The 91,416-nt window shown below is 70.1% G+C and carries 70 protein-coding genes and 1 tRNA gene (1 of these 71 cut by a window edge); 28 read left to right on the forward strand and 43 right to left on the reverse strand.

Features of this window, described 5'->3' with window-relative positions:
• Both AC0KXF_RS10575 and AC0KXF_RS10580 read left to right on the forward strand, forming a co-directional pair.
• Positions 1–1,198, forward strand: partial view of a DUF6752 domain-containing protein gene (locus AC0KXF_RS10575; protein ID WP_473109145.1) — the 3' portion only. Its footprint begins 668 nt before the window's first position; only the last 1,198 of its 1,866 coding nucleotides appear in the window; its start codon lies beyond the left edge, outside the window; the stop codon is at positions 1,196–1,198.
• 237 nt (positions 1,199–1,435) lie between these two features.
• The gene (locus AC0KXF_RS10580) at positions 1,436–2,338 is read left to right on the forward strand and encodes a hypothetical protein (RefSeq protein WP_473109146.1); all 903 of its coding nucleotides are present in this window, start codon (positions 1,436–1,438) and stop codon (positions 2,336–2,338) included.
• 11 nt (positions 2,339–2,349) lie between these two features.
• Here AC0KXF_RS10580 and AC0KXF_RS10585 read toward each other — a convergent pair whose 3' ends face one another.
• The gene (locus tag AC0KXF_RS10585; RefSeq protein ID WP_473109147.1) at positions 2,350–3,303 is read right to left on the reverse strand and encodes a Gfo/Idh/MocA family protein; all 954 of its coding nucleotides are present in this window, start codon (positions 3,301–3,303) and stop codon (positions 2,350–2,352) included.
• 153 nt (positions 3,304–3,456) lie between these two features.
• Here AC0KXF_RS10585 and AC0KXF_RS10590 point away from each other — a divergent pair, with 153 nt between their 5' ends.
• Genes AC0KXF_RS10590 through AC0KXF_RS10600 form a run of 3 tightly spaced genes read left to right on the forward strand, consistent with a single transcriptional unit; the run spans position 3,457 to position 8,393 of the window.
• Positions 3,457–4,716: a glycosyltransferase family protein gene (locus tag AC0KXF_RS10590; protein ID WP_473109148.1), complete on the forward strand. Its 1,260-nt coding sequence runs from the start codon at positions 3,457–3,459 to the stop codon at positions 4,714–4,716.
• Positions 4,700–5,914 (forward strand): glycosyltransferase family protein, encoded by a 1,215-nt coding sequence (locus tag AC0KXF_RS10595; protein WP_473109149.1) that lies wholly within the window; start codon positions 4,700–4,702, stop codon positions 5,912–5,914. Before AC0KXF_RS10590 ends, AC0KXF_RS10595 begins: the two co-directional genes overlap by 17 nt.
• 1 nt (position 5,915) lies before the next feature.
• Positions 5,916–8,393 carry a glycosyltransferase gene (locus AC0KXF_RS10600; protein ID WP_473109150.1) on the forward strand — a complete coding sequence of 826 codons (2,478 nt, stop codon included), beginning with the start codon at positions 5,916–5,918 and terminating at the stop codon, positions 8,391–8,393.
• A gap of 3 nt (positions 8,394–8,396) precedes the next feature.
• Here the strand turns inward: AC0KXF_RS10600 and AC0KXF_RS10605 are convergent, their stop codons facing one another.
• On the reverse strand, positions 8,397–8,648 hold the full coding sequence (locus AC0KXF_RS10605; RefSeq protein ID WP_473109151.1) for a hypothetical protein: 252 nt from the start codon (positions 8,646–8,648) through the stop codon (positions 8,397–8,399).
• 161 nt (positions 8,649–8,809) lie between these two features.
• Between AC0KXF_RS10605 and AC0KXF_RS10610 the strand changes: the two genes are divergently transcribed.
• Complete coding sequence (locus tag AC0KXF_RS10610) at positions 8,810–9,871, forward strand: glycosyltransferase family 2 protein (protein WP_473109152.1); 1,062 nt, start codon at positions 8,810–8,812, stop codon at positions 9,869–9,871.
• 47 nt (positions 9,872–9,918) lie between these two features.
• Entirely contained in the window at positions 9,919–11,001 is a 1,083-nt protein-coding gene (locus AC0KXF_RS10615; protein WP_473109153.1) for a glycosyltransferase, read from the forward strand.
• 16 nt (positions 11,002–11,017) lie between these two features.
• Here AC0KXF_RS10615 and AC0KXF_RS10620 read toward each other — a convergent pair whose 3' ends face one another.
• Entirely contained in the window at positions 11,018–12,814 is a 1,797-nt protein-coding gene (locus tag AC0KXF_RS10620; RefSeq protein ID WP_473109154.1) for an ABC transporter ATP-binding protein, read from the reverse strand.
• A 10-nt stretch (positions 12,815–12,824) separates the two neighbouring features.
• On the reverse strand, positions 12,825–13,937 hold the full coding sequence (locus AC0KXF_RS10625; RefSeq protein ID WP_473109155.1) for a DegT/DnrJ/EryC1/StrS family aminotransferase: 1,113 nt from the start codon (positions 13,935–13,937) through the stop codon (positions 12,825–12,827).
• A gap of 60 nt (positions 13,938–13,997) precedes the next feature.
• Between AC0KXF_RS10625 and AC0KXF_RS10630 the strand changes: the two genes are divergently transcribed.
• The 6 genes from AC0KXF_RS10630 to AC0KXF_RS10655 are packed head-to-tail and all read left to right on the forward strand — an operon-like array spanning position 13,998 to position 19,875.
• Complete coding sequence (locus AC0KXF_RS10630) at positions 13,998–14,693, forward strand: glycosyltransferase family 2 protein (RefSeq protein ID WP_473109156.1); 696 nt, start codon at positions 13,998–14,000, stop codon at positions 14,691–14,693.
• Positions 14,694–14,700: 7 nt separating this feature from the next.
• Positions 14,701–15,075, forward strand: a complete 375-nt coding sequence (locus tag AC0KXF_RS10635; RefSeq protein ID WP_473109157.1) for a DUF2304 family protein — start codon at positions 14,701–14,703, stop codon at positions 15,073–15,075.
• On the forward strand, positions 15,075–17,051 hold the full coding sequence (locus AC0KXF_RS10640; RefSeq protein ID WP_473109158.1) for a DUF6541 family protein: 1,977 nt from the start codon (positions 15,075–15,077) through the stop codon (positions 17,049–17,051). The genes AC0KXF_RS10635 and AC0KXF_RS10640 overlap by 1 nt, the downstream gene beginning before the upstream one ends.
• 33 nt (positions 17,052–17,084) lie before the next feature.
• Complete coding sequence (locus AC0KXF_RS10645) at positions 17,085–17,816, forward strand: DapH/DapD/GlmU-related protein (protein WP_473109159.1); 732 nt, start codon at positions 17,085–17,087, stop codon at positions 17,814–17,816.
• A gap of 36 nt (positions 17,817–17,852) precedes the next feature.
• The gene (locus AC0KXF_RS10650) at positions 17,853–18,719 is read left to right on the forward strand and encodes an ABC transporter permease (RefSeq protein ID WP_473109160.1); all 867 of its coding nucleotides are present in this window, start codon (positions 17,853–17,855) and stop codon (positions 18,717–18,719) included.
• A complete protein-coding gene (locus AC0KXF_RS10655; protein ID WP_473109161.1) occupies positions 18,703–19,875 on the forward strand; it encodes an ATP-binding cassette domain-containing protein in 1,173 nt (390 codons plus the stop codon). The genes AC0KXF_RS10650 and AC0KXF_RS10655 overlap by 17 nt, the downstream gene beginning before the upstream one ends.
• A gap of 69 nt (positions 19,876–19,944) precedes the next feature.
• On the opposite strand, the gene AC0KXF_RS10660 is transcribed toward AC0KXF_RS10655, so the two are convergent.
• The 3 genes from AC0KXF_RS10660 to AC0KXF_RS10670 all read right to left on the reverse strand — a co-directional run bounded on the left by AC0KXF_RS10660 (position 19,945) and on the right by AC0KXF_RS10670 (position 26,638).
• Positions 19,945–21,102, reverse strand: a complete 1,158-nt coding sequence (locus tag AC0KXF_RS10660; RefSeq protein ID WP_473109162.1) for a glycosyltransferase — start codon at positions 21,100–21,102, stop codon at positions 19,945–19,947.
• Complete coding sequence (locus AC0KXF_RS10665) at positions 21,099–23,978, reverse strand: bifunctional glycosyltransferase/CDP-glycerol:glycerophosphate glycerophosphotransferase (RefSeq protein ID WP_473109163.1); 2,880 nt, start codon at positions 23,976–23,978, stop codon at positions 21,099–21,101. Before AC0KXF_RS10665 ends, AC0KXF_RS10660 begins: the two co-directional genes overlap by 4 nt.
• A 92-nt stretch (positions 23,979–24,070) precedes the next feature.
• Positions 24,071–26,638, reverse strand: coding sequence for a hypothetical protein (locus AC0KXF_RS10670; protein ID WP_473109164.1), 2,568 nt, complete (start codon positions 26,636–26,638; stop codon positions 24,071–24,073).
• Positions 26,639–26,809: 171 nt separating this feature from the next.
• Here AC0KXF_RS10670 and AC0KXF_RS10675 point away from each other — a divergent pair, with 171 nt between their 5' ends.
• A complete protein-coding gene (locus AC0KXF_RS10675) occupies positions 26,810–28,978 on the forward strand; it encodes an acyltransferase family protein (protein WP_473109165.1) in 2,169 nt (722 codons plus the stop codon).
• A 13-nt stretch (positions 28,979–28,991) separates the two neighbouring features.
• Here AC0KXF_RS10675 and AC0KXF_RS10680 read toward each other — a convergent pair whose 3' ends face one another.
• The 5 genes from AC0KXF_RS10680 to galE form a co-directional block, all read right to left on the reverse strand.
• Positions 28,992–29,852: a glycosyltransferase gene (locus AC0KXF_RS10680; protein WP_473109166.1), complete on the reverse strand. Its 861-nt coding sequence runs from the start codon at positions 29,850–29,852 to the stop codon at positions 28,992–28,994.
• Between the two features lie 8 nt (positions 29,853–29,860).
• Positions 29,861–30,835 carry a glycosyltransferase gene (locus AC0KXF_RS10685; RefSeq protein WP_473109167.1) on the reverse strand — a complete coding sequence of 325 codons (975 nt, stop codon included), beginning with the start codon at positions 30,833–30,835 and terminating at the stop codon, positions 29,861–29,863.
• A gap of 127 nt (positions 30,836–30,962) precedes the next feature.
• Positions 30,963–32,609 (reverse strand): LTA synthase family protein, encoded by a 1,647-nt coding sequence (locus AC0KXF_RS10690; protein WP_473109168.1) that lies wholly within the window; start codon positions 32,607–32,609, stop codon positions 30,963–30,965.
• 93 nt (positions 32,610–32,702) lie between these two features.
• The gene (locus tag AC0KXF_RS10695) at positions 32,703–34,112 is read right to left on the reverse strand and encodes an LCP family protein (RefSeq protein WP_473109169.1); all 1,410 of its coding nucleotides are present in this window, start codon (positions 34,110–34,112) and stop codon (positions 32,703–32,705) included.
• A complete protein-coding gene (gene galE / locus AC0KXF_RS10700) occupies positions 34,109–35,122 on the reverse strand; it encodes a UDP-glucose 4-epimerase GalE (RefSeq protein ID WP_473109170.1) in 1,014 nt (337 codons plus the stop codon). The genes AC0KXF_RS10695 and galE overlap by 4 nt, the downstream gene beginning before the upstream one ends.
• A 187-nt stretch (positions 35,123–35,309) precedes the next feature.
• Here galE and AC0KXF_RS10705 point away from each other — a divergent pair, with 187 nt between their 5' ends.
• Positions 35,310–36,431, forward strand: coding sequence for a glycosyltransferase family protein (locus AC0KXF_RS10705; protein WP_473109171.1), 1,122 nt, complete (start codon positions 35,310–35,312; stop codon positions 36,429–36,431).
• A 3-nt stretch (positions 36,432–36,434) separates the two neighbouring features.
• On the opposite strand, the gene AC0KXF_RS10710 is transcribed toward AC0KXF_RS10705, so the two are convergent.
• The 3 genes from AC0KXF_RS10710 to AC0KXF_RS10720 form a co-directional block, all read right to left on the reverse strand.
• A complete protein-coding gene (locus AC0KXF_RS10710) occupies positions 36,435–37,658 on the reverse strand; it encodes an MFS transporter (RefSeq protein ID WP_473109172.1) in 1,224 nt (407 codons plus the stop codon).
• Positions 37,659–37,670: 12 nt separating this feature from the next.
• On the reverse strand, positions 37,671–38,186 hold the full coding sequence (gene purE, locus AC0KXF_RS10715; protein WP_473109173.1) for a 5-(carboxyamino)imidazole ribonucleotide mutase: 516 nt from the start codon (positions 38,184–38,186) through the stop codon (positions 37,671–37,673).
• A gap of 154 nt (positions 38,187–38,340) precedes the next feature.
• Positions 38,341–39,489, reverse strand: coding sequence for a 5-(carboxyamino)imidazole ribonucleotide synthase (locus AC0KXF_RS10720; RefSeq protein ID WP_473109174.1), 1,149 nt, complete (start codon positions 39,487–39,489; stop codon positions 38,341–38,343).
• Between the two features lie 479 nt (positions 39,490–39,968).
• Here AC0KXF_RS10720 and AC0KXF_RS10725 point away from each other — a divergent pair, with 479 nt between their 5' ends.
• Together AC0KXF_RS10725 and AC0KXF_RS10730 are read left to right on the forward strand one after the other, a co-directional pair.
• Entirely contained in the window at positions 39,969–41,702 is a 1,734-nt protein-coding gene (locus AC0KXF_RS10725) for a DHA2 family efflux MFS transporter permease subunit (protein WP_473109175.1), read from the forward strand.
• A gap of 11 nt (positions 41,703–41,713) precedes the next feature.
• Positions 41,714–42,289 carry a MarR family winged helix-turn-helix transcriptional regulator gene (locus AC0KXF_RS10730; protein ID WP_473109176.1) on the forward strand — a complete coding sequence of 192 codons (576 nt, stop codon included), beginning with the start codon at positions 41,714–41,716 and terminating at the stop codon, positions 42,287–42,289.
• Positions 42,290–42,298: 9 nt separating this feature from the next.
• Here the strand turns inward: AC0KXF_RS10730 and AC0KXF_RS10735 are convergent, their stop codons facing one another.
• The 5 genes from AC0KXF_RS10735 to AC0KXF_RS10755 all read right to left on the reverse strand — a co-directional run bounded on the left by AC0KXF_RS10735 (position 42,299) and on the right by AC0KXF_RS10755 (position 47,785).
• Entirely contained in the window at positions 42,299–43,882 is a 1,584-nt protein-coding gene (locus AC0KXF_RS10735) for a metallophosphoesterase family protein (RefSeq protein WP_473109177.1), read from the reverse strand.
• A gap of 71 nt (positions 43,883–43,953) precedes the next feature.
• Positions 43,954–44,817 (reverse strand): phosphonate ABC transporter, permease protein PhnE, encoded by an 864-nt coding sequence (gene phnE, locus AC0KXF_RS10740; protein WP_473109178.1) that lies wholly within the window; start codon positions 44,815–44,817, stop codon positions 43,954–43,956.
• 10 nt (positions 44,818–44,827) lie between these two features.
• Positions 44,828–45,637 carry a phosphonate ABC transporter ATP-binding protein gene (locus AC0KXF_RS10745; protein ID WP_473109179.1) on the reverse strand — a complete coding sequence of 270 codons (810 nt, stop codon included), beginning with the start codon at positions 45,635–45,637 and terminating at the stop codon, positions 44,828–44,830.
• Positions 45,637–46,548: a phosphate/phosphite/phosphonate ABC transporter substrate-binding protein gene (locus AC0KXF_RS10750; RefSeq protein WP_473109180.1), complete on the reverse strand. Its 912-nt coding sequence runs from the start codon at positions 46,546–46,548 to the stop codon at positions 45,637–45,639. Before AC0KXF_RS10750 ends, AC0KXF_RS10745 begins: the two co-directional genes overlap by 1 nt.
• 115 nt (positions 46,549–46,663) lie before the next feature.
• Positions 46,664–47,785 (reverse strand): TIGR03364 family FAD-dependent oxidoreductase, encoded by a 1,122-nt coding sequence (locus AC0KXF_RS10755; RefSeq protein ID WP_473109181.1) that lies wholly within the window; start codon positions 47,783–47,785, stop codon positions 46,664–46,666.
• Between the two features lie 164 nt (positions 47,786–47,949).
• Here AC0KXF_RS10755 and AC0KXF_RS10760 point away from each other — a divergent pair, with 164 nt between their 5' ends.
• Both AC0KXF_RS10760 and AC0KXF_RS10765 read left to right on the forward strand, forming a co-directional pair.
• On the forward strand, positions 47,950–48,729 hold the full coding sequence (locus tag AC0KXF_RS10760; protein ID WP_473109182.1) for a GntR family transcriptional regulator: 780 nt from the start codon (positions 47,950–47,952) through the stop codon (positions 48,727–48,729).
• Between the two features lie 65 nt (positions 48,730–48,794).
• Positions 48,795–49,529 carry a phosphonatase-like hydrolase gene (locus AC0KXF_RS10765; RefSeq protein ID WP_473109183.1) on the forward strand — a complete coding sequence of 245 codons (735 nt, stop codon included), beginning with the start codon at positions 48,795–48,797 and terminating at the stop codon, positions 49,527–49,529.
• A 53-nt stretch (positions 49,530–49,582) separates the two neighbouring features.
• Here the strand turns inward: AC0KXF_RS10765 and fmdA are convergent, their stop codons facing one another.
• The 4 genes from fmdA to AC0KXF_RS10785 form a co-directional block, all read right to left on the reverse strand.
• Positions 49,583–50,836 (reverse strand): formamidase, encoded by a 1,254-nt coding sequence (gene fmdA, locus AC0KXF_RS10770; RefSeq protein ID WP_473109184.1) that lies wholly within the window; start codon positions 50,834–50,836, stop codon positions 49,583–49,585.
• A 114-nt stretch (positions 50,837–50,950) separates the two neighbouring features.
• Complete coding sequence (locus AC0KXF_RS10775) at positions 50,951–51,235, reverse strand: FmdB family zinc ribbon protein (RefSeq protein WP_473109185.1); 285 nt, start codon at positions 51,233–51,235, stop codon at positions 50,951–50,953.
• 146 nt (positions 51,236–51,381) lie between these two features.
• The gene (locus AC0KXF_RS10780) at positions 51,382–52,077 is read right to left on the reverse strand and encodes an endonuclease/exonuclease/phosphatase family protein (protein WP_473109186.1); all 696 of its coding nucleotides are present in this window, start codon (positions 52,075–52,077) and stop codon (positions 51,382–51,384) included.
• Between the two features lie 105 nt (positions 52,078–52,182).
• Positions 52,183–53,097 (reverse strand): LysR family transcriptional regulator, encoded by a 915-nt coding sequence (locus tag AC0KXF_RS10785; RefSeq protein ID WP_473109187.1) that lies wholly within the window; start codon positions 53,095–53,097, stop codon positions 52,183–52,185.
• A 217-nt stretch (positions 53,098–53,314) separates the two neighbouring features.
• Between AC0KXF_RS10785 and AC0KXF_RS10790 the strand changes: the two genes are divergently transcribed.
• Positions 53,315–56,998, forward strand: coding sequence for a proline dehydrogenase family protein (locus AC0KXF_RS10790; protein WP_473109188.1), 3,684 nt, complete (start codon positions 53,315–53,317; stop codon positions 56,996–56,998).
• Positions 56,999–57,044: 46 nt separating this feature from the next.
• Positions 57,045–58,532, forward strand: a complete 1,488-nt coding sequence (gene putP, locus AC0KXF_RS10795; protein ID WP_473109189.1) for a sodium/proline symporter PutP — start codon at positions 57,045–57,047, stop codon at positions 58,530–58,532.
• Between the two features lie 133 nt (positions 58,533–58,665).
• Here putP and AC0KXF_RS10800 read toward each other — a convergent pair whose 3' ends face one another.
• The 10 genes from AC0KXF_RS10800 to rplK all read right to left on the reverse strand — a co-directional run bounded on the left by AC0KXF_RS10800 (position 58,666) and on the right by rplK (position 75,323).
• Complete coding sequence (locus AC0KXF_RS10800) at positions 58,666–60,234, reverse strand: DUF5684 domain-containing protein (protein WP_473109190.1); 1,569 nt, start codon at positions 60,232–60,234, stop codon at positions 58,666–58,668.
• A gap of 136 nt (positions 60,235–60,370) precedes the next feature.
• A complete protein-coding gene (locus AC0KXF_RS10805) occupies positions 60,371–60,847 on the reverse strand; it encodes a hypothetical protein (RefSeq protein ID WP_473109191.1) in 477 nt (158 codons plus the stop codon).
• The gene (locus tag AC0KXF_RS10810; protein WP_473109192.1) at positions 60,844–61,713 is read right to left on the reverse strand and encodes a PP2C family protein-serine/threonine phosphatase; all 870 of its coding nucleotides are present in this window, start codon (positions 61,711–61,713) and stop codon (positions 60,844–60,846) included. The genes AC0KXF_RS10805 and AC0KXF_RS10810 overlap by 4 nt, the downstream gene beginning before the upstream one ends.
• Positions 61,710–64,268: a TgpA N-terminal domain-containing protein gene (locus AC0KXF_RS10815; RefSeq protein ID WP_473109193.1), complete on the reverse strand. Its 2,559-nt coding sequence runs from the start codon at positions 64,266–64,268 to the stop codon at positions 61,710–61,712. The genes AC0KXF_RS10810 and AC0KXF_RS10815 overlap by 4 nt, the downstream gene beginning before the upstream one ends.
• On the reverse strand, positions 64,265–65,647 hold the full coding sequence (locus tag AC0KXF_RS10820) for a DUF58 domain-containing protein (protein ID WP_473109194.1): 1,383 nt from the start codon (positions 65,645–65,647) through the stop codon (positions 64,265–64,267). Before AC0KXF_RS10820 ends, AC0KXF_RS10815 begins: the two co-directional genes overlap by 4 nt.
• On the reverse strand, positions 65,644–66,669 hold the full coding sequence (locus tag AC0KXF_RS10825; RefSeq protein ID WP_473109195.1) for an AAA family ATPase: 1,026 nt from the start codon (positions 66,667–66,669) through the stop codon (positions 65,644–65,646). The genes AC0KXF_RS10820 and AC0KXF_RS10825 overlap by 4 nt, the downstream gene beginning before the upstream one ends.
• Before the next feature lie 59 nt (positions 66,670–66,728).
• Positions 66,729–72,893 (reverse strand): Ig-like domain-containing protein, encoded by a 6,165-nt coding sequence (locus AC0KXF_RS10830; protein ID WP_473109196.1) that lies wholly within the window; start codon positions 72,891–72,893, stop codon positions 66,729–66,731.
• Positions 72,893–74,062: a serine/threonine-protein kinase gene (locus AC0KXF_RS10835; RefSeq protein ID WP_473109197.1), complete on the reverse strand. Its 1,170-nt coding sequence runs from the start codon at positions 74,060–74,062 to the stop codon at positions 72,893–72,895. The genes AC0KXF_RS10830 and AC0KXF_RS10835 overlap by 1 nt, the downstream gene beginning before the upstream one ends.
• A 127-nt stretch (positions 74,063–74,189) precedes the next feature.
• Positions 74,190–74,879, reverse strand: coding sequence for a 50S ribosomal protein L1 (gene rplA / locus AC0KXF_RS10840; protein ID WP_473109198.1), 690 nt, complete (start codon positions 74,877–74,879; stop codon positions 74,190–74,192).
• A gap of 12 nt (positions 74,880–74,891) precedes the next feature.
• Entirely contained in the window at positions 74,892–75,323 is a 432-nt protein-coding gene (rplK, locus tag AC0KXF_RS10845) for a 50S ribosomal protein L11 (RefSeq protein WP_017884363.1), read from the reverse strand.
• Positions 75,324–75,692: 369 nt separating this feature from the next.
• Here rplK and AC0KXF_RS10850 point away from each other — a divergent pair, with 369 nt between their 5' ends.
• Entirely contained in the window at positions 75,693–76,514 is an 822-nt protein-coding gene (locus AC0KXF_RS10850) for a DUF559 domain-containing protein (RefSeq protein ID WP_473109199.1), read from the forward strand.
• Positions 76,515–76,648: 134 nt separating this feature from the next.
• On the opposite strand, the gene nusG is transcribed toward AC0KXF_RS10850, so the two are convergent.
• From nusG to AC0KXF_RS10865, 3 genes are all read right to left on the reverse strand, one after another.
• Positions 76,649–77,449, reverse strand: a complete 801-nt coding sequence (gene nusG / locus AC0KXF_RS10855; RefSeq protein WP_223042986.1) for a transcription termination/antitermination protein NusG — start codon at positions 77,447–77,449, stop codon at positions 76,649–76,651.
• A 47-nt stretch (positions 77,450–77,496) separates the two neighbouring features.
• On the reverse strand, positions 77,497–77,769 hold the full coding sequence (gene secE, locus AC0KXF_RS10860; protein WP_255572606.1) for a preprotein translocase subunit SecE: 273 nt from the start codon (positions 77,767–77,769) through the stop codon (positions 77,497–77,499).
• Between the two features lie 51 nt (positions 77,770–77,820).
• Positions 77,821–77,896: transfer RNA gene (locus tag AC0KXF_RS10865), tRNA-Trp, on the reverse strand.
• A gap of 224 nt (positions 77,897–78,120) precedes the next feature.
• Here AC0KXF_RS10865 and AC0KXF_RS10870 point away from each other — a divergent pair.
• Positions 78,121–79,323: a pyridoxal phosphate-dependent aminotransferase gene (locus AC0KXF_RS10870; RefSeq protein ID WP_473109200.1), complete on the forward strand. Its 1,203-nt coding sequence runs from the start codon at positions 78,121–78,123 to the stop codon at positions 79,321–79,323.
• A 149-nt stretch (positions 79,324–79,472) separates the two neighbouring features.
• On the opposite strand, the gene AC0KXF_RS10875 is transcribed toward AC0KXF_RS10870, so the two are convergent.
• From AC0KXF_RS10875 to AC0KXF_RS10885, 3 genes are all read right to left on the reverse strand, one after another.
• The gene (locus AC0KXF_RS10875; RefSeq protein ID WP_473109201.1) at positions 79,473–79,955 is read right to left on the reverse strand and encodes a hypothetical protein; all 483 of its coding nucleotides are present in this window, start codon (positions 79,953–79,955) and stop codon (positions 79,473–79,475) included.
• A 162-nt stretch (positions 79,956–80,117) separates the two neighbouring features.
• Entirely contained in the window at positions 80,118–80,777 is a 660-nt protein-coding gene (locus AC0KXF_RS10880; RefSeq protein WP_473109202.1) for a response regulator, read from the reverse strand.
• Positions 80,774–81,913 carry a sensor histidine kinase gene (locus AC0KXF_RS10885; RefSeq protein WP_473109203.1) on the reverse strand — a complete coding sequence of 380 codons (1,140 nt, stop codon included), beginning with the start codon at positions 81,911–81,913 and terminating at the stop codon, positions 80,774–80,776. The genes AC0KXF_RS10880 and AC0KXF_RS10885 overlap by 4 nt, the downstream gene beginning before the upstream one ends.
• Before the next feature lie 156 nt (positions 81,914–82,069).
• Here AC0KXF_RS10885 and AC0KXF_RS10890 point away from each other — a divergent pair, with 156 nt between their 5' ends.
• Together AC0KXF_RS10890 and AC0KXF_RS10895 are read left to right on the forward strand one after the other, a co-directional pair.
• On the forward strand, positions 82,070–82,507 hold the full coding sequence (locus tag AC0KXF_RS10890) for a hypothetical protein (RefSeq protein ID WP_473109204.1): 438 nt from the start codon (positions 82,070–82,072) through the stop codon (positions 82,505–82,507).
• A 47-nt stretch (positions 82,508–82,554) separates the two neighbouring features.
• The gene (locus AC0KXF_RS10895) at positions 82,555–84,060 is read left to right on the forward strand and encodes a multicopper oxidase family protein (protein ID WP_473109205.1); all 1,506 of its coding nucleotides are present in this window, start codon (positions 82,555–82,557) and stop codon (positions 84,058–84,060) included.
• 157 nt (positions 84,061–84,217) lie between these two features.
• Here AC0KXF_RS10895 and AC0KXF_RS10900 read toward each other — a convergent pair whose 3' ends face one another.
• From AC0KXF_RS10900 to AC0KXF_RS10910, 3 genes are all read right to left on the reverse strand, one after another.
• On the reverse strand, positions 84,218–84,787 hold the full coding sequence (locus tag AC0KXF_RS10900; protein WP_473109206.1) for a TetR/AcrR family transcriptional regulator: 570 nt from the start codon (positions 84,785–84,787) through the stop codon (positions 84,218–84,220).
• A gap of 214 nt (positions 84,788–85,001) precedes the next feature.
• Positions 85,002–87,572 carry a YhgE/Pip family protein gene (locus AC0KXF_RS10905; protein ID WP_473109207.1) on the reverse strand — a complete coding sequence of 857 codons (2,571 nt, stop codon included), beginning with the start codon at positions 87,570–87,572 and terminating at the stop codon, positions 85,002–85,004.
• Positions 87,573–87,626: 54 nt separating this feature from the next.
• A complete protein-coding gene (locus AC0KXF_RS10910) occupies positions 87,627–88,457 on the reverse strand; it encodes an ATP-binding cassette domain-containing protein (protein ID WP_473109208.1) in 831 nt (276 codons plus the stop codon).
• A gap of 178 nt (positions 88,458–88,635) precedes the next feature.
• On the opposite strand from AC0KXF_RS10910, the gene AC0KXF_RS10915 reads away from it, so the two are divergent.
• The 3 genes from AC0KXF_RS10915 (at position 88,636) to AC0KXF_RS10925 (ending at position 91,079) form a co-directional block, all read left to right on the forward strand.
• Entirely contained in the window at positions 88,636–89,817 is a 1,182-nt protein-coding gene (locus AC0KXF_RS10915; protein WP_473109209.1) for an LLM class flavin-dependent oxidoreductase, read from the forward strand.
• Positions 89,818–89,911: 94 nt separating this feature from the next.
• A complete protein-coding gene (locus AC0KXF_RS10920; protein ID WP_473109210.1) occupies positions 89,912–90,349 on the forward strand; it encodes a MarR family winged helix-turn-helix transcriptional regulator in 438 nt (145 codons plus the stop codon).
• 43 nt (positions 90,350–90,392) lie between these two features.
• Complete coding sequence (locus AC0KXF_RS10925; RefSeq protein WP_473109211.1) at positions 90,393–91,079, forward strand: CE1759 family FMN reductase; 687 nt, start codon at positions 90,393–90,395, stop codon at positions 91,077–91,079.
• Positions 91,080–91,416: the final 337 nt, after the last annotated feature.

Below are 91,416 nucleotides of genomic sequence, written 5' to 3' on the forward strand. Positions count from 1 at the left end.
CGACGTGTTCTCGGCGTTCTTCACCGACGACGGCCGCATCAACCAGCCCTTCCACGTGCGCGGCGAGATGCGCCGGGAGCAGATGCTCCCCTTCGGCACGGTCACGCTCGAGGGCGTCGATCTCCCGGCCCCCGCCGACGTCGACCGCTGGCTCACCATCAACTACGACGAGAACTGGCGCACCCCGATCCCCGGTTACCGCCTCGAGACTCCTCCCGACACGAGACGGCGCTTCGACGCCTGGTTCGGGGGCTTCAACCTGCTGCGCGAGTTCTGGGACGAGCGATACGAGCGACCCGACGCCGTCGCACAGGACGAGGTCTGGGAATCGGGAGTGGCGTGGCTCGCGGGGCAGCCGTTCGAGAGCGGCACCGTGTTCGATCTGGGGTGCGGCGGCGGCAGGCTGGCAGGCCGTCTGGCCTCGGGGCACCCGGGGACGCGGATCATCGCCGCCGACTACTCGGTAGCCGCCCAGCGCACGGTCGCGCGAGTGCAGACCGCACCCGACATCGAGGTGGCGCACATCAACCTCTACCGTCTCTTCTCGCTGACGCTGCCCGCCCGGCTCGGGGTCGACGGACCCTTCGACATCGCTTCCAACCATCTCCTCGACCAGGTCGGGCACCTGGCGAGGCCCATCGCACTGCGTTTGTTCCGCATGGCGCTCCGGTCGGGAGGGCGCGTGTACGCGGTCTGCAACGGAGCTCCCGCCGCGCGGATCGACGAAGCCGATCCGACCACCTGGCATCTCGACAAGTTCCTGCTGCGCCTGGATGCAAGAGAACTCGGCATGGCCGTGGAAATCGTCGATCTCGATGAACGCGTGACCGGCGATACCCGGCCCGAGGAGCGCGGTCGCAAACCCTACGGGGCGGTCTTCAGGCTCGCCGACGCCCCCTACCCGCGAAAGGACCTCTCCATGAAACAGCGGCTCAAACGAATCCTGTTGCGGGCGGGTCAGAGCAGCACCCGCGCCGAGGTCGAGACGCTTCGGGCCCGCGTCACCGAACTCGAGAACGAGCTCGAGGAGGTGCGTCGCGACAACCTGCGCGTGGCCGAGCTCATCGACCTCGCCGAGCAGACGCTCACGCCGGGGGCGGCGCCTCGGCCGGCCCCGGGGTCGGCGCGGCCCGAGCGCGGCGAGCCCAGCACCGGCCCCCAACCGGGCGGCTCGGACCCCCAGCCCAGCGGCACCTGACCGAGACGACCCCTTTGTATCGAGTCAGCCCATATTTCACGTGAATCGTAGGCCGGCTCGATACTTTCGGGCCGGCTCGACGACGGACCGGGCCGACCGACGGATCGGGCCGACCGACGGATCGGGCCGACCGACGGCCGAGACCGAGCCAAGATCGGGCGCGAACCCGACGTATGCTGGGGTGGTAGCGCGACTGTCGCGGCGGCACCGCAGCCGCCCGGCATGCAGGGAGGCGTCATGTCGGATACGTTCAAGCACACGATCGGGATACTCGCAGCGGGGCTCGTCGCCTTCGCCGCTGTCGGGGGAGCCTACGTGCTCACCGAGCCGGATCGGGATCCGCAGAGCCCCGTCCACGTGGACGACTCGGGGCACGAACCGCCCGAAGAGCCGCAGAAGGATCCCGCGCACTCCGATGACCCGGCCGAGGCGTTCCTCGGCCGGTGGCAGGCCCCGCCGCCTGCCAATCAGGACGCGTTCGTCGAGTTCACCGCGTACGGGCTGTGGTTCGCCTCCGACGGCTGCAACCGTGCAGAGGGCACGTGGGCGGTCACCGCCGAGGGAGACTTCCGTACGAATGACGGCGGTGTGCTCACCCAGATCGGGTGCGACAACGTGCCGATCCCGAGCGCGGTATGGGCGGCGGAATCGGCCGAGCTCGGAGACGGAGAACTCACGCTCATCGACGGCGAGGGCACCGCTTTCGAACTGGTGCGGGCGCGCGACGGGGGCACCACCCTTGCAGGCCGATGGGTCACCGAGGACGAGCGGAGCACCGGCGACTCCTTCGTCGAACTCCGCGAAGACGGCACCTGGACCGGCTCGGACGGCTGCAACAGCGCTGCAGGCAACTGGAAAGCCCACGCGAGCGAGGACTACAACGGGGGTGTTTTCGACGGGGGCGCCGCCGGGGCCGCCGAAGCCGATGGAGCCGCGCTCATCCCCGGGGTCATCGAGGTGGAGCTGACCTCCGGCATGACCGAGATGAGCTGCGACACCATCGACACCATCAATCTCCCGATGCGGCTCTCCGAGGCCGACGGTTTCGCACTCGGCGACGGCGGCAAGCTCATGATCACCGACAGCGCCGCTCCTGATCCGGCCGAGTGGGAGTCGTTGACGCTCGTGCGCGCGAACTGAGGCGGCGCCCGTCAGCCCTGCTGCAGCGCCGAGGCGATGATGCGGTGCGCGGGGAGGATGCTGCGGCGCTCATCATCGGCATCGACCGCACCCTCCACGAGGTCGACGAAGTGCTCGAACTGCGCGGCGAGCGGTTCGAGGCCCGAGACCTCGGGCACCTCGATCTCGGTCATCTGCTTGAAACCGGCGCGATCGTTGGTGCTCTCGATGTTGGTGTGGCGGTACTTGGTGACACTGCGCAGCAGCAGGTCGACCTCGACCATGGAGTCGAGCGACTGGATGGTGAGCTTTCGCACCTTGCGCTGCCCGACGCGGCTGGCGGAGGCGGAGGCGATGCCGTTGCCGGGGAAGCGCAGGGTCATGTCGATCACGTCTTCAGCGCCCTCGACCGACTCGGGGTGGAAGTAGCCGAGTTCGGCGTTGACCTTATCGGGGGTCTGCGATCCGAATATGCGCGAGATGAGGTCGGCGTCGTGCACGAGTACGTCCCACGCCACGCCGGTCTTGATGCGCGACCAGTAGGGCGAGTGCCGCTCGGCCCGCACGTAGACCGGCTCCTCGATGAGGGACTGCGCTGCGATGACCCCCGCGTTGTAGCGCTCGAGGAAGCCGCACTGCACCGGCACTCCGCGCTGCTCGGCGGTCGCGAGGATCTCTTCGGTCTGCTCGAGCGAGGGGCAGACCGGCTTCTCGATGAGCACCGGGATGCCGGCGTCGAGGATCTCCTTGGCGATGCCGTAGTGGTACTCGGTCGAGGCTGCGACCACCGCGGCGTCGGCCCGCTTCAGCGCCTCGCCGGCCTCGGGAAACCACTCGCCGCCGTACTGCTCTGCCGCGGCCCGTCCGTTCTGCTCGAAAGGATCGACGATCCCGACCAGATTGGCCCGAGCCGAAGACGAGACGATGCGGGCGTGATTGCGCCCCATCGATCCGGCGCCGAAGAGCACCACGTTCGGCTGAGCCATGAGCCATCTCCTAACGACGAGAGCGGCGCCATCCCGGCCGGGGCGGCGCGAACCACACCAGTTTACGAGATTCCCCCGGGTGCGCCCCGCCCCACCATCGCGGGATAGGATTGCCCGCATGCTGACCACCGGCCGAGCGGGGCTACTCGAAACGTGAACCGCAACACCCTGCCCCGCTGGGCGAATTCGATCATCGATCGCATCGCCGACTCGCCTGAGAGTGTCGTCGGTCGTCTCGCTGCGAAACGCCTCGGTCGGCCCGCTCCCGCCGGGAGCGTACCGACGACCTCCTTCGACGACCGCCCCACGAGAGTGCTCATCGCTCCGGTGAACTACTCGGGGCAGGGACGGGCGTGGGCGGCGGCCCTCGAAGCGGCTGACGCCTCGATCTCGGCCAGAAACATGGCGATCGATGTGCCCGGCGGGTTCTCCTTCGATGCCGACCTCGTGGTCCCCGTGGGCACCTACCACAACGATCCCGACTGGCAGCGGCGGCAGCTGGAGGCGGCGGCGAGCGCGACGCACGTGCTGGTAGAGGCGGAGGAACCTCCCTTCGGGCGTTTGTTCGGTCGATCGGTGGCGGCGCAGGTCACGGCCCTGCTCGAGCGCGGCGTGAGCACGGCCTACCTCGGGCACGGCGTCGACGTCCGGCTGCCCTCGCGCCACATGGAGGCGAACGAGTGGTCCTACTTCCGCGATCCCTCCGTCTACTGGCCTCGAGCCGAAACCCTGGCATCCCGCAACATCGATCTCCTGCGCTCGAGCGGGCTGCCCCTCTTCGTGTCGACCCCGGATCTGTTGATCGATCTGCCCGAGGCCGTGTGGTGCCCGGTGGCGGTCGACCCGGAGCGCTGGAGCGCCCCGAGGAGGGAAGACTCTCCGGGTCGGCGGTTGAGAGTGGTGCACGCGCCCTCGATCGCCGCTGTGAAGGGCACCGCTCTGATCGTTCCGATACTCGAACGGCTCCATGCGGAGGGCGTGATCGAGTTCAGCCTGATCCAGGGTGTGCCCTCCGCGGAGATGCCTGCCAGGCTCGCAGCGGCCGACGTGGTGCTCGACCAGTTCCGGCTGGGCGCCTACGGCGTGGTCGCGTGCGAGGCGATGGCCGCGGGCTGCGTGGTGATGGGACACGTATCCGAGCAGGCCAGGGCGGCGGTGCGCGAGGCGAGCGGGCTGGATCTGCCGATCGTCGAGGCGACACCGGATACCCTGGAAGCCGAATTGCGGGCGTTGGCCGAGGTTCGCGATCTGGAGCCGCATCGCCTCGCCGGGCGGCGATTCGTACGCGAGTTGCACGACGGTCGAAGCGCGGCTCGCGCGCTGCTCGATCACTGGATCGCGCCGCAGAGCGGCCGGACACACGCGGATCCCCGCCCCGAACGAGAGGAGACGGATCATGCACCCGGTAGCTGAACGGCTCTGGCGCGCCATGCCCAAGATCGCGCAGGATACGATCGCGACCTCCGTCGACCGTGCTCGCGGCGTGAAGGCACCGCCCACCCCGCTTCCGGACCCGGCGAAGCCGTACCGCGTGCTCATCGGCCCGGTCAACTACGCCGGCCAGGGGCACCTGTGGGCGCGCGCGCTCGAATCGACGGGCCTCGTCTCGGCGAAGAACTACGTGCACTCGGGCAACAACCCGCTCGGTTACCCTGCCGACTTCACCATGAGCTGGCGCACCGCCGAGCACTCGCGCGCGTGGCAGAAGGACATGGTCGAGACGCTCTCGAACCACTACACGCACGTGTTCTTCGAGGCGTGCATGCCGGTCCTCGGCGGCCTCTTCAGGGGAGACATCCCGAAGCAGGTCGAATTGCTCGAGAGCCGCGGTCTGACGGTCGGCATGATCGGGCACGGCAACGAGATCCGGCTCCCGTCGGCGCACGTGGCGCGTGAGCCGTGGTCGCAGTTCCGCGACGGCGTCTGGGAGTCCGTCGACATCATCGAGCCCGTCGCGGCCGGCAATCTCGAACTGCTCGAACGACTGCAGCGGCCCACCTTCGTGTCGACGGCGGGCCTGCTCGAGGACGTGCCGTCGGCGAAGCTCATCGGCGTGATCGTCGACCCCGACCGCTGGGCCAACGACGAGCCGCTGCTCGTGCGGGATCGCATCAGGGTCGTGCACGCCCCCACCAATCCCAAGCTCAAGGGCACCACGCACGTCGCCCCGGTGGCTCGCAAGCTGCACGATGAGGGCGTGATCGAGTACGTCGAGCTGGAGGGTGTCCCCCACAGCGAGATGCCGCGAGTGTTCGCGGAGGCCGACGTGGTGCTCGACCAGTTCCGCGTCGGCGACTACGGAGTCGCCGCGTGCGAGACCATGGCAGCGGGCCGGGTGGTGCTCGCGCACGTCAGCGAGCAGGTGCGCGAGGAGGTCGAGCGGCAGGCCGGGATGCCGCTGCCGATCGCCGAGACCACACTCGATAGCGTCGAGGAGGTGCTGCGCGATATCGCCTCGATCGATGGCCGCGAGCGCTATCGGCGGATCGCCGCGCAGGGGCCCGAGTTCGTGCGCCGCCTGCACGACGGCCGCTTCTCGCGCGGCGTGCTCATGGATTTCATCGCGGGCACGGCGACCGCGGAATACGACGGATCCGGAAACCGGGGTTAGCGTGCGCTTCCTCATCGTCTCCCGCATCTACCGCCCCGAGCCCTCGGCCGCATCGTTCTTCCTCGGCGGCGTGGCCGATGCGCTCACGAGCGCGGGGCACGAGGTCGAGGTGCTCACCGCGAAGCCTCTGCCCGGTCAGGGCGAGGGTTCGCGCGGCGAGCGGATCAGGACCTTCCCGGTGCTGCGCGACGCGAGCGGTTACGTGCGCGGTTACGTGCAGTACATGAGCTTCGACATCCCGCTCGCGTTCCGGCTGCTGTTCGCGAAGCGCCCCGCGGCGGTGTTCGTGGAGCCGCCGCCCACCACCGGCGCGGTCGTGCGGGTGGTCTGCGCGATCCGCCGCATCCCCTACGTCTACGACGCCGCCGACATCTGGTCGGACGCGGCGGGCCACGCGACGAGTTCGGGGCTCGTGGTCAGGGTGCTGCGGTGGCTCGAGACGTTCGCGATGCGCGGTGCGGCCTCGATGGTCACGATCTCGCAGGGAGTCGTGGATCGCGTGCGCGCACTCGGGGTGCGGTCGCCGATCGCGGTGACCGGTTTCGGCGCCGACATCGAGGTGTTCGGATACGAGGATCGCGAGATCGAACGCACCTTCATCTACGCAGGCACCTACACTCCCCTCCACGGCGCCGAGGTGCTGGTCGACGCGTTCGCCGAGTTCTCTCGCACACATCCCGGGTATCGGCTGCGCTTCATCGGCAACAGCACCGAGCAGGAGTCCATGCGGCAGCGCGCAGAGAACCTCGGCATCGGCGCAGCGGTCGAGTTCGCGGAGGCGGTGCCGGCCGAGGAGCTGCGCCCGCAGCTGGCGTCGGCGCTCGCGAGCCTCGCGACGCTGCGGCCGGGCGGCGGCTACGAGTACGCGTTCACGTCGAAGGCGTACTCCTCGCTCGCGACGGGGTGCCCGGTCATCTTCGCCGGCCCGGGCCCCACTGCGCCGTTCATCGAGCGAGCCGCGGCCGAGGCGCCGGTGGGGGTCGCCGTCGACTATTCGCCGGCCGCGATCGCCGAGGCGATGCGGAACATCGCGGATCACCCGCGCACTCCGGCGCAGCGCCGGCAGGTGGCCGCGTGGACCGCCGCGCACCACTCCATGCGCTCGGTCAGCGAGCGCGTAGCCGACACGGTCGTACGCGTCGGCGGCGGGGCGGCAGCCGCCCACGGCGGCTCCGCTCCTGACGGCTCGGGCGAGAACCCCACCTCCGAAGGCCCGGCTGCCTCCGGCGAGCAGAAGACGAGACCGGGCATGAGCGGCTTCTTCGGCGCCATCGCGAACTGGGCGGTGAAGCATCGCTCCAAGATGCCGCGCTGGGCGCAGCGCACCATGGAGTCGGCGGCGCGCAACCCCGACGGTCTCGTCGGTCGGCTCGCCGGTCGGCTGCTGGGCGGTGGGTCGGCGCCCGTCACGACCGTGCCCGAGGCCGACGTGCGCGTCTACATCGCCCCCACGAACTACGCGGGTCAGGGACATCTCTGGGGCCGCGCGCTCGAGGCCGCGGACTCGCGGATCGCGGCGCGCAACATGGCGGTCGAGCTGCCCGGCGGCTTCGCGTTCCCCGCCGACACCCTGGTGCCGATCGCCGCGGTCAACGCATCATCGGAGTGGGCGGAGGCCGAGTGGGAAGCCGCGCGGCGCTTCACGCACGTGCTCGTCGAGGCCGAGCGCTCGATGTTCGGCAAGCGGTTCGGGCGCGATCTCGAGGCCGAGATCGCGGCGCTCGAGGCGGAGGGGATCTCCGTCGCGTTCCTCTGCCACGGAACCGATGTGCGCGATCCCGATCGCCACATGGAGCTCACCCCGTGGTCGCCCTATCTCGACGACCCGAGGGTCGACGACCTCCGCGAGGACGCCCGCGAGAACCTCGCACTGCTCGGGCGCCTGCCTCGCCCGACCTTCATCTCAACCCCTGATCTCGCCGTCGAGGTACCCTCGGCCTCGTGGTGTCCGGTGGTGGTCGACCCCGAGCGATTCGCGAGCGACGGGCCGGTGCTGACCGGCGGCCCCGCGCGCGTCATCCATGCGTCGAGCAATGCGGTGCAGAAGGGCAGCGACCGCATCGAGCCCGCTCTCGCGGAGCTCGTCGCCGAGGGACTGGTCGAGTACGAGCTCGTCATGGCCGTGCCGACGAGTGAGATGCCCCGTGTCTTCTCAGCCGCTGATATCGTGCTCGACCAGTTCAGGCTGGGCTCCTACGGGGTCGCCGCGTGCGAGGCGATGGCCGCCGGCAGGATCGTGGTGGGGCACGTGCTGCCCTTCGTGCGCGAGCGGGTGCTGCGCGACTTCGGGATCGAGCTGCCCATCGTCGAGGCGACCCCGGACACGCTCCGCGAGGTAGTCGAGGCGCTGATCCGGGATCCGGATCGCTCCAGGAGTATCGCCGCGGCAGGCCCCCCGTTCGTACGCAGGGTGCACTCGGGCGAGGCCAGCGCGCGAGCGCTCATCGACGGCTGGATCGAACGCTCTTCAGGGCGCTGACGCTCACTTCAGCTGCAGACCGGCCGGCCGCCTTTCGGTCGAGAGCCCGCTGCAGGCGTCCATTCTTCCCTCGAGCCGAGCGACGGAGATCTTCACCTCCGCGACGGAAAGCTTCACCTCGACGATCTCGTCGCGCACCCCGTCGATCTCGTCTCGCACCCCGTCGATCCGGTGGATCAACCAGCCGAATCCACCCGCGAGCGCAAGGATCAAACCGAGCGCGCTGAGCACGATCGTGATCATCTCACCGGACACGTACACACCTCCATTCTCACCCATGAGCGCGGGATCTCCAATGAATATACGACGCTCCGCTCCGGCGCGAAGCTGGAGAACAGAAACTGTGGATAACTGCCATGTACAGGCTCCTGTGAGCGACGTATCCGTGCCATATCAAGACCAGTAGTATGAGCGTCGTGAGCGAGCACACCGTCGACGTCATCATTCCCGTGCACTCGCCGGCACGGCCCGTGGCGCGCGCCGTCGCTTCGGTTCTCGACGCGACGGCCGCACCCGTGCGCGTGATCGTGGTCGCCCACAACACCGACCCCGAGAGCATCCGCGCCGCCCTCGGGGAGTTCGCGGATCACCCCGGAGTCGATCTGCTCGAACTGCACGACGGGATCCGCTCCCCCGCCGGCCCCCGCAACCACGGCATCGATCACGCCTCGGCACCCTACCTCTCGTTCCTCGACTCCGACGACACGCTGCGGCCCGGAGCGCTCGACTCCTGGCTCGCGTTCGCGTCGTCCGGGGCTGAGGCGGTGCTCGCGCGTATCGAGCGCGCGGGATCGGATGCACCGGATCCGCTGCCCCCGACCCGACCGGGGCGCACGCGGAACCTCGACCCCGTCATCGATCGGCTCCCCTACCGCAACGAGCCCGTCGGCCTCCTCTCCCGCACCCGTTTCGACGACCTCCGGTACACACCCGGTCTGGCCTCGGGTGAGGATCTCGAGCTCTCCGCGCGGATCTGGTTCAGCGGCGCCTCGATCGCCTACGATCGCCACGGGCCGGCCTACGTCTTCGGCGATGACGCGGAAGACCGGGTGACCGCGGTGCGGCGCAGCCTCGATGAGGACTTCGCCTTCCTCGAGGTCGTGGCCGAGGGAGAGTGGTTCCGCCGCCTGAGCCGCCGTCAGCGGCGAGTGTTCGGGGTGAAGGTGTTCAGGCTCCACTTCTTCGACGCGGTGCTCGCCCGGTTGCACGGCGAGGGAGGGCTCGCGGCGCACCGCCAGGAGTTCGCGGCGCTGGTGCGGCGCATCGAGGGCATGGCGCCCGGATCCCTCGCCCTCCTCTCCCGCCGCGATCGAGCCGCGATCGACGCGACCCTGAGCCACGACTCCGACGCCGCGCTCGTGATGTCGCTGCTCGAGGCGCGCTGGCTCGGCGGCGTCGACGCGATCCTGACCCGCAATCCCCTGCTCTCGCTGCACCGCCAGGGGCCGCGTCGTACCCTGCGCGATATGACGGTGTGAGGGTCGCTCCCGCCGGTTCACGTCGCGGAGGGCACTAGCATCGAAGCATGACCGAGCCGCTCGTCGACCTCACCATCGCCGTCCACTCGCGCACTCGACCCGTCGCCCGCGCCGCCGCCTCGGTGCTCGACCACACCCGGGCGCCCGTGCGCGTGAACGTCGTCGCGCACAACATCGACCCCGAGATCATTCGCGAGAACCTCGGAGCGTACGCCGACGATCCCCGGCTGCGCCTGCTGCACCTCGCCGACGGCATCCACTCGCCGGCCGGCCCGATGAACCACGGCTTCGCCTCGTCGACGGCGCCGTTCATCTCGCTGATGGGCTCCGACGACGAGCTCGCCCCGGGCGCCGTCGACTCCTGGCTCGCGCTGCAGCGCGAGACCGGCGCCGACGCCGTGCTCGCCCGCATTCGGCTCGCGACGGGATCGACCGACCCCTACCCTCCCGTGCGCGGCGGACGACGCACCCGCCGGCTCCACCCCCGCAAGGACCGCCTCGCCTACCGCAGTGCGCCCCTCGGCCTCATCAGCAGGGAGCGCTTCGGGGAGCTCCGGCTTACCGAGGGCCTCGCATCGGGTGAGGATCTCACGTACTCGCTCACCGTCTGGTTCACCAGCGGCGCACTGGCCTACGATCTCGACGGCCCGGCCTACGTCATCAACGACGACGCCGGCGACCGCGTCACCTTCTCGGCTCGCCCCGTCGCGCAGGATTTCGCGTTCATGGACGAGCTGGAGAGCCTGCCATGGTTCGCGGAGGCTCCCCTCGCGGATCGCACCTCGATCATCGCGAAGCTCGTGCGCATCCATGTCTTCGACGCGATCCTCGCCCGAGTGCGCACCGCGGAAGACCTCGCCGAGCACCGCGAGGAGCTGCTCGGCCTGCTCCATCACTTCCAACGGCTGGCCCCCCGGGTGGGACGGCTGCTCTCGCGGGCCGACCACGCGGTCTTCGACGCGCTGCGCGATCCCGCAGCCACCCCCGAGCGCATCATCGCCGCCCTCGAGGCGCGTCACGCCTACCTCTCCCCGGCTTCGCTGCTCACCCGCAACCTCTTCTACGCGCTGCATCCGCAGGCGCCGTTCCGCACGCTGTTCGCCGGTTACCGCGTGATGAAGCGGGCCTGAAGCCGTCGCCTTCGCCCTACTGCACCTCCCCCGCGAGACCGGCCAGCGCGACCTGCTCGCCGAACGCGGGGTGCTGGCGCGCGACCTCGGCGAAGGTGCCCTGCGCCACGATCACGCCCTCGTCGAGATAGCAGACGCGGTCGTAGTCCTTGATCGTGGAGAGGCGGTGCGCCACCGAGATGAGCGTCACCTCGCCCTGCAGCTGCTTGATCGACTTCGTCACCTCGTCCTCGGTCTTCGTGTCGAGCGAGCTCGTGGCCTCGTCGAGCACCAGCACGAGCGGGTCGGTGTAGAGCGCGCGGGCGATCCCGAGCCGCTGCTGCTGCCCGCCCGAGAGCGAGACGCCGCGCTCGCCGATGCGCTCGTCGATGCCGTTCGCACGGTCGGCGATGAGCGACCCGAGCTGCGCGCGCTTCAGCGCGTACTCCACGCGGTCGCGATCGATCTCGGCGTCGGTCCAGGTGAGCGCCACGTTCTGCGCGATGCTGCCGTCGAACAGCGCCACTCGCTGCGGCACGTAGCCGACGCGGCCGCGCCACTGCCGCAGCACCGACCGCAGGGGCTCGCCGTCGAGTTCGATGGCGCCCGATGAGGGCTGGCTGAGACCGAGCAGCAGGTCGATGAGGGTCGACTTGCCGGCACCCGAGGGGCCGACGATGCCGACCGAGCTGCCGAGCGGGATCTCGAGGGACATGCCGCGGATCACGTCGGCGTCGGCGCCCGGGTACCGGAAGCGCACGTCGTCGAGACGCAGCCGCTTCGGGCGTTCCGCGAGTTCGGCGGTGTCGGCCGGCGTCTGCGAGGTCTCCATGTCGCGCTCGGCGGCAATGAGGTCGCCCACGACGTCGTTCGCGCCCGGAATGCTGGCGGTAGCCTGCACGATGCCGCCCTGCAGCCCCGTGATCGCCGGGATGAGGCGCACGCCCGCCACGGCGAACGCGGCCACGGCGGTGAGCGCCGCGGTCATGCCGCCCTGGAAATACGCGAAACCGCCGATGAGCACGATGCCGCCGATGAGGGCGGCCTCGAACGCGAAACCGGGCAGGATGCCGAGGAACGAGCCGTTGGCGCGCGCCCGAGTGCTGTGGCGGCGGTTGTCGGTCACGAGATCCGCCACCTCGCTCAACCGATTGCGCAGACTGAGCTCCTTGAGCGCCTCGATCATCTCTGTCATGAGGTTCGCCACGCGGTAGCTGTAGTCGAGGTTCACCTGGCCCGCCTCGAGCGCCTTCCTCGTGACGACGAAGTGCACGAGCAGGGTGACGAGCGACAGGTAGACGAGGGCGATCGCCGAGGTCGCGGGGTTCGAGACCACGAGCGCGCCGAGGGCGAACAGGAAGGTGAAGAGGAAGCTCGGCAGGCGCATGATCGGCAGGATGAAGCCGGCCATGGTGTTCGCGATGCCGGCGTCGGCGATGCGCGTGATCTCGGCGACGGAGCGCTTCGAGCGCTCTTCCCAGCTCGAGCCGATGTACGCCCGGAACAGACGGTCGCCGATCGCGAGCTCGTACTGCGCGAAGCGCCGCGTCGCGAACCACTGGAGCACGATGTTCAGCACCGACTTCGTCACCATGAGCGCGAGCGAGATGAGCACGAGCACGGGAGCGACCTCTGGTGAGAGGGCGCCGATCACCGGCAGCTTGATCGGCGCTCCCGTGATGGCGGGCTGGATCACGATCATGAGCATCGTGATCCCGATCGCGTCGAGGATCGTGATGACGCTCGTCACCGCCATGTACATGGCGAAGTAGCGCTGCGCGCCCTTGGGGAGGAGCGGGAGGAGCTGCCGGAGGGTGATCCAGATCTGTTTCATGCGGTGAGGATCAGGCGCCGGCGTTCACCACGGCGGTGACGGCCGCGACGATGCGCTCGAGGTCGCCCTCGGTGAGCGAGGGGTGCACGGGCAGCGAGAGCACCTCGCGCGCTGCGCGCTCGGTCTCGGGGAGGTCGAGGCCGGGCGCGAACTTCGTCAGCGAGGGCAGGCGGTGATTCGGGATCGGATAGTAGACGCCCGATCCGACCCCGTACTCCTCCTTGAGTGCGGTGTGGATGCGGTCGCGCTCGCCCGCGTCGAGACGCACGGTGTACTGGTGGTAGACGTGCACGGCCCCCTCGGCGACCTTCGGGGTCTGCACGCCGGCGAGACCGGCGAGCCCCTCGTTCAGCGCGGCGGCGTTGCGCTGCCGCTGCGCGGTCCAGCCATCGACCTTCGTGAGCTGCACGCGCCCGATCGCGGCGTGGATATCGGTCATGCGGGCGTTGAAGCCGATGACCTCGTTCTCGTACTGCTTCTCCATGCCCTGGTTGCGCAGCAGACGCACGTTGCGGGCGATCTCGCCGTTCGCGCACGACACCATGCCGCCCTCGCCGGACGTCATGTTCTTCGTCGGGTACAGGCTGAACATGGCGAAGTCGCCGATGGTGCCGACCGGGCGGCCGTTCCAGGAGGCGCCGTGCGCCTGTGCCGCGTCCTCGTAGATCGCGAGGCCGTGCTCGCGGGCGATCGCCTCGATCCGGTCGACCAGGAACGGGTGACCGTAGAGGTGCACGGGCATGATGCCCTTCGTGCGCGGGGTGATGGCCGCGCGCACCGCCTCAGGGTCGAGGGTGAAGTAGTCCGGCTCGATGTCGACGAACACGGGAGTCGCACCCGTGAGCGCCACCGAGTTGCCAGTCGCCGCGAAGGTGAAGGAGGGCACGATGACCTCGTCGCCGGGACCGACCCCCGCTGCGATCAGGCCGAGGTGCTGACCGCTGGTGCCCGAGTTCACCGCGACCACGTCGCGGCCCCCGACGAAGTGGTCGGCGAACTCCCGCTCGAACGAGGCCACCTCGGGGCCCTGCGCGATCATGCCCGAGCGCAGCACCCGATCGACTGCCTCTCGCTCCTCGTCGCCGACGATCGGCTTGGCTGCGGGAATGAAGTCGGTCGACATAGAAACACACCTTTCGCGCGCCCCAGAAAGCGCGCTAGTCCTATCTGTCAGAATACATGTATGTCCCTCGAACCTGCGGGTGAGCGCCCCCCTGCCGCCGACACCTGGGTGGTCATTCCGCTGTACAACGAGGCGACCGTGATCGCGGAGGTGGTGCGGGGGTTGCTGCCCCTGTTTCCGCAGGTCGTGTGCGTCGACGACGGGTCCCGCGACGGCTCCGGGGCCATCGCCGGCGCCGCGGGCGCGCACCTCGTCACCCACCCGATCAATCTCGGTCAGGGCGCTGCCCTGCAGACGGGTTTCGAGTACGCGCTCGAGCGCGGGGCGCGCTATGTGGTCACGTTCGACGCCGACGGCCAGCATCGCGTCGAAGACGCAGCGGCGATGCTCGAGCGGGCCCGAGCGGAGGATCTGGCGATCGTGTTCGGATCCCGATTCCTCGACGACCGCACCGACCCCGGCGTGCTCAAGAGGATCGTGCTGAAGACCGCCGTCTGGGTGACCAATCTCACGACGCACACGCGCCTCACCGACGCCCACAACGGGCTGCGCGTGATCCGCGACGACGCGCTGCGCATGATCAAGCTGAGGCAGGATCGAATGGCGCACGGCACCGAGATCGTCGTGCAGCTCGGCAAGACCGGCCTGCCCTACGCCGAGCAACCCGTCGAGGTCATCTACAGCGACTACTCGAAGGCCAAGGGGCAGTCGCTGCTCAACTCCGTGAACATCCTCGTGGACCTCATCATCCGTTAGGCGCCCCATGACTCTCTTCCAGCTCCTGCTCATCGTGGCGGTCTTCGTGGCGGCGGCGTTCGCCCTGCGATTCATCCCGGGCGAGCGCTCCCTCGCCCTCAAACGCCTCTTCGCCATCGTCTTCGTCGTCGCGGCTGTCGCCGCGATCCTCTTCCCCGGCATGCTCACGCACGTCGCGCACTTCTTCGGCATCGGTCGCGGCACCGACCTGCTGCTCTACCTCTTCATCGTGGCGCTGATCGCATTCGCGGTCGCGGTCGTGCGCGCGAAGGCCCGCACCGATGCCAGGGTCACCGACCTCGCGCGAGCGGTCGCACTCATGGAGGCGCGCATCCGCGAGCAGAACGACCGTCGGGACGGCGACGAGGGCGCCGCCCCGTGATGGCCTGGCTCTCGCTCGCCGCCGCGTCCCTGATCGCCGTCGCGATCATCGCCGTGCTCGGCGCCCCGGCGGCGCTCGCGCTCCGCCTGCGCGGGTTCACCGCGGCCGTCGTGGCGATCCCCGCGGGATTCGCGGCCCTCGCGCTCGCGAGCATCGCAGCCCCGTTCACCGGACTCGGCTGGTCGCTGCTACCGGCCCTCGGCTGCGCGCTCGCGCTCGCGCTCGTACTGCTCGTGCTCCGCCGGTGGATCGGCCCCGTCCGCGCGGACGGCGCCGGATCCTTCGCGAGATCCTTCTGGCTGCCGGTCGGAGCGGCCGCCGTCGGCGGAGGCGCGATCGCGCTCTCAGTGCTCGCGGGGCTCGGATCCCCCGGAGCGGTGTCTCAGACCTTCGACGCGATCTTCCACCTCAACGAGGTGCGCGACATCCTCGATTCGGGGTCGGCGACGCCACTGGCCGTGGATCTCATCTCTCCGGGAGCACCGGTCTTCTACCCGACGCTCTGGCACGCCTACGTCGCGCTCGTGGCGCAGCTGAGCGGCGCCACGATCCCGCTCGCGACCAACGGCGCGCTTCTCGCCGTCGCCGCCGTGGTCTGGCCGATCGGCGCCGTCGCCCTCGGGCGCGCGATCGGCGGCCCGAGCACGCGGGTGACCGCGATCTCGGGGGCGCTCTCGGCGGCGTTCGCGAACTTCCCGCTGTTCCTCACGGGCTACGGGGTGCTCTACCCCAACCTGCTCTCGCTCGCGCTGCTGCCGTTCCTGTTCGTGGCGGTGCTGCAGCTGCTGAACCTGGGCCCCGCCCGCCGGGCGATGCCGCTGCAGAGCGCGACCCGCTGGTTGCTGCTGCTCGGTGCGCTCGGGGCCGCCGTGCTCGCGCACCCCAGCGCGCTCCACACTCTGCTGGTGTGGGCCGCATTCCCGGTGCTGTTCGCGGCGGTGCGCGCCTGGCGCGGGGGTGCTGTCGCCGGGTCCGGCGGCCAGCGCGCGTCGAGCCGGTTCCCCCGTTGGGCGCGCAGCGTCGGCGCCGCGATCGGGGTGATCGCCTTCGTCGCGTTCGCCGCCGTGGCGTGGATCGCGGGGCGTACCAGCGATAACAAGTGGGAGGGCTTCTACGGACCGAAGCGAGCCGCCCTCGAGATCCTCGGGGGCACGCCATACCTGGAGGGCCACGCCTGGGCGGTCTCCGCGCTCGTGCTGCTCGGCACCGCGCTCGCCTGGCGCTTCCGGCCGCTGCGCTGGGCCGTCGGCAGCGCAGCGGCTCTCGCTGTGTTCTACCTCATGGCAGACGGCTTCCCGTCCTCCGACTGGCGCACGCTCTTCCTGAACCCCTGGTACAACGACCCCCGCAGGCTCGCCTCGCTCGTGCCCTTCGGCGCCTTCCCGCTGGCCATGCTCGGCGCATCAGCCGGGTGGGCCATGCTCAGGCCGGGCCTGCGGCGTCTCTCCGCATCGTTCTCGGCCCGCCCCCGCCGAGCAGCGCGGGGCCTGACAGCCGCAGCTCTCGTCTTCCTCGTCGCGCTGGGGCAGGCGGGCAGCGACTCGGCACTGCGAGAGGTGCAGGTGCGCTACGACGCAGAGAAGGGCACGTCGCTCAGCACCGACGAGCTGCGACTCCTCGAGCGTCTGCCCTCGGAGGTGCCCGAGGACGCGCTGATCGCGAACAATCCGCTCAACGGCAGCGCCCTGGCATACGCGCTGGCCGATCGCTCGGTGTTCTTCCCCCACGCCAACGGCACCTACGATCCGCGCTACTACGAGTTCGTCGGCGCCCTCGTGCCCGACCCCGCGGCCGCCTGCGCGCTCTCGGCCGAGGTCGGCGTCGAGTACGTGCTCGACTTCGGTACCGATTACATCTTCGAGAACGATCCGACGCGCGAGGGGCCCTTCGAGCAGATGAAGGGTCTCGAACGCTCCCCGATCCTCACCGAGATCGACCGCGAGGGAGAGGCGGCGCTCTACCGCGTCTCCTGCTGAGGAGCGCGCGGCGCGCGCACTAAGCTCGATGCCATGAGCGATATCAGCCCCCACGCGGTCATCGGCGAGGGCGTCACCCTCGGCAGCAACGTGAAGATCGGGCCGGGGGCCGTGGTCCTCGGCCCCTGCACGATCGAGGACGACGTCTGGATCGGGCCGGGGGCCCAGATCGGCGCTCCGCCCGAGATGTCGAACCTGCCCCAGAACGCCGCCTGGAGCGGCGACCTGCAGCACGCGGGGGTGCGCATCCGGTCGGGCGCGGTGATCCGCGAGGGGGCCGTGATCCATCAGGGCACCTACCGGGAGACCGCCGTGGGTGCCCGCAGCTGGGTGCTGAATCGCGCCTACCTGGCTCACGACGTGCTCCTGGGCGACGATGCGACCGTCTCGGCCGGTGTCTCGATCGGCGGCCACTGCATGATCGGGGATCGGGTGAACATCGGCATGAACGCCGTCGTGCACCAGCGCCGCATCATCGCCCCCGGCGCCATGGTCGGCATGGGCACCCCCGTCACCCGCGATGTGCCCCCGTTCGCGAAGGTCTACGGCACGCCGCCCCGCCTCGCGGGCGTGAACGCGGTGGGTCTCGAGCGAGCCGGGCACGATCCCCGCCTCGCCGAGGTGCTGCTCGCGCGCTACCGCTCGGGGGATCTCCTCACCGATGCTGATCCGGGATCGTCGGAGCTCGGAACGCTGAGCGGCATCGCGACCTGGTGGGCCTCCCAAGCCGGACTGCGCCCGGTGGCCACCGCCCTGGCCTCTTGAGCAGACGCCCTGGATGAAGAGGTAAACTTCACGTTCGTGACCCAATACTCAGCGCTCAACGATCCCGAGTTCGACACTCCGGGTAAGAGCAAGGGGCTCATCGATGTATTCCGCCATCGGTATCTGCTGTCGCTGCTCCTCAACAAGGGGATCGCGACGCGATACTACGGCTCGGTGCTCGGCTGGGTCTGGTCGTACATCCGCCCCGGCGCCCAGTTCCTCATGTACTACCTCGTCATCGGGGTCATCATGCAGGCCCACCGCGACATCGCGTTCTTCCCCATCTATCTGTTCGCGGGGATCGTCGCCGTCAACCTGTTCGGAGAGGTGCTGCGCAACACCACGAGCGCCATCGTCGACAACCGCGCCCTCGTGCAGAAGATCTATCTGCCGCGCGAACTGTTCCCCGTCTCCGCCGTCGGCGTCGCCCTCGTCCACTTCCTCCCGCAGGCGGTGCTGCTGCTCGTGGTGGTGCTGCTGTGCGGTTGGACGGTCAGCTGGCTGCAGGTCCTCGCCTTCATCATCGGCGTCGCGATCATCGTGCTGTTCGCGCTCGGCCTGGGCCTGTTCTTCGGAGCGATCAACGTCGCGTACCGCGACGCGAGGAACTTCGTCGACCTCATCCTCATGTTCTCCACCTGGGCATCCCCGGTGCTGTACTCGTGGACCATGGTGTACGAGCGGGCGCCCTCGTGGCTCTACCACCTGTTCATGGCGAACCCGATGACCACCGCGGTAGAGCTCTTCCACGACGTCTTCTGGCATCCGCTGGCCCCCGACGTGCCGAGGCCCGGCGACCTCCTGATCAACACGTTCATCGGCATCGGCCTGACGATCTTCACGCTCGTGCTCGGCCAGTTCGTATTCCGCAAGCTGGAGGGGTCCTTTGCCCAACGCCTCTGACCACGAAGACAACCGCAAGCCGGCGATCGTCTTCGAAGACGTCTGCAAGTCCTTCAACATCAACCACACGCACTCCTTCAAGGAGTCGTTCGTGGCCTGGTTGAAGCGCAAGCAGCTCAAGACGAGCTTCAACGCGGTCGATCACCTCAGCCTCCAGGTCGCCGAGGGCGAGTCGATCGCGATCATGGGCCGGAACGGCTCGGGCAAATCGACGACCCTCAAGCTGCTCTCCGGCGTGCTCCGCCCCGACCAGGGCTGGGTGCGCACCCGCGGTCGAATCGCGGGCCTCCTCGAGGTCGGCGCCGGCTTCCATCCCGACCTCTCAGGGCGGCAGAACGTCTACCTGAACGCGGCGATCCTCGGCATGTCGAAAGAGGAGACCGACGAGCGCTTCGAGAGCATCCTCGAGTTCTCCGAGATCGGGGAGTTCATCGACACCGAGGTGAAGCGGTACTCGTCGGGCATGTACGCCCGCCTCGGGTTCTCCGTCGCCGTGCACACCGAGGTCGACGTGCTGCTCGTCGACGAGGTACTCTCGGTCGGCGACGCGCAGTTCAGGCAGAAGTGCGACCAGAAGATGATGGAGATGCGCGAGCAGGGCAAGACGATGTTCATCGTCAGCCACAGCGTCTCCCAGGTGCGCCGCCTCTGCGAGCGGGGCGTCGTGCTCGACCACGGGCGCATCGTGTTCGACGGGCCGATCGAGGAGGCCGTGCTGCACCTCAACGGCGCGGCCGCCGACTCCTCGTCGGCCGACGACGACCGCTTCCCGATCACCGGCGACTTCGCCGAGGTCTACCTCGAGAAGCCCGGCAGGTTCGGCAAGCCCCTGGGCCCGCGGATCGAGACCGACGCCAACGGCGGCGGCTCGTACCAGGAGTTCCAGTGGGGCATCATCACTTCGTACCTCGACGGCGACGAGCGCCGCACCGTGGGCCTCACGAGAGACATCTTCCTCACCTCGTACCTCAAGCACGGCGGTCCGACGGGTCCGTGGGGCTACCTCGCCGGCCATCCGTACGGGGGGTGGCTCGAGGACGACAAGCCGCGGATGCTGGACTTCCAGAACGGAACGGCCACCTTCACCCTCGAGGACGGCCTCACCTTCGCTCCTCGAGAGCAGCCGGACGCGCAGCCCGCACCGTCCCTGAGCTGAAGAACGACTCGAGCCCCGGCGTCATCCGATCCGGCGCCGGGGCTCGAACGTGTCGCTTCGTGCGGCGGCTCAGCGGTAGACGTTCTCGAACACGCGCTCCCACTGGTCGACCACGCGCTGCACTCCGAAGCGCCCGCTCACGTATTCGCGAGCGGCGGCACCGTACTGCCGGCGCAGCTGCGGGTCTCGGATCAGCGAGAGAATGCCGTGCGCCAGGGCACTCACGTCGTTCGCGGGCACCACCACGCCGGTCTTCCCGTCGCGGACGACCTCTTCCACACCGGGGCTGCACGCGTAGGCCACGCTCGGCACGCCGAGCAGCGCGGCCTCGCCGAGCGCCAGCCCGAAACCCTCGTGTCTCGAACTGTTCAGCGAGATACTGGCGTTCGAGAGCACCTCGGCCGGCCGATCGGTGGGTCCCATGAGATGCACGCTGCCGTCGAGCCCGGCGTCGACGATCTCCTGCCGCAGTTCGTCCTCGAGCGGACCGCTGCCGTACAGATGGAGCTGCCACTCGGGGGCTTCGCGGTGCACGAGCGCCCAGGCCTTCACCATGTGGTCCACCTGTTTGATGGAGTCGTAGCGGCTGAGCGACACCGCGATGGGGGCTTCGAGGGCCGCCGTGCTCGCTTGTCCCGGCAGCGTCACCGGGTTGTCGACCGATATCGAGTTGTTGAGGCCGTAGCGCGTGAAGAGCTCGGCGTCCTCGGGAGTCAGGCACGAGAAGAGATCGTCGTTGCGGTAGGCGTCGAGCGCCCGTCTCCGGTCACCGTCAGCCGTCGCCAGGGAGAACGAGCTGTGGTACTGCCCGATCGTTCTCGGGCGGTCCCGGAACTCCAGGTCGCCGAAGGCGGGGGCGAAGCTCTCCCTGGCGAAGATCTGGGTGAAGATCATCAGATCGTCGTGTCCGTAACCGCGAAGGATCTTCCTCGCGCTGCTCCTGACACCGTGCTGGAAACGGCTCTCAGCCCGGTTGAACCGGCTCCTTCCGAAGAATGAGCCATAATCGTCAGGGTGCGGCCGAGCCCCGGGCGAGAGCGTCCAGGTGCGGATGGCATCCGAGTAGTAGCCGGCGCGCTCGTCATCGGGGGCCGGCACGACGCCGCCGATCTCGACCGAGTATCCGCGCTCGAGCAGTTCCGCCGAGATCGTCGCGCACCAGCGAGAGACGCCCCCGAGATCATCGAGTCGATTCTGAACGAAGATGATGCGCGACGGTTTCCTCATGAGTTCCCTCCACTCAGCAAGAACTGCACCGCGCGTTCCGAGGCGCGCCCGTCCTCTTGCCCGCAGAACTTCCGCCGGAAATCGAGGAGCTCGGCGGAAGCGGTGTCGGCGCTCAGCCCGGCCCGCACCGCGTCGAACATCTCCTCGTCCGTCAGAGTGAAGGCACCGGGGGCGTTCGCCGAGAGATCGAAGTACGCGCCGCGGCTCTGAGTCGTGAACTCCTCGTAATCGGGTGCGAAGATCACGATGGGCCTGCCCAGCAGCGCGAAGTCGAACATCACCGAGGAGTAGTCCGTGACGAGCACGTCGGAGATGGCATACAGCTCCGCAACGTCACCGTAGTCGGAGACGTCGATGCAGCGGCCCTTGAAGCGTTCGGGGATCGAGAACCGGTTGAGGTAGTGGGAGCGGATGAGCAGGGTGACATCGTCGCCGAACCGTTCGTCCCATTTCTCGATGTCGAAGTGCAGCTCCTCATCGCGCTTGCCCCGCGTTCCATCGCGGAACGTGGGGGCGTAGAGCACGACCTTGCGATCCGCCCCGATGTCGAGCTTCGCCCGCAGCTCGCGCTTGCGCTGCGCGAGCTGCAGCAGCACGTCGTTGCGCGGGTACCCGCCCCGGATGAGCGGACCGTGGTAGTCGAAGGCGGGAAGGAAGACCTCTTCGAAGTAGTCGCTCGGCGAGACGAGCCCGTCCCAGGCGGCCACCGCCTCACTCACCCGCTTCTGCTCCTGCTTGGACATGGTAAGCACCAGGTCGAAGCCGATCTTCTTATACGGAATGCCGTGCCAGGTCTGCAGATACCGCTGCTCGTCGCGCTTCACGAAGTAATTGGGCAGCGACTGGTTGTCTACGATGTACTTCGCCCGGGCGAGCATCCAGAGGTATCGGATCGACCCTCGCTGGACGCGCGGCGCTGAGCCGAGCTCCGCATCGAGCCGCGGGTTGCCGTTGACCGCCCAGACCGCGTTGATCTCGGGGTTGCTGCGCCTCAGCTGCTCGAACACCGCGCGGGGGTTGTCGAAGACCGAAGACCCCATGTTCGCCTCGAACAGCGCCAGGTCGTCCTTGATCGGGAACCGTCGCATGAGCGGGTAGACGGTATCCCGGTTGAGCGAGGAGTACGGGTTGCGCAGGTCGTCCAGGCGAGCGGCCATCCACTTCCGGCCGGGCAGGTACTTGACGGCTCCCTTCACCGTGCGCCGCACGAAATCGCCCCACGGCGAGATATCCACCTTGAGGAGTGCCATGTCGCGGAACCCGGCCTGGAACGACCAGCGGTCTCGCAGCAGCCGTCCCATGAGCGTGCGGTCGACGATGGCCTGCAGCTCGCCCTCGAGACTGGGCGCCATGCGCAGCGGGGCGGAGTTCGTCGAACCGCCCGCGAGCCTCGTATCGACGTAGAACTCGCGGTCGGCCCGCTCCCTCAATGAATTGCGCCGCGGCAGCGGCAGTTCGACGCTCCAGGTGACCTGGTCGCCCGCTGCGACGAGCGGCACGTAATCGGAGAAGGTGGTCCCCTCGCCGGGCTTCCGCAGGCCGATCCTCAACGCGCTTCCCGGTAGTTTCAATTTGCCGAGCGGATCCGACGCGATCCCGCGCAGGGTGAGCTTGTCGTTCTCGACGTCGACCTCGGTGAGCACGTACGCGTACGAGATCTGGGTGTGCGCCTGCTCGACGTAGTGGGTCTGGCTGAAATCGCTCAGCGCGGCCGCCATCGGCGATCCGACGGGACGCTGGCCCGAGGGACCCGGCCGCCAGAACGCACCGCCCTCGGCCGCGACCACCTCGCCGCCGACGGAACCGTGCCGCCCGACGAGCATGCAGCGTTTGACGGCCTCGATATCCCCCGTGAACAGGGCCGCGTAGAGCGCCCGCTCACCGAGGTTCAGCTTCTCGACCGTCTCGAGGTTGATCTTCTCGACGTACGGCAGCACCGCCTGGACGATCGCGGCCGCGCGCTCGTCATCGTACTTCGGGATGTCGTTCAGGTAGAGGCGCAGATGGTGCTTCAGGATCTTGAGCTCCATCTCCTCGCGCAGTTCGTCGGATACGGCCTCGTATTCCGACTGCGCGATATCGATCGCGAACATGCGGTCTCGGAGATTCTTCTCGTCATCCCTCTGGTTGGTGATCGACTCCCGGGTCTCGGAGGGATACACGTTCCAGAAGTAGATGTACTCGGGGATGACGCTGATCCCCCGAGCGCTGCAGAGGGCCTTTGCGGAGAAGGCGATGTCCTCGTAGTGCATATCCTCGGGGAACCGCAGACCCGTGCGATCGAAGAACTCGCGCCTGTACAGCTTGTTGGTCGCGGTCGTGTCGTGGATGAGCTCCGGGAAATCGGCGATGCTCCGCAGCAGGCGACGCTCGGTGTACAGCCAGCCGTACCACGGCTCGCGGATCCCCGACCCGTCGAGATACCTCCGCTGCATGAGCCCCGTGACGAGTTCGCTCCCGTCGCGCTCGGCGGCGAGCATCATGTTCTTGCAGGCGTGGCGCTCGAGCTGATCGTCCGAGTCGAGGAACATGAGGTAGCGGCCGCGGGCCTCGCGGATGCCCCGGTTACGCGGCCCTCCGCATCCTCCTGAGTTCACTTCGAGGCGGTGGTAGGAGATTCGGCTGTCCTCGGCGCACAGAGCGGCCGCAACGGCGGGGGTATCGTCCGTGGAGTGATCGTCGCAGATGAGGATCTCGACGTTCTCGAGCGTCTGGATGCGCACCGACTCGACCGCCGACGGCAGGTGCTCGGCATCGTTGTAGCAGATGATGACCACGGACACATCGGGAACCCGGTCATCGCCCAGCTCGGGGAGCACGACGGAGCTGTACGGGTTCGCCAACGTCTGCACCTCAGACTCGGCTGCTTCGCTCATACGATGCAAATTCTCCTTCGCGTACCCCTGCTGAGCACCGAGAGTTGTTGGTGCTATCAGAACAGGGTACCCGCTCCAGATTCGAAAAAGCCCTAGCCGCGGGGCTCGTCCGCAGCCGAGGTTCCGCTCTCGGACCGGGAGTCGGCCGCGGCCTCCTGCTCGGGAGGCGCCGGCGGCTCCTCCTGCTTCTCCTGAGGCGGATCCGCGGCAGCGTCGCCCTGCTCGGGATCACCGGACGCATCTGACTGCTCCTGCTCGCTGTCACCCGCGGGCTGCTCGGGATCGGAGGTCCCCTCCTGCTCCGGGTCGGTCGTCCGGCTGTCGGGATCCTCGGCCCCCGTCGTATCATCGGCGACCGGCCCATCCGGCAGACCTCGCCAGGCCACCCTCACGCCCTTCGCACTCCAGGTGATCGTGCCCTTCTCGAACCGCTGCTGCCAGGTACCGTTCGAGAGCTTGCGCTCCGCGGAGACGGGGAAGCCGAGAACCTTCGTTCCCCCCTGACGGTTGAACTCGGCGCGGATGCCACCCGCCACCGGCACGACACGGGTGCCGCGAGCGTACACGGTCGCCTTCGTGAACTCCTGAGCTCTGCCCACACCCTCGGTCCACGCATTGCCGCGCGGGAAGCCCGCACCCGCAATGGATCCTGAGACGTAGGCGTCGCGAATGGCTCCGGTCACCGCACCGCCCCCTCCTTGGGGAGACCACAGCACGAGCGCGCGCTCGTATTCCTGGCGCCATTCCCCCGTGGGCATACGGCGCTCGGGTTTCATCGGGAATCCGACCGCGCGCACACCGCCCGCAGCCCCCAGAGCGTTCCGGATACCGCCCGAGGTGAGCACGAACGGTGTAGCGGGCGACTTGTAGAGCGTGCCCTTCGTGAACTCCTGCTTGACCCCGGCGCCGACCGCAGATTGAGCACCCGAGGGGAAGCCCAGGACCGACGACCCCTTGGCGTTGTAGTGCTTGAGGATCTGGCCGGTGAGCAGGGCGGATCCCCCCTGCGGAGACCACGCGACCACTCCGTTGCGGAAGCTCTGACGCCACAGACCGTCGGCCTGCTTCCGCTGCGCTCCCAGCGGGTATCCCTGCTTCGCCGCGCCGCCGAACGACGCGAGGCCATTGCGGATGCCGCCGGAGACCACCGTGCCCCCGGCGCCGCTGCGCCAGTAGATATCGCCCTTGTCGAACGGCTGCCACCACGCGCCGGCGATATAGCGCTCCGGTTCACGGGCGAACCCCAGAGTCGAGGGTCCCCGCTGCGCACGGTAGTAGGTGTGGATACCGCCGGTCACCTGCACACCTCCGGCTCCGCTCGCCCAGGTCATGCTGCCGCGTTCGAAACGCTGGATCCAGCCTCGGGACATCGCGGTCATATTCCCCGTCGGGTATCCGAGCCGCGTGACGCCCTGTTGGGCGCGGTAGGCGCTCTCGATCCCGCCGCTCAGGATCTTGCCGCCGTAGCGGGAGTGCCAGAAGACGGTTCCCCGCTGGAAGGCCTGGTTCCAGCCCGACCCCTCACTCTTCTGCAGCGAGCGGGGGAACCCGAGCGATCCGCCGGGCCCGCCCGTGCCGAGATAGGTGGTGCGGATCCCGCCGCTGACGAAGGAGGCCCCCGTCGCCGAGTGCCAGTACATCGTCGCCCGCTCGAACTCCTGCCGGATACCCCCTGCGACCTCCTGAGCGTTGGCCTTGGGCGCCCCGATGACGGCGCTGTTCGCGGAGTACAGCTTCTGCAGGCGAGCGTCCACGGCCAGCGCGGGCGACCCGAACCACTGCTTGTAGAAGTTGTAGAAGTTGCGGTTGCCGTAGCTCGAGCAGCTGTCCCCCGTGCCCCAACCCGCGTTGAGCGCCGCCTGGTTCGGGCGGTACGGCGTATAGATGTAGAGCGCTGCGGTCGCCCAGTTCTCGATGTAGACCCGCGACGTGCCGCAGCCGGCGTTCGGATGCCACTGGATCGTGTTGCTCTGGAACGGCTTGTAGCCGTAGCTGTTCGGGAACGCCCGGTAGACCTTGAACTGCCACGCCGCACGATACACCTGCTGGAAGAAGCCGGTCTGGCTCGGGTCGCAGTTCGCCGAGTTGTTCGGCCCCGAGTCCGGGCACGCGTACCCCATCGCGACGTCGAACTGCCGCACGGTCGGCCACGTATCGGTGACGAGGCTCTGCTCCTTCTCGAGCATCACGAGCAGCACCTTCGGGTTGATGCCGCACGCCCTGCCGACCTTGGCGATGATCGTCGCGCCTGATTCCCTGGTGCCTCCCGCGACCGCCTTGCAGTACGAATTCGCAGCACGGGCCTGGTAGCTGAACGAGCTGTTCTTGAGGCAGAACCCGGCGACCTTGGTACTGCCCCATGGACGGTAGGCCTCGCGGCCCGGGTCGCCGATGGTGCAGCGGGGCACCCGCTTGTTCAAGAACGTCTGGATCTGCGCGGCCGTCATGCCGTTGCCGTCGTAGAAGTTGGCGTCCGAGATGATGTGCCCCGGGTTGAAGCCGGTCGACGGGTTGCTCGCCTGAGCCGCCGTCGGCGCCACGAGCGGTGAGAACACCATCGCGAGCGCTGCGATCAGCGCGGTCACGAGCAGCGCCGGCCGTATGGAGAGGAGCCGCCGACGCATCCCGTCGTCGTTCGTCTCGTTCAGTCCAGCCGACACAGCAGTTCCCCTCGTCGAAGTCTCCAGCAATTCTAGAGGTCCGCCGCAGGAACCCGCGGGCGGAAGTTCTCGCGACTCCTTCGTCGGCAGGATGACGGCAGCCGTGAGAGGACACCTCGGGGTCATTTCCGAGACACCGAACGGTCTCCGTCGCGGTGGTACCATCGGCTGATGCCCGAGACAGCAGCTGCGCCTATTTCGCGCATGCCGTCGTCTTCGCCGAAGCCCTCGCCCCCGCAGCCTCGCTACCGTCACGACATCGACGGGCTGCGCGCGGTCGCCGTGCTGCTGGTGGTGATCTACCACGTGTGGCTGGGCAGGGTGTCGGGCGGCGTCGACGCGTTCCTGATGATCTCCGCGTTCTTCCTCACGGGCTCCTTCGTGCGGCGTCTCGAGGTGGGCGCACCCCTCGCGATCGCCGGGCAGTGGATCCGCACGTTCAAGCGGCTGCTGCCCGCCGCGGTCGTGGTGATCACCGCCACCGTCATCGCCGGCACCTTCGTGCTCCCCGCCTCCTCGCACCCCGCGCTGTGGCACCACGCCTGGGCGTCCCTCTTCTACGCCGAGAACTGGGCGCTCGCGGTCGAATCGGTCGACTACTACGCCGACACCGCACTCGCGGGGCCGCTGCAGCATTTCTGGTCGCTCTCGGTGCAGGGACAGGTCTTCCTGCTCTGGCCGCTGCTCTTCGCGATCATCGCGTTCGTGCGCTGGGCTTTCCGGCTGCGGAGCGTACGCGCGGTCGCCCTCGTCCTCTTCGCGCTGCTCTTCGCCGCCTCCCTCGCCTACTCGGTCATCACCACCCGGGACCACCAGCAGTTCGCCTACTTCGACACGGGCGCGAGGCTCTGGGAGTTCGCCGCCGGGTCCCTGCTCGCGGTCGTGCTCCCCTGGATCAGCCTGCCGCGCCGACTCAGCGCGGTCATCGGCTGGATCGGTCTCGCGGCCCTGCTCGCCTGCGGCATGGTGCTCGACGTGCAGGGCGGCTTCCCCGGCTACCTCGCGCTGTGGCCGGTGCTCTCGGTCGCGGCCATTATTCTCGCGGGCACCCCGGAGGATCGCGGTTACGGACCCGCGGTGATCCTCGAGACCCGCCCCGTGCTCATGCTCGGCCGAGATGCCTATGCGCTGTATCTCGTGCACTGGCCGATCCTCGTGCTCACGCTCGTGAGTCGTCGAGGCGAGCCGCTCGGGTTCGTCGAGGGCCTGATCCTGATCCTCGCCTCCATCGTTCTCGCGCGCCTGCTCACGTGGGCGGTCGATGCCCCGCTCCGTCGGAGCCGCTGGGCGAACAGCAGCAACCCCAGGGGCCTTCTGGTCATCGTGGTGTCGATCGCGCTCGTCGCGGGCCCGCTCACGGCGATCCAGTACTCGTCGGCGAAGCAGGCCGACGAGATCATCGCCGAGTCGGAATCAGGATCGGCTGCGGACGACGAGCGAGAGCAGCCGAACCCCGGCGCCGCCGTGCTGCTTCCGGGGTGGGAGGGCGAGGTCGATCCTAATGCTCCCCGCCGCCCGCTGCCGCAAGAACTGGGCCGCCAGTGGGGAGGTCTGCCAGACGACTGCTCGAACGGCGAACTGCTGCCGCTGCCGCAGAGCGTCGAACTGTGCCGGCAGACGGAACCCGTCGATCGCCCCGCCCGCACCATCGTCGTCATCGGAAACTCTCACGCCCAGCAGTGGCTCGACCCGCTCGCGATCGCGGCCGAGCAGAGCGATTGGCACGCCGTCTCGTTCCTCTACGCGGCGTGCGCCTTCGGGCTGCGCGACACACAGGAGAGCGACGACGTCTTCCACAGCGCCGAGTGCCGGCAGTGGAACGAGGACGTGCTCGATCTCATCGAGGAGATCGATCCCGACGCCGTGCTCACGATCGGCGCCGCCACGGAACCCACCGACGCCGATCAACCGCAGGATGCGGGCGAGCGGGAGCACGTGCTCGACGGCGCCGACGAGTCCATCGAGCGGCTGCGGACGATGGGCGTCCCGGTCGTGCTCATCCGCGACAACCCCCGGTTCACGTTCGACAGCTACCTGTGCGTCGAGCAGGCCGAGGATGCCGAGGAATGCGAGGTGCAGCGCTCGCAGGCCCTGGCCGAGCGCAACCCGGCCGAGCAGCTCGCGGGTCCCGACGTGTTCACGCTCGACATGACCGACCTCATCTGCCCGGAAGACACCTGCCCGGCGGTGATCGGCAACGTCAACGTGTACATGGACGACAACCACCTGAGCAGCCTCTACGCCGAGACCATGGCCCCTGAACTGCAGGAGCGCCTGCAGCAGATCCTCGCGCAGATACCGCCTTCGCGCGCCCAGTCGCCGGGGCTCACGACGCGCTGATCGGCCGTCCCCGCTACTCCGCGGCGCGATCCCCCGGCAGCCCGCGCCCCACGAGTCCGCGAAACAGCACGCGCTTCAGCCGCGCGGGCATCAGGCGATACGCGCCCTTCATCACAACGTTGCGCAGGTACTGGCCGCGCGTCACGAAGCCCATGCGCAGCATCTCTCGCTGCAGTCGCCACTCCGTGCGCGCTTCGGCCCACCCGCCGCGGCGCGCGAACGCCCCCGAGCCGACGCGGTAGGCGAGCAGCGGATCCGCGATGTTCTCCACGCGGGCGCCGCTGTCGATGAGCCGGATCCCCAACCAGTAGTCCTCCATCTTGCCGAAGGGACGGTAGCGGCCGACGCGGTCGAGCGCCTCGACGCGGTACATCATCGTCGGGTGGTTGAACGGGTTGTGGGTGCGCGCGTGGTCGCGGATGCGCTGCGAGCCGACGGGCGGCACCCGGGTCGCGACGGGCTGCTCGGGATCGCTCTCGAACTCGACCATGCCCGTCCCCACGAGGTCGAAGCCCCGCTGCAGCATCGCCCACTGGCGCTCGAAGCGGCCGGGCAGGGAGACGTCGTCGGCGTCCATGCGGGCCACGACGGGATGCGAGCACGCGTCGAGACCGGCGTTGAGGGCCTCGGTGAGGCCCCGGTTCTCGGGGAGGCGCACGATGCGGGTCGGGATCGCGCTGTGCGCCTCGATCCGCGAGAGCTCGTCGGCCAGCGGCTCGGGCACCGGCCCGTCTTGCACGATCACGGCCTCGGCCGGCCGCAGGCTCTGACGATCCACCGATGACTCGAAGGCGAGCCGCAGGAACCCGGGATCGTCCCCCGCGTACACCGGCAGCAGCAGCGAGAAGTCGGCCTGCGGAGCGTTCTGCGCCATACGCTCGCCTAGCGGCCCGGCTTCGAGAGGCGCTCGACCTCGATCATCACGTCGACCGGCACCCCGGTGTCGCGCAGCACCTCGCGGGTCGAGCGCGGTGCGCGCAACCAGCCGTCGCGCCAGCCCCGCCTCAGGCAGTCGCGCAGCTGAGCGCGGTCGGACGAGGCGCGGAAGGTGCGCAGCCAGCGGCGGGCAGTCGCCCCGATGTAGAGCAGTTTCTCCCAGCCGTGGAGCGCCTTCGACAGGCGGAACACCCACAGCTTGTTGCGCACCTCGTAGTAGAACCGAGGGCCGGGATCGGCATCGCTCGACCCCCGCTTCGCGGTCTTGTGCGTGACGACCGAACCGGGCACGTACAGCCCCCGGGCGCCGCGCAGCAGGCGGGCCGAATACTCGAAGTCGTCGTTCCACAGGAAGTAATCGGCGATGGGCAGCCCCTGCTCGCGCACCCGTGGCGCCCGGAGGAACGCCGAGACGAACGAGATCGACCGGATCTCCATGCAGCCGATCTCGGCGGCCCGAGCGCGCTCATCGGCGGAGGCCCGGATCTTCGCCTTCGGCGTGTTCATCGGGTGATCCTCGCCGTCGGTCCAGACGACGCGGGATCCCATCACCGCCAGGTCGTCCTGCCCGGTCTCGCAGTACCGCGCGTGAGCCGCGAGCGCACCCGCGAGCGCGTCGGGGCCGGGCACGGTGTCATCGTCCATCACCCATACCCAGTCGACATCGTCCTCGGCGACCGCGGCCGCGATGCCGGTCGCGAACCCGCCGGCCCCGCCGGTGTTCTCGATGAGCGGGATCAGCCGCGCCCGCGCGCCCCACGGCTCGAGCAGCTCGGCCGCGACCTCGCGGGATCCATCGTCCGATGCGTTGTCGACCACCACGAGCCGGTCGACGGGACGGCTCTGCGCCGCGAGAGCCTCGAGCGATTCCCGCAGCAGCTCGCGTCGGTTGTAGGCGACCAGCACGGCCGTCACGTGCATGCGCACTCTCCTTCAGGATTCGAACCCGCCCAGTCTAACCGCTCGCCGGCGCAGACCCCTGAGCGCGCGAGGTTGTTCCGGGGTCGTCATCCTGCGAGTGTTCTCGTCATCCTGCGGGCGCCGGCCGTCACTCGCCCCACAGCTCGCGGTAGAACTCCGCTGCGCGCGACTTCACGAGGGCGCGATACTCCTGCGCATCGAGATCGAGGATCGTGCCAGGCGGTACGTCTTCCGGCCCCGCAAGCGCGGACACCCCCACACCGGCCCGGTGATCCTCGAGCTCGATGCCCGCCAGCTCGATCAGCGTCGGATACATGCTGAACTGGTCGATGTCGTCGCGCGCGATCTCGACGCCCTCGGGGGTCCGGATCCGGTTGAAGATGGTGCGATCCTCGCGATCCTTCAGCTCCTCCCAGAAGCTGCCGCCCTCGGCGATCATCTTCAGGTGGTCGCCCATCAGCACGACCGTGGTGTCCTCGAGCACTCCCGTCTCGTCGAGGTAGTCGACGAACCCGGCGACCTGCTGCATCGAGCAGGAGGTGATCGAGGTCATCGCCACCTCGGTGTCCCAGTCGCAGTACTCGTAGACGCGCGGCCCCTCGTGCGTGTCGAGCGTCAGCATGGTCAGGTTGAAGGGCTGCTCCTGCTCGTGCAGTCGCGTCACCTCCTCACGCGCGCGCTCGAACAGCCGGCGGTCCGAGAGCCCCCAGTCGTCGCGCACCTCGGTCTCGCCGAGTTCGCGCCACTCCCGCAGGTCGTGCACCTCGTCGTAGCCGTGCGTCTCGAGAAAGCTGCCCTTGCCCGCGAAGCTCGCATCGGCGCCGCCCATGAAGACGTTGCGATATCCCTCGCGCGCGAGCACGTCGCCCAAGCAGGTCGCGCCCGGCAGGTAGCTCTCAGGGGTGGCCCCGTCGGCGCCGATGCTGTTGAGCGTGGTCGCGTCCGCGAGCGAGCCTGCGGTGCGCAGCGGGATCCCGCACTGCGTGCTCACGATGCCGGACATGGTCCAGCCTCCGCCGTCGTACTGCCGGAAGCTCGGGATCGAATCCCAGCCCGCGGTGGCCTGCTGCACCGGCTCGAGCATGTTCTTCTCGAAGGTGCGGTCGTCGGAGAAGGAGGTCTCGACGGACTCGAGGTAGATGATCACGAGATTGTGTCGCTCCGACGCTCCGCTCGGATCCGAGCGCATGCCCGGACCGCCCTGGGTGTTCGCGGCCATCCCGTACCGCGGAACGACGTAGTAGTCGGCGAGGGTCGCCTCCCCCGAGGCCTCGCGCGCGTACGACTGCAGGTACGCCCCCGCCCCGATGGTGGAGCCGAAGGCCACGGCGCCGCCGACTGGCACGACCACGGCCAGCACAGCGGCGATCCCCCGCAGCAGCACCCGTCTGCGGCGGGGGCGCAGCACCCCGCCGCGCCGCAGCTCGCGCCGCGATTTCTCGCACAGCAGTGCGAGTACGAGCACGATGCCGGCCGGGATGAGCAGGATCGATACGACGGCGCCGCGCACGAGCCCGTCCCCGCCGGCGCCCTCGCCGCCGGGGATGTTCATGAGCAGCTGGTCGACCGAGATCGGCCCGAACGTGCGCAGCACCCACAGCGCCGCGCCGATCAGGATCGCCCCGACCAGTACGAGCAGCCAGAAGCCGACGATGGCGACGCCCCAGAGGAGACGCGAACGACGACTCGGGGCTGCCGGAGTCGCGGCGCTCAGCGGTTCTCCCTGCGCGGGCGGCGCCGTCGACGGAACGGCATCGCGGTCTTCACTCGTCACAGTGGCACGAGTTTACCGACCGTTCATCCGAGGCGGCTGGCTGTCTCGGATGAACGGGAGCCCGCCCGGGGCAGGGGACGAACGCGCCCCCGCCTACTCCGCGGACTCCTCCGGCGGCGACGCCTCGGCGATCCCCTGCGCCACGAGCTGCTGCACAGCGGCGTAATCGGGGGCCTCGGGATCGATCGCGGGCGGCACCAGCTCGACGTTCACCGGGCTGTGCTCGCGAGCCTTGGAGGCGAGGTCGACGAAGCGCCCGAGCATCGAGTCGGGGATGTCGGTCTGCACCAGCTGCGTGCCGGCCGAAGCGACCTCCTGGAAGCGCAGCAGCACATTGCTGGGATTCATCTGGTCGAGGATCGCCGCCTGCAGCTGGCGCTGACGCTCCATGCGCGCGTAGTCGCCACCCGCCGAGCCGTAGCGGGAGCGCGCGAACCAGAGGGCGGTGTAGCCGTCGACGGTGTGCACACCCGGCTCGATCCACCACTCCACGTCGACCAACTCGCCCGTGTACTCGTCGATGCGGCCGCCCACCGGCAGCGGCTCGGGCACCTCGATCGTCACACCGCCGAGCGCGTCGATGAGGCTCTCGAATGCGTCCATGTTCACCAGGACGTAGAACTGCACCTGCAGACCGGTCGCACCGGTCACCGCGTCCTTCGTCGCCTCGATGCCCGGCGAGGAGCCGCGCGACACCGCGTCGGGGTAGAGCTCGGGGTAGAACAGCTCACCCTCGGCGTAGACGCCGTTGAGGATGCAGCGCTCGACGGCGCAACCGCCCCAGTCGCCGAACTCGTTCGGCGCGACGCCGAATCCGTACGGGTGCATCTGCTGCATGGGGGACCCCTCGGCGAACGGCACCTCCGCGAGTTCGCGCGGCAGGCCGATGATGGCCGACTGGCCCGTCTTCGCGTCGACGCTCACCAGGGAGATGCTGTCGGGGCGCAGTCCCTCGCGATCGGCGCCCGCGTCGGTGCCGAGCAGCAGGATGTTGTAGCGGCCGTCGACCGGTTCCACCGCGGGAGCGCCCTGGAAGAGCCCGCTCAGCAGGCTGCGACCCGCCCCCACCGTCGACCCGGCCCAGCCGGCGCCCGCGACCGGCACGAGGGTGAGGATCACCGAGAGGATCGCCACCGGGGCGCGCCAGTTGCGCGGCACCCGCACCAGCCGGGTCAGGCGCAGCGTGTCGATCCCGAGCACCAGCCAGAGCACCGCGTAGGCGAACAGCAGGATCTGCACCGCGAGCAGCACGATGTCGTTCGTGAAGAACGACAGCGTCGCGACCCTCGCCACCAGCAGGCCGAGGAGCGCCACGACGCCGCCCGCGAGCAGCACGAAGGTCGCGACCAGCCCGAGCCGCCCCAGCCTGCGGCTTCCCGCGAGCACCTGCGCGCTGCCCGGCAGCAAGAACCCGAGCACGACGAGCCACCGGGCTCGCTTGCTCATCAGCGGCCCGGCTGAGAGATCGGGATTGCGCAGGGGCCGCTCGAGGTCGAGGCTCATGCGCCGTAGCCGCCCGGGTTGGCCGACTGCCAGGCCCACGAGTCCCGACAGGCCTCGGCGAGGTCACGGGTCGTGCTCCAGCCGAGGCGTTCGTTCGCTCGGCGGGGATCGGCCACGACCTCGGCGACATCGCCCGGCCGCGGCGGCGCGACGGTGTACGGCACCGGGCGCCCGGAGGCCTCCTCGAAGGCGCGCACCACCTCGAGCACGCTCGACCCGACGCCGGAGCCGAGGTTGTAGGTCTCGATGCCCGCCTCGATGCGCTCGAGCGCTGCGACGTGTCCCTCGGCGAGATCCATCACGTGAATGTAGTCGCGCACGCCGGTGCCGTCGGGGGTCGGGTAGCTGTCGCCGAACACGCTGAGCTTCTCGCGTTTGCCGACCGCCACCTGCGCGATGAACGGCATGAGGTTGTTCGGGATCCCCGAGGGATCCTCGCCGATGCGCCCCGAGGGGTGCGCCCCGACCGGGTTGAAGTAACGCAGCAGCACCGCCGCGAGCTCGGGCCATGCCGTGTGCGTGTCGCGAATGATCTGCTCGTTCATGAACTTCGACCAGCCGTATGGGTTGGTGAGGCCCACTCCCGCCCGATGGGACTCGTCGATGGGGGCCGTCTCGGGGTCGCCGTACACGGTGGCCGACGAACTGAACACCAGTTTCTCGACACCGCGCTCGCGCATGAGATCGAGCAGCACGAGCGTCGAGTCGATGTTGACGCGGTAGTACCGCGTGGGCTGCGCCACCGACTCGCCGACCGACTTGAGCCCGGCGAAGTGGATGACGGCCTCGAAATCGACGCCCGCGAGCGCGGCTGCGGCTGCTTCGCGGTCGGCGAGATCGGCCTCGACGATCGGGATCTCGCGCTCCGTCAGCTGCTCGACCCTGCGCACGGCCTCGGGGCTGCTGTTCGAGAAATCGTCGAGCACGACGACCTCGTGCCCGCGCTCGAGCAGCACCAGGGCGGTGTGGGAACCGATGTATCCGGCGCCGCCGGTCAGCAATACACGCATGCCCCTAGGTTACTGGGGCGAACCTGCGGGAGGCCGCCAGAAGGCCCCGAAGGTCACATTTTGGTTACGGCGACGCCTGACGCCCAACTCGCCCATGAGTCTCCCGGGTTTTCTCCGGGAGCGCTCAAGTAGCATGAGTCCAGACGCGTGCGGATCGGCCGCAGGGGACGCACTGAGGGGAGACGGTATGGCTACGCTGACCCTTATCGCAGAGCCGTTCCCCGATTGGGAGGCAGCCGCGCAATCGGCTGCGGCGCGCGAGCTCGCAGACGCGGTCGCCGCCACCGCCCCACGCAGCTGCAGCGCCCGCTTCCTCGTCGCCCGCGGCGGCGACCAGCCCGAGTTCCGCTCACCGCTGATCCGCGTCGACCAGCTGCCGATCCGGGCGAGCATGCTGCCCTACGTGTGGCAGAGCGGCACGACGGCCCGCCCCCTCGACGGCGAGTTCGTGCACGCCCTCACCCCGATGCTCCCGCTGCGTTCCCGCGGCGATGACGACGGCTCGCAGACCTCGGTCACGATCCCGCACGTCCTCGCCTGGGAGGTTCCGTCTCTGCTCGGTAGCACCCAGGCACGGCTGTTCAGGGCGTTCACACGCCGCGCAGTCAAACTCGCCGACGTGCTGCTCACTCCGACGCACGCCACCGCGCGCGTGCTGCAGCGCCAGTACGGCGAGCACTTGCCCGTCCAGGTGCTCCCCCTCGCGCCGCCCACTGAATACCTGGCAGGCGACGACGCGGCCGACCGGCGTGCCGCGCTCGAGCTCCCCGAGCGCTACGCACTGACCACCGCGATGCCCGGCGAGTTCGGCCGCCTCGAGTGGCTGTTCGACGCGCTGCGCGCCGATCCATCGCTCCCGACGCTGGTCGTGCTCGACGGGCTCGATCCCAGGCCCCCGGCGAACGGGAAGGAAAAGGAGCAGCGAGTCTTCGAGGTCGTCGTGCCTGCTGAGCTGCAGAACCGGGTGCTGGTGGTGAAGCCCCGCGAGCTCGCAGACGTCGGCGCCGTGCTCGGCGGGGCCTCTGTGCTGCTGCAGCCGCAGACCTACTCCGATACCGGGTACACCGTGCTCGGCGCGCTCAGCGCCGGCGTGCCAGTGCTGCACGCCGACCAGGAGGCGACGGCCGAACTGGTGCTCGACGCCGGGGTTGCGGCCGAGGAACCGGGCCCCTTCGCCGCCGAGTACAGCCGACTCTTCCGCGACTCCGACGCGCTCGCGCAGCTGTCGGTGCTCGCACGCGACCGCGGCCGCAGCTTCAGCTGGCGCAGCGCGGCCTGGCAGCTGTGGGAGACGCACGCCAACCTCTGAGCTTCAGCGCCGAGGGTCGTCGACGGCGGCGATCCCGCCCCTCGACTGCGCGTACCACCACGCGATGAACGCAGAGAGCGCGGTCGCCGCCGCGACGAACCCCACGGTCGCCCACCATCCTCCGGCGCCGAACGCGAGACCGCCGAGCCACCCGAGCACGCTCGACCCGGCGTAGTAGCCGAGGTTGTAGAGCGGCGGCGCGAGGCTGCGCCCGGCCCCGGCGCGCCGATTGATGAGCCCGCTCGCGATCGTGTGCGCGGCGAAGAATGCCCCGGTGAAGAGCACGAGGCCGACGACCACCACCGGGAGCAGGCTCGAAAGAGTCAGCGCGAGCCCGACGAGCATGATGCCCGCGCAGCAGACGAGAGTGCCGGTCGGAGGGATCCGCCGGGTGACCCGCCACACCCAGCGCGAAGATGCAGCACCCGCGAGGTACGCCAGGAAGATCCACGCCGTCTGCGCGAGCGAGAGCCCGAACGGCTCGTGCTGCAGTCGGAAGGCGAGGTAGTTGTACGTGGCGACGAAGCCGCCCATCAGCAGAAAGGCCTGCGCCACGAGCACCATCACACCCGGCGTGCGCAGATTGGCGAGGGTCGCGGCGAGGATCGGCGGCCCGCCGCGAGCGGGAACCGAGGTGGGCGGGATCCGCACGAGGAAGACGACCGTGGCTGCGGCGGCGAGCATCGCGACCGTGCTCATGCCCCACCGCCAGTCGCCGTGATCCGCCACCACCGCCGCGAGAATGCGGCCGACCAGCCCGCCGATCGTAGTGCCCGCGATGTAGGTGCCCACCGCCGAGCCGAGCGCTCTCGGGTGCACCGTCTCCCCGATGGCAGTCACCGCGATCGCCGCGAGACCGGCCAACAGCAGCCCCTCCGCGAAACGCGCCACGATGAACCACGAGAAGCTCGGGATGAACGGGGTCGCCAGCCCCACGACCATGGCCGAGGCCATCGCGATCCGCATCGCCCGCACCCGCCCGATGCGGTCGGAGAGCCTCGCCCAGGGCAGCACGCCGATCGCCACCCCGATCGTCGCGGCTCCCACGGCCCACGACGACTGCCCCGCCGAGATGCCGAAGTCGCGGGCCAGATCCGGCAGCATGCCCTGCGGGGAATACATCTGGGCGAAGGTCGCGAGCCCCGCGCAGAAGAGAGCGATCAGCGCGCGGCGGTAGCGCGGGCTGCCGGCCTCGGCACGGAGATCCTCCCCCTCGGCTCCCGCCACTATCCGATCCGCCTATTCGGCCGCGATACGAGCCTGCAGGGCCGCGTTCTTGGTCTCCACCATGTCGGTGAGCTGCTGAGCGTAAGCATCCAGCTGCCGCGCGAGATCGGGGTCGTTCGCGCCCAGGATTCGCGCTGCGAGCAGACCGGCGTTCTTCGCCCCACCGATGCTGACCGTCGCCACGGGAATGCCCCCGGGCATCTGCACGATCGACAGCAGCGAGTCGAGTCCGTCGAGCTTCGCGAGCGGCACCGGCACGCCCACGACGGGCAGAGTGGTCATCGAGGCCACCATGCCGGGAAGATGCGCCGCGCCGCCGGCACCGGCGATGATCACGCGCAGGCCCCGGCCCGCGGCCTCGCGCGCGTAACTCACCATCTTCTCGGGAGTGCGGTGCGCGCTCACCACCTCGACCTCGTGCGCGATGCCGAAGTCCTTCAGCACCTGCACCGCATCGGCCATCACCGAGAAGTCGCTGTCACTGCCCATGATCACGCCGACGAGGGGCGCTGCGGTGGTCTCGCTCATGGGGTCAATCGTAGCGGGCGGCGCGATCCCTCCGCTCCTCCGCTTCTCCACCCTTCCACTGCTCCACTCTCTCCTCCTCTTCACCTCTCCACGTAGGAGATCTGCGCCCAGGAGGACACGAACCGAGGGGGTCACCCGCGTGGGCGCGGATCTCCTACTCGAACGCGGCAGCAGCGGCGCGCGCTTCGGCGAGCACGACCTCGAGATCGTCGCCCGTCACGGTGACGTGGCCGACCTTGCGGCCCGGGCGGGGCTGCTTGTCGTAGCTGTGGATCTTGGCGCGAGGGTGAGCCGCCAGCACCTCGGCGTAGCGCACCGGCATGGGCCCCTCCGCCGGCCCCCCGAGCACGTTGACCATCACCGCCGCGGGCGCCGCCATCGAGGTGTCGCCCAGTGGCAGATCGGCAACCGCGCGCAAATGCTGCTCGAACTGGCTCGTCACGGATCCCTCGATCGAGAAGTGGCCCGAGTTGTGCGGTCGCATCGCCAGCTCGTTGACGAGCACGCGGCCGTCGCGCGTCTCGAACATCTCGACGGCGAGCACCCCCGTCACCTGCACGCCCTCGGCGACAATCGCGCCGATGCGGGCGGCCTCGTCGAGCGTCGCAGCATTCTGCACCGGCGCCGGGGCGATCACCTCGGCGCAGACGCCGTCGCGCTGGATCGTCTCGACCACCGGCCACGTGCGCGTCTCCCCGCTGGGGCGGCGCGCCACCAGCTGCGACAGCTCGCGCGTGAAATCGACGAGCTCTTCGACGAGCAGGCGACCCCCGTGTCCGTCCTCGGCCAGCGCGGTGAACCAGTCGCGCACCTCGACCGCGTCGGAGACCACACGCACGCCCTTGCCGTCGTAGCCCCCGCGGGCGGTCTTCACGACCGCGCGGCCGCCGTTGTCGTCGATGAAGCTCTGCAGCTCGGCCTCGTCCTCAACGGCGGCCCACGCCGGAATCGGCACGCCCAGCTCCCCCAGCTTCTCGCGCATCAGGATCTTGTCCTGCGCGAACTGCAGCGCGTCTGGCCTGGGGTGCACGGCCTTGCCACGGCGCTCGAGCTCGCACAGGATCTCGCCCGGCACGTGCTCGTGGTCGAAGGTGACCACGTCGACGGTGTCGGCGAAGGCGTAGACCGTCTCGGGATCGCGGTAGTCGCCCACGGCGTCGGCGGCGCGGGCTGCGCTCGACCCCTCGGCCTCGGCGAGCACGCTGATGCGCAGCCCGAGGTGAATCGCCGGGGGCACCATCATGCGCGCGAGCTGCCCGCCTCCGATGACGCCGATCCTGATGCTGCCGCTCTCGAGAGTCATGCTCATTATTCTGCCTTATCGCACCACCCCGCACTCGCGCCGCCCGCCGCCACCCTGCCCCGCGCCCTTTCTACCCGGGGCCTGGATCCCCTTTCCCTCCGGCATCTCTCCCACCCCGCTTCCGGCACCGATCGACGCTCAAGCACCCCGATTGCGGGATCTTCGGTGCTTGAACGTCGATCGGTGCAGTTGGAGGGAGGGAGGAAGGAGGAGGGATCCGGCCCGCCGGGGGATCCGAGCCCACCCCGCGAGGTACGAATTTCGCACGACCGCTCGCGCTCGACGCCGCGAAATCCGTACCTCAGCTGGGTCGCGGCCGAAACGAAATCCGCAAATGGTTGACGAAGATCAACCATTGTCCTATAGTTGATCTTCGTCAACGAATTGAGCGGTGGATTCCGATCCTCACTCCTCCCCGGCCCGCTCGCCGAAGCGGACCGTCCGCCGCTCGCATCAACGCACGCCCTCTAAGGAACCAGATGTCACAGCCCTCCCAGCAAGCACCCGAAACGGGGCTGCTCACCGGCAGAGCGAAGAACCTCGCGCTCGCCGGGCTCTTCCTCGCCAACTTCGTCTCCATGCTCGCCATGAACGTCGTCGGCACCTCGATGCCGATCATCATCGCCGACATCGGCGGCACGCAGGCCGCCTTCACCTGGGTGGTCACCGCGACGATGCTCGCGAGCGCGATCTCGACCCCGATCTGGGGCAAGCTCGCCGACCTGACCAGCAAGAAGGTGCTGCTGCAGGTCGCCCTCATCGTCTTCATCCTCGCCTCGGCGTTCGCCGGCTTCGCGCAGGATCCGACGTGGCTCATCGCCTGCCGCGTCTTCCAGGGCATCGGCGTCGGCGGCCTGGGCGCGCTCGCCCAGATCGTGCTCGCCGAGATCATCAGCCCGCTCGAGCGCGGCAAGTACATGGGCATCCTCGGCGCCATCATGGCCGTCGCGACCGTGGGCGGCCCGCTGCTCGGCGGCCTCCTCACCGACACCGTCGGCTGGCGCTGGAACTTCTACGTCGCGGCCCCCATCGCCATCGTCGCGATCATCATGCTGCAGCGCACGCTGCACCTGCCCACCCGCAAGCAGAAGGTCAAGATCGACTACTGGGGCACGGCACTCATCTCGCTCGGGTTCTCGAGTCTGCTCATCTGGGTGACCCTCGCCGGCGAGAGCTTCGACTGGTGGTCATGGCAGACCGCGGCGATGGTCGGCGGCGGCGTCGTCGCCCTCGTGATCGCGGTGTTCGTCGAGCTCAAGGTCGAGGAACCGCTCATCCCGATGACGCTCTTCAAGAACCGCACCTTCACCCTCGCGTCGATCGCGTCGATCGCGGTGGGGCTCGCGATGATGGGCACGGCCGTGTTCCTCGGCCAGTACATGCAGCTCGCGCGCGGCCGCTCGGTCATCGAGTCGAGCCTGCTGACGCTGCCGATGATGGCGGGCGTGCTGCTCTCCTCGACGATCGTGGGCCAGATCATCACCCGCACCGGCAAGTGGAAGCGCTACATGGTCGCGGGCGCCGTCGCGCTGCTCGCGGGCCTCATCATGATGGGTCAGCTGCGGTACGACACCACCTACTGGTACGTGGGGATCTCGATGGCGGTGCTCGGCGCGGGCGTCGGCATGACGATGCAGAACCTCGTGCTCGTGGTGCAGAACACGGTCAATCCGGCCGAGATGGGCACCTCCACCTCGGCGGTCACGTTCTTCCGCACGATCGGCGGCACCGCGGGCATCTCGGTGATGGGTGCGATCCTCGCCCACGAGGTCGCCGACTACTTCAATGAGGGCTTCACCAAACTCGGCACCCTCATGCAGCAGAACCCGGATCCCGCCGTGATCGCCGACCTGCAGAAGTTCCAGCAGAGCAACGCGATCCCGAAGATCGCCGACCTGTCGGCACCCGTGCGCGAGGTCGTCGAGTCGTCGTACGGCCACGCGATCGGCAACATCTTCCTGGCCGCGGCCCCGGTGGCGATCGTCGCGCTCATCGCGATCGTCTTCCTGCCCAACATCCCGCTGAGCAACAAGAGCAACGCGGAGCGCATCTCCGAGCTGAGCCAGCGCGAAAAGGCCGCCCCGTCCGACGCGGGCAGCACGGCCGGGGCCGAGCTTTTCGGCGACGCGGTGCGGGTCGCCACCGGTTCGATCCCCGTCATCACCTCCGGGGGTGGCCGGCGAGACGGCGACGACCCCTCGACGGCCCGCTAAGCTCAACGATCATGGAGGTTCAGACCGGCCGCCCCGAGCACGAGCACGAGCACGAGCACGAGCAGGAGCATGCGCCCGGCGCGGGGGCGGCCGCCTCGCCCAGAGACGAGCGAGTCTCGCAGATCATCTCGGAGTTCTCAGAGGTATTCGCCTTCGCCCGCAGCCACTGGACGAGTTACGCCCAGGAGGTCGACAGCGAGCTCAAGGGCGTCGGCATGATCGTGCTGCAGCTGGTGTTCAGGAAGGGGCCGGTCACCGCGACGGCTCTCAGCCAGATGCTCGACATGGATAAGGCCGTGGTGAGCCGGCAGATCGCGAAGCTGCGCGAGCTCGGCCTCGTCGAGGCGGAAGCATCGCCCGAGGATCGCCGCGTGATCCTGCTCACCGCGACCGCCCACGCCGGTGAACTGCTCGAGCGCATCCGTCGCCAGTGGGCCCACGCCTATCACGAGCGGTTCGCCGACTGGAGCGCCGAAGATCTCGAACAGCTGCGCGCCGGCCTGCACCGCTTCAACGCCTCTGCTCACGACATCAGGATCGAGGGCCCCGCCGGCCGCTGCACGCGCGGTCACGGCTCGGAGGACTGAGCGGCCTCGTCACTGCCCCGCCGGGAGCGGGACGTCGACGTGCTTGATCTCCCTGCCCTGCGCGTCGGCGCCGAAGAAGTACGAGCTCACGCGCAGCCGGTCATCGAACAGTTCGACCCGCAGGCCGACCGGGTCGGCGCCGCCGACGGCCTTCTCGTTCCAGTCCCCGCTCGGGCCGTACTGCGTGGTGACGGCGGCGGTGTTCACGATGGTCGGCCCGTGGTTCGAGGTCGGATCGAAGCGCTGCTCGACGCTCCAGTCGTTCAGCAGCGGCGACCAGTGCGTGTGGCTCGTGAGCACGGTCACATTCGGGTAGTCGGCGAGCAGCGCTTCGAGCCGCTCCGTGTCGGCCCCGAAGTCGCCCTGGTAGAACTTGGCGTAGGTGCCCGACACGGAGTCGTTGAATACGTGGTGCGACGCGAGCACGACCGGTTTGCCCTCGGCCTTCCAGTGCGCGAGCCGGTCGCTCAGCCACGTGAACTGCTCTTCGCTGAGTTCGACGAACGGACCGTTGCCGGTCTGCGCGGGATAGTCGTGGAACTCGCTACCGATCCACAGCAGCGGCAGTTCGCCGTCGACGAGCGTCTCGCCCCAGAGGCCCGCGTGCGCCGGGTTCGCGCCGTCGACGCCGAGAGCGCGCATGCCGGTACGATCGAGGAACCGCCCGATGTAGTTCTCGGAACCGTTCGCGCCGTAGAACTCGTGGTTGCCGATCGTCGAGACCACCGTTCCGTACTGGTCGCCCTTCGCCGGATCCAGCGCCGCGAAGTAGTCGGCGTACTGCTTATCCGTGCCGTTGCCGGTGAGGTCGCCGTTCGCCAGCAGGGTCGTCGCGCTCGGGCTCATCGCGCGCAGCCCGGGAATCACCTGCCCGGCGAGCTTCGCGTTCGCTCCCTGCACGTCGCTGAACACGTCGACCACCGCGCGGGGCGCCGCATCCGCGGCGAGGTCGGAGAGCGGGCGCACCACCTCGACGTCGTCGATGCGCCACGATCCGCCCCCGGCTGCTGATTCGAACGCGAACTCGAACTGCACCGTCTTCGTACCGTTCGGCACGGTGAACGGCACCCGCGGCTGGGCCGATTCCTCGTCCGCGCCGGAGAAGCGGTGGATCTCGACGCGCTTCCTCCCGTCGAAGATCGCGGTCACGGTGCCGCTCTGCGTCTCGGCTCCGCGCTTCAGGTAGTGGCTGTCGAAGCGCAGCTCGAGCGCGCCGGCCTTGAACACCTTGATCGGCGCCGAGGTGAGGGCGCCTGAGAAGGCGGCGTTCTTCGACTCGGCCACCGCCATCGTGCCCGACGCCCGCGTGAAGGTGTGGCGACGGTCCGTGCCGTAGACGCTGTTGGAAGCGTCGCGGTCCATGAACTCCCACGCGGAGGCACCCGACTGCTGCCAATCCGAGACGGATCCCTCGAAGCCGTTCCACCAGAACTGCGGTTCGGTGGTCGAGCCGTCGACGGTCGGCGTGTGAGGCGGGGCGGCGAGGGCGGGGGCCGCGAGCGTCGGGGCGACGACGAGGCCGCCCGCGAGAGCGAGCAGGGCGCCACCTGCGATGGTGCGGGGCATGGCGCGGCGGAATGAACTGTGCAGCATGAGGAATGCTTCTCCTTGTGTTCGGAAGTGTTGCGGAGACGGGAGTGTCGTGGAGCGGGCCGGATCCGGCGCTACTGCAACCGCTTGCGGATCCAGGCCGAGGCCAGGTCAACCGCGACGATCACGATGAGGATGATGATCAGGTAGGTCAGCATCTCGTCGAACTGGAAGGTCTTGATGGCCTTGTTGATGAGCAGGCCGATGCCGCCCGCGCCCACGAGGCCGAGCACGAGCGACGAGCGCACGTTGACGTCGAAGCGATAGAGCAGCAGGCCGGTGAGCTGGGGCAGCACGGTCGGGATCGTCGCGTTCGCGACCACCTGCCAGCGCGAGGCCCCCGCGGTGCGCAGCGCCTGCTCGGGGCCGGGATCGATGTCCTCCATCGCCTCCGACCAGAGCTTGCCCATCACGCCCGTGTTGTGCGCGATCAGCGCGAGCACGCCTGCGAACGGGCCGAGGCCGACCGCCGTCACGAAGATGAGGGCGAACACGATGTCGGGCACGGCGCGGAAGAACGAGAGGATCCCGCGCGCGACCTGGTAGACGAAGCCGTTGGGTGTCGTGGTGCGGGCGCCGAGCACGGCAAGCAGCAGGGCGAACGGCACCGAGATCGTGGTGCCGAGCAGGCCGACCCAGAGGGTCGTCAGCGCGCCGTCGATGCCGGCCCGCAGCACGTCGGCGCTGAGGTCGGGCGGGATGGCCTCGGCCAGGAAGTTCATCATGCCCTGCGCTCCGGTGACGAGCTTGCCGGGGTAGAACTCGGTGGCCGAGACCGCCATCAGGTGCAGCACCACGAGCACGATGAGCACGACCGTCCACGAACCGGCCCGGTACGGGACCTTCGGATCGCGCGGAAGCGGCATGCGCCGGGTCGTCCCGCGGGGCGGGGGCTGCAAGGCGCGGGTGGAGGAGGCCGCGGGGAGGGTGTCGGTCACGGGTGGATCCTCACAGGTAGAGCGACGCCAGCTCGGCGTCATCGATCTCGTCGGTGGACTCGTCGAAGACGAGGGCGCCGTCGCGCAGGCCGATCACGCGATGCGCGTACGTGCGGGCCAGCTGCGGCTGGTGCAGCACGGCGGCGACGCCGAGATTCTCCTCGACGGCGAGCTCGTGCAGCAGGCTCATGACATCGTCGGCGGCTTTGGGATCGAGGGCGGATACGGGCTCGTCGGCAAGGATCATGCGGGGGCGCTGGCAGAGGGCGCGCGCGATGGCGACGCGCTGCTGCTGACCGCCGGAGAGGCTGCCCGCGCGGTCGTAGGCACGATCCGCGAGTCCGACTCGGTCGAGGCAGGCCAGCGCCTCCTCCTTCAGCTCGCGCGGAAAGAACGGTGGCAGCGACTGCCAGCCGGAGACCCGGGCGAAGCCGCCGGCGCACACGTTCTGCAGTACTGTGCGGCGCTGCACCAGGTAAATCTTCTGGAACACGGTAGCGGCGGTGCGGCGGGCCTCGGCGCGGCGGGCCGAACTCGCCTCCGCCAGGCGGATTCCGGCGATCGTGATATCGCCGGAATCCGCCTCGATGAGGCCGTTCACCGCGCGCAGCGTCGTCGACTTGCCCGAGCCGTTGGCTCCGAGGAACGCGACGACCTCCCCGGCGTGCACGCGCATGCTCATGTCCTTCAGCACGACACGATCTCCGAAGCTCTTGGAGATGGCGCGCACGTCGAGCAGCACCTCGGCGGTGCTGCCGGCCCGAGCGGGATCGCCGGAGCCGGCCGGGGCGGCGCTTCCGAGCACGGTGACGGCGCTCATCAGACGTCCGCCTCGGTGAGGCCCATGGTCTCGGCCAGGTCGAAGAGGGGCTGGTAGGTCTTGTCGTCCACCTCGATCAGCGGACCCGCGGGATCGACGCCGAGGAAGCCGCTGACCTCTTCGACGGCCGCGGTGTCGAGGCTCAGCAGCGCCTCCTTGACGGCGTCCTGGAACTCCTGCGGCAGGTTCTCGCGCACGGTGATCGGATCGTTCGGGATCGGCTCCGACTCCCAGATCTGCCGGAACTGCGTCTCGTCGAACGTGCCCTCCGCCTTCGCCGTCGCGAGGGTCTGCGAGTTGATCTGCGCGGCGTCCACGGTGCCGTTGACGAGCGCGAGCAGTGCTTCGGGGTGGCCGCCCGCGTAGTCCCACTGCACGTCCTCCTCGATGCCCGCCTCGACGAGCGCCGACATCGGCAGTGCGTCGCCCGAGGTCGATCCGGGGCTGCCGAGCGCGAGGGTCTTGCCCTTCAGATCCTCGATCGTCTGCACGGGCGAATCCTTCCCCACCCAGATGCCGCCGGTGTAGGTGGTGGGCTTCCCCTCGGCGTCGCCGAACGAGGCCATCGCGGTGGCGCCCGCGCGCTCGTTCGCGAACACGAAGCCGAGCGGTCCGAACTGCGCGATCTCGAGCTGGTCGTTCTCCATGGCGAGCACCTCGGCCGCGTAGTCCTCGGTGATCGACACCTCGACCGGGCAATCGAGCTTCTCGGAGAGGGCGTCGGCGAGCACCTGGTACGCGGGCTCGAGACGCTCGGGATCCTCGTAGGGCAGGATCCCGAAGCGGATCTTTCCGCCGGGGCAGGTGGCCGAGGCCTCGCCCGATGCGGCTTCAGACGGGGCCGAGCACGCGGTCAGGCCGAGGCCGAGCAGCGCGACGGCCGAGGCGGCGAGGATGGTGGTCTTCTTCACGGTTCTCCTTGGGGTGGGTTCGTCATCCTGCGCGAGCGAAACGCAGGGTCGGGTCGGCATCCTGCGCGAAGTCGCAGGACCTCAGGGGGTACGGAACAGGCTGGTCGGAACAGGTCTAGAGAGCGGCGACGGTGCGGGCGCCGAGCGCGAGCCCCACGGTCATACCGACGCCGGTGGTCACGGTGACGACCGAGACACCGGGGGCCGGGGAGGCGCGCAGGATGTCCTGCCTGGTGCTCGTCGCGTAGACGCCCTGCCAGCGCTCGAGCACCTCCAGGCGCGGGGTGCCGAGCACCGCCGCCACCTCGTCGAGCAGCAGTCTCGACCAGCGCTCGTCGAGGAACGGCGGGGCGGTCCGATGCGCGGCGTGCGAGTCGCCGACGAGCAGGGTGCCGTCGGCCTGCTGGGTGAGCATCACGTTGGCGTCGATCTCGAGCAGCTCGGGGCGGGATGCGCGCAGTTCGTCGCGCAGCGCCTCCACCGCAGCGCCGGCGAACGCCCCGTACCGCAGCATGGAGGTGCCGGTGAGCACCGCAGGGCCGATCCCCATCTCCCAGGGCGGTCGCACGCGCAGCATCTGGAGCGCGCACTCGCGCACCTCGCACTCGTCGGTGAGCGCCGGGAAGAGCCGACCGACGAGGTGGCCGGCCGCGACCACCACGTGGTCGGCCTCGATCCGACCGCGGTTCGTCTCCACCGCGCCCTCCCGCACCTCGCGCACGCTGGTCGAGAACCGCATCTCGCCGCGCTCATGGCGGTCGACCCACTCCGCGATGCGAGCGACGGCGGTGCGGGGATCGGCTGTGAGGTCGGCGGGGAACAGCGCTCCGGAGCGCAGGTGATCCGCATCCGGGATCCGCAGCAGCTCCCCCGCCTCCGCGCCGGTGACGAGCCGCGCGTCCTCGGACACGCGATCCGCCGCGAGCTCCTGCAGCACCGCCTCCTCGGCCGCCGAACGCGCCACGACGAGCGTGCCGGAGCGGCGGGCCTCGACTCCCGCGCGCTCAACAAGCGAGAGCCAGATCGAGTTCGCCTCGAGCGCGAGGTCGTGCAACTCGCCGGATTGCGCAGAGGTGCTGACATGGCCGAAGTTGCGCACGCTGGCGAGCACGGCCGCGGCGTCCTGCTCCACGACGGTCACGCGGTAGCCGGCATCGAGCGCAGCGACCGCGTGACCGAGGCCGACAATGCCGGCGCCGACGATCACGACGTGCGAAGCAGGGTTCGAAAGGGTCATGGCTTCGATGGTGAGGCCTGAAAGTAATCATGACAACTTTTCAGAGCGAAGTTCTCCGAGCGTTCACGCTCGGTCACGACTGGCCGAAACATCGTCATGATTCGTTCACTCGACGGCTACTGAGACGCATTCCGACTAGTACAGACAACTTATAGGCTTGCCGCATGACCGACAGCTCACCGCTCCACGCACAGCTGTACGCCGAGATGGTGCACCGCATCCGCACCGGCGTCTGGCAGCCGGGCGACCGCGTGCCCAGCGAGAAATCCCTCGTCGCCGAGTTCGGCACCTCCCGGGGCCCCGTGCGCCAGGCGCTCGCGGCGCTGCGCGCCGAGGGCATGATCAGCGGTCGACGCGGGGCCCCGCCCCGAGTGCAGCGCACGGCTCCGGCGCAGTCGTTCGACACCTTCATGTCGTTCACCGAGTGGGCGCGCGAGCTCGGTCTCACCCCCGGGCAGCGCGTCATCGAGGCGAGCCGCCGCCCCGCGACCGAAGACATCGCCCGCGAGCTGCAGATCGAACCCGAGACCCCCGTCGTCGAAATCATCAGGCTGAGGCTGCTCGACGACAAGCCGGCCATGCTCGAGCGATCCCTCTTCCCCTACGAGATCGGCAGGCACCTCATCGCTGCCGACCTCGACGGCGGCAGCATCTACCAGACGCTGGGCCGGGCCGGCGTGATCCCCGTGCGCGCCCGTCACGTGATCGACGCCGTCGGCGCCCACCCCCTCGAGGTCGAGCAGCTGCGGGTGGGACCGGGCGAACCCCTGCTGCGCGTGCGCCGCCTCGCCTACAACGAGTTCGGCACCGTCATCGAGACCGCCGACGACCGCTACCTGCCATCGATGGCCACCTTCGTGGTGGAGAACAGCGCCGAGCACCGCACCCCGTTCGCGCGCCAGGCGGGCGGCTCGGGCGTCGACCTCTTCGAGCGCTCGGCCTGATCCGCGGCCCTCTCCCAACACGCCCGCTTCACCTCCCCCCTCACCTCGCACCCAAGGAGCACCGCATGATCACCCTCGCCGTCTTCGACATGGCCGGCACCACCATCGACGACGGCGGCGCCGTCTACGACGCACTGCGCATCGCGGTCGAGGAGACGGGCGTCCCCGTCTCCCCCGCCGACCTGCAGACCTGGATGGGCGCGGAGAAGCGCGCTGCCGTCACCGCCCTCATCGAACTCGGCGGCGGCGATCCCGCGCAGCCCGCGGACAGGGTGGATGTCGCGTTCGACCGGTTCCGCGCGCTCCTCGACGAGCTCTACACCGCGCACCCTCCGACGCCGATCGACGGCATCCCCGAGGCCATCGCCGCGCTGCGCGCCTCGGGGGTGCGCGTCGCACTCACCACGGGGTTCTCGCAGGACGTGGCGCACGGCATCCTCGACCGCCTCGGATGGGTCGTGAGCGGCGACTCCGCTGACGGCGCGTCGCCGGGGAACGTGCCGGAGAGCGCAGGATCGCTGCACCTCGACGCCGTGGTCTGCGGCGATGAGGTGGCAGCCGGTCGCCCGGCCCCGTACATGATCCACCGGGCGATGGAGCGCACCGGCACCCTCGCCGTCTCCGAGGTGCTCGTCGCGGGCGACACCGCCGTTGACGTGCAGGCGGGAGCGAACGCGGGGGCCGCCGCGACGATCGGGGTGCTGACGGGCAAGCTGGATCGCGAGGCCTTCGACGGGCAGCCCTTCACGGAACTGCTCGACTCGGTCGCGGATATCCCCGCCTACCTCGCGCGCCGGTAGGCGGGGATATGCGGTAGGCGGGCCCGGCGAGACGCCCCGGCCCGCCCGCCGCGCTAACGGTTCGCCGCGACCGGGGCTCCGATCCCCGGATCGATCTGCGTCGGGCCCGCAGCCGAGGGACGCACCTCGAAGTCGAAGATCTCGACCGGCAGGTACACCGTCGAGCACGAGTTCGGAATGTCGACGACGCCCGAGAGCCGCCCCTCGATCGGCGCTGCCCCGAGCAGCAGGTAGGCCTGCTCCGGGCTGTAGCCGAACTTGGTGAGGTAGTCGATGGCGTGCAGGCAGGCCCGCTGATACGAGAGGTGCGAGTCGAGGTATCTCTGCTCGCCGTCGAGCGTCACCGAGGTGCCCGAGAACGCGAGCCAGTGGCTGTAGTTCGGCTCGACGTTACCGGGCATGAAGATCGCATTCTCGTGCACGCCGTAGGTCTCCATGCCGCCGGGGATGATGTCGACGCGCAGATCGATGAAGCCGCCCATCTCGATGGCGCCGCAGAACGTGATCTCGCCGTCGCCCTGCGAGAAGTGCAGGTCACCGACGGAGAGATTCGCGCCGTCGACGAACACCGGGTAGAACACCCTCGAGCCCTTGGTGAAGTTCTTGATGTCCTGGTTGCCGCCGTTCTCGCGCGGGGGCGCGGTGCGAGCGGCCTCGGAGCCGACACGCGCCCATTCCCCGCGATCGAGGCCGCCGAGGATCGCGTGTTCGGCCTCGGGCGGCAGCGCCAGCGGCGGCACGCGCTCCGGGTCGGTCGCGATGAGCGCCGCCTCTCGGGCGTTCCACTTGCCGAGCAGCTCGGCCGAGGGGGCCGTGCCCATGAGGCCCGGGTGGATGATGCCCGTGAACGAGACGCCGGGGATGTGCCGCGAGGTCGCGGTCTGCCCGGCGAAGTCCCAGACGGCCTTGTACGCATCGGGGAACTGATCGGTGAGGAAGCCGCCGCCGTTGTTGCGCGAGAAGATGCCGGTGTAGCCCCAGCCCTGCCCCGCGAGCGGCCCCTCCTCCTGGGGGATCGGGCCGACGTCGAGGATGTCGACGATGAGCAGATCGCCCGGCTTCGCGCCCTCGACGCGGAACGGACCGCTCAGGGTGTGCACCGTCAGGAGCGGCGCCTCGAGGATGTCCTGGGCCGAATCGTCGTTCTTGATCGCCCCGTCGAACCACTCGCGGCAGTCGACACGGAAGCTGTCGCCCGGCTTGACCGTGGCGACCGGCGGTATCTCCGGGTGCCACCGGTTGTGACCGAGTTTCTCCTGATCGACGAAGCGCTTGCTCGAATCGAGCTTGAAGATGTGCTCTGGCATTTGTTCTGTCTCCGTTTCTGTGGTGACGGCTGCGCTGCCGCCGGGTGTTCGGATGTGAAGACGCGGGTCTGGGGGCTCAGGAGCGAGGGGTCGAATGACCGGGGCGACGGGCCGTCAGGGGCGCGGCAGCTTCGCGTGCAGGGGATTGCTCGTCGTGCGCTGTCGGGGAGCCCCAGAGGAGGGCAGGCTGCTCACCACCTCGGGTTCGGAGGCGCTCTTCGCCGACCGGTCCATGAGCTGGAACGCCGAGCTGCCGGCCCGGGAGAGGTGCGGGGCCGTCACGGAGCGCCGTGCCAGGGCGCCGCACACGCGGCAGTCGGTCTCCTGCGGAACCTCGGCCATCGGATAGAGCGCGTCGAAGCGGCATCCCTCCGAGCATCGATACGAGTAACTGGGCAACAGGTCCCCCTCGGAATCCAGGTGCTGAGCAGGAGTATTCGATCTCTCCGTCGAACGATTCGCCGGTCGCGGAGGCCCGCTTGCCGCCACCATAACGGCGCCCGAGGGGGAGGTCAATGGAGCAGCCCGACGCCGCTCCCGATCCTCTACGCGGGTACGGGCACCAGCGAGTCCTCGCGCAGCGCCGCCGACACGATGATGGGAAGGTGGTCGGAGAGGCCCCGGTTGAGCGTGCGCACGCTCGAGATGTCGATACCCGACGAGGTCGCGAAGTCGAAGTGCCCGCGGAACATCTTGTAGCGCGTGTAGGTGCGCTTGTCGCTCAGGCTCAGCTCGTAGCCGTGATCCCGCATCTCGGTGTCGAGCCGGCCCTTGAAGACAGGGTAGTTGTAGTCGCCCACCATGAGCGCCGGCAGGCCGGGGCCGAGCGCTCGCAGTTCGCCGAGCGCGGCGTGGATCTGATGCCGGCGCAGCGAGTTCAGCGCAGTGAGCGGCGCGGCGTGGAACGACGCGACCACAAAATCACGTCTCGTCTCGGAGTCGTGCAGCCGTGCCCCGAGCAGGCGCTCGTGGGCGGGCGCGAGGAGACGATCGTGCAGCGACTTCTTGAGCTGGAAGGTGTGCGCCGAGCGGGCGACGAACCGCTCCTGGCGCACGTACATCGCGAGGCCGAGTCTGTTGCGCTCGGTCGCGTGGACGAGCGACATGTGGCCGAGATGCGTGGGGAGCGCCACCGCCTCGGCCTCCTGCAGGCAGAGCACGTCCACCTCGTGGTCCTCCGCCAGGGCACCGATCTCGGTGACGGCCCGGTTCTTGCGCAGGTTGTAGCTGACGATCTTCATGCAGCTTCCTTCCTCGGTGGGCGTCGGAATCCGACAGCACTACCTTACGCCCGCCGATCCGAATAGCCTGGCAGTCCCAGGAGCTTCACAACGTCGGAACTGCCCTCACTCGAACGGCAGGGCCGCCGCCTCGACGGCGAGCGCCTCCCGCACGGCCGCGAGCGCGGGGTGTCTGCCCTGCGACGCCCGCACCGCGGTGAACACCGTGCGGTGCGGGCGATCGGGCAGCTCGATGAACCGCATGCGCGGAGCCGCGCCGACGTGCACCAGCCCGGGGAGCAGCGCGACGGCGTTGCCCGATTCGATGAACCCGATGTGCGCCTGCAGGTCGGCGGTCTCGTAGCGCACGTCGGGCTCGAACCCCGCGGATCGGCAGGCCTGCTCAGCCCAGTGCCGGGTCGCGGCCCCCTGCGGTTCCATGACCCAGGGCAGCTCGGCGAGATCCTCGATGCGCTCCGCAAGGTCGAAGCGGGGATCCCCAGTGCCCCTCGGCGGCACGGCGAGGCGGATCGGGTCCCTCGTGAGGGGTTCCCTGTCGAGCCCCCGGAAGTGCTCGGCCGCGTGGCCTGGGTACTGCTCGGCGACGACGAGATCGAAGCTGCGAATCCAGGTCTCCTGCAGCGCAGCTCCCGGCTCGTACTGCACGACCTCGACCCGCAGGCCCGGGTAGCGCTCGCGCAATCGCCGCAGCGCGCCGGGGAGGATCGAGAGCATCGCGGTCTGGAAGGCGGCAACCCGGATCGATCCGATCACCTCCTCGCGCACCCGGTGCAGCGAGGCTTCCGCGCGCTCGAGGCCCGCGAGCAGTTCCTCGGTCTCAGCAACGAGCACCTCGCCGGCCGGCGTGAGTTCGAGCGTGCGGCCGGTGCGCCGCAGCAGCTGCACGCCCGCCTCCCGCTCGAGGATCGCGAGCTGCTGGGAGACCGCCGACGGGCTGTAGTTGAGGGCCTCGGCGACCGCGGCGACCGTGCCTCGCGCGTGCAGCTCCCACAGCAGTCGAAGGCGCTTCATCTCGAGCATCGGGGGCTCCTTCCTGTGGTTCGGGGATCCTGCGGTCGGGGCCCTGCGGTCGGGATCCTGCGGTCGGGATCGGGATCCTGCGTTTCACCGCCGGCCTTGAGGGAGGAGATCCGGGCCTGAGCGGGTGTATTCCGCAAGAACTCCCGCTCCGGCGCGGATCTCCTCCCTGGGACCGACGAGCCTCCCGCCCACTGACCCGATCCATCAGTTCATCTTCATGATATTCGGTAAAAAGTATCGCTTTACTTCACGCTCGGCGGGATCCACACTGGCGGGACAAGCCATCCCGCGAAGATCCGCGCCCCGAGAAAGGTCAGCAGTGAGCATCCGCCCAGCAGACAACGCCGCAGGCACCGCCGCCCGCCCCCAGGATCTCGCCGACGAAGCCGTCGCGCTCGTACGGCGCTGGCTCCGCGAAGCCTCGGAGTTCCCCGTCGACGCGTCGGCCGCCCGCCTCGCCGGGGTGCTGCGCGACCCGAACGGCCTCGACTTCACGGTCGGCTTCGTCGACGGCGTCGTGCGCCCCGAGGATCTCGGCGCCGCGGCCAAGAAGCTGAACGAGCTCACGCCGCTCACCCCGAAGTTCCTGCCGGCCCCTATGCGCGGCGCCATCGGCCTCGGCGGGGTCTTCGCGAAGCCGCTGCCCGGTGTCGTCGTGCCGATCGCGCGCAGAGTGCTGCGGCAGATGGTGAGCCACCTCATCATCGACGCGAGCGACGCGAAGCTCGGCCCCGCGATCGCGAAGATCAAGCGCGACGGGGTGCGGCTCAACATCAACCTGCTCGGCGAGGCGATCCTGGGCGAGCACGAGGCCGAGCGCCGCCTCGCAGGCACGCACCGGCTGCTCGCGAGAGACGACGTCGACTACGTCTCGATCAAGGTGTCGTCGACGGTGGCGCCCCACAACCACTGGGCCTTCGACGAGGCCGTCGCGCACATCGAGCAGCAGCTGGTGCCGCTGTTCGAGCGGGCGAATGCCGCGAGCCCGAAGAAGTTCATCAACCTCGACATGGAGGAGTACAAGGATCTCGACCTCACCATCGCGGTCTTCAAGCGCATCCTCGGGCGACCCGAGTTCGCAGAGCTCGAGGCCGGCATCGTGCTGCAGGCGTACCTGCCCGATGCGCTGAGCGCGATGATGGATCTGCAGCAGTGGGCCGCAGCCCGAGTCGCAGCCGGCGGGGCCCCGATCAAGGTGCGCATCGTGAAGGGCGCGAACCTGCCGATGGAGCACGTCGACGCCGCGATCCACGGCTGGCCCGCGGCCACCTGGGGTTCGAAGCAGCAGAGCGACACGAGCTACAAGGCCGTCATCGACTACGCGCTCACCCCGGAGCGGGTGCAGAACGTGCGGATCGGCGTCGCCGGTCACAACCTCTTCGACGTGGCGCTCGCCTGGCTGCTCGCCAAGGCGCGCGGGGCGCAGCAGGGCGTCGAGTTCGAGATGCTGCTCGGCATGGCGACCGGGCAGGCCGAGGCCGTCAAGCGCGAGGTCGGCTCGCTGCTGCTCTACACCCCCGTCGTGCACCCCGAGGAGTTCGACGTCGCGATCGCCTACCTGATCCGCCGCCTCGAGGAGGGCGCGAGCCAGGAGAACTTCATGTCGGCGGTGTTCGAGTTGAACGACGACCCGTCGCTGTTCGAGCGGGAGAAGCAGCGCTTCCTCGCGTCGCTCGACAACCTCGAGGGGATCACGGGCGACGGCTCCGCACAGAGCTACGCGGTGCCCGCCCCGAATCGAGTGCAGGATCGCCGCCGCTACGACGAGGCGGGCACGGAGGCGCGGATCGAAGCACGCGTCGAGGCCGGCCGACGCGGCGAGTTCGAGAACACGCCCGATACCGATCCCGATCTGCCGGGCAACCGAGCCTGGGGACGCGGCATCGCCGATCGCATGGTCGACTCCCGGCTGGGCCTCGCGCTCGTCGAGGAGGCGCGCATCGGCGACGAGGCGACGCTCGACGCCGTGGTCGCGCGCGGCGTCTCGGCCGCCGACGCCTGGCAGGCGCTCGGGGCCGACGAGCGCGCTCGAATCCTCTACCGCGCCGGCGAGCGCCTCGAAGCGCGCCGGGCGGAACTGCTCGAGGTGATGGGCTCGGAGTGCGGCAAGACCCTCGACCAGAGCGACCCCGAGGTCAGCGAGGCCATCGACTTCGCGAACTACTACGCGATGCTCGGCCAGCAGCTCGAGCAGGTCGACGGCGCGAGCTACCGGCCGCAGAAGCTCATCGCCGTGATCCCGCCGTGGAACTTCCCCGTCGCGATCCCCGCGGGCGGCGTGCTGTCGGCGCTCGCCGCGGGCTCCTCCGTCATCATCAAGCCCGCCTCGAACTCGGCTCGCTCGGGCGCGGTGATGGTCGAGGCGCTGTGGGAGGCCGGGGTGCCCCGCGAGGTGCTGCAGTTCGTGCAGTTCGCGGATCGCGGGCTCGGCTCGAAGCTCGTCGCCGACCCGCGGATCGACCGGCTGATCCTCACCGGCGCCTACGAGACCGCCGTCAGCTTCCGCGAGCTGCGCCGCGACCTGCCCATCCTCGCCGAGACGAGCGGCAAGAACGCGATCATCGTCACCCCCAACGCCGACCTCGACCTTGCCGCGAGGGACGTGGCGCAGTCGGCCTTCGGCCACGCCGGCCAGAAGTGCTCAGCCGCATCGCTCGTGATCCTCGTCGGCTCCGTCGCGACGTCGAAGCGGTTCCGCGGCCAGCTGCTCGACGCGGTGCGCTCGCTCAAGGTCGGCACTCCCGACCACCTCGAGACGCAGATGGGCACGATCATCACCGCACCCGAAGGCAAGCTGCTGCGCGGGCTCACCACCCTCGGCCCGGGCGAGCGCTGGCTCGTGAAGCCCGAACCGCTCAAGAGCGACAGCCCGCTGGCCCTCGACAAGCAGGGCGGCAACAAGCTGTGGAGCCCGGGCGTGCGCGACGGCGTGCAGCGCGGATCCGAGTACCACCTCACCGAGTACTTCGGCCCGATCCTCGGCATCATGACGGCGAAGACCCTCGATGAGGCGATCGACATGGTGAACGAGATCGACTACGGCCTCACGAGCGGCCTGCACTCGCTCGATCGCGACGAGCTCGCGCTGTGGCTCGATCGCATCGAGGCGGGCAACCTCTACGTCAACCGCGGCATCACGGGCGCGATCGTGCGCCGTCAGTCGTTCGGCGGCTGGAAGAAGTCGGCCATCGGCGCCGGCACGAAGGCCGGCGGGCCGAACTATCTGCACGGCCTGGGCGATTGGACCGACGCCCCCGTCGCGGGCGAGCTGCGAGCCCCGCGCGCCGCGGTCGCACCGCTGCTGACGGCGGCGCAGCAGGCGGGCGTCGCGGGCGACGATCTGGAGTGGCTGCGCGCCGCGCTCGGTTCCGACGCAGCCGCGTGGGACGAGGAGTTCGGGATCGCGCGCGACGCCTCCCGGCTGGGCGTCGAGCGCAACCTGCTGCGCTACCGGCCCGTGCCGGTGGCGATCCGTGTCGCAGCCGACGCGCCGCTGCACCGCACGGTGCGCGCGATCGCGGCGGGAGTCGCGGCCGGATCCGCCCTCCTCGTGAGCACCCCGGTAGCACTGCCTCAGCCCGTGATCGCGGCGCTCGTCGCTTCTCGCGTCGAAGTCCACTTCGAGGACCAGGGGGCGTGGCGGGACCGCGTGCGCGACCTCGCCGCCCAGGACGGGCCGCACGCCGGCGCACGGATCCGGATCGTCGCCGGCGACTCCCGCGAGAGCGAGACCGCCGAGGTGTATCGTGCCGCGGCAGGGAAGCCCGACATCGCCGTCTACGGCGGTAGGGTCGTCTCAGCCGGTCGCGTCGAGATGCTTCCCTACCTGCACGAGCAGGCCGTGTCCATCACGGCGCACCGCTTCGGCACGCCGAACAGGCTGTCGGAGGGGATCATCTGATCCGCCCCCGGCGCCTGCCCCAACCGCACTCGAGAAAGGGACAACGATGTCCGACCAGATCTATCTCTACATCGCTCTCGGCATATACTTCGCCGCGATGATCGCGATCGGCGTCTTCGCTGCGCGCAAGACCACCGATCACGAGGACTACATGCTCGGCGGCCGCAATCTCCCGGCATGGGTCGCGGCGCTGAGCGCGGGCGCCTCCGACATGTCGGGCTGGCTCATCATGGGTCTGCCCGGCGCGATCTACGCGGCGGGCCTCATCGAGGGATGGATCGCCATCGGGCTCACCATCGGCGCCTACCTGAACTGGCGACTGGTCGCGCCGAGGCTGCGCGCCTACACCCAGGTCTCGAACAACTCGATCACGATCCCGAGCTTCTTCGAGAACCGGTTGCGCGACAAGACCCGCATTCTCCGCGTGGCCTCGAGCGTCATCATCCTGGTGTTCTTCACCCTCTACATCTCGTCGGGCATGGTGGCCGGCGGCAAGTTCTTCGAGAGCTCGTTCGGTTCGAGTTATCTGCTCGGCATGGGGCTCGTCTCCGTCGTCACGCTCGCGTACACCCTGTTCGGCGGATTCCTCGGCGCCTCGTTCACCGACGTAGTGCAGGGCCTGATGCTGGTCATCGCCGTGGTCATCGTGCCCGTCTTCGCCGTCGTCGCCGTGGGCGGCTTCGGCGAGGCCACCGCGCTCATCTCGTCGCTGCACCCCGATCATTTCAACCTCTTCGGGGGCGAGGGCCTCACGAGCGTGACCATCCTCAGCATCGCCTCGGGGCTCGCCTGGGGCCTCGGCTACTTCGGCCAGCCTCACATCATCGTGCGCTTCATGGCTCTGCGCACCCCGTCCGATGCCAGGACCGGTCGTCGCATCGGCATCACCTGGCAGATCGTCTCGCTCGCCGGAGCCGTGTTCGCCGGCCTCATCGGCGTCGCCTACGTCGCGAAGAACAACATCGACCTGAGCGACCCCGAGACCGTGCTGCTGATGATGTCCCAGACGCTGCTGCATCCCCTGGTCGCCGGCCTCGTGCTCGCGGCCGTGCTCGCGGCGATCATGAGCACGTTCTCGAGCCAGCTCATCGTCTGCTCCTCCGCTCTCGTCGAGGATCTCTACAAGGTGGTGCGGAAGACGCCTCCCTCGCAGAAGTCGCTCGTCGTGCTCGGGCGCCTCTGCGTGCTCGCGGTCGCCATCGTCGCCGCGATCCTCGCCCTCGTGCCGAACGACACCGTACTGGGCCTCGTCAGCTTCGCCTGGGCGGGCTTCGGAGCCGCGTTCGGCCCGATCGTGCTGCTGAGCCTCTACTGGCGCAAGCTCACCAACTGGGGCGCCCTCGCCGGTATGGTGTCCGGCGCGGCGACCGTCTTCATCTGGAAGGCTCTCGGCACCGGCCTCTACGAGCTGCTCCCGAGCTTCGTCGTCGGCATGCTGGTGGCCGTCGTCGTCAGCCTCGCCACGTACAGGCGGAACGAGGAGATCGAGCAGGAGTTCACCGACACCGGCGCGATGGTCGTCGTCGGCCGGTAGTTCCACGCCGAGCCCGGTTTCGTCCCCTGAGCCTGTCGAAGGGCCGAAACCGGGCTCTTGTCCCTGCGGCAAGCTCAGGGAACGGGCGCAGGCTCGGGGACGGGCGCAGGCTCGGGGACGAGCGCGCGGCGCGTCAACCGAGGCGGCGCAGCGTGACCTCGAGAGTGCCGATCACCAGACGCTCGGTCACGGGAGCCTCGCGGTTCACCTCGAGCGGCAGCTGATCGCCGTGTTCGTCGACGAGGGCGACGCCGTTGGTCGAATCGAGATCCTCGATGGTCCAGGTCTCGTCGACACGGCGCAGTCGAGCGTGCGACTTCGAGAGCGTGCGCGTGGGGTCGACGATCTGCAGCACCGCGCTGCCGTTCCTGGGCAGGGGTTTGCGCCCCACCACGACGTCGTCGCCGCGGAGTTCGAGCACCTCGCCGTCGGGGAGTTCGAGACCCCATCGCGACCGACGGGGCACCACGACCGTGCGGTCGAGGTCTTCTTCGCTCGCGGCGTCGGTCGCCGACTCGGCGAATACCGTTCCGGCCGATGCTGCGGGCGCGTCCACCGTCTCGCCGAACTCGTCCTCCGCGGGTTCATCCTCCGCTCGGTGCGTGGCGGCCCGTGGCGCGGGATCGGTGCTCTGCTCGGGGTTCGAATCGAAGATGGAGGGGCGCACCGTTGAGAAGGACTCCTGCGAGTCGGACTCCTGCCCGGCGGCCGACGGCTCGGGAGCGACAACCGGCGGCACCACCGCGGGCGGTGCCTGCTGCGGGGCAGCCGGGGCGGGCGGAGCAGCCGGCGGAGACGCGGGCGGCGTAGCGGCCGCCGGCGGAGCCGCGGGCACCGGCCTCGGGTTCGACTCCTCGATGCTCGGCCAGGCGAACGGCCTCGCCGGCTCCTCGGCGCCGAGGAGCGGGGCCTGGCGCCGCTGGAAGTCCTCCTGGGCGAGACGCTCGTAATGGCCGGCGGTGGTGCGGCTGAACCCCCACTCGTCGCCCGGCTGCGGCGGCTGCGGCTCACCGACGCTCGGCGCCCCTGCCTGCGGATCGTCGGGCCGCGGTGCGAACCGCTGCGGCTCGCCGGGCTGCTGCCAAGGCTGCACCGGCTCCGGGAACGCCTGAGAACCGGCCTCCGGCATGGCGTACGATCCTGCCTGCTCCGACCCCGCCTGCAGCTGCGGCGCGACCGGCTGCGGGGGCGCGTACATCGGGGCGGGCGCGGCGTACTCACCAGGTACGGCGTACCCGCCCTGGGCCGGGTACGCGGCGGGGTCGTACCCCGCGCCGGGGCGCTCGGCGTCGATCGCGCTGGTCAGCACCATCGCCCACGCGGGGGCCAGCAAGGCTCCCAGCACCGTGTACCCGCCGCCCTTGCCGTGCTCGGTGTTGAGCCGGTGGATCGCGATCACCGACACCACGTAGGCCACCAGCGAAAGGCCGGGGATGAGGCCGAACAGCACGAGCCAGCCGGGCAGGCCGCCGCGCTGCACGAGCTGCCACTGGTTCCACACCGGGATCCAACCGTGCGTCGAGGGCAGTCCGATGCGCGGGAACAGCACCGAGAGCGACCACAGGTACCAGATGTAGAAGGCGATGGCGAAGAACAGCCCGACGAGGATCGCGAGCATCACCGCTGGCCCGAAGAACGGAGCAGGCGTGTACGTCATGCCGATGATCGGGAGGACGTCGAGGCTCAGATGGGTCGAGGGCATGTGCTCCTGCTTTCCAGACGCAAGTATTGCGGCATCAACACTGCATAACGATATCCGCGGCTGTGCTGCGACGCAAAGGTTCGCCGCGTACGCTATCCGCGCTCTTCCGTCTCCCTCGCCGTCCGATTCGTCCGTTTCACCCGAAGGCGAGCACCGCCACGAGCCAGAGACCGAGAACCGACAGGGCCGTGGTCACGGCGTAGGCGATGATCGTGATGGTGCGGGATCGCCTCGCCCGCTTGGCCAGGGACGGCAGCGGCGGTCTCTCGACCACGGGTTGCGCGGTCGCGCTCGGGGCCGGTCCGATCCGTCGTTGCACCGCATCGGGCACGGGCGCATCGCCCCGCTGCGTCGCGCTGCGCGGGCCGTAGACGGGTGCGGGCACGCCACGCCACGGTTCTGGATCGGCCGCGGGCTCCGACGCTCCGCGCACGGAGCGCTTCCGCGCAGAGGGCTGCCGACCGGCGATCACGGTCTCGTCGCCGGGCGGAGCGCCATCGGGACCATCGACCGATGCTGCTCCGTCGCCGTGCCGGGCTGTGGCGGCTCGTCTCGGCACCACGACGGTTTTGTCGTGCGGATCCTCGGGTTCGCCCCGCCGTTCGGGCTTCACGACGCCGGCCTCGTCACATCGAGGGTGGTCTCGTCCACCTCGTCATCGTCCGCGGGACCGACGCCGGCTTCAGGCCCGGCCCCGGTTCCACCCCCGCCCGAGCCGACGCCGAACCCCGAGCCGTCCGAGAGCGTGTCGACCACGACCACGGTCACGTTGTCGCGACCGCCGGCCTCGCAGGCGCGCCGCACCAGCTCGTCGGCCACCGAGTCGGGGCGCCCTCCCACGGTGAGCACCGCACGCAGTTCCTCGTCGTCGACCTCCGAGGTCAGCCCGTCCGAGCAGATCAGCAGCCGCAGCCCCGTGCGCAACGGCAGCAGCCAGCCGTCGTGGCGCGAGTCGTCGGATCCGAGGGCCCGCGTGATCACGTTGCGGGGCGCGAGCTCGGCGTCCTCGTATCCGGCTGCGGCGAGCTCGGCGTAGAGCGAGTGGTCCGACGTGATCTGCGAGAGGCTCGCGCCGCGATGCTGGTAGACGCGCGAGTCGCCCACGTTGATCACGTACCAGTGCGGTGCGCCCCGGTGCTCCACGAGCACGACGCCGGTGAGGGTGCAGCCGGCGCCCCGCTCGTCTCCGCGCGAGATCACGTCGACGGCGGCCCTGGCCCTGTCGAGCGCGGCGTCGACGTCGGCGACCTCGAGCGGCCGGCTGCCGCCGAGCGCGGCGAGCTCCGCGAACGCGGCGATCGCGGCCGCACTCGCGAGATCGCCCGCGGCGTGCCCGCCCATGCCGTCGGCCACCACGAACACGGGCTGCTGCGCGAGCGCCAGATCCTCGTTGATGCTTCGCCGCAGGCCGACGTCCGTGCGCGCGGCCGCCGCGATCACCGGAGGCCCCGCGGTTGCCCGGGTCACCGTCTCGTTCATCCGCTCAAGCCTCCCCCGGGCGGCGTCCTGCGCCGCCCCGCTCCGATTCCGTACGAGCGCAGCGAGTACGCCGCGCGAAGTCTTGTCATCATTCCCGTGCCGGCTGCGCGCTCAGCATGATCCGCTTCGGCGGCCCGCCACAGCTGGTCGGCCGTGCCCGCGTCGATGCCGTGCGGCGAGAAGACCGCGCGATCCACCTGGGCGGCGGCCCAGCGCGCGGGCGCCGTGCTCAGTCCCTCCGCGATCTCGCTGCGGGTCGCGCCGGCCGGCACCGCCGCACCGAGGTCGACCGCCCGATCCAGCATCTCCTCCCAGGCGCCGATGGCTCGCAGCTCGGGCACCGGCTCGGCGCGCCTGCGGCGAGCGCGGAGGCGCTTCGCGAGAGGGAGGAAGAGCAGAGGTGCGGCGAGCAGCACGAGAGCGGCGAGCGACAGGCCGACGGCGCGCAGCACGGGCCACAGATCGGACGCACCGGGTGCCGGCGCCTCGGATTCGCCGCTCTCGCCCTGCTCGCCGAGGCCCACCGGAGGATCGACCTCGCGGGCGTCGCGCTCCTCGGGCTCGGTCGGGAACTCGGGCAGCCGCTCGCCCTGTTCCAGGCGCTCGGGGCGCTGCTCGACCTGCGGTGTGACGTCGATGGGCACCCACTCCCCGCGATCCCCCCGGGCCTCGATCCAGGCCGCGAGATGCTCCCCCGTGCACTCGCCGGTGCAGGACGGAACGCCGTCCACGCCTGCCTCGCCTCGATCCCCGTCTCCCTCGCTCAGCCGCACCCCGACGACCGCGCGGGCTTCGTAGCCGAGCGCCCTGGCGATGAGCACCGCGGCCGCCGCGAACTGCTCGTCATCGCCGATGCCGGCGACGAGCTGCTCGGGTCGCGCCCCGTCGCCCGCGGCGATCTGCTGAGCGTTGAGCTGCTCGAAGAGCACCTCGATGCGCGCCAGGGAGTGCCCTCCGGGGCTCGATTCGAACTGCGTGCCGTAACGCTCGCCGAGCCGTTCGAGCCACAGGCGCTCACCGTCGGCGTCGCTCATGGAGTGGCTGAGGTAGCCGCGCTGCCGCAGCCGGTCGATGAGCTCGATGAGCCCGGCCGCGCTGTCGGGCTGCTGCTGCCGCTCGATCCACGCGCCGAGTTCGGGGGCGGCCTCGGTGTCGAAGAGCGGGGCGCCGGGTTCTCCGAGGCTGTCGATGCCGGGATCGGCGGCGGTCTGCATCTGGGCGGAGTAGACGTCGCCCTCTGCGAGCCCCGCGGTGCGCCCGTCCGCGGAGCCGGAGGCGGATCCCGCCGCAGGACCCCCCACCGCGTCGGCGCTGCCCGTCGCACCGGCGACACGGCCCGCGCCACCCGGCACCGCCACCGCGGCGCCCGTCTCGCGGTTCACGTAGAACGCGTCGGCGAGCTCGGCGGAGCGGTCGCCCGAGAACTCGGGCGGGCTGCCGAGCGGCGCGGTCGGCGCCCAGATATCGGAGTACCCCGATCCGATCCGTACCGTGACGCGCTCGGCGGCCGAGATCGCACCGCCGCTCGGGAAGCGGGTGAACCGGGCGGCGGCATCGTCGCCGACGTGGAAGTCGACACCGTCGTAGGTGTCGAGCACGGCGAGCCTCAGGCGCTCCGGGAGCGCACCGCTCGACTCGACCGTGAAGAGCGTCGCGTCGAGCGCATCGTCGCGCTTGAACCCGCGGTAGGAGGCCAGGGGGCTGGGACGCTCGCGCACGACGATCTCGGGGTCGACGCGGTCGCGGGGCACGGCGCGTGCTCCGGTGTCGAGCACCGGGGCGAACGCGCCGCCGGCGACGAGCGCTACGACCACGATGCCGGCGCCCACGAGCGTCCGCGCGCGCCTGCCCCCGCCGAGGGAGGATCCGTCCGCGGCGCGGCCGAGCCTGAGCGCGGCACGCCGATCCTCCCCCGAGACGAGCCCGATCCACACCGCCGCCAGCGCGGCCGCGGCCAGCCACAGGCCGATCTCGCGGGGAGCAGCGATCGCGAGCGCGCCGATGTGCAGAGGCGCGCTCACCTGCGAGGCCCCGAACACGGTGCCGAAGGCGACGGGCGCGAGCAGCGGGACGGCGGCGAAGGTCGCCGCGCGTGAGCTCCGACGCGCGAGGATTCCCACGAGCAGCGCCGAGAGCAGGAACACGACGTAGACCGGCACGAGCACCGTGCGGTAGACGCCGACTGGCAGCGTCAGTGTGAGCAGCTGCTTCCACCCGAGGGCGACCGCGGCGAGGCCGTCGAGCAGACCGCGCAGCGGGCCGAGCGCGCCCTGAGGAGGCATCGCCTCGGGCACCGCGACCGGCACGACCGTGAGCGCGAAGACGCCGAGCGCGAGCGCGGCGACCACCACGGGGCTCAGGCGGAACCGCTCGCGCACCCACGCGATGCCGGTGCCGAGAACCAGTGCGGCGACCGCGACGGCCCAGAGCCACGACGTGCGGTAGATCGGCCACGCCGCCCACACGCCGAGCCCGAGGGCCGCCGCCGCGGCCGCCGTCCCAAGGATCGAGCGGGCCGCCGAGCCCGGGAGCGAGCGGGCCGCCGCGCGCTTCACAGCGAGCTCCTGAGCATCAGCTGCGGTAGATCGGCGAGCGCCCCCACCGTGAGCACGGTGAGGGGATCGATGCGCTGCGCGCGCGGCTCGGCGTGCAGCTCGCAGCGCACCGCCAGCACGTGCACATCGGGGGCGAACACGATCGCGGCTCTGCGGATCCGCGTCAGGTCGGCCGCGGATCCCACGACCAGCGCAACGATCGACAGCGGGCGGCGGGACTGCGCGAGCCCCCGAGCGAGGACCTCGAACGGTGCGCCCTCGGTGACCGCCTCGAGCTCGGCCCACGCGTCGAGCAGCTGCTGCGGATCGCGGGACGGCAGCTCCTCGAGCCCGTCGACGCTGGGGCGCATCCGGCCGGGCGCCCAGGCGGAGGCGACGAAGCGCTCGCGCCCCTCGCGCACGGCCTGCACCGAGACGGACGCGGCGACGCTCACCGCGAGCTCGAACTCGTCGTCGCTCCGATACTCCCCGCGGATCGCGTCGAAGAGCACCGCGACGCGCGCGGTCTGCGACTCTTCGTACTGCCGCACCATCAGCGTTCCCGTCTTGGCGGTCGACTTCCAGTGCACGTGCCGCATGGCGTCGCCGGTGGCGTACTCGCGCACGGCGTAGAACGAGAGGTCGGAGTCGGTGAGGCGGCGGGTCGATGCGCCCTCCAGGTCGCGCACGAGACCCGCGGAGTTCTGGGGCAGCGGCGCGAGGGCCGGGTGCACGTGCACGAGGTGTCGCTCGGGCCAGGTTACCTCCCGGCGCAGCAGGCCCACCGGGTCCCTGCGCGCGACGGTGAGCGGCCCGACCGCGACCACGCCGCGGCGCACCGCGGGCACCTGCACGGGCAGCTCGATCTCCGCGCCCGGGCCGATGAACGGCACCGCGAGTTCGCGCAGAGCGGGCCCCACGGGCAGTTCCGCGACCGCGGGCAGCGCAGGCCGCGATCCCCCGTTCTCCACGATCACCCGCACCTGCACCCGACCGCCGACGGTCACACTGCGTCGGTCGAGCACGATGCGCACGCGATAGGCCCGGCTGCCGATGAGGAACGGCAGCGCGACGAGCAGCAGCACGCCGCCCGCGACGGCCGCGAACCAGGCCTCCACCCACGAGAGCGCGCCGCCGAGCACCGCGCCGGCCACCGTCATCGCGAGTACGAACCAGCCGAGCGGTGTGACGGCCTGCGCGGCGCCCCGCCAGGCCAGGGAGATGCCGCGCCGCGTTCGCCGCCACCACCTGCGCGCGACGAGGCGCCGCCTCCGGGTGGGATCCAGCGCGCGCGTCGAGGTGCGCGTCTCGCCGAGGCGAGCCGATGTGCGGGTGCCGCGCGTGCTCCGCGTACCGCGCGTCGCGGTGCGGAACAGGCGGCTGCGGGTGTGCTCGCTCACGCCGTGCCGTTCTCCCGCGGCACCGGGGTGTCGATGAGGATCTGTCCGATCACGGCCTCCGCCGTGACGCCGTCGAACTCGGCCTCGGGTTCGAGCACGAGGCGGTGCGCGAGCACCGGGATGGCGAGCTCGCGCACATCGTCAGGGGTGACGAAGGAACGGCCGGCCACGAGCGCCCACGCGGAGGCCATGCGCACGAGCGAGAGCGCGCCTCGCACGCTGGCGCCGAGGCGCACCTCGCTCGCGCGGCGGCTCGCCTCGACGAGCTGCGAGACGTAGGAGGCGATGAGCGGACTCACCGATACGGAGCGCGCGAACCGCTGCAGCTGGGAGAGCGTGCCAGTGCCCATCACGGCGGGCACCTCGGGGGTGCGCGCGATCTGCTGCAGGATACGCATCATGGCCGCGTCGTCGGGGTAGCCGATCGAGGTCTTGATCATGAATCGGTCGAGCTGGGCCTCGGGCAGCCGATAGGTGCCGGCCTGCTCGACGGGGTTCTGGGTCGCGATCACGAGGAAGGGCTCGTGCACGCGATGGGTCTGCCCGTCGACCGTCACCTGGTGCTCCTCCATCACCTCGAGCAGCGCCGACTGCGTCTTCGGGCTCGCCCGGTTGATCTCGTCGGCCAGCACCACGTTCGCGAAGACCGGCCCCGCGTGGAACTCGAATACGCCCTGCTTCTGGTCGTACACGGTGATGCCGGTGACGTCTCCCGGCAGCAGGTCGGGGGTGAACTGGATGCGAGACGAGGTGCCGTGCATGGTCTTCGCGAGCGCGCGGGCCAGGGCGGTCTTGCCGGTTCCGGGCACGTCCTCGAGCAGCACATGGCCGCCCGCCATCGCCGTGGCGATCACCAGCTCGATCACGCGGCGCTTGCCCTGGATCGCCAGCTCCATCGCGTCGGCGACGGTGCGCACGGCCTCGCTCGCCCAGCGCGCGCGGTCGTCCGTGAGCGGATCGCTCGCGTCCGCGGCGCCTCGCTCGCGGATCTGGTCGCGGATCGGCTGCTGCTCGGGTGTCATCTGCGGTTCCTTCTGGTCACGGCGTTAGCTGGTACGGGGAGGGGGATCGGGATCGCGGATCAGGGATCGCCCCGCGGTTCGCCGCCGGTGTCGGCTCCACCGCCCTCGGCTCCGGCGTCCGATCCGGCATCGGACCCGGCGTCTGATCCGGCATCGGACCCGGCGTCGGACCCGCCCGGATCCGGCGGCGGATCGCAGACCTTGCCGGTGAAGATCGCCGGCTCGTAGTCGGTCGACCAGCTCACCAGCACGTCGTTGGTGCCCGACAGCGAATAGGAGGGTGTCGCCCCGGGCTTGCCGTCGATCGAGAAGCGCGAACCCCACCGGCTCGGGTCGGATGCCGGATCGATGCATCCGCCGCCCTTCCAGGAGACGGTGAAGGGGGTCTTGCCCCGCGGCGGGCCCACGGTGGCCGCGTCGACGGAGCAGCGGTTTCCGCCGTCGACGCACTGCCGCGCGCGCGCATCGGGACGGCTCGGCGTGACCTCCGAGACGGGCACGTCCCAGACGATGGTGCCGCCCTCGACCGTGACCATGGCGGTCTCGTCAGGGGCGACGGCCCCGTACGTCACCGAGGTCTCGGAGTTCGCCGGGCTCGGAACGGAGCTGATGGTGTACCGGGCTTCGTTCGGAGCGGGTACCGCGCCACCGGTGAAGATGGAGTTCGTGCCGATAGCGGCGGTGCGGCCGAAGCTGTTGCTCGCGCAGACCGCGCCCGTGAAGTACGTGAACGGGGGAAGCCGGTCGCCGCTCTTCGTCGATCCGGTGCAGTCGGGGGCGGTGCGCCCCTCCTGCAGACCGAAGTCGAACACGAGTTCATCGCCGCCGCCCCGCTCGAACCCCGCGGTATCGAACAGCCACCCTGTCTCATTCGCCCCCGTCGCGGTCAGCAGCGCGCTCCGGGGCGCCGCCGGCGCCCCGACCGGCGTGACCTTCGCGGAGTTCGCCGCGCCGCGCCCCCCGTCCTGCCCCGTGTAGCCGGGCGGGATCATCCCCGGCCGGTCGGCGGCGACGACTCTGAGGACGTGCGGCTGTCCCGCGGAAAGCTCGTAGACGCCGTCGCCCGCGATCGGCGTCTCGACTCCGTCGATCGTGAGCACGCGCACCGCGGCGCGGCTCTCGCCGATCGTCGCTCGGACGCGGCCGCGGTCCGAGCGGGTGTTCTCGGGCCACTCCACGGCCTCGGCGGTGATGGAGGGCGGAGCCGGGGGCACGTACGCCCAGGTCTGCGCCCCACCCGCGCTCCGCTCCGACGCGCCCACCTCGTTCACGGCCCGCGCGAAGTAGGTGCGCCGCTCCCCGGGCTCGAGACCCGAGACCGTGCAGGTGGCCTGACTGCCCGCGAGCGAGCAGCTGCCGACCGGCTCGCCCCCGCCGGTCAGCAGTTCCACGCCGGTCACGGCGGGATGCGATGCCTCGCCGCTCAGCCGCACGGAGAGCGCGACGCTGCTGCCGTCGGCGCTCAGGGGCGCGACCCCGACCGGCGCGCGCGGAACGCCCCGCGCGTCGAGTTCGATGCGCCCCTGACCGGTGCGCCCCTGAGCATCGCTCACGGTGTAGACGGCGGTGCACTCGCCGCCGGGGCCGCCGTCGCCGCGCGGCCAGCTCGCGCTCACACCGTCGCCGGAGATCCGCAGCGAGGCTACCGCGCAGCCGCTCCCATCGATCGATTCGAGCTTCAGACCGCCGCCCTTCTTGCCCGCGAAGGGGTCATGCTCGCCGGGTGCGCCGATCAGCTGCGCCCCGCAGGCCGATCCGACGGTGCAGTTCAGCGCCACCGAGGCCCCTCGCGGCGAGTCCTTCGCGGCAGTGCCCACGCGCAGTGCGAGCGGGGCGCTGCTCCCCTCGCCGCCCGCCACGCTCACGACGAGCGCATCCTCGCGGCCGGGCACGGCGTCGGCGCGGGCCTCCACCTCGAGCTGCGACCCCCTCTGCTGCACCTCGAAACGGTCTCCGCCCCCGCTCACAGAGAACCGCAGGCTCCCGAGGTCGCCCTCGCGGCCTCCCTGCCAGCGCACCATGTCGGTGAGGTCGATCGTCTGCGACGCTCCGGGCGCGACGGTTCTCGTGAGGGGCTCGAGCTCGGCGACCGGCTCATCCGGCACGATCTGCACCGGCACCGCCAGCTGCGTCCACGCGCGCTGCTCGACCAGCTTCACCGAGATCAGGCAGCTATCGCCCCAGGGGCCGTCCTCGCCCGCCGTGTAGCGCAGGCTCGCGGCGCTCGTCGCCTCGCAGGATGCCTGATCCCTCCGCACGGGGAACGCGCCGACGCGGAACTCCGCGCGGTCGCCGCTCGCGAGATCCACCAGGTCGGCGAGCCGCGCGTCGACCGACTCGCCCTCGTCGACGCTCAGCGGACCGATACCCGGTTTCAGGGTGAGCCGCAGTTCGTCGAGCGGCGGGACCACCAGGAAGCCGAAGCTCCGCACCTCTGCACCGCTCGCGTCCTCGCCGGCGAGCTCGAACGGTACGAGATCGCCCTCGGCCCGGTACTCGCCCGAGATGCGCGAGCCGCCCACCGAGAAGCGATCCTCTGCGCTCCCCCAGATCGAGAGCCGCAACTCACTCGGGTCGCCCGCGGCCCACCGCACCCGGTCGGTCACGACGTCGACGCCCCCGCGCTCCAGCTCGACGCGGTCGCGCGCCGACAGCACCGTGTCCTGCACGACCGGCGCCTGCTGGCCCACCCTCGACGAGACCTGCACCACGATCAGCCCGTCCGCGGTGCTCGACGACTCGGTCGAGCGGACCGTGTACCGGTACGAGACCGTGCCGATCTCGTCGCCGGCCCGCACCACCACCCGGCCCTCCTCCATCTGCGACAGGTCGAGCCGCTGCTGCAGATCGCGATACAGCTCGGAACCCTCACCGCCGGGCACGTTCGGCACCACCTCGACGAGCTCGAGCCTGCCGCCGGCCGGGTCGGCATCGTTGTCGAGCGGCCGCACCACCGCGGGGTTCGCCGCCCCCTTCGTCATGCGCACGTAGTCACTGAAGGCGACGGGGGCTCGGGATCCGCCGGTCTCCGCCACCAGGATCACGCGCAGCCGGCCCTCGGCCTCGCCGCCGAACTCGTCGCGCACCGTGTAACCGAGCATCTCGACGCCCGGCTGCGCACCCGCCGACGCCTCGACCTGCACGGCCGCCGACCTCGACACCACCGAGGCCGTCACCTGCGCCCCCTCCGTCGCCTCGACGCCCACGAGCCGCACGCGATCCCCGTCGGGATCGACACCCGAGAGCGGCACCCGCACCGTGCTGCGCTCCCCGGGCGCGAGACGCACCGTGAGCGGCGCGGGCTGCGGATCCCGGTTGCCCTCGCGCGGCAGCACCGTCACGCGCACCTCGCCGACGTCGCTCGCCTCGGGGGTGCTCGCACCGTAGCCCGTGTAGGTGAGCGTGTAGGTGCCCGGATCACTCGGAGCCAGATACCGCAGCACGTTGCCCGAGGCGAAGGCGAGTTCGCCCTTCGTCCCCGAACCGCCGATCTGCGGGTGCAGCACGAGCCGCTGCCCGGGCGGCGCGACATCGTTGTCGAGCACGGGGATGTCTGCGACCGCGCCCGCCCGCACCGTGATGCTGTCGGCGACCGCGATCGCGCCGCCCTCGCTCGTCTCGGGCACCTGGAAGACGGTCAGCCGCGCCATCGCCACCCGACCGCCCTCCTCGACCGCGATATCTGCGGAGCCGATCCTGCCTGCCGCGCCGTCGGGGGTGCTGCCCGAGACCCGCACCTGCGCGTGATCCAGCACATCCGCGCTCAGCTCGCCGTCGACCACCGTCGCCGCGTTCACGATCAGCGCCCGGGAGTTCGCCCCCGGCACCGCATCGAGCACGTCGATCGTCGTATCCGCGAGCGGTCGCACGAACGCCCTGAGCGGCGGCAGCCCGAGTTCGGGGCGCGACTCGAGTGCGGTGACCCGCAGCATCCCCGTGATCTCGGCGTCCGTGCCCGTGTCCCGCGCCGTGATCGCCACGAGGATCGCACCCTGCTGGCTCGCGGTCACCTCGATCGTTCCCGCGGCGACGTTCACGCCGACGTCCGCGCTGCCGCTCTGCACGCGCGCGTCCGTGAGTGCGAAGGATCCCGAACCGCCCGTGATGCGACTCAGCGGGCGCACCACCGCGGGCTCGCCCACCACGGCCGTGCTCGCGATGGAGCCCATCTCGGCGCTGGCGCCCGAGCGGATCTGCACGACCAGGTCCCGCTCTGTCGCGTCGCCGCGGGCATCGGCCACCCGCACCCGCACCGCGACGTCACCGTCGGCGGCATTCGGGTCCGAGTGGCGCAGCGCGAGGCGGCCATCGCCCGAGACGAGCACGCGCACCGGATCCTCAGCATTCACCGCGCGGGCGCTCTCGAGCATCATCGGGTCACCCTCGGGGTCCACCCAGCCCTCGAGCCCCGGCAGCACGAGCGTGCCGCCCGGCGCGAGCTCCGGACTCGGCCACTCCCGCTGGCAGCCCTCGACCGGGCACCACTGCGGGGCGGAGTTCGCGTCGGGGTCGGCGACCGTCAGCGCGACGGTCGCCGGTTCGGAGACGTGCACGCCGTCCGTGATCCGGTACGAGAACGTCGCCGATCCGACCGCCTCCGCAGCCGGATGGACCACGATCGACTGGCCGTCGGGCAGCAGAGACACCGCGCCGAACTCGGGTGTCAGATCGTCGCCGAGACCGTCGGGCACGATCGTCAGCACGTCCTTGCGGTTCGGGTCGTAGTCGTTGAGCAGCACGGACAGCTGAGTCGGCTCGCCCGCGCGCACGCCGAACGAGTCGGCGACCGCGACCGGCGGCTCCTGCTCGGTCGCGTCGGCGACCACGACGGTGCCGCTGCGTTCCTTGGGCGGCTCGACGAGCGACCACTGCTCGATCGGGATCAGGCGTCCCTCCGGCAGCGTCCACATCATGCCCGTGCTCTGCTCCGAGAGCAGCCCGCTCGTGCCGTTCGAGCGGAACACCGGATCGGGCTGCCCCGGCAGCTCGACCGCGCCGTCGAGATCGAGAGGCCTCAGCCCCTCGGCCGACGACCACAGGCTCGCGCCGCTCGGGCCGAGCCAGGCGGCATAGCGATCCGCCCCCACCTGCATCGGCTGCGTCGGCACCCCGGCCGCCTCGGCGACGCGCTCGGCACCCTGCTCCGACACGCTCCACAGACCGGATCCATCGGCGACGAGCGCCTCCGAGCCCGCCCGGCCCGCACCTTCGGCACGCCCCGGGCTCGCACCGGCCGTACTCGCGCCCGCCGTGCTCGATGCCTGCAGCATGGCGTCGCCGACGACCCCGAACTCGACCGGTCGCCCCGAACCCTCGCGCCACAACCGGCCCGACTCGGCGTCGAACAGCACCCAGTCGCCCGCCACGATCGCGAGCTGGGCCCCCTCTCCCACGGCGGCCGGCGCCTCCTCCGTCTCCGTGAAACGGCCGAGCTTCACGTCGTACCAGCGCAGTTCGCCGGCCTCCGCCGAGAACATCACGAGACGCCCGTCCGCGTCGAGCGCGGCCGCGTCCGCCGCGAACCGCGATCCCGCGGCGTCGTCGGTCGCGGCATCGGTCTGACCGCCCCGCCCGTCGCCGGCGTCGCCCTCGGCCGGATCGGCTGAGGGATCGAGCAGCATCGGATCCGTGATCACCCCGCCCTCACCGGCGAAGCGCGAGAGGAAGACCTCCCCGTCGTCGGTTCTGAAAAGCACCGCGTCGCCGGCGACGACGGTGTCGCGGGTGCCGTCGGGAGCGCGCATCGCCGACGGCACCTCGCCGGATGCGGGCCCTGAATCCGCGTCCGATCCCGGATCCGCGTCCGGTCCCGAGCCCTCCGCCCCGGAGAGGACAGTCTCGGCGCTCTCCTGACCGCCATCGGCTCCGGCATCCTCGACGAGATCGCGCGGCATCGCGGGATCGATCGGCCAGACCCTGCCGTCGCCGTGGCTCAGCACCGCGCCCCGCGCCCCGGCCTGGATCACGCCGCTCGGCTCATCGACGCGTCGCACCGTATCGATCTCGGCGGTCAGCGTATTCACACGGGCGTACTGGCCCGAACTCCGCATCGCCCAGACCGAGGGCTCCTCGCGCGGCGTCTCGCGCGCGTCGTACCCCGCGGCGACCACCGCGATCGTCGCCAGCACCGCCAGCGCAGAGACGCCCGAGACCCAGGTCAGCAAGCGCGAGCGGCGGCTCTGCGCTCCCGGCGGTCTCCGCTGCGCACGTTCCCTCCGAGCCATCACCTACCGCCAAGCACACTGAACAGCGCGGCCGCCAGCAGCAGCACCCCCGCAGCCGAGGCCGCCCCGATGAGCGCCGGCCGCAGCGCCCCTCCCCGGCTGCTCCCGTCGGAGACCGCGCGCTCGCGCTCCATCTCGGCGCGCCTGCTCGCCCGGCCGTCGGCCTGCACCCGCGACACCACGGGGCCGCGTAGTACCGGGCTGTGCGCCGTGCCCTGCGCCGCCGGGCTGGGCGCAACCGGGCTGTGCGCCGCCGGAGACGAAGCGACCGGCGGCACCCACTCCGGGCGCACCACATCGAGCGGCGTCACGTCGTAGCCGTACAGGCGCTGCAACTGCTGCAGCGCCTCGCCGAACTGCTGCATCGTCGCGAACCGCTGCTCCGGACGCTTCGAAAGCGCGGCCGCCATCACGCCGTCGAACGCCTCGTAACCCTGCGCACCGGGCACGGGCCGGTATCTCGCCCGCATGATCCGATCGCTCATCGACTTGCGCGAGTCCTTCACGCCGTCATCCCGCGCGAACGGCGAGCGGCCCGCCGCGAACGTGTAGAGCGTCGCCGCGAGCGACCACACCTCGCTCGCCACCGTGCCGGCGGTCGACCGATCGATCACCTCGGGGGCGGCCCACGGGATCGACATCGCCTCGCTCGTGCCCGCGCCCCGCATCTGCCCGCGCAGGGACACGATCCCGAAGTCCGCGAGCACCGGTCGCCCGGTCGTGGCCAGCAGCACGTTCGACGGTTTGATGTCACGGTGCAGAATGCCGGCCCGATGCGCGGTCTCCAGCGCACCTGCCAGGCGCACCCCGGCGTCGATGACCTGGTCAAGCGGGATCGGGCGGCCGCCGTCGCGGTGGCGGAAGGATTCGGGGCAGAACTCCATCGCGATGTAGGGCCGACCATCGCTGGAGATACTCGCCGCGAAGATCGAGACGATCGACGGGTGGCTCGACAGACGCGCCATCGCGTCCGCTTCCGCGTCGAACGCCAGCCGGTCCTCGACGGACGCCGCCAGCGACGCGCTCCCCGTCAGCACCTTCACCGCGACCACGCGGCGCGGCATGTCCTGCTCGTACTGGTAGACCTGGGCGAACCCGCCGGATCCCAGCGGGCGAACATAGTTGAAACCCGAGATGAGCGGGGGTTTCGCCGCTGCCGCCTCAGGCATCGCCGATCGCGACGGAGGAGACGGCCCGCGAGAACATATCCCCAATGCTAAAGCACGAACGGCCCTCCCGCCGACAGGTGTCGGGGGAGGGCCGTTCGTGCTGTTCTACCGGCCTCGGCCGAATCGCTTACAGGCCCGAAACGTCGAGCGGGATGCCCGGGCCGAAGGTCGTCGAAACGGCGCCCTTCTGCACGTACTTGCCCTTGGCCGACGACGGCTTGAGACGCGAGATCTCGTCGAGCACCGAGGTGATGTTGTCGGTGAGCTGCTCGGCCGAGAACGAGGCCTTGCCGACGATGAAGTGCACGTTGGCGTGCTTGTCGACGCGGAACTCGATCTTGCCGCCCTTGATGTCCTCGACGGCCTTCGCCGTGTTGGGGGTGACGGTGCCGGTCTTGGGGTTCGGCATGAGGCCACGGGGGCCCAGCACCTTACCCAGACGGCCGACCTTGCCCATGAGCTCGGGGGTCGCGACAGCCGAATCGAAGTCGGTGTAGCCTGCGGCCACCTTCTCGATCAGCTCGTCGCCGCCGACCTCGTCGGCACCCGCGGCGATGGCGGCCTCAGCGGCAGCGCCGACCGCGAACACGATGACGCGCGCGGTCTTACCGGTGCCGTGGGGGAGGTTGACGGTGCCGCGCACCATCTGGTCGGCCTTGCGGGGATCCACACCGAGCTTGACGGCGACCTCGACGGTCGAGTCGGTCTTGGTGGAACCGGTCTCCTTCGCCAGGGCGACGGCCTCGGCGGGAGTGTAGAACTTGCCTGCCTGGATCTTCTCGGCAGCGGCGCGGTACGCCTTCGACTTCTGTGCCATGTGTCCTACCCCTTAGCCTTCGACCGTGATGCCCATGGAACGGGCGGTGCCGGCGATGATCTTCGATGCTGCGTCGAGGTCGTTCGCGTTGAGATCGGCCTGCTTCTGCTCGGCGATCGCGCGGACCTGCTCGGCGGTGACCTTCGCCACCTTGACGGTGTGCGGGGTGCCGGAGCCCTTCTGCACGCCCGCGGCCTTCTTCAGCAGCTCAGCCGCCGGAGGCGTCTTGAGCACGAAGGTGAACGAGCGATCCTCGTAGACCGTGATCTCGACGGGCACGATGTTGCCGCGCTGGGATTCCGTGGCCGCATTGTAGGCCTTGCAGAACTCCATGATGTTGACGCCGTGCTGACCCAGCGCGGGGCCCACGGGGGGCGCCGGGTTGGCTGCGCCGGCCGCGATCTGAAGCTTGATCAGACCGGTAACCTTCTTGGCCTTTGCCATGATTGTTTCCTTTCCTCGAGCCCGCGCGGTTGCGCGCGCTCTCCCGCCGTCCCGGCCGGTCCGGGATGCGGTGCGTGTCTGCGAGGATCGCGCACAGGGCGCGCGAAGACGCAAACCAGGTAAGTCTACCCGATCCGCGCCGGTTCCGCACCTGTGCCCGCGTCGCCTCACCGCCCCGCTCTCGGCGCACAGATCTGCCTTCCTGCACACCGAAATCGCGTATTCCATGTGTTTCAAGGCAGGTCTGTGCGCCTGACCACCACGACTACTCCGCCCACAGCTCGGCCTTCGACCCAGATCGCGCCGAGTTGTCCACATTCGCCCCTTATTCGACCACAGTCGACCGTCCGATCAAGCAGGCTGGCACGCATGAGCATCGAATACGACCTCCAGCGGTCGCACGGCGTCGCCCCGACTCGCGAAATCCTCCGTCTCGGGCACTCGAAGCACCGGGTCGGCCGAGCCGTCGCCGAGGGCCGCGTCACTCGCCCGCGGCGCGGGTGGATCGCCCTGCGCGACGCAGACCCCGACCTCCTATCGGCCGCCCGACACGGCGTCGTGCTCACCTGCGTGACCCAGGCCAAGCGTCTGGGGCTCTGGGTACTCGAGCACCGCGAGTTCCACGTCGGCGCGAAGCCCGGAGCGCACGTCGCGCCCGAAGTCGGGGTCGTGCACTGGCGACGTCCACTGATCCTGCGTCCGCCCGGCACGCTTATGGACCGGATCGAGAACGTGCTCGATCACGTCGCCCACTGCCAACCGCACGATGCGGCCCTTGCAGTATGGGACTCCGCGCTCCAGAAAGGACTGATCGACCACCCCGCGCTCTCAACGCTACCGCTGCGAGGGGCCTCCCGCGCGCTGCTCGACGAGTGCACGCCGTTCGCCGATTCCGGGTTGGAAACGCTCTTCCGCACCCGCTTCGGCTGGCTGAGGCTGCCGATCCGACAGCAATCGCACGCGCACGGTCACCGGGTGGACATTCGGATCGGGGATCGCCTGATCGTCCAGATCGACGGCCTCACACACACGGGTGCCCAGCGAGACGCCGACAACGTACACGACGCCCACCTCGGCACACGCGGGTACCACGTGATCCGCATCAGCTACCAACAGGTCGTCCATCGTTGGCATGAGGTAGAGGATCTCGTGCTCGATGCCGTCGCCCGCGGGCTCCACCGAGCACGATGACCGGCCGCACAGCGCAGATCTGCCGTGCGGCACACCAAATTTGCGATTTCGGTGTGCTGCACGGCAGATCTGCGCCTGAACGCGCGAACGCCCCGCGCTTCTGGAGAGAATGCGGGGCGTTCGAAGAGGGAGGATCAGACCATCTTGGTGACCTGGTCGAAGCTGAGCTCGACCGGGGTCTCGCGCTCGAAGAGCGAGACGAGCACCGTGAGCTTGCCCGCCGCGGGGTTGATCTCGCTGATCGTGCCGGGCAGACCCTCGAAGGAGCCCGACTTGATGGTGATGGTCTCGCCGATCTCGAAGTCGATCTCGACGTTGCCCTGAGCGGCGGCGTTGGCCGCGGCCTTACCCTTGGCGGCGGCGGCCGGCTCGAACTCGACGGTGCTCTTGAGCATCTCGAACGCCTCGTTGAGGCGCAGCGGCACCGGGTTGTGGGCGTTGCCCACGAAGCCGGTCACACCGGGGGTGTGACGCACGACCGACCAGGTGGTCTCGTTGAGGTTCATACGAACGAGCACGTAGCCGGGGATGCGCACGCGCGTCACCATCTTGCGCTGGCCGTTCTTGACCTCCATGACCTCTTCCATGGGGACCTGGATCTCGTAGATGTCATCCACGGCGCCCATGGTCTCGCGGCGGTTCCAGAGGTTCGACTTCACCTTGCGCTCGTATCCGGCGTAGGTGTGGATCACAAACCACTTGCCCGGGCGACGACGCAGATCCTTCTTGAAGGCCTTGTAGGGATCCTCGGCGGCCTCGGTCTCCTCCTCGACCTCCTCGTCGACGATCGCGCTGGCGGCCGCAGCCGCCTCCTCGGCGCTGTCGATGTCGAGCGCATCCTCCACCGCGGCGTCGGCGACCGGGTCGGTCGACTGCACCAGCGCATCGAGCGCCGCGTCGAGCTCGGCCTCGGGGTTGTTGTTCTCGCTCGTCATCTGTTCTTGCTTTCCTTGCTCGGGATTCGGGATCGGACGCTCGACCGTCAGGCGAGCGGCGTGCCGAAGATGAAGACGGTCACCCAGCCGAACGCCTGGTCGAGCACCCACACGAGGGCCATCATGATCAGCACGAACGCGATCACCACGAGGGTGAAGTTGACGAGCTCCTTGCGGGTCGGCGTGACGACCTTCTTCAGCTCGCCGATCACCTGCTGGATGAACAGGAAGATCCGACTGAACCAGTTGCGCTTCGCAGCGCGGTCGGCCTTGGCGCGCTCGACCAGACCGCCGCCGCTCTCCTCGACTTCACTGCTCACTCGCATGTCCTTTCAACTCTCCCGGCCAGTGCGCGAGCACCGATCGGGATCTGGCAGGGCGGACAGGACTCGAACCTGCAACCTGCGGTTTTGGAGACCGCTGCGCTACCAATTGCGCCACCGCCCTATGGATATCACGACTTTCGCCTTCCGCCCTGAGGGCATGAAAAATTATGGCGAAAGTCAATCACCGTGGATCACTCTACGCGATCCGGCCCGGCTTGTCGAACCGGCTCCCCGAGCATCGGCTCCACGATCACGCGCCCCGCCCCTGAGATCACTCTCCGAAACACCCCTGGGATCGCCCTCCGAAACACACCGGTGGGGTGCCGCAGCCGGTAGTCTGGACAGGTGACCAACATCTCCCGTCTCTCGAAGAAGATCGCCGCCATCGCCGAGTCCGCGACCCTCAAGGTCGACGCGAAGGCCAAGGCCCTGCAGGCCGAGGGCCGGCCCGTGATCAGCTACGCCGCAGGCGAGCCTGATTTCGCCACGCCGGCGCACATCGTCGACGCCGCACGCGCCGCCCTCGACGACCCGAAGAACTTCCGCTACACAGCCGCTACGGGCTTGCCCGAGCTGCGCGAGGCGATCGCCGCGAAGACCGCGCGCGACTCCGGCTGGGAGGTGCCCGCCGGCCAGGTCATCGTCACGAACGGCGGCAAGCAGGCGGTCTACCAGTCGTTCCAGGTGCTGCTCGATCCGGGCGACGAGGTGCTCGTGCCCGCGCCGTACTGGACCACCTACCCCGAGGCGATCCAGCTCGCCGACGGTGTGCCCGTCGAGGTGTTCGCCGGCGCCGATCAGGGCTACAAGGTGACCGTCGAGCAGCTCGAGGCCGCCCGCACCGAGCGCACCAAGGTGCTGCTGTTCGTCTCGCCCTCCAACCCGACGGGCGCCGTCTACTCCCCCGAGGAGACGCGCGCGATCGGCGAGTGGGCCGAGGCGAACGGGCTGTGGGTCGTCGCCGACGAGATCTACCAGAACCTGGTGTATGACGGGGTGCGCGCTGTCTCGATCGTCGAGGCCGTGCCCGCTCTGCAGGATCGCGCGATCCTCGTGAACGGGGTCGCTAAGACCTACGCGATGACCGGCTGGCGCCTCGGCTGGATGGTCGGCCCCGCCGACATCATGAAGGGCGCCGCGAACCTGCAGTCGCACCTCTGCTCGAATGTGAACAACATCGCCCAGCGTGCGGCCATCGCCGCCCTGAACGGCCCCCAGGAGCCGATCGAGCAGATGCGCCTCGCCTTCGACCGCCGCCGCAAGCTCATCGTCGAGGAGCTGAACCGCGTTCCCGGTTTCAACTGCCCCACCCCCGAGGGCGCGTTCTACGCCTATGTCGATGTCACCGGTGCGCTGGGTCGCGAGATCCGCGGAGTCACGCCGACCACGTCGCTCGAGCTCGCCGATCTGATCCTCTCGGAGGCCGAGGTCGCCGCGGTTCCCGGCGAGGCCTTCGGCCCGAGCGGCTACCTGCGATTCAGCTACGCGCTCGGCGATGAGGCGCTCGTCGAGGGCGTGCGTCGCATCCAGGTGCTGCTGAGCGAGTAGAGGATCGTCTGCGACCCTCCGACTCCTGAGCGGGCTCAGGAGTCGGAGGATCCACCCGGGGCCGGGCGCGGCTCGTGCACTGATACACCGACGCACTAAGGAGGCGGGTAGGATCGCGTGATCCTGCCCGCCTCCTCGTCTTGTGCGCCTCAGCGCAGCAGCAGCTCGATCCCGAAGTAGGAGAGGCACCCGAAGAGGGCTCCCCAGAGAACGATCGACACGATCTGCCACCCGATCACGGCGTTCTTCGACGCCCCGAAGCCGACCATCGCCGCCGAGGTGATCTGGCTCGGCAGCAGCGTCTGCCCGAGCAGCGAGACCCCGGGAACCCCGAAGCGGTCGAACATGCGCTTCAGCCGTTGCCGCTTCGGACTTGCCTCGACGTCGGCGGTGCCCCGCGTCTCACGCACCTTGCGTCGGGTCGCATGCACGCTCAGAACGAAGACGAGCATGGAGACGGCGTTGCCGGCGACGGCGGCCACGACGGCGACGACCGGGTGGAGGCCGATCGCGACGCCGATCACCGATCCGAAGTACGACTCGACGAACGGGATCATGGAGACGAGCGCGACCGCCAACCACTGCGCCCACTCCGGGAAGCCGGCCGCGAATTCCTGCAGTTGTTCGATCATCTCGTGCTCCCTGGTTCCGGTGTCGTGCGTGCGGGCCGGGCATGGCTTCCGCCCCTGCGTTCCAGGCTATTGAGGCGGTGAGCGGGGCGGATCCGCCGCCGGAATGAGATCGGGATCACGGCTCCGCCGCACGGGGGAATCCGTCGGGATGAGACAGAAGCCTCACCCCTCGGCGCGCCCGGGGCGCACGAGACCTGTCTCGTAGGCGAGCACGATCAGCGCGGCCCGGTCCCGAGCGCCGAGCTTCGCGAGCAGGCGGCTCACGTAGGTGCGCGCGGTCGCGGGGCTCAGGAACAGCTCGCGCGCGATCTCATCATTCGTGAGACCCCGCCCCACGAGCGCGAGCACCTCTGTCTCCCGCTCGCCGAGACCCGCCGGCAATTCGGTCGCCGGAACCGCCGGCGCCGCCGCCCGCATCACACGCGCCGTCACTGCCGGGTCAAGCAGGGAACCGCCGGCAGCGACGGTGCGGATCGCGGCTCGCAACTCGATCGGCGAGAGGTCCTTGAGCAGGTAGCCCGCGGCTCCGGATCGGATCGCGGCGAACAGCTCCGCATCGTCGTCGAAGGTGGTCAGCACGAGCACCCGTGTGCCCGAGAGCGCGGGATCCGTCGCGATCGCCTCCGTCGCCTCGACGCCGCCCATCACGGGCATGCTGAGGTCCATGAGCACGAGATCCGGCCGCAGCTCCCGGACCAGGCGAACCGCCTCGCGCCCGTTCACCGCTTCGCCGGCCACGGCGATGTCGCCGTCTCGCTCGACGAGCACCCGCAGACCGGCGCGCACCAGTTCCTGGTCGTCCGCGAGCACGACCTCGATCACGAGTCCTCCTCCAGTGGGAGTCGCGCGAGCACCGTGAACCCCGACCCCGGCGCCGTGCGCACGCCGAGCGAACCCCCGACGAGTTCGGCGCGCTCGCGCATGCCGGCGATCCCTGATCCCGATGCCTCGGCGTTCGCCGCCGCGCCCGCTCCGTCGTCCGCGACCTCGAGGCAGAGCGCCCCCTCGGAGATGCGCGCCATGATCCGCAGCGACAGGGCCTGCGCGTGCCGCAGGGCGTTCGTAGTGGCCTCGGTCAGGATGCGCCCGGCGATCTCGATGAGCTCGGGCCTCAGCTCCCCCGCAGCAGCATCGACTTCGGACTCGACACGCAGTCCCGCCGCCTCGGCGGTGCGCACGAGTGCGGCGACGCCGAGCGGATCCGGGCCGTCGGGCTCCCTGCGCAGGAGTCTCACCGCGGTGCGCAGCTCCCTCAGCGCCTCCGAGTTCGCCTCCCCGACGCGCACCAGCGCCTCCCGCACCGCCGAATCCCCGTCCGGGCCCAGCGCTTCAGACGCCACCGAGGCGTGCAGCGAGACCACCGTCAGCCGGTGCCCCACGGTGTCGTGCAGCTCGCGCGCGATACTGATCCGCTGTTCGGCCATGCGCTGCTCGGCCAGGTGCGCCTGCTCGGCCGCGACCAGCTCCGCGATCCGCGCCGCCTGCCGCTGGCGCTCGCGCGCCGACCGCGTCGCCGCCCCGAGCGCGATGGCCGCGGCGGCAAGGGCCACCTCGGTCACGTACTCGTAGCCCGTGAACCCGGCCGCGGGATCCTCGTCGGCCACCCGGTAGTAGGTGGCTACCGCGAGGAGCACGGCCGCTCCACCGACTGCCCATGGGGCGCGGCCCCTCGCCGCCGCGAGGTAGAGCGTGCCCGTCGCGGGCAGCACCATGCCGAGCGGCGGGAACCCCGCGGCGTAGTACCCGAAGATGCCGAGGATCGTGAGCGCCAGTGCCGTGCGCGGCAACCGTGCACCGAGCGCGGTGAGCGCCGCGAAGCCCGCGACCGCGAGGAACGCGCCGGGCGAGGCGCCCCTCCCGCCCGCGGCGAGGACGACCGTGCAGAGGACGAGCACGGCGACGCACGCGAATACCGTCTCCACGAAGTGGGAGCGCAACCGCGTCAGATCGGAGTCCATGATGTCAGCCTATGCACCGGATGCATCCGGCGCGCCCCTCAGGGGTCGATCCGCCTCTTCCGTCGCCCAGGAGCGACTCGAGGTGTCGCCTCGGGACGACCGCGATCGCGCCCACGGGCCGATGCGGCGCGGGGTTGGCACGGCGAGGCTGGAAGCATGCATCAGCAGTTCCCTTCCCATCCCCAGCCCGCCCCGGATCCCGACGCCCAGCGTCCCATCGCCCCCGATCCTGAGGCTCAGAAACGCCTCAACTGGCCCCTCATCGCCGGGCTGTCGGCGCTCGCCCTGCTCTGGCCGCTCGCCGAGCTCACCGGCGTGCCGCGCGGCTTCGGTCGTGCCGCGGTGATCCTCACGATCATCGCGGTGAGCTGGGTCGGGGTCGTCGGCTTCGGCCGCTTCCCCCGCCCCGTGCTCACGCTCACCCTCACAGGACTCGGAGCGGGGTTGCTGTCGCACGCGCTCGCCTACGTCTTCGGCGGCGGAGCACCCGTCTGGGCTCTGCCGGTCTCGCTCGCGATGCAGGCGGGATGGGGTGCGCTCGCCGGGCTCGCGGCCTGGGGCGTGCAGGCCGCGATCGACAAGGGCCGGCGATGAGGTCCGGACGGAGGATCCGGCGCTCGTCATGCGCGCTAGGTGGAACAGTGGTGTTGATCGCGGCGCTCGCCCTCTCGGGGTGCGGCTCGATCCCGATCCTCGGTTCCCCCGTCCAGCCCGTCGTCGAGCGGGAGTTCGCGCAGCCGCTCGCCATCCCGCCGCTCGCACCCTCCCGCGTCGAGGACGGCGTGCGGGTGTTCTCGCTCACCGCTCAGGAGGGCGAGCGTTCCTTCGCCCCGGCCACGGATCCCGGGGTGCTCACCCCGACCCGCGGTTTCGACGGCGATTTCCTGGGCCCGACGCTGCGCGCCGAGCGCGGCGAACGGGTGGCCGTCGAGGTGCGCAACCACCTGGACGAGGCGACCAGCGTGCACTGGCACGGCATGCACCTGCCCGCCGCGATGGACGGCGGGCCGCACCAGGAGGTCGCGGCCGGCGGTGCATGGCGACCGGAGTGGACGGTGGATCAGGCGGCGGCGACGCTCTGGTACCACCCGCACCCGCACGGCGCCACGGAGACGCACGTGCTGCAGGGGCTCGCAGGCATGTTCATCCTCGACGACGATGCTTCGGCCGCCGCGGATCTGCCCCGGGAGTACGGCATCGACGACGTGCCGGTCATCGTGCAGGATCGCTCCTTCGACAGCGACGGGCGGTTCGTGCACGAGCGGGACGGTGCCGAGCCGGGCGAGCTCGGCGACACGATCCTCGTCAACGGCACCGTGGGCGCCTATCACGAGGTGCGGCACGAGCGGGTCCGCCTGCGGCTGCTCAACGGCTCCACCGCCCGCACCTATCAGTTCTCGGTGCCCGGCCGGGAACTCACTATGATCGCGGGCGACGGCGGGCTGCTCGAGCGGCCGGTCGCGCTCGAGCAGCTGCGGCTCGCTCCCGGCGAGCGGGCCGAGGTCGTGGTGCGGCTGGAGGCCGGCGAGACCGCGCGGCTGCGCTCGCTGGAGGTCGATCTCGGCGGGGTCGCGGTGCCCGGGGCGATGGGCGGCGGCGACGCCTTCGACGTGCTCGAACTGCGGGCGGCGGATCGCCTCGAGCCGTCGCCCGAGCCGCGGTGGGCCGCTTCCGTGCACGCCGCCGACGACGCGCTGCACGAGGAGGACTCCGTGCGCACGCGCGAGTTCGAGCTGAACGACCGCGAGATCAACGGCGAGCGCATGGACATGAATCGCATCGACGAGGTCGTGCACCTCGGAGACACCGAGGTGTGGGAGGTGCGCAGCTCCCAGCCGATCCCGCACAGCTTCCACATCCACGACGTGCAGTTCCGCGTGCTCACGATCGACGGTTCGCTGCCCCCGCCCGACCTGGCCGGGCGCAAGGACACGATCTATCTCGAGCCCGGGCGCCGCTACCGGCTGCTCATGCGATTCGAGGACTACGCCGATCCCGAGCACCCATACATGTACCACTGCCACATGCTGCTCCACGAGGACGAGGGCATGATGGGCCAGTTCGTGGTCGTCGAGCGGGGCGAGCCCGAGCCGAGCGAGCTCCCCGGCGGCGGGCATGGCGAGCATGGCGGGGATGGCGAGCACTGAGCCGCGGCCTGCGGCTCAGTGCTCGGGGCCGAGATACGGATCTCGCATGGGGATCCGCGGATCCACGTGCGAGATCCGTATCTCGAAAGGGCCGCGCACAGGACCGCCCCGCGCGCTTCGACAGACGCGGGGAGCGGAATCCGTGCAGCGACCGAACTCAGTACCCGCGCAGCACCTGGTCGAGCACCTGGTCGACGCTCTGGTCCCGGCGGAAGAGCAACCAGTCGAGGCACGCTCCCGCGAGCGCCCCGAAGTAGGCCGCCCCCGCGATCTCGGTGATGTCGTCGGAGGAGCGCGATCCTCCCCTCGCGGCCTCCGCCTCGCGCAGCACGTCGCGGAAGCGCACCACCACCGAGGAGCGGGCGAGCTCCATGGCCCCGGCCCACGCCCGGTCGGTGCGGAACACCTCGGACGCCATGAGCTTGGCGAGATCGAGGTTGCCGCGCAGGGTTTCGAGGGTTGCGGCCGCGACCGCACGGGGCAGCAGCTCGGGATCGCCTTCGGCTCGGGCGCGCGCCTCGTCGATGGCCGCGGCGAGGCGCTCGAAGCCGTCGCGCATCACCTGCTCGAAAATCGCGTCCTTGGACGGGAAGTTGTAGTAGAGGCTGCCCTTGGCGACACCGGCCGCCTCGGCGATCTGGTCCATCGAGGCGCCGCTGATCCCGTGCTGCGCGGCGATGCGCACCGCCGCCTCGGTGATGAGCTGCTTCGTGTTCACCCGTGCCATGGGTCTATCCTCTCGCGTTCGCGCTGTTCCCGGATCAACTCGTGCGCGCAGCCGCCCAGCTGAACCGGCCGCCCTAACTGCACCGATCTGCCCAAAAGCACACCGATTCGGCGGTTTCGATGTGTTCCTGGGCAGATCGGTGCTGCACGGGGTGTGACTCCGGTGCGGCGGGTTGGAACGCCGGGTTAGCCGGCACGGGCCAGAAATGGCCCTTTCAGATTGCAAGGCTCGGATGCAGCCGCTTGATCGTCCACACCTTCTGGCGGCGCGCGGCGATCGCGCTGATCGCGAGCGACCCGACGAGCACACCCGCCATCACGAGCAGCGATCCCCAGAACCGGGCGTCGATCCCGCCGCCGATCAGCTGACGCAGCCCCTCGACCACGTACGAGGCCGGCATGAAGGGGTGCAGCGCCTGGAAGAAGGCTGGCGTCGTCTCGACCGGGTAGGTGCCGCCCGACGACGACAGCATCAGCATGAGCAGCACGAGGCTCACCACGCGCCCCGTCGCCGTGCCGAGCAGCGCGATGAACATCTGCTGCAGCGCCAGGAAGGCGAGGGTGACGAGCAGCATGAACGCCGTCATGCCCATCCAGTGCGCGGGACGCATCCCGATTCCGAACACCAGCACGGCCATCATGATCGCCACCTGCCCGACGCCGATCAGCGCGGCGGGCCAGAAGCCGGTGAGCACCGATCGCAGCCCCGAGACGTTCGAGGCGAGCGGGCGACGCGGCAGCGGGCGCAGGATCAGCCAGGTGATGAGCGCCCCCACGAACGAGGCCAGTGCGATGAAGAACGGGGCGAAGCCCTCGCCGAAGCCCTGCACCTCGTTCTCGGTGTGCTCGGCGAGCTGCACGGGGGCCGCCATGGTCTCGGCGATGCGATCCCCCTGTCCCTCGGAGAATTCGGGTGCCTCGTCGGCGCCCTCGGCGAGCTGCTGGGCGAAAGTTCCGGATCCCTCGCTCACCTGCTCGGCGCCCTTCGCGAGCTCGCCCGACTTCTCGCTCGCCTGCTGAGCGCCGGCGTCGAGCTTCGACGCTCCATCGGCGAGCTTCCCCGCGCCCGACGCGAGCTGGTCCGCGCCGGAGGCGAGCACCCCGGTGCCCCGGGTGAGCACGGCGGCGCCGTCCGCGGCCGTGCCGACGCCGGAGGCGAGCGCGTTCGTCCCCTCGGCGACCGTGCCCGTGCCGGCCGCCAGCTTCGACGCGCCGTCCGCGAGCTGGGCGCTGCCGGCCTGCGCCTCACCGCTCTTGGCAGCGAGGGTGCCGGATCCGGAGGCGACCTGCGTCGCCCCCGCGCTCAGCTCGCCCGCTGCGCCCTGCAGCTTGCCGAGACCGTCGACGAGCGCGCCAGCGCCCTGATCGAGCTCGGCGACTCCGGCCGAGAGCTCGCCGCTCTTCGCGGCGACGTTCTGCAGCTGCGAGTCGAGCGACGCCGCACCCGCGGAGAGGTCGTTCGCCCCCTGAGAGACCTGCGAGGCGCCGTCTCGAGCGGCCGCAGCGCCGTCCTGCAGCGCCGCAGCACCGCCCGCGAGCGCCTGCAGTGAGGAGCCCTGCTGCTGCAGTGCCGCGTCGAGCTGGGCGAGGGTCATTTCGGGGTTCGCCGCCGCGAGCTGTGCGACCTGCCCGAGCGCCGGGCTCAGCGCGGCAGAACCGTCGGCGAGCTGGGCCACGCCGTCGTTCAGGCTCGTTGCTCCGGCGGCGAGCGTCGACGCGCCGGAGCTGAGCGGAGCGCTGCCCTCGGCCTGGAGCTGGGCGAGGCCCGCCGCGAGCTGCGAGGCGCCCTGGGATGCGGCGGAGGTGCCTGCGGGCAGTGCGCTCGCCCGCTCGACGAGTTCATCGACTCCGCCCGCCAGCTTCGAGCTCCCCTGCGCGACGGAGGCGGCGCCGCCGGCGACCTGCTCGGCGCCGTCCTTCAGCGCTCCGAGGCCGTCGCGGAGTTCGCCCGACTTGCCGGCGAGCTCGCTCGCGCCCCCGCTCACCCGGTCTGCACCGGCCGCGAGCTGGGCGCTCTTGCCGCGCGCCTCGTCGAGCCCCTCGGCCAGGCGCCCGCTGCCGTCGTGCGCCGCGCCGGCGCCCGCCGCCAGCTGCTGGGTGCCGTCGATGAGCGCGGGAGCCTGCGCGACCATCTGCGCGGTCCCGTCGGCAAGCTCGCCGAGGCCCGCGCTGAGCTTCGTGCTGCCGTCAGCGACCTTCGTGGCACCGCCGTCGAGAGTCTCCGCCGCCTCGGCCGCCTTGCGGGTGCCGTCGCTCAGCTTCTCGACGCCCACCATGACCTGCTCGGCCGTGGTCTGCGTGGCCGTCTGCGCGACAGCGTCGCGCAGTTGCACCATGGCCTGCTTGCCGAGCGTCGAAGCCAGGAACGAGTTGTTGTCGTTGTAGACGACCTCGATCTCGCCGGCCTTGGGATCGTCCTGCAGACCGGCGAGCGTGCTCGAGAAGTCGCTCGGGATCGTCACCGAGAAGTAGACGTCGCCGTCGCCCACGGCCTCCGCCGCGTCGTCGGCACCGAGGGGCTGCCAGTCGAGATCCTTACCCTCCTCGAGCTGCTCGATCACATCGTCGCCCGCGGCGAGCGTCTCACCGTCGGGCTTCTCGGCCGGCTCGTCGAGGTTGACGATCGCCACGGGCAGCTTGTTCAGGTTGTCGGTGGGCGCCCAGAACGCCCACAGGTAGAGCGCTCCGTAGATGAGCGGGATGACGAGGAGCACCACGAGCGCGACCTTGGGCAGGGTGCCCTCGCGGAAGCGCTTCAGCTCGGTGCTGCGGGTGAACAGTGACATGGTGTTTCTTTCTGCGGTGGTCGCCGATGCGGGGAACGGGCTGCGGCCGCGTCGTTAGAGTTCGATGACGGTGGGGGCGGCGTCCGAGGCGCTGCCTCGGGTCGCAGCAGGGGCAGCGGAGGCGAACAGGGCCGCGTCGCCGGGGTCGGTGGTCGCGACGACGACGCGGATCCCCCGCCGCGCGAGGCTGCTCAGCCGCTCGGCGACGAGTGCGCGCTCGGCGGGATCGCGCAGCGCGTCGAAGTCGTCGACCACGAGCAGCTCGGGCCCCTCGATGAGGGCGAGGGCGATGCGCACGAGCATCTCCTCCGCCGGACCCAGTTCGCGCACGAGGGTGGCGGGATCCGGCTGCTCGAATTCGCCGAACGCCTCTGCGAGCAGCTCGCCCGAGAGCTCGGGGGTGACGCGCGGCGTGCGCCGGTACCAGGGCAACGCCCAACTGAGGCGCTCGCGCAGCGTGGCGCCGAGCGTCACCGACGGCTCGAGCGCGTCGATGTCCTCGAATCCGACGAGGCCGGTGATGCGCCGGATCTCCGAGAGTTTCGTCTCGCCGAGTGTCGCGAGGGATCCTCCGCTCAGCTTCATGCGTCCCGCGATCGAGAGCAGCAGCGAGGTGCGGCCGCTGCCCCGCGCTCCGAGCACCACCGTCACGGGGTTCGTGCTCGTGGCAGTGAGCGGGCCGAAGACCGCGCCCCGTGCAGCGCTCACATGCGCGGCCCGCAGCTCGACCGCGGGAACGGGTGAGCCGCGCCTCGGCGCGACCGCGCCCGCCTCGACGGAGGCGTCGGCGGTCTCGTCTTCCCAGGCCCCCGGCTGGGCGATCCCGGCCTTCGCGATATCGATCTCCACGTTCCCGAGCTCCTCAGTGGCTTCGATGGTGCTCACGGATCCTCCTGTGATTTCTTGAACTGACTAGTCAGTCTAAATCTGCAAGCCCGCTACGTCAACCCACCCGCACCCCATCCCACAGGCCCCAGCACAGGGCGGGAATAACCTGCGCCCCGCCGCGTTAGATTTACATGCAAGCGCATATAATTGACGCAACAACAGAACGGAGCACCCCATGGAGTTCGGGATCTTCTCGGTCAGCGACGTGACCCGCGACCCGGTCAGCGGCAAGACCCCCAGCGAGGCCGAGCGCATTCAGGGCCTCGCCACCATCGCGAAGCACGCCGAGGAGGTGGGCCTCGACGTCTTCGCCATCGGCGAGCACCACAACCCGCCGTTCTTCTCGTCGAGCCCCACCACGTTCCTCGCCTACATCGCCGGGCAGACCGAGCGGCTGAAGCTCAGCACGAGCACCACGCTCATCACGACGAACGACCCGGTGCGTATCGCCGAGGAGTACGCCATGCTGCAGCACCTCTCCCGGGGCCGCATGGATCTCATGCTCGGCCGGGGCAACACCGCCCCCGTCTACCCCTGGTTCGGCAAGGACATCCGCAGCTCGCTCCCCCTCGCGCTCGAGAACTACAACCTGCTGCACCGGCTGTGGCGCGAGGACGTGGTCGATTACGAGGGCAACTTCCGCACCTCGCTGCAGGGCTTCACGAGCACCCCGCGACCGCTCGACGATGTGCCCCCGTTCGTGTGGCACGGCTCGATCCGCACCCCCGAGATCGCCGAGCAGGCCGCCTACTACGGCGACGGCTTCTTCGCGAACCACATCTTCTGGCCCTCGGAGCACTCGCTGCGCCTCATCAATTTCTACCGCGAGCGCTACGAGCACTACGGCCACGGCACCGCGAAGCAGGCGATCGTCGGCCTCGGCGGGCAGACGTTCATCGCGAAGAACTCGCAGGACGCGATCGACGGCTTCCGCCCCTACTTCAACGAGGCCCCCGTCTACGGTCACGGTCCGCGCATGGAGGACTTCATGAGCCAGACCCCGCTGAGCGTCGGCAGCCCGCAGGAGATCATCGACAAGACCCTCACCTTCCGCGAGACCTTCGGCGACTACCAGCGCCAGATGTTCCTCGTCGATCACGCCGGCCTGCCGCTCAAGACCGTGCTCGAACAGCTCGACCTGCTGGGCGAGGAGGTCGTGCCGGTGCTGCGCCGAGAGCTCGCAGCGCTCCGCGATCCCGAGGTGCCCGAGACGGCTCCCACCCACGCGAGCCTCGTGCGCGCCAAGTACGGTGACGAGGCCCCGCGGCAGCCGCGCCCGCGCGCCAACCGCGGTGATAACGTGACGGGCGGATCGCCGTACCTCGACAGCGCCGGCGCGAGCTTCGGGCTGCGCTGACCCGCCGAGCGCTGATCCACCCAGCACTGACCACCCGCCCAGCGCTGATCCGCCCAGCCCCGCACCCCACCCCGCTCACCACCTGGAGGACCCCATGAGCACCGACCGCGTCGACCTCAGGCTCGCCAACGAGGCCTGGGAGTCGCTCATGACAGCGCACGCGAGGCTCACAGCGATCTTCGCGGGCGAGGGCATGTGGAGCGAGGCCTCCATGCGCGAGTACGACGTGCTCTACACGCTCGCGAAGGGCGACGGGCCCCTGCGGCTCTGTCAGATCCAGGACGGCGTGCTGCTCAGCCAGCCGGCGCTCTCGCGCATGATCGACCGGCTCGTCGCGCGCGGCCTGCTGCACCGCGAAAACGACCCCGAGGACAGGCGCGCCGTGCGCATCTCACTCACCGAGGAGGGCTCGCGCGTGCAACGGGAGACCGGGCGCGCGCATGCGAAGAGCATCGGCCGCGAGCTCGGCGCCGCCCTCACCCCGGAGGAGATGCGGGAGCTGCGAACGCTCTGCCGCAAGCTCGTCTCCTAGCCCCACCACTACTCACATCCAGCCACCCTCACCGGAGGAACCCATGCTCCAGACCCCGAACATCGCACAACCGCGCACCCGCACCATCGCGGTCGTGAGCGCCGGCACGAGCGAACCTTCCACCACCTCGATGCTCGCGAGCAGGATCGCCGACAAGGCGGCCGCGCTGGCGAAGCAGAACGAGGTCTCCCTGCAGATCAGGTTCATCGACCTGCGGTCGCTCGCGCAGGACATCACCACCGCGCTGGTCTCGCAGCACGTATCCGCGGCGCTGCAGGAGGCGAGCGACACCCTGCGCGACGCTGACGCGCTCGTCGTCTCGACGCCGGTCTACAAGGCCGGGCCGAGCGGCCTGTTCACCTCGTTCTTCCAGGTGCTCGACAACGACCTGCTCATCGGCACCCCCGTCGTGCTCGCCGCGACCGCGGGCAGCTCTCGGCACGCGCTCGTGATCGACGACCAGTTGCGCGGCCTGTTCGCGTACCTGCGCACCGTGACGGTGCCCACCTCCCTGTTCGCCGCGCCCGAGGACTGGAACAGCGGCGATCTCGGCAAGCGGGTCGAGCGCGCCGCGACCGAGCTGCTGGCGCTGATCTCGGGCGGCTTCCGCGACGCGGTGCGCGGCGAGGCCTGGGCCGGGTACCAGCACTCCTTCGGCAGCGCCGGCGGCACCGAGGTCGGGATCGACCTCGAGAGCGACCTCATGCGGCTGGCGACCGGCGGACGCTAGCGCCGCGGAGTGCGCTCCGAGTAGCGCGAGCGGTCGATAACGGCTCTCACCCCGGGAATCCAGCGCCCTTTTCGACCTCTCACGGGGCCGCGAGCCGCAGGCCGAGGCCCGTGCGCTCACCCGCCGAGCGCCGCGAGCATCTCGGGGGTCGGCACGAAGTACGCGCTGCCCGTGACGGGCGTGGAGAAACGGTAGCGGGCCGACCTGTGGCCGCCCCGGACTCAGTGAGGAGATCCTGCTTCAGGCGGGTGTTCCACCGCGGCGGGTTCAGGGGGTCGTGTGAACACCCTGAATTGTGAGGAGCAGGGGTATGGGGAGTCAGCGGCGTACACGGAAA

Source organism: Leucobacter holotrichiae, assembly GCF_055791005.1.

Bases quoted from the DNA above. Each gene is read 5' to 3' on its own strand.
- AC0KXF_RS10885 (WP_473109203.1), bottom strand. From the start codon at position 81,913: ATGGACTCCGATCTGACGCGGTTGCGCTCCCACTTCGTGGAGACGGTA.
- AC0KXF_RS10680 (WP_473109166.1), bottom strand. From the start codon at position 29,852: ATGGCGCAGAACGCTCCGCAGGCCGACTTCTCGCTGCTGCTGCCGGTG.
- AC0KXF_RS10900 (WP_473109206.1), bottom strand. From the start codon at position 84,787: ATGGCACGGGTGAACACGAAGCAGCTCATCACCGAGGCGGCGGTGCGC.
- AC0KXF_RS10660 (WP_473109162.1), bottom strand. From the start codon at position 21,102: ATGAGGAAACCGTCGCGCATCATCTTCGTTCAGAATCGACTCGATGAT.
- AC0KXF_RS10580 (WP_473109146.1), top strand. From the start codon at position 1,436: ATGTCGGATACGTTCAAGCACACGATCGGGATACTCGCAGCGGGGCTC.
- nusG (WP_223042986.1), bottom strand. From the start codon at position 77,449: ATGACGAGCGAGAACAACAACCCCGAGGCCGAGCTCGACGCGGCGCTC.
- AC0KXF_RS10875 (WP_473109201.1), bottom strand. From the start codon at position 79,955: ATGATCGAACAACTGCAGGAATTCGCGGCCGGCTTCCCGGAGTGGGCG.
- AC0KXF_RS10800 (WP_473109190.1), bottom strand. From the start codon at position 60,234: ATGCCCTCGACCCATCTGAGCCTCGACGTCCTCCCGATCATCGGCATG.
- AC0KXF_RS10620 (WP_473109154.1), bottom strand. From the start codon at position 12,814: ATGAAACAGATCTGGATCACCCTCCGGCAGCTCCTCCCGCTCCTCCCC.
- AC0KXF_RS10725 (WP_473109175.1), top strand. From the start codon at position 39,969: ATGTCACAGCCCTCCCAGCAAGCACCCGAAACGGGGCTGCTCACCGGC.
- purE (WP_473109173.1), bottom strand. From the start codon at position 38,186: ATGAGCGAGACCACCGCAGCGCCCCTCGTCGGCGTGATCATGGGCAGT.
- AC0KXF_RS10790 (WP_473109188.1), top strand. From the start codon at position 53,315: ATGATATTCGGTAAAAAGTATCGCTTTACTTCACGCTCGGCGGGATCC.
- AC0KXF_RS10835 (WP_473109197.1), bottom strand. From the start codon at position 74,062: ATGCCTGAGGCGGCAGCGGCGAAACCCCCGCTCATCTCGGGTTTCAAC.
- AC0KXF_RS10640 (WP_473109158.1), top strand. From the start codon at position 15,075: ATGGCCTGGCTCTCGCTCGCCGCCGCGTCCCTGATCGCCGTCGCGATC.
- AC0KXF_RS10720 (WP_473109174.1), bottom strand. From the start codon at position 39,489: ATGACTCTCGAGAGCGGCAGCATCAGGATCGGCGTCATCGGAGGCGGG.
- rplA (WP_473109198.1), bottom strand. From the start codon at position 74,879: ATGGCACAGAAGTCGAAGGCGTACCGCGCCGCTGCCGAGAAGATCCAG.
- AC0KXF_RS10665 (WP_473109163.1), bottom strand. From the start codon at position 23,978: ATGAGCGAAGCAGCCGAGTCTGAGGTGCAGACGTTGGCGAACCCGTAC.
- AC0KXF_RS10645 (WP_473109159.1), top strand. From the start codon at position 17,085: ATGAGCGATATCAGCCCCCACGCGGTCATCGGCGAGGGCGTCACCCTC.
- AC0KXF_RS10595 (WP_473109149.1), top strand. From the start codon at position 4,700: ATGCACCCGGTAGCTGAACGGCTCTGGCGCGCCATGCCCAAGATCGCG.
- AC0KXF_RS10780 (WP_473109186.1), bottom strand. From the start codon at position 52,077: ATGAAGATCGTCAGCTACAACCTGCGCAAGAACCGGGCCGTCACCGAG.
- fmdA (WP_473109184.1), bottom strand. From the start codon at position 50,836: ATGCCAGAGCACATCTTCAAGCTCGATTCGAGCAAGCGCTTCGTCGAT.
- AC0KXF_RS10810 (WP_473109192.1), bottom strand. From the start codon at position 61,713: ATGAACGAGACGGTGACCCGGGCAACCGCGGGGCCTCCGGTGATCGCG.
- AC0KXF_RS10905 (WP_473109207.1), bottom strand. From the start codon at position 87,572: ATGTCACTGTTCACCCGCAGCACCGAGCTGAAGCGCTTCCGCGAGGGC.
- AC0KXF_RS10785 (WP_473109187.1), bottom strand. From the start codon at position 53,097: ATGCTCGAGATGAAGCGCCTTCGACTGCTGTGGGAGCTGCACGCGCGA.
- AC0KXF_RS10850 (WP_473109199.1), top strand. From the start codon at position 75,693: ATGAGCATCGAATACGACCTCCAGCGGTCGCACGGCGTCGCCCCGACT.
- AC0KXF_RS10705 (WP_473109171.1), top strand. From the start codon at position 35,310: ATGGCTACGCTGACCCTTATCGCAGAGCCGTTCCCCGATTGGGAGGCA.
- AC0KXF_RS10615 (WP_473109153.1), top strand. From the start codon at position 9,919: ATGACCGAGCCGCTCGTCGACCTCACCATCGCCGTCCACTCGCGCACT.
- AC0KXF_RS10760 (WP_473109182.1), top strand. From the start codon at position 47,950: ATGACCGACAGCTCACCGCTCCACGCACAGCTGTACGCCGAGATGGTG.
- AC0KXF_RS10925 (WP_473109211.1), top strand. From the start codon at position 90,393: ATGCTCCAGACCCCGAACATCGCACAACCGCGCACCCGCACCATCGCG.
- galE (WP_473109170.1), bottom strand. From the start codon at position 35,122: ATGCGTGTATTGCTGACCGGCGGCGCCGGATACATCGGTTCCCACACC.
- rplK (WP_017884363.1), bottom strand. From the start codon at position 75,323: ATGGCAAAGGCCAAGAAGGTTACCGGTCTGATCAAGCTTCAGATCGCG.
- AC0KXF_RS10830 (WP_473109196.1), bottom strand. From the start codon at position 72,893: ATGGCTCGGAGGGAACGTGCGCAGCGGAGACCGCCGGGAGCGCAGAGC.
- AC0KXF_RS10625 (WP_473109155.1), bottom strand. From the start codon at position 13,937: ATGTCGACCGACTTCATTCCCGCAGCCAAGCCGATCGTCGGCGACGAG.
- AC0KXF_RS10735 (WP_473109177.1), bottom strand. From the start codon at position 43,882: ATGCTGCACAGTTCATTCCGCCGCGCCATGCCCCGCACCATCGCAGGT.
- AC0KXF_RS10685 (WP_473109167.1), bottom strand. From the start codon at position 30,835: ATGCACGTGACGGCCGTGCTGGTCGCCTACAACCGACGCGAGCTGCTG.
- AC0KXF_RS10585 (WP_473109147.1), bottom strand. From the start codon at position 3,303: ATGGCTCAGCCGAACGTGGTGCTCTTCGGCGCCGGATCGATGGGGCGC.
- AC0KXF_RS10915 (WP_473109209.1), top strand. From the start codon at position 88,636: ATGGAGTTCGGGATCTTCTCGGTCAGCGACGTGACCCGCGACCCGGTC.
- AC0KXF_RS10745 (WP_473109179.1), bottom strand. From the start codon at position 45,637: ATGAGCGCCGTCACCGTGCTCGGAAGCGCCGCCCCGGCCGGCTCCGGC.
- AC0KXF_RS10730 (WP_473109176.1), top strand. From the start codon at position 41,714: ATGGAGGTTCAGACCGGCCGCCCCGAGCACGAGCACGAGCACGAGCAC.
- AC0KXF_RS10920 (WP_473109210.1), top strand. From the start codon at position 89,912: ATGAGCACCGACCGCGTCGACCTCAGGCTCGCCAACGAGGCCTGGGAG.
- AC0KXF_RS10630 (WP_473109156.1), top strand. From the start codon at position 13,998: ATGTCCCTCGAACCTGCGGGTGAGCGCCCCCCTGCCGCCGACACCTGG.
- AC0KXF_RS10765 (WP_473109183.1), top strand. From the start codon at position 48,795: ATGATCACCCTCGCCGTCTTCGACATGGCCGGCACCACCATCGACGAC.
- AC0KXF_RS10695 (WP_473109169.1), bottom strand. From the start codon at position 34,112: ATGAGCCTCGACCTCGAGCGGCCCCTGCGCAATCCCGATCTCTCAGCC.
- AC0KXF_RS10755 (WP_473109181.1), bottom strand. From the start codon at position 47,785: ATGACCCTTTCGAACCCTGCTTCGCACGTCGTGATCGTCGGCGCCGGC.
- AC0KXF_RS10675 (WP_473109165.1), top strand. From the start codon at position 26,810: ATGCCCGAGACAGCAGCTGCGCCTATTTCGCGCATGCCGTCGTCTTCG.
- AC0KXF_RS10635 (WP_473109157.1), top strand. From the start codon at position 14,701: ATGACTCTCTTCCAGCTCCTGCTCATCGTGGCGGTCTTCGTGGCGGCG.
- putP (WP_473109189.1), top strand. From the start codon at position 57,045: ATGTCCGACCAGATCTATCTCTACATCGCTCTCGGCATATACTTCGCC.
- AC0KXF_RS10890 (WP_473109204.1), top strand. From the start codon at position 82,070: ATGCATCAGCAGTTCCCTTCCCATCCCCAGCCCGCCCCGGATCCCGAC.
- AC0KXF_RS10825 (WP_473109195.1), bottom strand. From the start codon at position 66,669: ATGACACCCGAGCAGCAGCCGATCCGCGACCAGATCCGCGAGCGAGGC.